Here is a 107527-nt window from a genome sequence, read left to right as displayed (position 1 = left end):
CTAGGAGATAGGGTCACGGTGAGGGTGGCAGATGCGGACTGCGTGATGAAAACGGTGGATTTTGTGGTGCAGTCAGACAGAGATGACGAGGATGAAAGTACGAAAGAGCGAGACAGGATATAGAGGAAGATAGGTATGGGAAAAAAAGAAAGTATAAGGTTGATTGCCAACAATAAAAAGGCGTTTCACGATTATTTCATTGACGATACTTATGAGGCAGGTGTGGAGCTGTTTGGCACAGAAGTGAAGTCTCTCAGAAACGGAAAGTGCAGTATCAAGGAAGCGTTTATCCGAATAGAAAAGGGGGAAGTATATGTGTATGGAATGCATGTCAGCCCCTACGAAAAGGGAAATATTTTTAACAAAGATCCTCTGAGAGTAAAGAAACTTTTGCTTCACCGGTATGAAATTCAAAAATTGGAGGGCAAAATTGCGCAGAAAGGCTACACGCTGGTTCCTCTAAAAGTGTATTTCAAGGGGAGCTTGGTGAAAGTGGAAGTGGGACTGGCCAGAGGAAAGAAGCTCTACGACAAGAGACAGGACATTGCAAAGAAAGATCAGAAAAGAGAAGCACAGAGGGAATTTAAAATAAAGAATCTTTAGGAAGCAGACCGAATAAGATGAAACGCACGAGAGGCTGTGAGAAAACGAAATTACGTTTTTTCACAGCCTCTTGCTATTGCAAATGGACCTGGCGGGAATCGAACCCGCGTCCATATCTGGAAATACCTATAAAACAAGGGTTTTTTGTATGAGGTAATCAAAAGGTAATCAAAAAGGTAATCAGACATATGTTCGATTTAAGTTAAAGATAAGAGGAGGAAATCCTGAATATATGACATCGCAAAGGAATTTTGCGGTGATTTTTTGCATTATGGGAGGATTTTCTATGGCTGAACGATATACGAGATATTCAACAGTAAATGATGTGATGAAAGAATTTTTGATCTATGGAGCAGAATTGACGAAAATGGGGTATCCAATACTTCCGATGGTACAAACCGTACCATCTAACACCGTAGATTTTTCCGAAAGCTTATCGAGAAAATTGAAGGGACATAAACGATTGAATGTGAATTTCTTTGTGGACGATGAAAAATTTGAACGTTTGTACTCAGCACCAGATAGATATATAGAACATCTTAAATGTTTTGAATCAATTTGTGGTCTTGATTTTTCCATTGATACACAGATGCCGCTTGTTATGCAGATGTGGAATAAGTACCGAAGCATGGCCTTAGATTGGTATTTAACTTTACAGGGCATTAAAGTTATCCCAAATGTAAATATTGTCCCGTATGAGGGGCGAAAATGGCTTTTAGATGGGATTCCTAAATATAGTACAGTATGTTGCAGTACAAACGGAAGAATAAGGTCTAAAAGAGCTAGAGAAGAATTTTGTGACGGTTTTTATCAGATGTGTAGCAAATTAGAACCAACAAGAATTATAGTTGTGGGGAGGCTGCCAGATGAATTGAGGGATTTAACAAAAGTTATAAATCTTAAAGCAAGAAATCAAAGAATGAATGAAAGATTCGGAAAGGATAAATATGGGGACAAGTAGTGAGAATAATGAGCGATATAAACGAAGAAGGAAAGAGCAAGAAGAAAGATCCGAAAAAACACGTCGTCAGTTAGAGCAAATGATTAAGGATAGAATATTGACAAAATAAATTTTTCGATTTTTGTGCAAATTGACAGCTCAAGTTTATACACTGTGTATACATATAGGCGCTATTGTACAAAATTTGATCTATAAGGTGCTTTTTCTCCTGTAGGTTTTTTGCCCGTTTTTTAATTTCGATATTTTTTATATATCAGGCCGATTCTTGTTCTAAACTGAAACGATAAACAGAACAGCGCATTCTTTACGTACTCCAAAACTTATGCTGAACACGTTAAACGGCTCTAAAATCGTTTGTAACTCGTTTGGACATTATAACCTACCTATGCGATCAAAAAACGGCTAAAAGCCCTTTAAACACTTATAGCATAGCATTGTAATATATGGTTGTCAATGTACATTTTTATGGTCCATGTCGTTTTAATTTGCCTTATATAGCGTTTTTGAAATGTAACGTTGCTTTCCGGTGATTGCGTTTTAAACATCTCAAAATAGGGAATACACGCTTGTAGAACCGTGCCGGCCGGAATTGAACCAGCTAAAAAGCACCAGAGCACAGGAAAAAGGCAGGGGAAAACCTGCCTAAAGTAAACCATATTCACGACACACACTTTCAAGCCATGCTGTATAATGTCGCGTCCATTTTTGAGATGTATTTTTTAACATTTTACCGGATAAATTCATTCTTTTTAGCGATACATCAGAAAATTTTGTTGTTGTATCGCTTATTTTTTCAATTTTTGCCGATATTTTTACGCTGTCATTTATGGCTGTGAATATATCGTCGCGTCTGTCTATATGTAAGGTTAGCTTTTCCTCATCATAAATATTTATGTTATTACCATTCTTTTTTATTTCCATTCTGGAAACCTCCATTTTTTAATTTTATCACATGAACAATCCTGGCGCAATGCCAGGAAAGTCGGTTACTATGAAATTTTTAAATATTTTTTAGACGCAGCTATAACATCATCCGTACAACCACAATCTAATATTTTTCGTGCGAGTGTATTAATGCGGTATTTTGATAGACAACAAAAAGCGCGGATATAATCACATGATGCGCGGCCCGTCCATATATACCACGATAGATCACCGGCCAGGTTTTCAGCAGTCCTGCTGTCTGAAATATGCCACAATGCCATTTTTAAAGCAAAAATTGTATTTTCAATTTTTTCGCGACTCATATTTTCACTTTCTTCCCTTTTCCCTGGGAGCTAGGATATACAAAAGGCACCGGACGGAATCGAACCGCCCGCAATGGCTCCAGCGTGCTTATTTTCCAATAATTTCAAGGTAATGGTTGGCGGTTATGTGGCTAGTCACAAATAAAATCCCCTTGCACACCTGTCACAATAATCATTTTCCCATCGCGTCGTCTATACACAATTCCGCAACCGTGCGAAAAAGAAGACCACACAAGCCATCCAGGAGGCGTGACTTTTTATTTGTTGGCTGGGAAATAGGAAAAGAGTTCTAAGACTTTCATTTTAATAAAAGTTTCGCTGTGATCTTGTCCAGTTCTCGAAAGCTCTTTTCAATTTTCTTCATTGACTTTTCCCGCTTTTTTAAAGCTTTCTGAAGCTTTTGATCTGGTGCAAATTGTAACTTTAACATTGATTTTTACCTTTTCACCCTGTTATAATGGGTTTTCCTTTCTTTTTGATTGGTGCCGCTGGTTTAGCTACTCAGGCCGTTCAGCGGCTTTTTTGTTTGTTCCTCCGCTCTGCATTTTTCCAGGCTTGCGACTAGCTTCGGCTGCATTAGAGGGCCGGACGTGTCCGGCTTAATGTCCGCAGTCAAATTCTGGTGTATCTTCAGCAAGTTTTCTAATATTTTGATTAAGTGTATGTTTTTCATTGTATTTTAAAGTTTCCACTTTTTTCGTTGCGCGGTTAAAAACAGTTGATGAACCGGTAGCAATATCGCTATCAAGTACTTTACAGATTTGAATTGTTCCGTTTACCATTTTCCCAACATATACAGATTTTAACATCTTTCTACCTCCTATTGTTTGGCTTTTAATGATTGTTTTTGTGTTCCTTTGATGATTATATTATAGCATAATTAAGCGCTAATTCAATATGTAATAACTAACAAATTAAACACTAATATTAGGCTGAAAATTGTGCGCTTTTATTAAACGCTAATGCTTGACTATTAAACACTAATATATTATAATATAGGCACAAACAGAAAGGGAGTGAACGAAATGCCAGAAATAAGCAGATTTTACGGAATAGTAATAAAGATGTTCTTCAAGCCAAAAGAACATGAACCAAGTCATATACATGCTTTATATGGCGAGTATGTCGGAATTTTTGACTTGCAGAGCATGGAAATGACAGAGGGAGACTTACCAAAGAAAGCGCAGGAGCTTATAAAGGAATGGCTTTATAAGAATCAAGAAGAACTTTTAAAAATGTGGGAAACTCAAAAATTAAGGAAACTGCCGCCGTTATAAGCGGCTTTTTCCCGTGGGAGGTGGCGAAATGATACCAAGAATAAAGAGCGTAAAACCACATGAAAATTATATTTTATATGTTATTTTTGATGATGGGAAAGAATGCTTGTATAATGTAAAAGAAGATATAGACAGCATAGAACAGTATAAGGATTTGGAAACAATACAAGGACTTTTTGAACAAGCACAGCTTGACGAAAGTCGAACGTGCGTTTTTTGGAATGAATATATTGATCTAGCAAGTGACACAATATATGAATACGGGAAAGAGGTTGAATAATGGCAGATAAGAAGAAAATTGATCCAGAATTAAACCGGGCAAGAGTCAAGGCAACTATGGCAAAAAGAGACAGAATAAATATAATTTTGCCAGAAGGTACAAATGACAGAATAGATGCTTTAGGGTTTAAGCGGTCCGATTTTGCAAAAACGCTAATTTTAACGGAATTAGACAGATTAGAAAAGATGAAAAAATAAACACTAATTTTTTAGATAACTATTGACAATTAAACACTAATATGATATAATAAAGACAGTTTAAGGAAGGGCAAGACCTTAGCAGAAAGAAAGGAGTAAACCAGAATGGAGGAAGTAAGGGAAATGACAGAAAAAGAAATGCAGACAGTTAAAATGTCCACGCTGTACGAATTGAGATTGATTTTTACACAAGGGGAAAAGAAACAGTACAGCACTGAAGAAATTGTAGAACTCTTAGATAAAATAGCGACAGCAAAAGACCAGAAATAAGGTAATCAGGGAGGGCGGGCTTGCCACCGCTCCCCACATGAAATTATGAAAAGGGGAAAAACAATGAAAACGATAGAAACGATTGAGAATTACAGAAAAGGTACAACGATAGATCTTTATTGTAATTATGGAGTCCTGAACTCAGAAAAAATGAATGTGTACACATAAAATGATCGAAAAATATACACATTACGGTGTTAATGTAGTGTATCAGATAATAGATACATTTAAAAATAATAATTTTAGACAAGAGCTGAAAGAAAATGGTATAGCATGGACTGATTTGCCAATTCTCGATACGGATGTTTTAACATACGTAAAAGACGGCATCACAAAATATGCCTGCATCAAAAAGGGCGCCGAATATGCGGAGAGAGTCTATACCTATGCCACTTAAAACTAAAGCAAAAACGATTTGCGAGGCGGCCGAAAAAATGGCACTGGATAAAGCGGCTGAAAATTTATCTTTTTTTGATATGCCAAAACTTGACTCAAAAGAATTTAATATTGCACTAATTCATTTAGGGTATTCGTTGCAGGATATTAAAGATATGGACTGTCATGATATTGATGATGATTTTTTAAGTGACATGGAGCTATAAATAGGGGGCATGGTTGTCTTCTATTTTTGATGTATTTATTTACAAGTTAATTTTAGCGCTAAAATTATCAGACAAATAGTTGTTTTTGTTGGTATATGATTCAGGCTTGACACAATAACGCCTGATATGATATCCTACATCTATCGACGGGGCGAGGAACTCATAGGAGTAGTAGCACACTGAAAATTTAAAGTAATAAGCAAGGCAGACAGGAGAAGTCTGCCTTTTTATTGTATAAAATAACGATTTTTACCCCCCTATATTTATATATTATTACTATTGACTTTTTATATAATATATACTACTTCTATAGATTCTAAGCCCCTGAGATATTTATTATATATATAATAACGCGTGCGCGCGTGTATATATATTATATACTATATATTGATTTATATGATACAGTATTACAAGATATTGTAACTTAGGTATTGACATAAAAAAGAAAATGTGGTAAAAAATAAAGTATCTAAATAATGTGAGGTCGCATAAAGAGCTAGTAGAGCGCCTTTGGAGTCCTGAAAAGATCGGACACGGGCAGCTTGTCAAAGCTCTTTTTTTATTTAATTTTAAATATATCAAATTAACGTGATAAAGTAGGTGAGGTTATGAGTAATGCAATAAAGGCGGAAAACGGAATAGAAGTATATGAGCATGATATAAAGTATTATGCTGACGAATATATAAGTCAGTTACCAGAAAAGGAGGATAGCATAAATAATAATCCTAGTTTATTTACTGGCATGATTAAGTATATCTATAAGCATTTATTTAAGCCTGGTAAAAAAGATAAAGTAAAGTATAATGCTAATACTAACTTAGATACGGGAGATATAGAGTTATTAAATAATATCTGGGAGGTATATACAGAGCTTTGTTATAAGTATAATAAACGTCCGACTATATTAAATTTTAGTCTTTTGATAGGCATTGATAATAGGACTATTGATACTTGGAGGCGCGGGGAATTCAGGGCCGGAGAGGACGGGGCAAGCTCTGCACACTCTCAAACGGTCAAAAAATGGCTGGCAGAATGTGAGTCTAGTTTGGTCGACGGAGCCACGGAACGGAACTCTGTGGGGTGCATATTTGCCCTAAAAGCTAATTACGGTTATACAGAGACACCGCAACGTGTAGAGATCGTAAATGGCCAGCAGCCGGAGCAGATCGCAGCAGACATAGCGGCACGGCATAAGATAGGACAAGTTGAAAAGCCAGAACTACCGGAAGATTTATAAATGTAACACAATATATAGTTTAAATCAGATTTATAATGCTATATATTGATTGTTACAATGTAAAAACAGGGTACACTTTGATTTTACAGTTAGATATTGATTTATTTTTGTGCAATATGACAATAAAAATAGTGCTAAAGAATACGGCAGAGGGGAGCATTGACAGCTTGACAGATGGGACGGGGTCTAAAACAGATCAGCCGCACCGCCCAAATGACCTCTAAATCCGCCCCAAAAAGAAAAAAGACCGTTTTAAGAATACTGGATTCCATTTTTCCCGAAAAATAAAAAAGAGCCTGTTATTTATCAACAGACTCAAGATACATTGCAATAGCTTTATCAAATAATTTGCTTAATGGTATTCCAGTTTTATCAGAATAATCCTTTAGTTTTTGATACAATTCCTTGTCAATGGCAGTAGATATAGCGGTTCTGTTTTTAAGACCTCTGTTTGTAGTCATAAGATACACCTCCTTTTGAAAAAAGTATATTATATCTTTCAATTTATTTCAATAAATACTTGATTTTATTTTCAAAAATGATATAATTGAAAGTAGTTGAAATAAACTTAAAGGAGATGTTTTTATGAAGATTGGCTATGTCAGAGTATCAGCAGCAGACCAGAATGTGGCAAGGCAGATTAAAGCTATGCAGGAAGAAGGCGTGGAGAAAATATATATAGATAAGCAGTCAGGAAAAGACTTCAACCGTCCAGAGTACAAGAAAATGATTTCTAGCCTAAAACATGGAGATGTCCTTGTACTTCATTCAATAGACAGGCTTGGAAGAAACTACGAGGAAATTCTTGAACAATGGAGGATTATCACAAAAGAGATCAAGGCAGATGTAATTGTTCAAGATATGCCGCTCCTTAATACAACAATTTCAAGAGATTTGGACGGAACCTTTATAGCAGATTTGGTACTCCAGATATTATCTTATGTTTCTGCAAAAGAGCGTGACAACATAAAACGTAGACAGCGTGAGGGTATCGCCATTGCGAAAACACAGGGGAAATACAAAGGGGGAAAATCGAAAAGGATTGACGAGCAATTATTTACTGAAAATCTTGTAAGATACAGAAATGGAGAAATTACAAAGTTTCAATTTGCAGTAAATATTGGTGTATCAAGACCGACACTTGACAAAATTATTAAAGAACGGGAGGAAGCGAATAATGATTGATTTATCAAATAAATATTTCAGAACTGAGTCCGATGAACAGAGTAATAGGCTATTGAGAATTGCAGTAGCGCAAGGCTATCATCTTCCGAAAGGCATTGCCGCTTTAATTGGAAACCGAATTTTTAAATTCACAGGCTTTCCATATAAGGCGGTATCATTTCCAGAGAATATATCGGCAAATGAAGCAGTTATTGACTATGCAGACGCATTCGGTGATGAAAATAGGGAACTCAAAGAGATTTTAGATCGTTCAACTAGATTCTGTCGAGCGCATGGGTATAGTATACTTAGAATTTATGCAGATGAAAATGACAATGAGTATTCCGGTTCCGCTTTTGCGAAAACAGTTGATGGAGGTAACATTAAGACTGAAACACGGCTTCCTAAACCAAGAAAAGTTACTCTGGAAGAAATTGAACAGCGATTCGGCTGTCCTATCGAAATAGTGTCATAAAATTTTACCACAATTTTCGCCTACCGGCAAACACATCAGATAAATTCTAATTCACTTACAAAAGATAAAGCCCATTCGGGTGAATAATTCCACAAAAGATAAAATCGGGCAATCCGAAAAAATTCCAAAAACAAAAAACGAGTTACGTCAACCGCAATTTTGGATATGACCCCTAATCATAAAACCTATGGCGTAATGTATTATGTTTCCTGAACTGCAATCTATTAAGCGTATAATTTGGGATTATAAAAGCGAAAAAACAGGAAATGTTTGGGAATATAGCTCAGCCAGGAGAGCACATGACTGTTAATCATGTTGTCGAAGGTTCAAGTCCTTCTGTTCCCGTTTTGGTTCTCATACAGCAGAATGAAGATGTGTCATTGGTTCAAGTCCAATCATTCCTGAAATGGAATGTCGCCCAGCTGGTAGGGCAATCTATTTATATTTTGAGAACTGTAAAAAACAGAGGTACGCAGCAACAGCAATGACTTAATGGCAAATGATTTGTATGCAAAACAAAGAAAATACGGTTCGATTCCGTGAAATATGCGTACTGTAAAAACAACTAAAAACCTATGTAACGCCAAACAGCAATTTATTCGCTTAAAAAAGCATATTGGTTCAACTCCAATCGTATCCGTGGAGGATATGCCCTAGTGGTCAAGGGAAATTGGCGTAATGAAAGGAGATTTTTATGAATTTTTCAGATGTAATGAGAGAAGAAAGCAAGTGGACAAAGACCGAGAACGGAGCAGACGCAAAGAATACTACGGATTCTGCTTTGCTGGATATGTTTGCGACTATCGGTGCCATGCGTACCAGATCAGAGGATGAGATTGTCAAGAAATTTGAGCTGGCATTTCAGGAAGACTCGTTAGGCGCTATGCGTTGCCTGTTCTATGCCAGAGACATTCATGGAGGTTTAGGCGAGCGCCGTGTGTTCCGTGTTCTTTTGACATACATAGCAAATAAGCATACAGAAGAATTAAGAAAGAACATAGATAAAATACCAGAATACGGACGCTGGGACGACGTTTATTCTCTCGTCGGAACGAAATTAGAGGATAATATGTGGGATGATGTAAAGTATCAACTTTTAAAAGATAAAGTATTGATGAAGAATGAAGAGTCGTCTTCCCTTCTCGCTAAATGGCTCAAAAAGGCTGATGCTTCTAGCCCGAACACTCGGAAACTGGGAATTTATACGGCAAAGAAGTTAGGAATGTCCGTATATGACTATAAACGTCTTTGTAATCGCCTGAGAAAGCATATTGATGTTGTGGAGCAGCGCATGTCGGCCCGCCAGTGGGATACCATTAATTATCCGGCGGTTCCATCCAGGGCAATGATGAATTACCGAAAGGCATTTGCTCGTCACGATCAGGAACGTTTTGAAGAATATATAAACAAAGTTTCCTCTGGCGAACAGAAAATCAATGCAGCCACTCTTTATCCGTATGACATTGTTGAGAAAATTTTGTATCACAGTGAGAATAGCAAGGTTCTGGAGGCTCAATGGGATAATCTGCCAAACTACGTTGATGGAGATGTAAACGCAGTGGTTATGGCGGATGTGTCAGGCTCCATGTATGGCAGACCGATGGCAACCTCTATTGGACTGGCAATGTACTTCGCAGAGCGAAACAAAGGTGCATACCATAATCTGTTTATGACATTCTCTGGTCGCCCGAAGTTCGTGGAGATAAAAGGAAATACCATAACTCAAAAAATCAACTTCATTTCAAGAGCAAGTTGGCAGATGAATACAGACCTTGAAGCTGCCCTGATGAAGATTCTGGATGTGGCGATTGAAAATCATTGTTCACAGGAAGAAATGCCGAAATCTCTCATTATCATTTCAGATATGGAGATTGATTGCTGCACAAACCAGAAACATAGAGAGAATTTCTACGATTATGTTTCCAGAGTATATAAGGAACATGGGTATAAAATCCCGAATGTAGTTTTCTGGAATGTTAATAGCAGGCATGATGTATTTCTGGCAGATAAGAACCGAAAGGGTGTGCAGCTTGTTTCTGGACAGTCCGTAAGCACATTTAAAAACCTGATCGGTTGCGTGGATAAGACACCGGTTGAAATGATGTATTCCGTCCTGAACAGTGACCGCTATCAGGCGATTCAGATTTGAGGTAGATATGATTCTAGAAATTTCAAAATTATCATTCCATTGCGATAAATGCGGAAAAGAATTCGTTCTAAAAGGACATTGGTATAATCAGGTGCTGATTGAGTGGTGGAGAGAGGTTCGATGGATTGTGCATTGCATAACAAAGCATCCAGAGACACCAAACAAGAGAGATGTTTTATATGTCCTGAGAGTGATTGTAGCTTTTGTACCTCTGCTGATATTGCAGATACTTGATATTATTGCAACGCCATTTAGACACTTATGATTGAGGTGAAAATATGTCAGCATTAGACGGAAAAATCATAATCGAAAGAGAATTCAGACCGTGTATCGTACATATTCCAGAAAAACGGCAGAATTATCGTAAGAGAGGCGATGAGCTGAATGTGTATGATAAGGTGATTGAACCAGAAAAGAATATAAAAGCGTTATTTCACTGTTGGAATTTCCGGTCTGAACTTGTTGAAGAGCCACTGTGTTATGGCGGTTATCATGCGGGACAGATTTCGGCCACGTTTGCCCTTGTTGAATACGAGGACGGCACAATCCATGAGGTAGAGCCAGCACAGATACGATTTGCAGACAATGCCATGAGTGAATATGCGTTCCCGGAAATGGAGGAAAATAATGTGTGGGGAAATTGAAGTTGGAAGATGTGAATGCTGTGGAAAAGATAATGTACCACTTGAGAGAACTTATTTTAGATACCCATTTGAATGTGAGTGTCATTCTCCGGAACATTTTATCTTAGTTCGACATTGCGAAGATTGTGATCCAATAGAGCCAAGAGAGACAAAAGTTGTCTTTAAAACAGAAGATTTGAAAAACCCATTTGCACTTGCTTTTAAAATTATGCAAAAAGAAATGAGAAAAACAAGAGATATAAAAGGCGAAATATATGATGTTTGGGAATCTAATCTTGCAATGATGATTTATGATTCTGTACCAAATATGACAGCAGATCGGGCGAATGAAATAGCTTCAAAGTGGCTTGATAGATTATTTAAAATTGGAGAGCAACCATGAGCCTTAACAAATCTATCAAGTCAGGCAAAGAACATCGCAAACCGTATACTGGAGCAAAATCTATAGCTAAAGGCTGCCGAAATCATGGAACATGTGATTGGTGTCTAGGAAATCGGACGCACAAGAACGATAAGCGGGAACTGGCGGCAGAGCAGGAGGTGATAGACTTTGAAAAAATGTGAAACATGTAAGAATTACTCGGACTTAATCGTTGTTCCAACTGGATTTGGAGAGTGCTGGTATTGCCAAGCGAATGAATGTGTATTCTGTACAAAGGATGGCAAATATTGTGATAAATACGAAAAAGGCGAAAATAATGGTGGTAAATTGGAAGAGTGATAAAGGGTGAAATAGTATGACGATTGAACAGTTGGAAAAGGCAAATGAGATCAGATTTAAATTGGATAAACTTGACTATTTTGGACGAATGTTTATTTCGAATAGCACAGTATGGTTAGTGGCAGAGAAAGAAGAGTTATATTTAAAAGATTATCCAGAACTTGTAGTATTAATTCAAAACTATATATCAGATAAAATTGCAGAACTGAAAATAGAGTTAGAGGAGTTATGATGAAATGTATCTCAGCCGTCACGATCGGAAAATTGATAGAAATAAATCTGGACGGTGGCAAAGCAGTTGAATAGATGGATTGTATAGGAGGAAAATTATGAGGAAAGAGAAATTTAAAATCCAAGTTGGAGATGTTTTATATGAAGCGTCAATTATGTATGGAAAAGTAATAGAACATAAAGTTGTAAATGTGTTTCTGGAAGATTATGTGTCTGGATGGAAAACAATGGTTGTTACAGAATCTTATCTCGGAAGAAATACAAAGTTTTGTACAGATGTAATAAATTGGTTTGACACAGTGGAGGAAGCGGAGAAGTCATTAAAAGAAAAACGCAGGTGATGTAAATGGGGTTGATAACATGGATAAAGGCAGAATAAAAAATATTCTTTTTGCAGCAGACACATTCAAAGAATGTAATCAATTTCTGAATGACTTGGCAAATGATTTATTTGAGAAAGGGATAATTTTTGATATTAATAAACGTGCTATGTCAATAAAAACAAAAAACGCTCGTTTGATATGTGTATCAGAAACTTTAAGTTATTCAGGATTATTCCAAAGACTCCCATTTGATTACTACATATTTACGGGTTATGCAAGATGGGAAGAACATGGGTTTCATAAGTTATGTATTTCAAGAACAAAGATTGGGGCAAAAGAAATAGATGATATGAACGATCTAATTCGTGTAATGCTTGGTGAGGAAATGCTAAATGGTCGGGGAAATGATAATAAAACCAGTTGAAACAAAATATGTGATTTGGTTTAAAAAGCTATTGGACGACACGGGAGAAAATACAGGAATGACTATTTGTGCGGACAGAGCAGAGATCAAAGGCAAATATCTTATTTTGTATAAAAAGGATTCTGTCGTTTACTTCTGTCCGATAAAGAGGATTGATAGTTTTTATGCGAGAGAAGTTTAAATTAAAAAATCCTTTAAAGACGATTTTTTGTAAACATGAATGGAAAAGGATAAACTCAGTAAAAGATAGCAGGGGATATATAATTATGAAAATGTGCTCTAAATGTGGAAGGACTAAGATTTATAAAGTATAGCCAAATATTTGCGTGATTTGGAAGGAGATAGGGAAATGAGAAAATTTGAAAAAGGCGATGTTGTTATTGAGATTTGTAGGAATTTGGAGGATTGAAATGTTAAAATGTAAAATTTGCGGAACAGAATTTCCGCCAGTAAAAGAGAGGCATTATATTTGCTGGGATAATGGGAAAATCAGACTTGCAACGGCTTTTGGAGCAAATAATGAGGAGAGCTTGTTTGATTCCTTTGATTGTCCGATGTGTGGTTGCCAAATTATAGCACAGGATAGAAAACGTACATATTGTTCGGTAAAAGTTGAAAAGGAAGTGGATGAGACGTAATGTTAGCAAACGTGAAGATTGAGCAGGATAAGAATGATAAACACATACATAGAGTATTTGTAGATGGAAAGCAGATTGAAAAAATCACACACCTTGATTTTCAGATAAATCCGCTGGAGATTCCTAGCGTCACATTAAATATTGAGCAAATGAGCGGTATTGATTTTGAAGGACAGGCAGATGTAAATTTCTTGGATACTCCTTTTACAATCCAGAATGCTTGCCGAATCCTTAGAGAAGAACTTCTGGAACACGAAGATCTTTATAGAGCATTCTCGGCGAGCATATATAGTGCATTAAATGAAATTCCAGAAGGTACATATATTGATAAAATGCCGGAAATTATTTTAAACAGGATTATAGGGGAGGAATGATATGAAAGAAAAAATTAAGCAGGGTGGAATTATAGCAGTAGTAGTAATTGGACTTTTAGTAGTGTTGTATGGAATAAGCTGGATCGTTACCTGCGGGATTATAAAACTGATTACTATGTGTTTTGGGTGGAAGTTCAGTTGGGCGATTGCTACAGGAATATGGTTGATAATTTGCATTTTGAAGAGTATTTTCAGCGTGACAGTAAAAAAGGATTAGGTGCAAGATATGTGGTTTAGGTATTTAATATCATTCATTGATGTTTTAATGGTTTTTTGCCTGATATATTTTATGAATGGATTGTCCTGGGAAGATAATAAAGCCTCTATTTTAGGATTCGGAATAATGTTTTTCAGTTATATAGCGAGTATTGCTCTAATGTGGATATAAGGCTTATTTTGGGCTATCGCCAAGCGGTTAAGGCACCGGGCTTTGACCCCGGAAGAGAAGGAACGCTCTTTACGCTGGTTCGAATCCAGCTAGCCCAGTTGGTTTCTGATTTTGGCATAGAAACTTTCTCCACCACCTACGGCGCAAGGCTGTGACAAAAGGAGATTCAAATGCTCCGGGTGGTTTTGTCCGACTACTGTTTGAGGACGTAAAATAAAAGAACAGCGTGTAGATTGGCGGTAAGGCGATACGATTCTAAATACCGCATGGTGCCTAAAGCAGCACGATAAATAATGCAAAAACGGGAGAAATCCCGTTACGGATCATTAGCTCAGATGGTGAGAGCCGTTGCCTCATAAGCAGAAGGTCGTAGGTTCGAGTCCTACATGATCCATTCCGCCATAGCTAGTACCCTTTGGCTGTCAGGTACGGCAGCGGCTATGGTAGGAACCACGAGACGTAGCTAAATTGGCAGAGCACTGAAAGCCGGATACAACTATGTACAGAAGACGGCGGTTCGAATCCGCCCGTCTCGATTTTACCACTTAGCAGGATGGGTATACCTGCTACGAAATCCTGTGAAAAAACTTTTCTAGAGAGATAAGACCAAAGGTCGTGAGGAGCAGTAGTCGGTGATTCTGGAAGATTCCCGGAAGTATGAGATGCAAAACGCCGTAAGTCTGTGGTACCTGCGACACGTTAATTGCATGGTGGTTTTATAAGGGAATACGCCGATATAGTTCAATGGTAGAACGCTACACTTGTAATGTAGATGCTATTGGTTCGAGTCCGATTATCGGCTTTCGTATGGAGACTTGTGCAGATACCAATTCGCGGAATGGCAAACAGAAACTAGTGCTCTATACGTAAATTACAGCAATTCAGATGGCCGGTACATCGGCGGCGCAATAAGCCGTGAATGGTTGCTGATAAGACTGAGATCCAGGAACTAAGGCGCGTATAATGTTGCCTGGAGGGAAAATATCAAATGGGTTTGGCCACCAGGAGATATGTTTTTCGGTAAAGTGCGGGGGTATTTTATCATGCTCAGTCTTTAATCTATCTGCCAAGTGCAGAAAAGGAATCCGGTTTTCGTATGACGATTACTGGTTTTAGCTCATGTACCAAGTGCACAAGGAGCATTCGACGCAGATGATGATAAAATATGCGTTTGAGGTGAAAATCAACCTATGCAGTCTGCGGATTGCATAACCGTGATAGGCGATATTATATACCGGCATCGTTTGAAAAGAAATCCGAGTAAAAGCCAACTTTTCTTACCTTGTCGGTTCCGGGATGTAGCGTAGTTTGGTAACGCGCCTAATTTGGGATTAGGAGATCGTCGGTTCAAATCCGGCCATTCCGGTTGCGGCAATGTACAAATGGCATGAAACGTGAGGATTGATTTGTATTCCATTTTATGAATTGCGTGGATTGCTGTTTCGTTGTACGCATAGTTCTGATTCAACATTCAAAGTTCGGTACGTGGCCGCACAGACAGGCAAATGCCAGATGTTGATTAGCCCCACACAGCCCTTGTGGACAAAAATGGGCATGGATAGTGGCGGAAGTAGACGCTAAGGGCAAGCATACATAGGGAGAACAGCGTAAGCCGACTGCAGGGCAGTCAAAAAGGCCATAGCAGTAACCCTGAATTATACTAAGGGGTTATATTAGATTCGGGGTGTGCGTGTGGGTATCAAATCCCACCTATCCATTCCTTAGAACTGCAATCTGAGGAAATTTGTTTATTTTCTTTCAAAGGTTCTGGCAGAGGTTTCAATGGACGAAACGCTCATCCGCAGGCTAATAATACTTGGTAAATAGAAGCCATTCAAGGGGATGGCTTCCGGGGACAGAAATGGGGAGTTCGATTCTCCCCTGCCAGATCGGGTGCATTGTTGTAGACAGCACTCATTTCATTACGCCAAGCCGCCTCACTATCGCTACGGTGGGGCGATATTTAAAGAGATAAATGAGGAGAATTAGATGGTGTCGCCGGTTATTAATCAGTGTTACATACAACATAGTGATTTGAGAAACTGTCAAAAAGAAATTCTAATTACATATCAAACATTGAACGGAGGAAGATTTGCAAAACAGGTTTTGTGTAATTATAGACGAGTGGAGAAGAAAATAAATGGGAAAAGCAAAACGTAAACCAAGGCCACAGCCAGCAAGATGGTATTGGTGGGATAGCGATAATTGCTGGGATTGTAAAAATCGGAATAATTGCAATCAGTGCAAAAGAATGAAGCGGCAGAAGACTTATAAACGTGAAAAAAAGGAGAGAAAGCAGAAGTATGAGCATGACTGAAATTATAGATGGTATGACACATGAAATGGTGGGAAGCGATAGTTTTGAACAATTTATGAATAGACCATTACCTCATAACGGACAGGCGTACATACAGAGGGATTATAAAACTGGAAAAGATTATATTTGTTGTCCTTTCTGCGGAAAGAAGAACTTTCCATTAACGCCCGGAGCGCATATCACAGGGCAGAAGTTTAAGTGCAAGGGATCAAATTGCCGGGAGATTTTTGAGGTGAATGTATGAACAAGAAAGTGATAGGAATTGTACTGATTTTGGCAATCTGCTTTGGATTGACGGGGTGCATAAAAGGAAATAGACTAGAAAACCAAGAAAACACATCTTGGTATGGCATATTAAATGATGGTTCTTGCTTTGTATATACATTTAAAGATGAAGAAACGGGAGTATGGTACATTTCAACATCTGAAGGCATCACGCCAAGATTGAACGCAGATGGAACATTGTATGTGAGTGAATGAACCTGTAAGGATTTCTTACAAGTTGGGAGGAAAAGATAAAAGCCCGTTATTTTCCAACGGACTTTAAATACATATCAATAGCTTTATCAAGTAATTTGCTTATGGGAATAGATGTTTCTTCCGAATAAGATTTTAAACGAGAATATAGTTCTTTATCAATAGCGTTAGATATTGCTATGCGATTTTTTAAACCACGATTTTCTTGCATATAGAATCCTCCTTTGATTTGATAATTATATCATATCTTTCAACTACTTGCAATTCAGTTTTAAATATGATATACTACAAGCAGTTGAAAGTAGTATTCTAAAAGGAATGTGGTTTAATGAATGAAGAAGATAAGGGAGACCAAGAAAGGATGCTAAAGAGTTACAAGACGGAAATCAATCCAACTATGGAACAAATACATAAAATCAATAAAACAATTGGCACTTGCCGTTTTGTATACAACTTTTATCTTGCCCGCAACAAAGAAGTTTATGAAAAAGAGAAGAAATTTGTATCTGGAATGGAGTTCTCAAAATGGCTAAATAATGTTTATTTAAAAGAGAATCCAGAGTATGTATGGATAAAAGAGGTTAGCACAAAATCGGTAAAACAAAGCATTATGAATTCCGAAAGATCTTTTAAGAGATTCTTCAAAGGACAGTCCGGTTTTCCTAAATTCAAGAAGAAAGGAAAATCGGATGTAAAAATGTATTTTGTGAAAACAAATTCTCAGACAATAATAACATGCGAAAGACACCGAATCAAAATATCGACACTCGGATGGGTTAGATTAAAAGAAAAGGGATATATTCCTTGGGATTCAAATACTTACATTATCAAGAGTGGTACTGTTTCTTGTAGAGCTGGACGATATTATGTATCAGTCTTGGTTGAGCAACCAGAAAGAGAAAGACTACAATTACAAGATTTTGGATTTGGAATTGACCTTGGTGTTAAAAATTTTGCGGTTATAAGCAATGGGCTTGTAAAGAAAAACATCAATAAAACAAATAAGGTAAAAAAATTAGAAAAACAACTAAAACGAGAACAACGGTGTCTTTCTAGGAAATACGAAAGTTTAAAGAAGAATAATAAGAAAGGAGAGTCTTCCAGAGAAAATATTCAAAAACAAATATTAAAGGTGAAAAGGCTTTATTGCAGGATAGACAATATCCGCACTGACTACATCAATAAAACAATAGCTGAGATTGTGAAAACCAAACCATCTTATATCGCTGTTGAAGATTTGAATGTATCAGGTATGATGAAGAACAGGCATCTTTCGAAGGCTGTTGCATCACAAAAATTTTATGAATTTAGAGTGAAATTGGAAGCAAAATGCAAAGAATATGGAATTGAATTGAGAATTGTAGACAGATGGTATCCATCCAGTAAACTTTGCCATGAATGTGGTTGTATCAGGAAAGACTTAAAACTTTCTGACAGAGAATATGTGTGCGAATGTGGATATCATGCAGATAGAGATTATAATGCAAGTCTTAATTTAAGAGATGCCACATCCTACAAAGTAGCATAAACAAGCATTTGCAGGTATGTACCGATGGCTAGTCGGGAATTGACGACTGTGGAGTGTACAAGAACTTGTGAGTAGTATCTGTATTTACTCAGGGCGAAAGCATATACAGAGAAGCAGTAAGAAATGTTCGCAAGAACTTTCAATATCTCGATATGGATATCTTTGTTCATATTTTGAGTAGCAGCCAAGCGTAAGCGGAGATTGAAAAATTTTTATATTCACAGAATCGAGATGAAAAAATGTAAAACAAGCAAAATCTTCTATGTAAATAGAAATAGAAGTTAAGTAAAATAAGATGAAATAGTAAAATGAGAGCCATTTGAGAGCCAAATTTCTTACTAAGTAGGGAAGGAGGCTCTTTTGTTTTGCGAGAAGGAACGCTTGAATGGTACAAAAAAATTTTTTCGGAAATCTTAAAAGACGACATGACACAATACCAAAACCAAATAGATAGCTGGCAGCTTCTTTTGAATATGAAGCAAGATTTAGGTTTTGAGGATAAAGAAATTCGTGATTATGCTATGAAGATCAGCCAGTACACACACAAGATGGCTGACTATGTAGCAGGGCAGACGGGAAGCGGAAAGTTTAATGATTTGTACTATAAATTGTTATTGTTGGAAGCTCAAAATTATCAAGTGGATAGCGGACTTCTATATCTGGAAAAAAATAGAGTTCCCAAGGAACGATTTTATGAGCCGCGCCGAGAGGTTTTTATAAAGCACCAAATTATCCAGTCATTACAGGATTTGATGGATGATAAACTTGATATTTTTGCTTTGAGCGTTCCACCGGGTTGTGGTAAATCAACTCTGGAAGATTTTTTCTTATCCCTTGTTGGTGGATGGTTCCCAAATGATTTTAACCTATCCTCAGCGCATAGTAGCATTTTGACCCGTTCCCTTTATGATGGCGTATTGGAAATTATAAATGACCCGGTAGAGTATACATGGCATGAAATATTTCCTAATGTAAAGCTGACTGGAACAAATGCTAAGGAAACCACAGTAAACCTCGAAAGGAATGGGCGATTTAAAACATGGACTTTTCGTTCCATAGATGGTTCGTTGACGGGAGCCACAAGATGTAATCGTTTTTTGACAGCAGATGACTTGGTATCTGGAATTGAAGAAGCACTGAACAAGTCACGCCTGGAAACACTTTGGACAAAGGTTGTGAATGATCTTCGTTCCAGACGACTTGAAGGGTGTAAAGAAATCTATATTGCCACAAGATGGTCTGTCCATGACCCGATTGGAAAACTACAACAGCTATATGAAGGAAATCCCAAAGCCAGATTTATTGCGGTTCCGGCTTTGAACGAAGATGGCGAGAGTAACTTCATGTTTGCGGTGAATGGATTTTCAAAGAAATACTTCATGGACGCTAAGGAATCTATGGATGATCTATCCTTTAAATGCCTGTATCAGCAACAGCCGATTGAGCGAGAGGGATTACTATTTCCTACAGATGAACTGCGCCGCTTTTTCTTCAATCGGGAGCAAGTACCGGAAAAGCAGACAGAGTTTATTATTATGCCAGAGCGGACGCCTGATGCTATATGGGCGGTGTGCGATACAAAGGATACAGGAGCGGATTTTGAATCTTTACCGATTGCATATCAATTTGGAGAAGATTTTTTTATACCGGATGTAGTATTTGATGACACAACAGATTATGACACATTGGATATGAAATCCGCTAATATTTTGATTCGACACAATCCCCATAAGATAAGGTTTGAATCAAATAGTGCAGGAGGCAGAGTCGCGCATAATGTTCAAAAATTGATAGATGGAAAATGTCGAGCACAGATCGAGCCTGAGAGAACACAAGCGAACAAAGAAACCAAAATATTAGTCAATTCTGATTGGATTAAAAAACACTGTATATTTTTAGACCCAAGTTTATATACGCCAAAATCAGACTATGGTTTGTTCATGGAAAATGTGGTTACATATACAGTCAAAGTTAAGCCGCCACATGATGATGGGCCAGACTCTCTGGCAATGCTTGCAGAATATGTAGCAAGGCCAGTGCAAAAACCAACAACAATAATCAATAGTCCGATTTGATTAAGAGGAGTGATATAGATGGATAAAAGAAAATCAAGTTTAAAAAATTACGGAATTTCTAGTAAGCGTTATAAAGAACTTTGCGGATTTTGTGAGCAATATCCAGAATGGAAGGAAGAATTGGCATATAATGTGAATACTGTAAAAAGCCAACAAATAGGTAATGTTTCTTATGGAAGTAAAAATAATATAAGTAATAAGACAGCCGATCTTGCATTGAAACGAGTGTTTTTGCAAAAAAAAGTGGACTTGATAGAAAAGACAGCTAAGGATGCGGCAGGGGAATTATGGAATGAAATCATTAAATCGGCATGTTATGAGCAACCGTTCTGGTATCTTAGAGATATTTCAGAAATACCGATCAGTCGGTCAGCTTTTTATGATTATAGGCGGTATTTTTTCTTTTTGTTGAATCAACGAAAAGATACATAAAAATGAGTACCAACGATGTTTAAAATGATGGTATAATGATATTATCAAATATTACAAATAAAAGAAAGCACTTGGCGAGTCCAGGTGCTTTTTTGTTGGAAATTGTAAAAGTGGAAAAAACAAGAGAAAACAGATTGAAAGATTATAGAAGAATAAAAGGAAAGAAATGGGTAGACATACCAACCAAATTTGAAAAGCGTGTGTCGGGTTCCGGGGTCCAATTTGGCGGAAAGTATGTAAAAACATAATGGGTGGTAAGAATGAAACTTGCAGGAAGAAGAAAGATATTAACAGATGAAAAACAAATAACAGAAAAAAATATTATTCCTGTTCTTCAAAAAGCATATTCTAAGCATCGGATAAACGCCTGCGAAATGCAATTTCTTATAGATTATGAAATTGGTGTGCAGCCATTACCATACCATAAAATTGTGCGCCCAGAAATAAATATCCAAACTACCGACAATATGGCTAACTATGTGACAGAGTTTAAGAAGGGATATTTTTGGGGGATTCCTCCTATTTATACGCAGAGAGGAAATCAAGAACCGCATGATACAGATGAGGATATAGACAGTTCCGGGATTTCAGCTTTAAATGAAATGATGCTGAATGGAATTTGCATAGGTGCAGAAAATCAGAAATTAGCAGATTTTGTGGAAAAAACAGGTATAGGGCATAGGTTGATTGGTGTTAAAACAGAATGGGAAGATGAAAAAATTCAGAGTTCCTATGTAAATGTCAACACTTTGGATTCCAGATTTGCCTTTTGTGTCTATCATAATGGTGTCGGGCAAAAGAAGGTTTTGGGTGTCACCTATGTTAAAAGTGGGACAAAGAATTTGTTTACCTGTTTTACTGACAAGCAGCGGTTTGAGATTGAGGCAGGGAAAATTGTAGATATCCGGGCAAATCTGCTGGGCATGATTCCAGTTGTGGAATATGAACGCGCGGTTGATAGGACAGGTTGCTTTGAGCGGCAAATTGACCTTATGGACAACCTCAATTCCTTGGTGTCAAGCGTAGCGAATGATGCAGTGCAGCGAACGCAAGAAATCTGGTGGGCGCATAACACGGACTTTCCAGTAAACCCAGAAACGGGAGAGGAGGTTACTCCTAAGAGCGGACAATGGGTGAAAACGTATAGCGCAGAAGGGAAAGACGCAAAGATAGCTCCTTTGTCGAGCACATTGGATTCGGCTCCGGTTTTAGAGAATATCACAACGACACGCAATGAGATTTTGAAAAGGTGTTTTGTTCCAATGCAATACTCATCCGAAGGAGGAGGAAGTACCGGGATAGCCACGGACACTATGTCGGGATGGAACGCTACAGCAGTTGACGCGGCTAGGGAAGAACAGCTTGTACAGGGCGCAGCCAGAGAAGAACTAAAATTGATATTGCGGGCAATAAGTTTTGCGTCAACAGATAAATTGCCATCGGATAATCCTTTGAGGAAAATTCATCATACTGATATTAATATCCACTTCGTCAGACAGAAAAATTATGACTTGAATAGTAAAATAAATGCAAGCGCAGCGGCAGTCAATATAGGCGTACATCCTAGATGGGCGTTACAGATGGGCGGCGGCGTGTGGCCGGATATTGAGCAAGTATGGCTTGATAGCAAGGATACTATGGAAGCATACCAGAAGTCTTTGTTTGACAAGGATAAGGAAAATGAAGCACCAGAACGGCTGACACAGGATGAATCAGACCAGACAGAAAATAGCCCTGGTGTAGATGGGATGCAAACAAATAATTCAAAGCAAATAGTTTAATTACAGTCGGGAAACCGGCTGTTTTTATATGCCCCAGAGAAGGGGCTATACAAATATCGCAAACGGTAGAGAAACCGTAAAACGCAAAATAAGGAAGACAGAGAAGTCTATAATCGCAGAAAGGTAGGAATTTATATGGCGGAGAACATTGAATCAACAACAATGGCTGAAACTGAAAGTCAGGTCATCGAAACCCCAGGGCATGATACACCAACGGTAGAAGAACTGATGGCTGAACTGGCGAAGGAACGGGCAGAAAAGGCTAAATTGAAAAATTCATTTGATACAGCTTCTTCTGAGCTTTCCAATGCTAAAAAGCAGTTAAAAGCTAAAATGACAGCCGAGGAACAAGAGGCAGAGGCAAAGAAAGCCGCCGATGAAGCCAAAGATGCCAGAATCCAGGAACTTGAATCCAAATTCCGAACGATGGACTACAGCAAGCGGTATATGGGAATTGGCATGGATGAAAAGACAGCAGAGTCATTGTCCGAATTAACTGGAGAGTTGACTGATACAGATAAGTTTTTCTCTGCTTTAGGAAAATTTGTACAGGCAGTAAAAAAGCAGTCCGGTGAGGATGCACTTCAAACATATTTGAAGGATAACCCGGATATTAAGGCCGGCAGCGGGGCTACAAGCAAGGATGAGGCCTCTATCCAGTTTGCTACAAATCTGGCATCGCAAAAGGCCGGGCGTGGAATCAATGAAGATTTATTAAAAAGATTGCTATAAGGAGGATGAGCAAATGGCAAGAGGAGATATGAAAGTTGATACCTTAACTTATGTTTCCGAGCCCACGATTTTAAATCGTAAGGAAAAAGAAGCGATCGCAATGACGATTGATTTTACTAGTGTCACGGATACAAATAAGGTGACAGGAGAAAAAGTGGTGAAGGCTGGAACACCCGTTGATAAGAACGGTAAGCCGCAGAAAACCACACCGTTTACTGGAGCAGTAGGAATTCTTTATCGGGATACTTATGAATCCAGGCCACAGGGGGCACTTTTGAAAAAAGCTTACATACATACGAAAAGGGCACAGGACAATAGCGGATGCACATATGATGCAAAACTGGTAGCGGCTTTGGTAAATGCTGGCTGCCGCATTGTATTTGAGGAACCCGGAGTTGTTGGGACTATTCCAGACGCAGCCAGCGGAGGAGGCGCTTAATAAATTTGCCGACTAATAAAATTTGAAGTTAGTTGCTGACCCCTAAAAGTTTACGGGGTGGAAAGGAGAAAAATGAAGTTATCTGATGTTTTTACGGCGAAAGCAATCGCCGCTTACATTACAAATGACCCGAGTAGCAATCTTCCCTATTATGGGGAAGTATTTTTTCCGGCAATTAAAAAGACCGGAGTTGATTTGAAATGGATTAAGATTAGAAAAGGGCTTGGCGTTGCCCTGAAACCGTCCGCATTTGATTCTATGGCTACCATTCGCACCAGAGGCGGATTTAAGGCAACAAAAGAGCAAATGCCCTTATTTAGGGAGTCGATGCAGATTGACGAGACTGACATGCTGGAGATTCAGAGAGCGCAGGATTCCAATGACCCTTATGTCCAGGATGTGCTTAGACACATTTTTGATGATGCAGCAGAATTGACCCTTGGCGCTGATATTTCTGCTGAGAAGATGAGAATGAATCTACTGGCACCTATCAATGGCACTATGCAGATTTCTGTTGGAATGGCAGACAACACAATTTACAACTATAAATATGACGAGGATGGAACATGGAAATCGGAACATTATGTAGAACTGACTGGAACGGATACTTGGGACAAACCAGAAACAGCAAAGCCATTGAGTGATATCGCAGAGGGTACCGCATATCTGGCAAATCTTGGTTTTAAACCTAGATTTGCGATGATGACTACGAAAACGTTTAATTATCTGATTGACAATGAGCAGATGATGAACGCAATGATTACCGCTTCTGGTGTAAAAAATGCATATCTGGATGCAAAGGGAACTAGGGACTTGTTTGAATTAAAAACAGAGCTTCAGCTTATCAAAAACGATAAGAGATATACAGATTTTGATGGCACGGACAAGAACTTCTTCCCTGATGATTATGTAACTATTATCGGTGATGGAGTCCTGGGTAATACATATTACGGCACAACACCAGAGGAAAGAACGCTGCTGGGAGATTCTACAGTAGATGTATCTATCGTGAAGAATGGTATTGCGATTGCAAAGAAAACAGATTATGGTCCGCCTGTGCTGGTGTCTACCACGGCTTCACAGATTTGTTTGCCATCCTTCGAGGGAATGGATGCTATCTATGTAATCAAAGTGAAATAACGGAGGTCAAGCTATGAAGTATGACCATAAAGTAAAGTTCGGCGGGGTTTTGTACCTCGCCGAAGAAGAAGTTCCAAATGACGAAAAAGAAGAGCAGATAATGCCTTTTGATGATACGGATATTGCGTTTGAAGGTTCTGACGAGAAATATACATACGAGGATTTGAGCGCAATGACCGTCAAGGATATAAGAAAGTTGGCGGAAGATAATGGAATTATGATTACTAAAGTTATTAAAGATGAAGTGATTGGGGAATTTCTTTCCCAACAAATATAAAGGCAGGTGAGCAGAGTGGAGTTGGAAATACTTCAAGATTTGAAAAATTATTTTGGAGATGATTATGAGGAAGAGCAGGAATCTACTCTGCTCTTTTGCATCAAACGTTCAATAAAATCTTTTAAAAATAAAAGGAACTATCCTAGCGCTTATCCCCAAATTATGATTGAGAAGGATATGGACAAGTATTATTCTTGTCTCTTGGATTTGTCTTTATATTGGGCCATAAAACAAGGATATGAATTTCAAGGTTCTCATTCTGAAAATAGTACAAACCGATCTTGGGAAAGTGAATCGGAGATTTATTCTTTGCACAATGTTATTCCAATAGCAAGAATTTTATAGTTTTTGCAGTAAAAGCCGGTGCGTGGTTAAGGTAATTCCCTCCCGCTTTAATCGCAGGGTGCCAACAATGAGTGTGGTTGGGGAGTTGGCAAAATTAAAAAAGGGAGAGAAGAAAAAGAAGAGGTGTTTAAATGGGATGTGAAAATAATTGCGTGAATGAACACCGATTAAAAAAAATCGAAGAAGATTTTAAGGAATTTAGAGATAAGAACTCTAAAGATCATAAAGAGTTTTTTAATCGACTGGAAGATGTTGAGAAAGACATGATTTCTTCTAAAAGCGACAGGGAGCACATTAATGAGAAATTAGACGAAATCAGCGGTAATGTTAAGGTTCTTATGGAAAAACCTGGGAAAAGATATGAAACGATTGCTACAAGTGTTTTGACAGGAATAATCGGAGCGTTAATAGGATTTATCGCAAGCGGTGTTTTTCCGATGTAGCTAGATTCCATTTCAGGGAGGGAAGTGGAATGGATTTAAAAAGAAATTTTTATAAGGAATTTATAAAAGAAGAAATTGATTTTTATTTGAGGGAGGCAAACTTTGATGAAAGGGAGCGCTCCCTCTTTTTGTATAGAAATAGTAAAATTCCATTGGAAGAAGTAGCAGAAAAAATGAATTGTAGCGTTAGCACTATTAACAGAATAAATCGAACGATGAAAACAAAGATCATCAAAACAGCACCTAAATATTATAGAGGAATTTCAGAAAATTGGAAATGACATATTGGTGATAGAAATGTGACAGTTTTATGGAATGGTGAATAACGGTCCCGTCATTTAAAATTAAATCATAAAGACAGGGGAGGAAAACGTTATGCAACCATTTCCGACATATCAAAACTTCGGATATCAGCCACAGTATGGAGGATATCAACAGTATAATCCTTTACAACCGCAATATGACAGATTGGCTCAGATGCAGACACAGTATAATCAGCAACAGTTATATAACCAACCTGTTCAGCAGGCTCAAACTCCTGGTCTGAATGGAGAAATTGTGGATGGCCTGGACGTGGTAAAGGCGAAGAATGTTGACATGAGCGGCCAGCCTACCTTTTATCCAAAATCCGATTTGTCAGAAGTATATGTAAAAAGGCTTATGGCAGATGGAACAAGTCAGATTATTACATATAAGGCAGTTCAGCCGGAAGATGAAAAGCAAAAGGAAGATCAATCGTATGTTGATATTCAGATGCTTAATTCTATGCTTGGACAAGTTAAAGCAGAGATATTACAGGGAATTGGCGGAGAACTATCTGAGATTAAACAGATGATTACACCGATAGAATCTCCTAAAGTGCAGAGGGGAGGTAATCAGAAATGATGAATATGCAATTTAACCCGATGCAACTTATGCAAATGATGAAAAATGGAGGAAACCCTCGTCAAATGCTTATAAACATGATGAAACAACAGGCCGGAAATAATCCTGTGATGTCAAATGCTTTACAGATGATGGAAAAAGGAGATTCCAAAGGCTTAGAACAGCTTTGTAGGAATCTTGGGAAAGAAAAGAATGTTGATATAGATCAAATGATGAATCAGATAAAAAATCAGTTTGGAATGAAATAAATTAAATCGCTACAACAATTAAAAGAGCCGCGGAACTTTTGATTTTGTAAATATAAAAATCAATAAGGAGGTAATCTCTATGATGAGTGAGGGATTATCAGCGAGTGATGTTGCAGTTTTAACTGGCAACACTAATAACCGTGGCTGTAATGATGGCTTTGGATGGGGCGGAGAATGGATTTGGATTATTCTTCTGTTCTGCCTGTTCGGCTGGGGAGGCTTCGGCGGAGGCTGGGGTGGAAATGGTGGTGGATTTAATACACCTTCCGCGAATGGTGCTTTAACCAGAGCCGAAATGTTTGAGGGTTTCCAGGGACAGGGGTTCAACGATCGCCTGACAGGAATCCGTGATGGACAGTTTGGAATCGAACAGTCTTTGTGTAACGGATTTAATGGTGTGCAGCAGGGATTTAACTCTATTGCAACACAGATGGCAAATTGCTGCTGTGATTTAAAACAGGGGCAGGGCGAAATTTCCTATAATATCGCAATGCAGACCAATAGCTTACAGAACACCATGAATCAGAACGCAAACGCTCTCCAGAGTCAGCTTTGCAATGGATTTAGAGATGTGATTGATGCACAGAACGCAGGAACACAGAGAATCGTTGACCTGATTACTCAGGACAAGATTTCTTCTCTCCAGACTGAACTTCAGTCCGCGCAGCTTCAGCTTGCTAACGCAAATCAGACGACGAATATCGTTAATGCTTTACGCAGCCCGGCTCCTATTCCGGCTTATACGGTTCCTAACCCATACGCTTATACAGGGTGCGGATGCGGGACTTGCGGCTGCTAATGAGAAATCAGCAGTTGTTTGATAATCTCCAGATTTATGACACAGTTTTGCAGCTTATGACATTCTTGTGGGCTGCGGACGATGCAAGTAATACTGATATTATTGAGGAATTACAGAAACAAAATTCTAAATATCTGGAAACGATTATCAGACAGAACAAAAAAATAATAAGCATGTTGGAAACGCAAAGTTCCATATCTACACCTAAGTAGTCTTGCGAAAATAACGAAAAGGGGTAGACGTGGTAAGTTTATCCCTTTTCTTCATTGGAAAGGAGATAAAGAATATGGCTGAATTTACAAGCCCGTTTGTTCAGAGGATAGCGGCTGGGCAGAATGCAGTGTTGTTAGAAGATCCTGTTAAAAGTAGATGTGTAAATCATCGTGCAGGTTCTGGTCTGGTTTGTGTGGCAAATAGCGGAAACGACTGTAATCCTGCGAGATATAGAGTATATGGAAAGGCAAATATAGCTATTCCAACTGGCGGAACAGTTGGAGCGATTTCGCTTGGATTATCATTAAATGGAGAGGTGTTACAGACATCCCTTGCAACGGTTACTCCGGCAGCAGTAGAAAATTTCTTTAATGTCTCTTTTGAAGAAATTGTTTGCGCTGGGAAGTGCCAGGTAAACTTGGCAATAACCAATCCCAACACCCAGGCAATCGAAGTTGAAAATTTAACGCTTATTGTAGAGCGTGAGTGCTAGGAGGTGTCGGTATGCATGAATTGATTAAGAAGATTGAAGATATTGCTAAACAGGATATTGAGTGCATGGCAGCGAAGGGGTACGATCACATTGATCGGAAATGTTTTGGCGAGGCTGTAGATGTTTTGAAAGATGCTATGCAGATGAAATACTTTGTGGCGGAAACCATGAAAGCTTGTCTGGAAACTGAGTACATGAAGGAGATTAAAATTCCGAACAAAATCCATGAAGGCGAGCTGACAGAGAGAATGTTAGAGGAATACGATTCAAACCCGGATTTTGGAGTGATGGGAAATGGTAGATATGGTTATAGAGGACGTGCAGCAAATGGACGGTTTGTCCATCGCTCTGGTCGAGGACGTTCCGCTGGATATACCCCGTATCTTCATATAATGCCGGAGATGGATGAGTATGATGGAATGTACGATGAAATCCCTTATCCGATGACTGGCTATCGTATGGGTTATACAAGCGGAAGAAACGGAAACTACAGTGGAAATATGTCGAATACCGGAGGCGGTTCCGATAATGGCAGATATGGATATGATGGTATGAACAGACCTTCCAGATACGGCGAATCTTATGATCGCATGTCTGAGTATAGACGCCACTATACAGAGTCCAAAAATCCAGAGGATAAAAAGCACATGGAGGAATACATGAAACGTTATGCGAAAGACTTTATGGATTCTTTCAGCGAGGTAAAGGCTGACGCTGATCCGGCGGCATGGCAGGCATTGAAGCAGGATATGGTTAAATTTGTCCAGAGTATGTAAATAAGGAAACAGAAGGGCTTGTTGCTTTAGAGCAACAGGCTCTTTTGAATATAAAAAGAAAGATAGAAAGGTAGGAATAAAGATGATTTTACAGATTAGCAAGGGTAACAAAAAAATTTATCAAGAAGCGGAAAGTATTTCGTTATCTAAGGTGGATTTATCTGAAATGCCAAAAATCTCAAAAGACGATTTGTTAGAGGTTTTGAATTTAGAAGTAAACCCAGAGAATAAGATGTACTTTGATATGGATGGAGTAATGTCCGATGAAGAAAGACTTAATGCTGAAAAGGCGGTTAAGGTGGCTGTGCTTTTAGATGGAGAAATTTCTCATAATAATAAGACTTTGATTTTTTCAGGAAATACAACGATTTACCTTTTAAACAGTAATGGAAAGACGATACAGAGATTTTGAGTTGAAAAAGAAAAGATGAAAAGGGCTGGCTTTCTATGAGAGTTTAGCTCTTTTTGATTACAAAATTTAATTATAAAGGAGATGTGGTAGCATGGTAAGTATTTTTGAAGAACGTAATGTAAGAATAATTTGTAGTAAAAACAGGAGCGAAATATGGTTTAGTGCGATTGATGTTGGAGAAGAATTAGGGATCGCAAATATTCGTGATACACTAAGAAATATTGATCGTTCAGAAAAGAAGAAATTTACTAATGAAATGATTTCGGGTGTCGGAGTTTTCTACACCCGGAATTTTAATTCACCATTGAACAATTACGGAGAAACATTTGTATCTGAAGAAGCTGTTTATAATATGGCGTTCAGAAGCAACAAACCAGAAGCCAAGCTGTTTACAAAATGGGTAACAAAGGTATTAAAGCAAATCCGTGTAAATGGATTCTATGTTCTGGACGGAAAAGGAGAAGAGCGGTTAAAGACCAGAGAAGAGACAAAGAAAGTACGCCGGATGGAAACGGACACAATCAAGAAATATGTGGAGTACGCAAAATCGCAGGGCAGCACCCATGCAGATATGTACTACCAGAATTTCACGAAGCTGGTTCAGAACTGTTTGGGAATCGAAGCCGGGAGAAGAGATGATTTAGACCAGAAAACACTTTTGCGGTTGAAGTCTTTGGAAACGCTGATTGATATGCGACTGGAAAATTTATTGAAAACAGACATTCCCTATAAAGATATGTATGAGGATGTAAAAGAACTGATTCGGAGCATTTGACAGGAGGAGCTATGCAGGACTGTAAAGTAAATATTTTGGGAACGGAATGGAACATTATTTTTCAGACGATAGAACAGGACAAGGCATTTGCTGATTGTGATGGATATTGCGACCCGACAGTTAAGAAAATCCACGTCCGCCTATACACGGATGAAGAAGTGAAAGAACAGAAATTCGGATACGAAAGCAGAGAAGAACATAGAAAGAGGGTTATTCGTCACGAAATTCTACATGCGTTCATGTTCGAGAGTGGTTTGTGGCAAAATAGCTTTTGCGCTGATGTTCCGTGGGCTATGGGAGAAGAAATGATAGATTTCTATGCAATCCAGTCTCCAAAAATCTTCAAGGTATTTCAAGAACTGGATATTCTTTAAGCATTTTTTAATAAGAAACAGGAAGCATCACGGTTATTAAAATAATCGTGGCATTTCTTTAAATAGAAAATAAAAAAGAGCCTATAGGCTCTTGCCCGACGTTTTACATGGAAAGGAATTTCAACTTTTCAAGGGTCTACTGACGGCTTTGCGTTCCCTGTTATTTATATTGATTATATCAGAAATAGTTTAATTGTCAATAAGGTGGTGATACCATGATAGATGAATTTTATATAAATGGGATTCATTGGAATGTACAGTGGACGAATCCAAGCAATCCTATTTTGGTGGACAGGACAAATGTTTTGACCTGTGCAGTAACCGACCCAGAAACTATGACGATTTATCTATCAGATCGTCTTAAAGGAGAGTTTTTAAATCATGTGCTTATTCATGAGCTTGGACATTGCGTAATGTTCTCTTATGGACTTGTGAATGAAATTCATAGAATGTGCAAGAAACGATTCTGGATTGAAATGGAAGAATTTTGTGCGAACCTGCTTGCTGATTATGGACGACAGATATTTGGTATAGCCTATTCGGTATTAGGAGAACAGGCGATTCATGTTGTTCCTTATCATATGGAAAAACTTGTTGCGTAGGAGGTAATGTATGCATAGAAGTCCAGTAAGAGATAGACAAAAAGTATGGTGGGTTACGATAGAAGAAATCCACGAGGGAATAGATAATATAATAAAATATGGAAAGCCGGAAATGCGCAAACAAACCGTAAGCGCAACTAGCGGCACACCGGAGGAAATAGCGGCTGGGATTGTACCTAACTATGACCGATATGTTACTCATTATAAATCTAAAAGTAAGCCTTTCAATCCAGTTGAGGGAATGGGGGTATTTGTTGATGTAGAGCCTGAGTTGGATGAGACTGGAAATCTGGTTATGGAGGAAGATGGATATACGCCAGTTACGCCGCCAGATTATCGGCTGGTTAAGATTTTGGACACGAAAAAGGGAAGCGTGGCGAGGTATGGGATAAGCAAAGTGGGAGGGAATCAATGATGGTCGTTATTAACGAAAAAATTCACTTAGAACCATGCAAATATTGTGGTGGTAGAGCATACATAGATATTTTATTTGATAAACCATATATAAACGCACATCATACAAGAAAATGTAAAATGAGACCGGATACATGGCTACTATCTTCTGAACCATTAAATAAACAAATTAAAGCGTGGAATATGAAAGTGAAGAAACAGTAATGGTACGAAAAACAATGAAAATCAATCTCCTTGATGGCGGAAAATCGTTACAACAGGCAATCCGGCAGATAGAACAGTATAAGAATGATTTGTCGAGGAAATGCGAGGAGATTTGTAGGCGGTTATCGGAAATTGGCGTTCAGGTCGCGAATACAGTACTTAGAGAAGGAAAACTAGAGGATTATCAGCCCTCTACTAAAGTCAGTTATGAAATTGATACCAGTGGAAATATAGTACGGGCAAAGATAATAATTTCTGGCCCGTACATTTTATTTCTGGAATTTGGAAGCGGTATTCGCTACAGTGGTACAAAAAATCCAAAAGTGGCGGAGTTGGGCTATGGTCCTGGCACATATCCATCAAATGCTCCACAGCAAAATCCGCCGTATGATAACTGGGAAAGCCCAACAGGGTGGTATTACTATGGAGATGATGGAAAAGTTCATCACACTTTCGGCGTTCAGGCAAAAATGCCTGTGTATCGTGCATCAGTCGAAATAATGAAAAGTGTTAATGAAGTGGCGAAAGAGATATTTGGCTGATTATTTTTCCACATTTTTATTGATAAAATCTTTAATCGCCATATCCAGTATTTTGCTAATCGGTATCATAGTTTTTTGAGAATAAGACTATAGATCGAATTGATGTAAATGGAAACTATTGTCCGGAAAATTGTAGATGGGCCGATTGCGAAACGCAGAACTATAATAAAAGAGTCACAAGAAAAGTTGTTATTGATGGAGAAGAAAAGACTTTAAAAGACATAGAAAAAGAATACGGAATTTCTATGTCAACACTGCGTACAAGGTATATAAGATACAAAAAAGGAATATACACAGTCTCAGATTTGATTTCAAAGGATAAGATTTACAAACCACAAAAGAATAACACATTTATAGAAGTGGAAGGAATTACAAAAAGACTATGCGATTGGGAAAGGGAAACTGGAATTGGGAGAAAAACAATTATGAATAGATATAAAAGAGGGGTTAGAGGGAAAGAACTTTTTAAACCAACATATACCAAAAAAGGAGATGGCGGTAATTAAATGACAATCTTAGAAATGATAAACACAATTTATTCTCAATGGACTGACGCAATAAAGGATAAAGTAACCGGATACTCAATGGAAAACAGTGCTACGGTTACAAAATTACCTTACGCCACAATGTACTTTACAGGTATTCCGGGTAGCGATTGGGATTTAAAGGGAGATGAGGCTGCGGTAACACCGACGGCACAGATTGATATTTACACGAAAGGGCAGAGAGCTTTAACACAAGCATATGAGATTGATGATTTATCACATGCTTGTCTTACCAGTATGGGATTCAGAAGAAGTATGGGGCCGGAATTAATTCAGTCCACAGACCCGTCAATCAAACGCCTTACGAGTAGGTATACAAGAATTGTTGGCTATGGGGATTCTTTGGAAATATGAGTACCTACAAGGTTTAAATATGAATTATAATATAAGATAGAAGGAATAAGAAAAGAGGAATCTTGGAAACAAGGTTCCTTTTTTTGCGCAGAAAGGAGGAACACAAATGCAGATCAACGATAAAGTTTACAATATTTTGAAATATGTCGCTCAAATTGCACTTCCCGCATTGGGTACATTGTATTTTGCCCTTGCTGGAATTTGGGGATTTCCTTATGGAGAAGAGATCGTTGGAACTATTACGGCGGTTGATACTTTCCTGGGAGTTCTTTTGGGAATTAGTGCGGCGACGTACAGCAGAAAGAATCAGGCCATTGACAACAAAGAGACGAAATAGAAAGGTTTGGTGATCCTAAATCTATCTCCCAGCATGAGGGTTAGAGTGCAACTGTTTAGAATTTTTGAATAGTTCAAATATTTAACTGATTTTGAACTAACAATTTCATGGTTCAATATTTTGAGATTTTTTAGAATATGTAAGACAATGAATAACCACTGTTCCTTATCGGGCGGTGGTTATTTTTAAACCTATCGAAATCGAGAGGATTAAACAAATAAACCAGAAAAGGAGATTGAGTTTATGTTAGTAGAAATTGTTGGGAAAAGATATGAGGAAAAGTTAGTTACAACAAGCCTGAGAATAGCAGAAACATTTACCTACTATGATGAAGAAAGCGGAAGGCAATATACAAGAGAACACAAAGCTGTTCTAAGAGCCATTCGCGATTTAAAATGCAGCGAAAAATTTCGCGGTGAACATTATTCACCGTCAGAATACGTGGACGAAAGAGGGAAAAGGCAACCATGTATAATTATGGATAAAGACGGCTTTGTATTACTTGTTATGGGATTTACAGACCCGAAAGCAATGTTTTACAAGGAAAAATATATTGAAGCCTTTAATTCCATGGAGTCCGAACTCAAACGTATTTACACAGAACGACAGCAATGGCAGATTGAAAGAGATAAAGGCGTTGTAATTCGTCATATCTTAACCGATACAATTAAGATGAAAATATCCGACAGTCCACATAAGCGATTTGCTTATCCTAATTATACTAATTTGATTTATCGAACTTTGTTCGGGAAAACAGCAAAAGAATTAGAGGAAGAATTTGGGGTGAAACCGAAAGAAAATTTAAGAGACTATTTTACTGGGGAATCATTATCCCAAGTTCAGGGCATGGAAATGCTTGTAAGTAGCCTTATAAACTGTGGCTGGGGCTACAAAGAGATAAAAGAATTTATTGAAACAGAATCCAAGAAAATGATAGCTTAATGCAAATTGTATTGAGCTATTTTTTTATTACCGACTACCAGACAGGTAGTCGCTGACCGCATAAAGTTAGCGGTAGAAAGGAGAAAATATGGCAGCACCAGGTGTTAGTACACTAGGCGTATTATTCGGTTATGGAGTAGAAACTGTGGCAGGAACAAAGCCAGAAAAATTTACATTATTGACAAGAATTAATCAGATCGGTGGAATTTCTATTGATGTTGAAACGATTGATGCCTCTGCACTGGAAGATAAAGTAGAAAAAACAGTTGCTGGTCGAGGAAGTACAGGTGGAACATTCACGGTAACAGTAAATGTTACTGACGAAACATTAGAAGAGTGGGAAGCGTTAATCGAAGCATACAAAACAGGAAAAACAGGTGGAAAGTCCACGTGGTTTGAAACTTTTATTCCTACTTTGCAAAAAGCATTTTATGTTGTTGCAGAGCCACCCACTACAATTCCGCAGCCTGAATTTGACCAAAATGGATTATTGGCAGTAGAAATGACGTTAACGATTAACGATTATAAGGGGCCTGACACACCGATTAAACCGACAGCGGGGGAATCATGAGCTTCTCTCGTTTATCGCTTGACAAGAGAAGCAAGGATGATGAAAGCGAATTGATATTTTAAAGGGAGGATAACGCATGTATAAAATTCTAACAATTGGTGGAGAAGATTATAAATTAGAGTACACGATAGAAGCGGCACTATATTCGGATTGTGTGGCGAAGTTATCTAAATTTCTAACGAATATGGGACAAGCAGAAAACGAAAAGGATATAGAGAAACTTTTAGATGGCGTTTCGAATATACCACAGACCGCATTGACAATTTTTTACGCTGGACTCATGGAAGCACATGGAACTCACGCAGATGGAGATGGGAGAGTGCCAGATATCCAGACTGCAAAACGACTGTTAGCGCAATATGCAAAAGAACATGCTGAAGATGATATAGGAAACTTTTACGGTATCTTGGAGATATGTATTGAGCAAATGGGAGAAGACGATTTTTTCAAATTGGTGGGACTAGACAGGATTATAGCTGCCGGTCAGAAGAAAGTGAAAAAAGTGCCGAAAGTTCCACAAGATCATCTAAGAAAAGTTTCAGGTCAGTAATTCTTGAAGAATTATACCCACAAGCGATTCGATGTGGAATGACGAAGAAAACATTTTTTCATTCTACATTGAGGGAAGTTAAATTATACATTGATGCGTTTTACATGGAAAAGGATTATCAGAGTAAATGCATAGAGCATCAGTCTTGGCTTACTGGTGCATATGTAATGAACGCGGTAGTTGCGGCTTTTAATAAAAAAGCAAAGTACCCAGAAAATCCTTTATTAGAAAACACTAAAACAATTAAAGAGATAGCGAAGAATAACAATAAATCAGAAGAAGAAATGAATCAGGAGTTACTTTACATGACATTAAGAGTAAGGCAGACTAATGCCAGACTCGAGAAGAGATAGGGCGGGGCAAGAACCCCGCCCTTTTGTTGGTTATCAACGAGATGATAATCATTAACCTCAAAAAATTAGGAGGTAGGTATATGGGAAGTGGAAACATTGATAATCTGGATATAAGAATATCCGCCGATGCAAACAAAGCGCAAAAATCACTGGAATCATTAGCGAGGACTTTAGACAAAGTCAACAAGTCATTTAAAGGTATGAACACGGTGGCTGTGGGGAATTTTTCAAGAAATGTAAATACTCTTGCAAGTTCTCTCAGGGCTTTGAATGGTTTAAAAATATCAGTACCCAAAGTATCAGGATTGGCTAAGGAGATGGCAGCATTAAGTAAAGTGGATTTCGCTAAACTTAATGCCGGGATAGAACCAATACGGAATATGGCCTCTGCTATTAAATCTATGGAGGGGATAGAAAATATCCAGGTTCCCAAAATAGATACAAAAAATTTAAGTTCTTTGGCGAATGCAGCAAAAAAATTTTCAGATATCAAAACAGAAAACATGCCGGAGGTTGCGGAAGGACTGAAAAAAATATCTGAATCCATGGAAGTGCTTTCGAAAATAACATTTAGTGATCGGAATTTAAACAATGTTATTAATGCACTAAATCGTTTGTTTAAAGCGGATTTTTCGAAATTCAATCCATCGGATTTTGATAAGATCACAAAGTCGATTAGTGCGTTAAGCACGATGCCGGATGTGTCAAACAGCATTAATAGATTTGTAGCATCTTTGGCTAGGCTTTCTAATGCTGGAAATAAAATCACGGTAGTATCCGATAAATTACCGGAATTATCAAGAGCTCTTAGCAAAATGATTCGTGATATGTCAAAAGCCAGAAACATATCGAAATCAACGAATGAATTTGTTTCATCAATCGCACGACTGGCGAATGCCGGTGACAAGGCCACAAAAACTTCTTTAGGGTTGGGAGTTCTTGCATACGAAACTTTGAATTTTTTCAATGTGATGAAAAACGCGCCGCGTATTAGCAGTAACACACTGCGCATGGTGGAAGCATTGTCCAGGTTGGCCAGTGCCGGGAATAGAGTTGGCTCGTCAACAAGCGGTGTACAAACTGCATTTAGTAAATTAACTAATCTGTCTACAAAAGCTGGAAATGTTGTAAAGAAATCCGTTTCTGCGATTGTAAATGCTTTTAAGCAGTTGGGAAATTCTAGTTCTTCTGTAAATAAGGCTACGTTAAGTTTGAAAAATTTATTATCCACAGCACTTCTTTATAGAGGGGCAACAGGACTTTATAATTGGGCCAAACAAGCTACCATGCTAGGTTCTAATATTACAGAAGTGGAGAACGTGGTTAATGTTGCGTTTGGTAGCATGGCAAATCAGGCTTATGAATTTGCTTCTACAGCTACAGAACAATTTGGACTTTCGGAATTGGCTGCAAAACAATACTCGGGAACCATGATGTCTATGTTAAAAGCATCTGGTGTAGCAACAGATTCGGCAGCAGAAATGTCTACAACTTTGGCTGGATTAGCAGGCGATTTGGCATCATTTTATAATATTGACACAGATGCAGCATTTTACAAGATTCGTGCAGGAATAGCGGGTAGACAATTTGCCCCTTGTCGCTGTAAGGCGGCATAGAAAATCGACCAAAATCGGTAAAAGCTAAATTGATAAAATGAAAAATATATCGGGTATTTATAAGATAACTAACAACGTTAATGGAAAATTTTATATTGGCTCATCGCAAAATATCTCTCGTAGATGGTATGACCACAAAAGGGAACTTCGCATACAGAAACACCATAATAAGTATCTACAACGTGCTTGGAATAAGTATGGAGAAGAAAATTTTTCTTTTGAGATAGTTGAAGAATGCAAAGTAGAGGAACTAAGTGATCGAGAGCAATTATACATCGAAAAATATGTAAACAGTGATTTTTGCTATAATATTTCGATTGACACAATCGCTCCTATGCGTGGGAAAAAACATTCGGAAGAAGCGAAGCGAAAAATGTCAGAATCCAGAAAGGGATTAATGGTAGGACCGAAAAATCATATGTATGGAAAGCATTTATCAGATGAAGAGAAGAAAAAGCTTTCCTTGGCTTTTTCGGGAGAGAAAAATCCTATGTATGGAAAACATTTATCCGATGAGTCTAAAAGAAAAATATCGGAGGCTCATAAAGGAACGAAATGTCCAGAATATTTAAAAAGAAGATATAGACTTGAAATGCTTGGGAGCGGTAATCCGTTTTACGGAAAACATCACAGTAAAAAGTCTTTAGAGTTAATGAGCAAGAATAGAACGGGGCTTTTAAAAGGAGCAGATAGTCCTGTTAGTAGAAAAGTTGTTAGAATATCCGAGAATACCAATGAAATCAAAATATATGATACGGTAACAGAAGCTGCAAAAAGCAATAATGCTCAAAGGTCACACATAGCACTTGTGTGCAGGGGAGAAAGAAAACATGCAGGCGGATACCGGTGGATGTATTTTGAAGATTATCAACATGCTAATACCGAGGTAAGCGATCAGATTGCGAAAGGCTGATTGCCACCGTAACGCGTAGGAGTTGAAAAAATATAATACTCCCAAGAGTGGTTGACAACCATAATAGGTAAATATACGAGATATTTTATTTTATGGTTGAAAATGTACGCTGAACCGGGGATGAAGCAACATCCCGTAATGCGAGGAAACTCCCGGAAGCATCGGATAAAAAGCCGGTGCGGTAACATAATTGGAAATCGAACCTTTGCGGCAGCTTGGCGTAGATATGACTGTGGCATCCTTGGAGGCATATGCTTTAGCAAATGGAATCACAAAATCGTATATGTCCATGTCGCAAGCTGAGAAGGTAATGCTGCGGTACAATTATTTAATGTCTGTTACATCTGACCAACAAGGAGACTGGGCCAGGACTTCACAAAGCTTTGCAAACCAATTCCGATTATTAAAACTGAACTTTCAATCTTTATCAGCAACCATGGGACAAGGTTTCATAGCTGTAATATTGCCGGTTATACAAGGCTTAAATGCGCTCTTGGCCAAACTCCAAGAGGTAGCAAAAGCGTTTCGGAATTTTCTCTATGTTTTGACAGGATATGAATCACCTGGCGGCCAGTCTGGTATTGTAAATGATCTTGCAGGCGTTGGGGATGCATCTGTTGGACTTGATGATCTTGCAGGCGCGGGAGAGGATGCTTCATCTGGTTTAGACGATGCGACAGAAAGCGCCCAGGATTTAAAGAAAGCATTATCAGTTTTATCGTTTGATGAATTGAATCAGTTATCGTCGATTGATACCTCTTCGCTGGATTCCAGCGTTGGGGATTTAGGGGATATTAGCGACGGTATTAACAATAGCTTAGGAAATGGCGAACTGGTTCCGAGTGATATTTTCAAGGATACCCCGGTAGAAAAATATATTTCTGAGTTAGCCGAAAGAATGAGAAAGGCAGCCGAAAAAGAGGACTGGGAAGAACTTGGAAAGATCATTGCAGGGGAAATTAACAAAGGACTGAAGAAGATTTACGATGTTATTAATTGGAATAACGTCGGACCTAAGATAACCGCATTTGTAACAGCTTTTACCAGAACTTTTAATAGCCTAGTTGATAATATTGACTGGAATTTAATGGGGAGAACCATTGGGGCCGGAGTCAATACAATCGTAAATACCTTGAATCTTCTTATTGGGGATGGAGGAATTGATTTTACCAATATTGGGACAAAGATTGCCACAGGGTTACGTGGCGCAATCAAAGAAATAGACTGGGGGAACCTGGGTAATCTTTTAGGAAATTACTTTATGATTTCTTGGGACATGCTTTCTGGATTTGTGCAGGAGATGTCTAAGGAAGACGGAGCAGGTATTACGGGCTGGGATGAGTTAGGGACTTCATTAGGAGAAGCTGTCAATGGTATATTCGAGAAGATTGATTTTGGCGAAATTGGAACTACTTTAGTAACCGGAATTAACGGAGCATTTTCAACCCTTAAAAGTTTTACGGATGAAGTAGAATGGGACGATCTCGCTACAAATATATCTACAGGAATAAATAATGCCATTCATAATTTCAACTGGCCTGAGAATGGACAAGCGTTAAATCAGTTTATTGGCGACTTCCTGGGAGCTTTGCTTCAAATAGCACAAGATACAGATTGGGAAGAGTTAGGAAGGGGCATTGGGGAATTTCTAGGAGAGATCGACTGGCTTAAACACTTAGGAACGGTTATATCCATAATTGTAGAAACTTTAGGGGGACTATTTGATGGATTAGAAGAATCTGGAATGGCTGGGAAAATAGCAGCGTTTCTAGGAAAAGCTTTTATTGCGGTAAAAATAGCGAATATAACAGGAATAGGAAGTCTTATCGGAAAAATAGTTTCCCTTATGGGAACACGGTTTATGTCCAGGAGTTCTACAGGGAGCTTAGGGCAAAGTATAGGAACATTTATTAATAGAGCTTTTTCTATTGGTGGGTCTTTAGCAAAAGCCGGAGGCGCGGCTTTAGCAGTTGATTTATTTGGAAAATTGAAGGATGTTATTTCTGGAACCAGAAAAGAAACAATAGAAGCCACTACTGCTTTTACAGTCATAGAAAGAGCATTATCTAAATTTGTAGAAAGCGGAGACATTACATTAGACCAATTCTATAAATTAGCTAATGGTGTGAATGATATTAATAATGGGACAAAAACTTTTGATGATGTTTTGACCGAAGTGAATTCTACATTAGAAGAAGCAGGGGTTTCTTCAGAAGAATTTCAAAATGCAATTTATGAAGCAACAGAGCAAACAGGAATTAATGTTGATAAATTGTCTAATAAAGTGATAGCAGCAATGGAATCAGCAGGATATTCTTTTACTGAAACAAGCGATAAGGTTAGCGAGAATTCTATCAAAATTGGAAATAATATTATAAATGCGGCGAGCGAAATAGATAAGGCAAAAGGTATTTGGATTCAGGGACTCAATGGATGGGAACAGGTAACTGGGGAAAAAGCTCTTGGCATTTATGCTGGAATTCAATCAGGCTTATATCCTGAGAACGGACAAGGATATTATGATTTAGGAAATGGCGTACTTGCAAGTTTTGGAAATGGTATTACAGAAGGAACAGAGAATTTCAAAACCACGTTAGATACCACATTGCTCCAAGCGTTAAGAGACAAGCTTCCTGAAGGCTATACGTTGGGATATGATAATGGAAAATTCACTGTTCAGCAATATGAAGCTGGAATTAACGAAGGGGCACTCACATTAGGGGAAACCTTAAACAACGCTACTATCGCAAAGATCAACAGCATTCTTCCCCAAGGAAGTATTCTTACATATCAAAATGGACAGTGGACAATACAACAGTATGCTTCGGGCATGAGTCAAAATGGCGAAGGTACGGACTTGGCGATTAGTGCTGCTACCATAGACAAAATTAGCGCTATTTTACCAGAGGGAGTTACAATCGCATACAATAACGGAACACAAACGATCGATGGATATAAGAGTGGACTGAATGATACTGGGGATACAGTTTTTGATTCATTAAAAAGAGTGTTCTTGGATGGAATAAATTTAGATGAAGAATTGAAGGAAAAATATTCCGGTTATGCAGCTTTGTCTGTAAAAGGATATAACGAAAAAATAGAAGAGTTAAAATCTGAAACTGAAAACCAAATGGAAGATTTAGCTCATAATGGAATCATGTTACCGTTTGCTGGAATGCTTGAAATTAATTCACCTTCTAGGGTATTTGAAGGATATGGCGAAAATGTATCTGAAGGGTTGGCGAAAGGTATTGATGCAAAGGCCGATGAACCTACCAGCAGAATAGAAAATATAGGAAGCTCCTTGATAGACATGATTAGCGACACAATGAATAATCTTTCCGACAAATTCAGTGAGGGTGAGAACTCTGCACAAAATAGCGCGAATTCCATTCAAGATGCTTTTTCTAATTTATATATTCCGCTCCCGCATGTGAACTGGGATTGGAATTATGTCAGTGTAGGAGACTGGGAGATACCAATTCCTGATTTTTCTATTGATTGGTATAAAACTGGTGGACTTTTTACTAGGGCCACGATTGCAGGAATAGGTGAAGCTGGCAATGAGGCGGTTTTGCCATTGGAAAATAAACGGACTATGGGGATGATCGCAGATAGTATCTTAGCTAATGCATCTGTAGGCATGGATGAAAGAATTTTAACAGAGGCCGTAGCAAGAGGTGTAGCAATGGCTATGATGAATAATAATCAGAATCAGCCGCCTATTAATGTATACGCAACATTATATACTGAAGATAACGAAGTTTTAGCTAGGGCAGTACAAAAGGGGCAGGACAGCATAGATTACAGGTTTAATCCTTCGGTAGCTTGGTAATTTTTTTGAAAGCCTTGACGAAAATCTCTTTTTTGTAGTACAATGTATTACAAGAAAGGAGATGAGTTTATGAGCTTTTCAATTAGACTTACCCCAGAAGAAAAATCTCTTGCCGAGAGTTATGCAAAACTTCATTCATTGTCTGTTGGCGAGGCTTTTAAAAGGGCATTATTTGAGAGAATCGAGGATGAGTACGATATTGTTGTAGCAGATGAAGCTTACAAAGAATACTTGGATAGTGGCTGTAAATCTACTCCTATCGCTGATTTTTGGAGGGAGTTAGACGATGAAATACAATGTTGAGTTATCCGACCGGTTTAAGCGAGAATTCAAGAAATTGGATAAATACACACAGAAGATTATTAGATCATGGATAGATAAGAATCTTGTCGGGACTGAAAATCCACGCCAGTATGGTAAAGGATTGACGGCAAACCGTAGCGGTCAATGGAGATACCGAATAGGAGATTATCGTCTTATTTGCCAGATAGAGGATTCTGAGCTAATTATTCTTGCTTTGTCCGTTGGACATAGAAGATAAGTTTATGATATGTAAGTTTCCCCGGCTTTTATAAGCCGGGGAATTTTTACGTCAGTAACATGATTCATGAAAACGATTGTTACAAATCCCTTCTGTCATAAAGTGGCAAATGCTATAATCGCAGTTTTGATATTGTGTCTGGAAATGCTTATCAATCATATCACGGTACATATCAACATCCAGTCGATCATCTCTCATTAGATCAGTACCGCATTGAATAGCAGAAACAACACTGTCCATAGATTTCTTGGATAAGCGAGGATGCTCTTCATGGAAGGTATTTATGTACGATTGATAATAGTATTCTATGATGTCTATGTAAGGCTGCGGATCATCAGCTGCTACTTTATTACAGGAATTTATAATTTGTTTTTCTAAAATAGACCAATCGAAGACAGCGCTACGCTTTGGCGTTGCGCCATTTAATATATCTGTAGTCTTTGTAGTAGTCTCTGTGTAGTCTATGGTATAGGTTTGGTCATTTTGTCCTTTTCCAATCGTCCAATTTGACCTTATTGTGTGGCCAATTTGGCCATATGAAGAAATGATATTTTCGTAAGTTCCATAGTCAATGGTGTACCATTTTGTTTGGTCGAATTTGACTTTGTTATAATTTCCAGTCAAAAGAAGTCCCATTTTTTCTAATGACGTAAATGTCCGGCGCAATGTCCTGATAGAAAAAAATGGGAATTGCTCCTGCCATTGTTCGTAGGTATTATATACCCAGTAATGACCGTCAATATAATCCTGCTTACTTTTTTCTTTAATTTTAAGCCAATAATGCACTTGCTGTAATATGATGGATTCATTCAATCCTATAATGGTTGCCAAAGTTGGCATAACCTGTAAAGGATGTTCGTCAAGAAGTAAATTACTGATAATAACACCTCCTATAGTGATTCGTTGAACCCTTCCTTACCTTCGCAATAAAAAACGAATTTAGAATTATTTTTTATTTGTCCACGTTTTAATCATCCGAAATTATTTTATCCCAAGTGAAGCTCTTTCTTTAATGCTTCTTGGAGAATCTTGGAAAAATTCACATTTTTTTCTAATGCAGCAGTATTAAGCCATGCAGGAATAGTAAGAGTTTTTTTGACAGATTTTTCAAAATGTTCTTTTGCATAGGAAGCAACGTCTACAGATACCATATTAACGAAAGATTCACATTCTGGCGCTTCTGGGTCTAACTCTTTTGCGATAACATTCGGGTCAATATCAGATAGTTTAGAAGGACTGGGTACACTTTCTCCGTCCATTTTGCAAGTATGAAGATATCCGGCTAAACATTCAATAGCCATTTCCATAGCATTTTCAAAATCATCTCCTTGTGTGGCAAGATAATTTAAATCTGGAAAAACGACAGAATAGCCGCCGTTTTCTTCTTGAAAAAAACAAGCTGGATAAATTGATAACATATGAATATACCTCCTATTATGATAATACAGGCATTGGGGCTATTTAAGCCCCGCCTGCTTTTTGATGGAATTTTCTGTTTTCTTGGTCAAATCTTTTCCCTGATGAAAAGGGATTGTGACTTTTTCAGGCTTTATCGGATGTGTATAGTGTCTATGTGAGCCTTCCTGGCTTTTGAAAATCCATCCGTCTGCAAGGATTAGTTTTTCCATCTCTTTTGGTTTTATTGGCATCTTACTTTTCCTCCTTGCACTATTATAATACCATACTATACGTGTTTTGTCAATACGTATAATACAAATGTGTATGGAAATATCATTAAAAGTCTCTTAAAAAGTTTGCAGAATTTTACCGAGTATAAAAGGGTATCGTGAGAATTTTAAAAAAACTATTGCAATCAAAATCAGGAATTTGCTGAATACTTTTATTACTTTTTCATGAATTTTCTTTCGCTTAAATGGATTTAATGGTATAATTTGTAGAGAAGGGAGGAAGAGAAATGGCTTTAATAAAGTGTCCAGGTTGTGGAACTGAAATAAGCGAGAGAGCTGAAGAATGCCCAATTTGTGGTAGAACTATTTCCAAAAGTAGTAGAGATGAAAACATGATGAAATGTTATAAATGTGGACGTCTTATTCAAAGGGATATTTCGATTTGCCCTTTTTGCGGATACCATTATGGCACATATAAAAACAAAAAAATGAATGAGCCTAATCTTGAAAGGAATTCTTTTTGGCATCGCAGAAAGAAGTGGCCAATATTTGTAGTTATATTGTTATTAATTTGGGTAGTGTCAAAACATGAAACAAATTCAGATAATAAAAGCAATTTAGACCAAGAGGATATATGGCTCGATGGATATACAAATTTAGATGATTTTGATTATTATATAAATGGTGACGATATACATATTAAAAGATACGAAGGTAATGAAGATAAAATTCGTGTGAATTCTTCTTATAACGGAAAAAAAGTTGTATCGTTTGAAGATGCTACATTTATGTTTTGCGATGCAATTAGCGTTGTAATTCCAGAAGGCACGAAGCATTTAGATAATCCAACATTTAATAGTTCTGATATAAAATATATTTTTTTACCATCTACATTAGAGGATGTAGAAGATGAATTTTGGGGATATTTACATAATATTGAAAAGATATACTATGGCGGAACAAATGAACAATGGAATAAAATGTGTCAATTTGGAAGAAAAGGCATAGAAGCGAATGAATTATTTTGCAAAGTAGATCCTGATGATCTGGGAACGGAAAAATCCGAATCATCACCAATCGTTATGCAAGAAGTAGTAGAAAAGGATTCTAAAGATGAAAGTGACAATTCTAGTAAATTAGAAAAAGAGAGTTTATCGTCAAAAGAACAATTTGTGGAAGATTCTTCGAAATATTTGTCAGCGGATATCGCAAATAAACTGTATACTATTATTACTTCTGATCTAGGATTTGAAAAAGTAGAGTTTGTTGGAAAAGACAATGTAGGGGACTCGGTGTGGAATGTATATTGTGACGACATTTCTGTATTGGTTGTAGCGAGTGATGATGTATATAGGATATGGAGTGGGGACTATACGTTCTATGAAGAAGGGACGGTAGTTACGACAAAACAGCAGATGAATGAAACGTTTGTAAAAGATGAAGATAGAACAAGTTACTATGTCATTGCACAAGATATTGTAATGCAATATTTGAAAAATCCGACTTCTGCAAAATTTCCATGGGGTACTGATGAAATTGGATTCGCTAAAAGTGGTAATGTTATAGCTGTGCAAGGATATGTAGATGCAACTAACTCTTTCGGAGGGCAAGTCCGAAGCCAATGGACGGTAGAGTTTAGGGTAACAGATTTAGCAGCATTATCGTATGAAATTTTGTATGTGAATGTTGATGGACAGTCATCTGGAACATATATTGAATTAAATTAGAAAAAGGAGGAAGGATAAAACAAATGAAAAAAAGGAGAACGATTGATAAAATATCAGGAAAAATAAAGTGTCCATCTTTGCTATGCAGAAGTGCAGATGTTCAAATTATTGGACATGGGCTGTTTTCTACGAAATATCAATGCAGAAAATGCGGAAAGATTTTTAAAGCATGAAATAAAATCAACTATATCGAAGTGGGGATTAAAAGTCCTCACTTTTTTTTGAATACTTATTGACATCGATAGTGAGTGTGATAAAATATAAATGCAACTAAAAATAATCTTATTTTATGGAGGCAAAATGAAAGTAAGAAAGAAATATGTAGTTCAAAAGTCTTTTAGAATTGACGAAAAAGTAGAAAGAGATTTGGGAATCTTGGCAGAACTTACGGACCGAAGCCAAAACGACCTTGTAAATGTAGCAATTACGGAATTGTTGCAGGATAATAAAGATTATTTTTTACAAGTGGCTGTATTAGAACACTTTATGAGTCAATTAGATAGTGGATATGAAGAGTTTGACCCATTTGATATGGGCGGTTTATTTGTTGAGATGAAGTACATTGATACTAACGGGGCGGTTTCTGTTCATTCAGTAGTACATGGCGATGAAGATATAGATGATTATACGAAGGAGTTTGACTCAGATATTTCTGATGAATTGGAAGAGTATTTAAAAAATTTTTATGTTTACATCAATAGGGAATCAGAGGATGTAAAAGCCTATCTGGATAATCGTGTGGATTATAGAGAGTACGTAAAAATAAGAAAATAGAAGTTGCTCCCCGACCAAAGCGAACAACTTCTAACCAAAAAATCAGAGGGATATCCTCACATTAAGTATAGCATTTCAGGATATTCCTCGCAACTAAAAATAGGAGGAATTTTATGGAATATAATATGACAATGGTAGACAATGAGATTGTTCCAGTATATGAGACCGATAAGGGAGAGAAAATTGTAGACGGTCGAGAGTTGCATGGTGTTTTGGAAAGTAAACAAGATTTTTCCACATGGATAAAGAAAAGAATTTTTGAGAGTGATGCTGTTGCAGATAAGGACTTTTCCCGCTTCCACAAAAAAATGGAAGCCAATAACGCAACATCTATTGAATACTATTTGAAATTAGATATTGCAAAAGAAATAGCTATGCTGGAAAGAAACGAAATTGGTAAAAAGGTTAGAAAACATTTTATTGAGATTGAAAACCGATACAAACGGCAGATTATTGATCGTACCCAGCTTTCGCCACAGACACAGTTAATGCTTGCAATGTCGGAGTCCATAGCCAAGACTGAGTTAGAGCAGAAACGTCAGGCAGAACAGCTTCAGAAACTAGAGGACAAGACAAATAAGCAAACAGAGGTATTACAAAATGTAAAGGACACCTTCTCAAATTCTGATTCAGAAGAAGACACTACTCATTGGATAAACAAGTGCATTAATAAGATTGCTGAAAGCTCAAATTTTTCATACTCTTTTGGAAATAGATATTCAGCGGCTAGAAATGAGAGTTATGACCGTCTGACATTAAAAGCCGGATGTAGATTAGACCAAAAGGTCAGAAACGCTATAGCAAGGGCAGAGGAAAAGGGATATACAAAAAATCAGATTAATGCTATCAACAAATTGACTGTAATCATGGCAGATAAACGGTTAAAAGAAATATACATAGGTGTGATTAAGGAAATGATGATAGCATACTGTGTGGAGGTTGCATAGTAAAGGTGGAGATTTTTCTCCACCTTTTTTAATTTGCCTCTTGACTTTGTACTGACATTTTGATATATTAAGAGTGTTCAAAATGTACTGACAAACTAAAAGGAGGCGATATAGTGTCACCTAAAATGGGGCAAAAATTAACAGACAATCCAAAGGATAAACGAATCCAAATCAGAATGGACAGTGAGACCCTTGATAAATTAGATTGTCTGGTCGCTGAACAAAATTCTGATAGGTCAAAGATTATTAGACAAGGAATTGAAATTCAGTACGAAAAAAGAGAAAAAGAGTAACCGTATCAAGTTTGGCGACCAGAACGATTACTCAATCATCACAACACACCGAAGCGGTTGATATATTTATTATATCTCCCTTTGGTGTAGTTGTCAAACACTGAAAGGAGTTTTATCTTATGGATAATATTCAGTCTATTCAGACAACTAATTTCCAGACACCTATCGAGATCGCCCTTGGAATAGACGAAAACGGAATGACCGTAGCCAGAAAATTGCTAAAGAAAAGGATTGACATTTGTTGTTAACTACACTATACTAAATGTAGTTAGCTACAAAGGAGGGATGACCGTGGCTAACAAAAGCAGAGCCGAATACTTTAGGGAACGAAGAAAGGAATTTAAGCAATTCAACGTATCATTAAAACGTGAAAAAATCGAAGCACTTGAAGAATGTATTAAATCTCAAGGAAAGACGAAGGTTGAATGGTTTGAAGAAATCGTTGATAGAGAATTAGGCGAAAATTAAAAGAATAGGGTATCCGCCAAACCCTGAGAAAGTTACCGGATACCCACCCCACAAATAGAGGTATAAATATTATAGCACTGTACCTCTATTTTGGCAAATTCAAAATGGAGGTATTTTTAATATGAATGATTTAATTATTAAAAATGTCAATGTTCTAGGAGATTCTATATTGGCGGCAAAGGACAGCAAAGGCAATATTTGGGTCGGAATTAACGCTTTCTGCCGGGGATTGGATATGAACAAAAAGCAAAGGGACTGGCAAGTGAAGAGAGTGCAAGATGATAAGACATTATCAAAGGGGTGCCGAGAATTCTCGGCAGGGATATTTGACCCTTCAAATTCCGTATATGCGTTGCGTCTTGACTTTGTTCCCTTGTGGCTTGCAAAAATCTCTATTACAAATAATATGGAAGATGAACACCCAGAACTCGCCAAGAAACTTCTCAACTACCAACTAAAAGCAAAGGATATTCTCGCTAATGCCTTTATTGAGAAAAAACAATCCGAAAACCCTGCCACTCTGCAACAGCAGATTCAACTTATCGCACAGGGTACTACAGAACTGTATCAGAAAGTAGATACCCTTGCCGAGCGCATGGACAAGTTTGAGCAGGACTTACCACTCCTGCCAGTGAATGCAGATGAACTGTCCCACACTGTTAAGAAAAGAGTGGTAGAAGTTCTCGGTGGAAAGGACAGTAATGCTTATCATAACAAAAGTATCAGCCAGACGGCATTTAGTGACGCATATCGAAATCTGAAATATAATTTCGGTGTTAATTCTTACAAAAACATTAAAAGATGCCAGATGGACATTGCTCTTCGGATTGCAAGAGAATATCAGCCGCCAGTATTCCTGGAGGAGCGGATTAGAAATTGCAATTCCCAGATGACTCTTGATATTTGATTATGATAAGCGGAGGATTTTACTATGAACGCAAGAGAAAATAATAATTTAGCAAGTGAAGTAATTACCGATTTAACTAAAAACCTTGTCATGATGGATGACAAAATTCAGGGACTTTACGGGGAAATCTGTGAGGTGAAATCCATGTTTCAGGCAGTGCATTATGCAACAGTAGAAGGAGGTATTACGCAGGTGGAAGCAGGCGAAGCCCTAACCGCAATCAAAACGATGCTGGAAAATTTAAAAGATAATGCAGAAGAGATCACGGGATTTAGTAATGGATTGGTTAAGGAGGTAATGTGAGATGAATAGGCTTGAAGCGGAAAAAGTGCTTAATAATCTGGAATTGGATATAGAAAAGGCTCGACATATGGCGGAGAAAATTATTGAGGAGTATGGATTTGACTGTACAGAACCTAGTAGTTTAGATGATTCGATATTAGCTTATAACCGTCAAAGCATAGGGATTGAATTGGGAATTTTGACGGATTATATTGATAATATTCGTACAGGATATGATTCTATTTCAAGAGAGATAATGGGAGCACAAATGCAGTAATGGAAACCGCCATGTAGATTCTAATTGAAATTGCAATGGGGGGTGCTTAATTAAAGGCCTTGGCCGCTGGGATTCTGGCGGCCAATCTATTAGAAATTGCTTAGTTGATTTTTTAAGAAGAAGATGTTATATTAGAGATGTAAAAAGGCGTTACCACGTTGACGGTTAGCCTAGAAATTAATAGTTACTCTTGAAGAGCACTAATACCTTTGCTAGGGGCGGTTAGTGCTTCTTCGTTATATCGTACACAATCTTGATGATTGTAGCTATCATTACCGTATAGGCAAATAGGCTATCATACGTAATCATGAAGCATCCCTCCAATACATAAGATTTCCCAAAGGATTTCTATGTAAACAGGAAATTCAGTTTTCCTGGCGGAAGGCTAACCGCCATCGCCCTCCCGACGATAACGCCCGTCTTTATCATAGCAAAATTTTTTGTCTGAATCAATACGCTTTTTGTCTAAATGCGTCGTATGTTTTTTGTTTTATATGCAAGGAGTATTAAGATAGAAAAGAGAAGGTGCCATATGTCTAATTCTGAATTTTTAGTTTTTTTGTTAAATAGATTTAAAATAGAAAGAGCAAGAACCGACCGTTCAGGGGTGTATGCTTATACGCAAAAACTTTTGGCTTATAATTCAAATAAGATCGAAGGCAGCACATTGACTGAAGAACAAACAGCTTCTTTGTTTGACACAGGATATTTGCCTAAATCAAACGATTATTATCGAGCGAAAGATGTAGAAGAGATGAATGGGCATTTTCTGATGTTCAATAAAATGCTAGATACTTTAGAACAGCCGTTGAACCAGGAATTAATCAAGGAATTTCACTATGAATTAAAGTCAGGGGTATTTGAGGATAGAGCAAATGGATATGCAATCGGAGATTATAAAAAACGTCCTAATATGATTGGAATGTATCAAACAGTTTCACCTTCAGAAGTTGCGGAGAGAATGACAGAATTACTTGATTGGTATTTCACCCAGAAAGTAAATTTAGAAGTCTTAGCTGAGTTTCACATGAAATATGAAAGTATCCATCCATTTCAAGATGGAAACGGAAGAACTGGCCGATTAATTGTTTTCAGAGAATGTTTGAGAAATGGTTTGGTGCCTCTCATTATTGAAGACCGGAATAGAAATAGATACCTGGAAGCTTTTAGAGAATATAGAGAAGAAGGAACAACCCAAAAGATGGTCAACTTATTCTTACAGGAGCAGTCGGATTATAGGGAAAAATGTAGGTATTTTGAGGGATAATATATGGAAAAAGGCGATATTGTGTACATTGTGGAAAACCGCCGAAAGGTGACAGAGGTTGTGATACGTTCAATTACTGGGAATTTGTATACGGTATTGTTGCCGACTGGGGGAGCAATACGCCTTCCTAGAGGAAGAATATATAAGACTAGATTGGAAGCGGAAAAGCAGTTGGTATATAAACCTATAAAAAAAGAACGGACACCATACGACTATATGTGAAATGTGAGTACCTACAGAACTGAAAAATGAAGTATAATATAAAATATATGTAATGTATAGAAAGCACTTGCCGAAAAGCAGGTGCTTTTTTCCGGCTAATAAATGGATTTAGTCGCTGACCAGAAAGAACGGAGATGGTTGTATTGGAATTAACTAAACAAATAAAAGATGTATTCTTAAAAGTGGACGGGGTAGCAATGCCCTGTCCTTCGTCATTTACATGGGGTTTGCAAGACATTTCAGCATCGGAATCGGGCCGGACAGACGATACTATTATGCATAAGAACCGGGTGGGGCAGAAAAGAAAACTCAGTATCGGTTGGAACGCACCAGACTGGGATACGGCTTGTGACATTATACAAGCAGTAAATCCAGAGTACATAGAAGTTGAATATCCAGATTTATTAGATCGAAACAAACATGCAGTAAGAACTTTTTATGTCGGAGACAGAAGTTCGCCTTTTAAGTGCTGGTGGATAGGAAATCAGAGAATGGAAGGCGTCAGTTTCGACTTTATTGAGAGGTGAATATCATACTTAATTTATCAAGTGATTTCAAAAAAGAATTAAATAAAGATAATCGGAACTATTTGGAATATGTTGATATTACGCTAAAAGACAAAACGGAAATAAAATTAACAAATAAGGAGCTCTGGGGAAATTCTCTTGCTATCAAAGATGCAGTATCATCGGAGAACTCTTTTGATATAGGTGCAGCAATTATTAATCAGTGTTCTTTTATAATTAATAATATATATGATAATTATTCAATTTATGATTTTTCAGAGGCTAATGTTGTAGTTTATGTTGGCATGGAACTTTCAAATGGAACAATAGAGAAAATAAGAAAAGGCACATTTATTGTTGATGAAGCAAAATATAATGGAAGTTTAATATCAATTACCTGCTTGGATTATCTATCAAAATTTGATAAAGATTATTCGATTAGTACATTGAAATATCCAGCTACATTACTAGAAATTTATTTAGATGCTTGCAAAAATTGTGGAATTACATACATAACAGCAAGATTTGATAATGATGATTACGTAGTAAAAGAAAGACCTGATGATTCGGCTCTTACATTTCGCCAAGTTCTTCAATGGATTTGCCAAATATCCTGCAAATGGGCTAGAATGGATGTTTACGGAAGATTAGCTTTAAAATGGTATGAGCAGGCCACCTTTGAGCAGACCGGAAATTTAAATGGCGGAACATTCAAAGATCAGCCAGGCGGGAAATTCGAAAATCTTCTTAGCAATTCTGGGACATCTATATATGCGCCAGCTTCAAAAGGAGTTATTCGAGACTTTATATCTAAAACATTAAAAGCCAATACTACATATACACTTGTGTCCAGTGCGAAAGTGCCGAATGAAAATGCATTTATTCGGGTATATGACAAAACCAGCAGTAATATTTTGTGTAATTTTTCAAACGGGCAAAATGGGGTAGAGAAAGTTGTGTTCACAACCCCTCAAAGTGTTTCTGGAAATTCTGTAAAATTTGTTGTCTTCGGAAATAGTGGAAGCGGAACAGTAAGTCGATGGGCTTGCTTATACGAGGGAAACGTAGATGCTCCTTTGTACTGGACTCCTGCGCAGGGAGAGGAACAATATGAAATGGCTGATTGCGCAGATGGCGGAACCTTTGATTTCGATACAGGAGATGTCGTTGATGCCGGGACTTTTGAAGATCAGGAAAGTATTCATCACCTGCATTCCTTTTTTTCTGCCACAGTATTTACGGATGATGTAGTGATAACAGGAATACATGTGAAAGAATTTGCCAAAGATTCAAAAAAAGCCGGGACTTATGAGTCAGGAGAAGAAGGATATTTGCTTGAGATTTCCAACAATAAATTTATTTTACCTGGAAACGGTCAAGATGTGGCAGATTATCTTGGTGAAAAACTGATTGGTCTTAGATTTCGTCCTTTTTCTATTTCCGCATTATCAAACCCTTCTATTGAGGCAGGAGATTGTGCTTATATCACTGACCGAAAAAATAACACATACCAGACATTCATTACTAGCTCTACTTTTCAGGTTGGAAATCAACAGAAGTTAAGCTGTGGGGCTGAAACACCGTCCAGAAACAGTGCATCAAGGTATAGTCAGATCACACAGGCCTATGTCGATAACCGAAATCAGACAGAACAGCAGCTAACAGAGTATGAAAAAATCGTAAATCAGATAACCGACGTTATAGCCAATAGTCTGGGTATGTTTAGGACGGTAAAAAGGACAGAAAATGGCGGTGTAATTGTTTACCAGCACAATAAACCGAAACTAGAAGATTCGGACACGATATGGAAGAAAACGGAACTTGGTTTCGAAGTTTCTACAGATGGTGGAAAGACATGGAATGCAGGTATAGATTCATCAGGAAACGCATTTCTTAATGTGCTGGCTGTTATAGGGTTTTATTTCGATTGGGCGAAAGGTGGAACTCTGACACTCGGTGGAAGTTCTAATAAAAATGGGATATTAAGAGTTCTTAATAGTTCGGGAGGGTTAGTCGGAAAGATAGATCAATCCGGTTCAGAACTCAATGGAAAATTCACGAGCAAGTCTGCAAATGTTTGGGGAGTGGAATATATTTCTCTTACAGATGCAATTATTTCTGGCGGTTTAGGTGATACACAATGGACAATTTTAGATTTGGTTGCTCAGTATGAAGATAGACGTCGCCATGCTGCATTTTCCTGCGAAAATGGAACGATTCATTTAAAAGGAAATAAAATTTTAATAGAAGGAGACGCAGCAGTAATTGGCTCAAAAAGCCGCATTGTCGAAACTGATAATTACGAAACAGTTGCTCAATATTGCTATGAGACACCAACCCCAATGTTTGGAGATATAGGAGGCGGCCAGATAAATTCAGATGGGATTGCAATTATTGACATAGACCCTATATTTGCGAATACGGTCTGTGCAGTGGCTAATTATCATGTTTTTCTCCAGAAGGAAGGGGAAGGAGATATATGGGTTTCTAAAAAAGAAGGAGATTATTTCATTGTTAAAGGAACACCAAATTTAGAGTTTTCCTGGGAAATAAAAGCAATCCAGCGTAATTTTGAGAGCTATAGATTAAATAATGTTGAATTATATTATTTGTACCAAAATGCATATTTAGACTATGACGATGAAATTGATGAAAATATCAATGAATTAGTAGAGGAATCAGACGCAGAGATTCATGGGATGTTAGATGAAGTTATTTATAAATATGATTTGGAAATGGAGGAATTGATAAATGAAAGCAATTAAAATCATCAGTATTATTAATCAAGGAGGCGAATATGCAGTGACAGCTACTTACAATGAAGTAAATGAAAATGGAGATATTGTCAAAAAAAATGAAAAAGCGCCGACATTTTATGCAGTTGGCGATATTTACGATAAAGTAAAATCAATCGAAAATATTGTGACAGAAAGGCTTTCAGGTGATGCATAATGGCAATACAAAGTAGAAGAGGAGCATATGCTGATTTCGACCCCAATAAGATGCTTCCTGGGGAATGGGCGGTAGTAACATCTGGCGATCCGAATGACCCTGATGGAAGAGCAATTTACTTGTGTTATATTGCCGGGATTGTTGAACGGATGGCTACATATGAAGATATGAAGAAAAATGTTCAAAGTGCTGCAAAAGGAGAACGCGGAAGCAGATGGGATTATGGAACCAAAATTACAGGAACATCAACGTCGGAACAGATATTCAGCAATTCAGGGATTAATGATGCAAATAAAGGAGATTACTATTTAAATATATCAACGGGCTATGTCTATTATTGCACGGTGGGCGGATTAGCGTCTGTAGCTAAATGGAAATACATTGGTTCCATTAAAGGACCAACTGGACCGAAAGGCTCCATAGGAAACACAGGTGCAACAGGAGCAACTGGTCCACAAGGCCCCGCAGCTACCATTCAGATCGGAACAGTGACCACCGGTAAGCCAGGGACACAAGCAAGCGTGACAAATACCGGGACAGAAAATGCGGCAGTTTTGAATTTTGCCATACCAAGAGGTGATACGGGCGCAGTTGAAAACCTGTCTCAGCAGCAGGTGGATTTTTCTGAAGCATCACAGAGGCAGAACATTCAGTCAGAGGAAACTCTGGCTATTTTATTTGGAAAAATCAAAAAATATTTTTCGGATGTAGAGTCAGAAGTGTTTGAAAAGCTAAAACAGGATGCAGAAAGCGAGTCGGCTCAAAGCGGAGCGTTTCTTTTGGGAAACCTAAAAATCCAATGGGGACGTATCGACAATCTGGATGTGCCTGCTTCGGGTTCTATCCAGACAGATGCGATCACGTTTCCACATGCCTATGGGGCGCCTCCGTTCCTGACTTGTATCCCCTTGGGAAACTATTATCTGGCGGCAAACCCCACGAATAACGTAAACTTGTCACAGGCATCCTTCCGGGTGCGGGCAGCAGACGGCGCAGCACATAATGATAGGAGTATCCTGTGGTTGGCGATAGGGTATTAAAAAGACTGACGTAGTTTTATTTTTTTTGAAAGGAGTGGTTAGATGCCAACCTTACGATTTGTTTTAAAGGGCCAATATATCACCCGGATAGATAGCCTGGCCCCAGTAGCAAAATCTCGGAATTATTTTTATGCACATTTCGATTTTCAGACACCGGAATGGACGGGTATTAAAACAGCGTTATTTACCCAAGGCAAGCAGACCAAAGCGGCAGTCTTGGACGACAACAACGAATGTTTAATTCCGTGGGAATTCTGGGACACAGACCGAGAATGTGTGGGAAGCGTATCTGTATTTTGTGAGGACTTGCGGACAGCAAACGAAGCGTTTGTCAGGATTTTAAAATCCGGCTACACCAAAAGCAGCACTTCCAACCCGCCGTCGCCGGATGTCTATGAACAATTAATTGGTATCGTAGAAGATACTAAGGAAATAGCGCAGGGTGTTCGGGACGATGCAGATGCAGGAAAGTTTACGGGACCACCAGGTCCGCAGGGGGAACAGGGGATTCCCGGCATTGTAATCCCAGCAAACGGAATGTTTGCCTTTCGAATTTTAGGGAATAATTTACACTTGATTTATAATTCCGCAGATAAGCCCCCAGCGGCATATATCAACGAACAAGGGCATTTAATTTTTGGAACGAAGGGAGACAGCACATGACAGAGCAGGAAATGAAGGATTTACTACAGGCGGGCGGAATCGAGCTTGCCGACCTGGGGCGTGTGGTTGGGCTGAACGCCTACGAGCTGGTAGTACAGCAGGGCTTTGAAGGGACGCTGGAAGAGTGGTTGGAATCCCTGAAATATGTGTCAAGCGAGGAATACAAGGAGCTTGTGGTACAGGTGGAAGCGGCGGCGGAAACCATAAAGGAAGCTTTGAAAAGCGCGGACGTTAAGGTACAGGAGCTTACAGATTTAATCACAAGCGGGTTAAAGAATATAAATGCCGCTGAGGCGGAAGCTTTGGAAACGGTTTCTAAGGCACAGATCACAGCAACAACAGCGGTAACACAGGCACAAACAACGGCAGAAAAGTCCATAGGGACAGAGTTAGGCAAAGCGCTGGAAAGCATTGCCGCCAAGCTGGCAGAAGCAACGTTGGAAGTACAAACGGCAGGAGAGAGCTGGAAGGAACAAATCAAAAGCACAGGTGCAGTGGCGCTGGATGCTATAAGTGATACGAAAGAGAATGTAATAAAGTCGGTAACAGACGCTGGCACGGAAGTTAAGTCAGAGATAGAATCTCAGACGGAAACCGCGAAAACAGAAATTGGGACCGCGAAAACAGAGGCAGTAAATGCGGTATCAAGTGCGGAGACTGGTGCAAAAGAAAGTATTGCAACTGCAAAAACAGAAGCTGTGCAGTCCGTGAACAGTGCAAAAGACAGTGCATTAAAAGAGATAGCGGAAGACACAAATATACAGCAGATACAGAAAAACACCGAAGACATAAGGAATAAACTAGACAAGAACCAGGGACAGGAAAATGCAGGGAAAGCTCTTGTTGTTGGGGAAGACGGAACAGTAAAGCCGGGGGAAATCCCAATCAAAGTAGATGATACTCTAAGCCAGACGGGGCAAGCTGCGGATGCGGAGAAGGTTGGAGCAAGACTGCATGAAATTGATGCTGTAAAATTACGAGGGCCAGTTGAGACAGTCAGCGGGGAAATTTTGCAGATTGAAAATCCATCAGAACAGCCGCCAGTAGGGATGAGAGTATATGGTAAGGCCGAACAGAATACAACGACAGGGGCACAGTTACTCAATGCACCAGATAAAACTAATAAAATATTTGGAGTAACCATGAGTGTTTCTGGGGGGATAGCATCTTTTAGTGGTACGTTGTCATCAAACAATGCAACATTCTGGTTCATTGGAAGTTATAATGGAACGGATGTAGTAATGACTTTGCCAGCCGGCAGATACTATCTACAGAACTGTTCCATGCAAACGCTGGGAAACAGTGCATTAAAAACAGGCGCGATAACCAGTGAGACAGAAATACAGATCACAGGTGTTGCGTATACTTACACAGATTCTTCACCAAAAACCATATACCCTATGATAAATGCTGGTTCTAAGGCTTTACCCTGGGAGCCTTACACCGGTGAGAAACCCTCTCCCAGCCCGGAGTATCCGCAGGAGATTGAGATTCCTGGGAGTGATAAAGAGATTAGAGTGGAATTAAAAGCGGCGAATCTGATACCACTCAATGAAAATGAAGAAAAAACACAATATGGTGTGACGTTCAAACAAAACGCGGACGGTTCTGTTACAATCAATGGACAAAATACAGGAGAAGCTAATTCTGTTTATAATCTAATTACGAATGATGCTTTATTGGCAAGACAGTTTGCCAAAATCGGAACGTTATATTTGAGCGGGAACAAGGCGGGGACGAACGTAACATTGCAATGCTGGAATTATGATGGAAATAACAGTGCGGTGAAAGATAATGGGGAAGGCATTTCCTTTGTTTTTACTAATGTTACAGCTCCTTATAATATTGCACTTGTTGTTCCGACAAATGAAATAGTAGATAATGTGACTATAAATCCGATGCTTAATGCAGGCACCACGGCCCTCCCTTGGGCGCCTTATAAGGACCAATCCCTCACCCTCTCCACTCCAAATGGTTTACCTGGAATCCCGGTAAAATCCGGCGGTAATTATACGGATGAGGATGGACAACAGTGGGTGTGCGATGAGATTGATTTTGTGAGAGGGAAATATATTCAGAGAATAGGAAAGACAAATTTTGTTGAGACGAGTTGGATTAGAAATAATTCCGGCCAATATTATACAAACAAAGATTTTGATAAGTATAAAATAGATAGCTTAGTGATATGCTCGCATATGTTGGGAAAAGACACGGGAGCATCAGAAAATACGATGTTTGTAAATAACAACGGGAACATCAGGCTAAACTATAAAAACACGACAGATACCATTGAATATATTGCGGATATCATGAACGACGCAGTCATGTATGGAATTCTTGCCGAACCTATAGAAACCGATCTTTCCCCAGAAGAAATCGCAGCTTACCGGGCATTAAAGTTGTACAATCCTGTAGTAAACGTCTTTACAGCGGAATCTCTCATGCCTGGAATAGAGGTTGATTATGTCCCTGAGACAGAACAATACATAGAAAAGTCCATCAATGAAAATACCCAGAAAGCCCCGGCGATTGTGGAGAAGGCAAGCGGGGAAATGCTGAATGTTACGGATAGCTCTGATCTGGGACTAAAAGGGCTGAAGGTGTTTGGAAAGGGTGAACAAGCGAAGACAACTGGGGCGCAGTTATTTCAACCAAAAAAAGAAAACTTAACAACTAATGATGGTTTGACGGGTGTGATAAATTCTGATGGAAGTGTCACTGTGACAGGGACACCTACCAAACGATATGCACAAGCCTATTTTGAAAATGTTTCAAGTTTCCCAGAAGGCAAATATTTCATATCAGGAGGAAGCCATGAAGTCAGTACATTAACCTTTCAGGTGGATATAACACGGCAGGATGATACTATAGAATATTTAAGAAACACTGCAATAGAATTTAAAGCGGATGATAAATTAAGAAGAGTTATGATTAAATATGATTCACCAGATTTACAGAAAACAAATTATACCATATATCCGATGCTTAACGTGGGCGAAACACAAGCTCCGTATGAACCTTACGCCGGCAATCAACCTAGTCCGAATCCTGATTATCCGCAGGAGATTAAGATTCCTGGGAGTGATGGGAGTTTAGAGGTTCGTGTATTTGGAGCGCAGTTGATTGCAAAAACATATGCATCAGCAACGATTAACGGGATAACATATACCGTTAATGATGACGGAAGTGTAACTGCAAATGGTAAGGCAACAAGCAATTCCTTTTTCCTTTTGTCAATGTTACCAAAGGCTAACGATGTTTTTCTAAGTGGAGGAAAAAGTGAAAGCATCTCGATAGTATATACAAATATGGTAAATAAAGGTTATAAGGACGTAGGTAATGGAATTTATATACCAAATCAATTTGACTATGAAAAATATTCTAATTCAAGAATCCAAATACAAATTACCGAAGGGACGACAGTAACAAATGAAATAATCCGTCCGATGCTAAACGCTGGTTCCACCGCTCTTCCATGGGAACCTTGCAAACTACAACCCCTCACCCTCTCCACTCCTAACGGTCTCCCAGGAATTCCGGTAGATTCAGGCGGCAATTATACAGATGAGAAGGGCCAGCAATGGATTTGTGATGAGGCGGATTTTGAGCGTGGAAAATATATCCAGAGAGTTATTAAAAAGGAAAATCCTGTTTTTGCTAAGAATGGTGATTATGCCGTAGAAGGAAGCGAATTGTATTTTTGTAGTATTCCAGAAATTTCAGAAACAAAAGAAATGGCTCTTCCTGGAACAGGGATATCTACATATATGCAGTATACAAATACTGTGCTTAATAGAAATGAAACTGGTTTTTATATTAGTTATGGCGGAATCTGGGCGAGAATAAAGGATGTTGGAGACCTTGATGCTTTCAACGCAAAACTTCAAGATGCTGTGTTCTACTTTACATATAAAGGGATACCTGAGACAGAAACTGATTTGTTGGAAAAACAACTGAAAGCTTATCGCGCCCTCCACACTAATTACCCAACCACGAACGTTTCTACAGATTCCACCCCGCAGGCAGGCTTAGAAATGGAGTATGTAGCAGATACCAAGTCTTACATCGACAAAAAATTCGAGGAACTGCAAAAAGCCCTGGTAAACACAAACACACAAGTATTAAACAAAGTAATTATGGAGGACATCGAACATGTATGAAATGATTAAAAGTATTATCATATCAGGAGATTTTAAGGTCACAGACATCACAAATAAGATTGATGTGCTCTGGGTCAACGGGGATTTGACGGACGAACAGCGTACAGAACTGCACCAGATGATTACCTCCCACCTGAACCCAGGGACAGAAGCCCCGGAAGAGGCAGAACTCTACAAACGTCTGGAAGGCAGAGCGGCAAAACTAGAAGAAGAGGTGAAAAAGCTAAAAGGGGAACCGGAACCAGAGCCGGGTGAGGTTACAGTACCGGCCTGGGAACCTTGGGACGGCATTGCCCAGGAATGGTATAGCTACGGAGATGTCGTGGAGCATAACACCAAATACTGGATTAACGCTTTAAAAGATATCATGAACACCTGGGAGCCTGGTACTATGGGAGTAGATGAACGATTCTGGAAAGAGATTACCAAAGAGCAAGCAGAAGGAATTTTAAAAGGCGAACTGGAAGCGGATGAGGTTATCGAACAGAAAGAACTTTTGATCTGACAGGAGGAAAAACGATGGCAAAAATAACAGGAATTGACGTATCTGAATGGCAGAAGTCCATTGACTGGGCTGCTGTAAAGTCTCAGATTGATTTTGTAATCCTACGGGAAGGGTACCGGAAAGCAGCGGATAAGTACTTTTTCCGAAATGTAGAGGGGTGCAAAAATAACCAGGTACCCATCCATGGCGTGTACCATCTCCTATACGCTTTAAATAACCAGGATGTGATCGCAGAGGCGGAAAGCTGTCTAGCTAACATCGAAAAGGCGGGGCTGCCGAAAACTATCTATGTATGGGCGGACTTTGAGTATGACACCGTCTCCAACGCAGCCAAAAAAGGAGTGAATCTTGGCCCCAATGAGTGCAATCTGTTTACCCAGACATTTTGCGATTTCTTCAAAAAAAGAGGTTACAACACTGGTATTTACACTAATGGGGACTACTATACAAACTGGTATCGCCAAGATGTCCTGAACAAATATCCGCTGTGGCTGGCGGATTACACGGGCGGGCCGGATTACCCTTGCCTCTATCAACAGTATACCAGTAGTGGGAGGGTTGCAGGAATCCAAGGCAACGTGGACATGAACTATTATTACGGCGAAAAGGAGGAAACGAACGTGGCGGAAGACTTGTGGAGTAAAACAGCGGAATTGATGGCGGCGGAGTCTGGATATCTGGAAAAAGCATCGGAAAGTAATTTAGACAGCAAGACCGGCAACGCTGGCTATGGGAATTATACCAAGTATGCCCGGGATGTAAATGCCTGGGGACAGCCTGGATGCCAGGGGCAGCCGTGGTGCGCCGTGTACCAGTTCTGGATTTGTGTAAAAATCTTTGGTCTGTCCAGGGCTTTAGAGATTATGGGAGGCGGTTTCTACAACTGCAACAGTATCAAAAACCATGCAAAATCCAAAAGAACCTGGCATAGCGAGCCAAAGCTTGGAGCACTGGTAATCTTCCGTAACGGAGCCCACATCGGCAGGGTGACGAAAGTTACTTCCACTCAAATTTACACCAACGAAGGGAATACCTCAAAAGGTGGGTTGAATAACGTAGAGGCAAACGGAGGCTGTGTGGCCGACAAAGTCTACACCCGGAATTATTCGGGGATTGATGGCTATGTATGGATTGATTATATTGTAACATCTGGCAGCTCCGAAACACCGACTAAGGATTTCCTATGCGAAGGAGACCAGGGAGAGGCGGTGAGAGTCTACCAAAAGAATCTGATCTCGATTGGTTATGATTGCGGAAAGAACGGAGCGGATGGGGACTTCGGTCCAGCTACCAAGGAAGCAACCCAGGAGTTTCAGGGCGACTATGGCCTGGTACAGGACGGAAATGCGGGACCTGCAACGCAAGCGAAGCTGGATGCAGAGATAAAGAAGATAGGACAGACACAAAAAGGGTTTGCCAGATTTGTAGGCGAAGTACAGAATACTTGTGTGGTCCATGAGGCTGCCAAGAAAGCCTCTCCTGCGATTATGGGATATCCGAAATTGTCCAAAGGAAACCTGGTGGATGTCTTAGGCCGTTATGGTTATCAAAGCGGCTGGTACAAGGTCTGCGTTGCGGATGAGCATATCGGTTATGTCTGGGCGGACAGCGTCAAGCCCGTGGATGCAGAGAGCTATAAAGATAACCTCACAGAGCAGGGCTTTGTTCGGTTTGTGGGCGAGGTGCAGAAGACCTGTGTGGTTCACCTGAAGCCGAAGAAGGCCTCGGATGCGATTACTGGGTGGCCGAAGCTTGTCAAAGGAAATCGTGTGGATATCCTGGGCCGGGATGGTTATGAGGACAACTGGTACAAGGTCTGTGTGGCCGATCAGTACATAGGGTATGCTTGGGCTGATAGCATTAAAAGGGTGTAGATGATAGTCGATATATGTCGATATTTTTTTATGAATATAATGCCAAAATATGGTAAAATAAGAATGTGTCGTTACGGACGTATTTTTTGAGGACTGTACCGACGTTTAAACATTGCCAAAGAGCTGCGTCGGATTTAAGTCACATAATCACACAAGCCCCTGTTTTTATAGGGGCTTTGAATCTTAATAATTTTTTGTTACAATATAGATGCTTTCGTTTTTTTTCAGCTTTTATACGAAAACCGCCCCTCATAAATTTAAGGGGGCGGTTTTTATAATCAAATAAACTAGAATTTTAAGTTAAAATCACTTCACATCGCTTTGAAAAGCAACTGCTTTACCCAAAATATAGACATTTTTTTGACATTCTTTTGTGAATACCATGGGTGCATATATTGGGTTTTCAGAGATCAGCGTAACAGTTTGAGTAATTTCATCTCTATAGAATCGTTTTAAAGTTGCCTCATCATCAATAGCAACGGCGGCAATTTCTCCGTTTTCCACTTCTGGCTGGCTTCTAATGAATACAATATCTCCATCCATAATTCTGGCATTGACCATGGAATCCCCCTTTGCTTTTAAGCAAAAGTCGGCTTTCACGTTAGAGCCGATCATGGTATAATTATCTCTATTTTCGTCCATAAATATAGGTTTTCCACAGGCTATTTCTCCGAGCATCGGAAGTTTGTGAGTGGTGATCGGGAAGATATTGGAAATGTGTAGTGAATCATCTTTGTTTTTATCTTCCAACAAGTCTGATTTCAATACTCCGAAGTAATCTGCCAACGCCTGTACTTTTCCCATTTTTGGCATTACCTTTCCCACACACCATGTATTAAAAGTAGTCGGTGGAAATCCTAAATCTTTTGCGACTTCATTCTGCTGTTTGTTACTTTTACTTATATAGAAATTTAGATTCTTTGCGAATATTCTTTTTTGTAAGTTATCATTCGGTGCGCTTTTTTTCATAAAAACCGTCCTTTCTTTCATTTTCGATATGGATATAATATCATAAAATCCGAAATAATTCAATTAAAATCCGAAAAAATTAAATTTTATATTGACAATCCGAAAATATAGGATTATACTGTATCCACAGAAAGGAGGTACAGTATGTTGAATAACACAATTCCGAGAATTTGCATAGCTGCATGTAGAGTAAATGCAGGTCTTAGCCAGAGAGAATTTGCTGAGAAAATAGGAGTTTCGCTTGCGACAATTACAAATTGGGAAAGTGGTAAAACTGAGCCTGATTTAAGTGAGTTACGAGCAATCAGCAATCTTTCAGGTATCCCTATGGACTTTATTTTTGTGCAAAGAGAATCCTAAAAAATAGGATTAAAAGGAGAAGAACTATTGCAATACCAAAAAGAAATAGCAGAGAAGTATTCAAAAGAAGAAATCTGCGAAATGCTTGACAACGTAAATGGATGGAGATGGGATGACAGGTTGGGAGAAAAGCCTTGTGAGGATTTTGATGACTTGCCAAGGTACAACATTCATTGGTGGCATAAGCTGATGAAAAGAAGAACAAAGAAACAGTATTTGCAACAAGTCCAATGGAATTTGCAGTCTTGTCTAACGGCAAAAGAATATTACCATCACCTCCACACTAAAAATCTCGGTTGCAGCGAAGAAAAATTTGAAGCATGGTGGAGAAGATGCCATATGGACGAAAAATTCTTAGGCTGCTACAAAGAGAGCAATGATGGCAACTAGGGTAGTAATACAGTATGGTATCAAGAACTGCCAGAACTTTTCTTGCTTATCATCTACATAACCTTGCCCGTTAAGGTTGATTTCGTATCCGTCATATATATCGGAATTAAAATCCCCTTTCACGCCAGACGAATGCGGCTGGATATAGCCAAGAGTACATAAATGTTGCGTGTATTCATTGATCTCATGTTCAAAGTTGGTATTTGTTTTAAGAACACCGTTGATTTCAGAATAGGTTAAAAAAGGAACTTTGGATAATTTTTTAAGTAGCTTATAAGATTTTTTATCTAACATGGAAAATACCTCCTATGAGGTGATTATATCAGAAAGAGGTGAGAAAGTGAATGAGTTACAGATTTTAAATATTGGTGGCGTTGAGTGCTATGAGAAAGATGGAACGGCTTATTTAAAGCTGGAGGCGGTAGCAAGGGGGCTTGGATTTACTTTTATTGCTAAAAGCGGTAACGAGGTTGTTCGATGGAATGTGGTTCATGGATATTTGAAAGATTTGGGCGTTGCAACTTCCCGCAACGGCTCTTGTTATCAGGAAGATTGCCCCGAATTTATTCCAGAAAACATATTCTACCGCCTTGCAATGAAAGCTAAAAATGAAGTTTCGGAGAAATTCCAAGCTAAGGTCGCTGATGAAATTATCCCATCAATACGGAAGACCGGCGGTTATCAGATACAGAATATGTCAAAGGAATTGAAGGCCATCCTGATGCTAGACCAGAAACAGGTAGAAGCAGACGAGAGGCTTACAAAATTGGAAAACGCCATGAAAGAAGTTATTTAGAACCATGTGCCACAAGGCAAAGAACTTTTGGCTCTAGCAGTTCTGGAGGTTCAAAAGACTATTCAGGAGTTACTCAAGAGAAAAGAGATTATTAAATTAAGGAAGAAAGGGGAAAGAGAATGGGAGAGTTACAGAAAATTGGAAATCATGAGATTTCAGTAAAAACATACAAGGGGAAAAGGGTTGTCACATTTAAAGATATTGATACGGTCCATGAAAGACCAGATGGAACAGCGAATAAAAGATTCCTCGATAACAAAAAACGTTTCATAAAAGGAGAGGATTATTTTATTGTAAGCAATTCCGAAATTCGGAAAAGCCACATAATAGCTATATCCGACAGCGATTTTATGGACAAGGTGTTCATAACTGAATCAGGTTATCTTATGCTTGTCAAGTCCTTCACCGATGATTTGGCGTGGACGGTTCAAAGGCAGCTTGTCGATTCGTATTTCAGGGTGAATAGGAGAATGACACCGGAGGAAATGATGAGGGTTCAGCTTGGAATGTTAGACGGGCATGAAGAAAGAATTTCCAGATTGGAAAACACCATGAATATTGATTATGGACAACAAAGGGTTCTCGAAAAGGAAGTCGCAGCAGTTGTTATTGAATCACTTGGAGGTAAGGACAGTACTGCATACCACGAAATCAGCAAGAAAGTATTTTCTGAATGCAATCGGGACGTGAAAGATTACTTCCATGTCAATTCTAGGAATAACATTCCTCGATTACGATTTGATGATGCGGTTGACTACATACGGAATTGGACACCATGCAGCAATACGAGAATGGCAATTAAGGAATGTAATGCGAAAATTAATATATAAAGATGGGGCTACCTGTCTAGACCACAGATAACCCCGTGACTACAGTAAACAGCGCTTACCATAGTCAAGAGTATATTACCATAGTCCTCTTGATTTTGGCAAGAACAAATTCAAGGAGGATATTTTTTATGAAGAAAAAAGAAAATCATTCCATTAATACATGGAAACAGTGGGAAGAAAAATATGTGAAAGATCGAAAGCTGACCACAGAAACACTTGCGGATGCCGGACGTCTTATTAGAACTAAGAACTTTATTATTACGTGTCTAACTATAGCCATAGTCTTTATGGCCCTGACTATTGGACTCTTAAATAAAGCGGAAAAGAAAATGGAGGAATGGTAAAAATGATTGAAGTAGTAAAAGTATTAAGCGTTAAAGAAAAATGCGAAATCATGTGCCACATCGAAAGAAAAGTAAAAAGTATATCTGGTATTGCCGATTCTACCGAAGAAGAAAAGGTATATGAAGATGTATACAATATGGCCATGCGCGAATCAGGAGCTTTTGGACTTGAATATGCAAGACCGGAATTTTTATACGCTATCCATGAAGCAATAGATACATATGCGCTTCCAGCATGGTTGAAAAATAATGAACAAAGGAGAAAAGAATATGCCTAAAACAATAGCACAGTTAGCAATTATGAATTGGATTGAAAATCATTTTGGAATCTGCAACCTCGATATCAAATTTACAGATTCCAGAGAAGCTTTTGTAACAGATAGCAACGGAGATACCTTAATACTTAAATATGATAGCGACACTAGGAATGTATATGCAATCTGAAATAAAAGTTTCTTCCTATTATATAGCAGAAAATATAAAAGCGGGGATACCGATGTGACAGATCAGTAACCCCGGCCACAGTAAGATGGACTTACTATAATCATAAATATTGTAGTTTATCTTTCGGTTTTTAGCAAGAGAAACTTAATTGACAAAAAGGAAACTGGAAAATGAAATTTATATACTTTCTTGTGATGTTATCACAAATAGGAATTTGGGTAATGATCTTTATAACTTTGTGGGTATTTACACAATTAGACATTGTTGATATAGCTCTCATTAATATTGCGATATCAAGTGTGTTTGGAGTAATGGCATTAATCAAAATTGACAAAAGTGGAGAGAAAAATGGAAATTAACAAAGTAATCGTTGCAGGAAAATTGCAAAAAGAATTTGAATACGATCATACAGCTTATGGGGAAAGATTCTACAAAAATGTCATTTTAACCAGGAGAAAAAGCGGAATATATGATGAAGTCCCCATATTAATAACAGAAAAATTAGTTAACGCAAAGGAAGACTACCAAAATGCATCCGCACTAATATATGGAGATTTACGTTCTTATAACTTACTCGATACAAAAGGAAAACATTTAATTGTAAAAGCATTTGTAAAAGAGCTATGCCTTTCAGAAAAGGATATCCAAGAAAACGAAGTGATTATAACTGGATATATAGGTAAAAAACCAGTATATCGTGAAACACCGAAAGGAAAATTCATTACAGATATTTTCCTTATTGTTCCGAGAACCGAAAAAAGAACATCTTGTATTCCTTGCATTTGCTGGGGAGATACTGCTCACTGTGCGAGTATGCTGGGAGTCGGAAGTAAGTTACGTGTTTATGGAAGAATTCAAAGCAGGCAGTATGTAAAAAAAATCCCTGATGAAAACATGAAAGTTATGACAACCTATGAAGTTTCAATTAGAAAAATGGAGGCAATCAATGAAAACAGTAATTCTTAAATCAATCTTATTAGAAAACTATAAATCCTTTTCCAGTTCACTTCCGGGAAGAAAAGATTTTTCTTGTGAGTTTGGGAAAAGGACAAAGATTTCTGGGAGAAACCGAGAGGGGAAGTCAACAGTTAAAGATGCTTTTTTCGATGTTCTTACATCGAAGTTAGCGGATGGTTCACAACCGGATGCAAAAGTTCGGCCACATACAAAAGACGGAATTGACATTGATCGGGTTGATATTATCCGAGACCTGGAACTTGAAATTGACGGAAAGCCGGTGACAGTTACAAAGAAAACGGCGCAAAAGTGGAGAAAGCCAAGAGGACAGTCGGAGGCAGTATTTGACGGAAACATCACTACATACACCATTGATGGATTTGAAGCAAAACAGAAAGATTACCAGAAATGGCAGGAATCCATTGCGGATCCGGATATTTTGCTGATGTGTTCCAATGCCAGACCATTCCTGAATATGGTGCAAAAATCTACAGCAGAAGCAAGAAAACTACTGGAATGGATTTCTGGATTTAAGATAGAAGATTTTGTTACTCAAAATCCAGAGTACACGCACATTGAGAATATTACAAAAGGACACGCCATTGAGGATGTTCTGAAACAGTTAAGAAAAAATCTGACAGCGCAGAAGAAGGTGGCGGAAACCGTTAGGACACAACTTACCTATGAAAAGAACCGTGGCGCTTTCGGTGAGATTGAAATTTCAGATTTGGAACTTGCGATTGCGGATTTAAACCACCAGATTGAAGAACTGGACAAGCAGGAAGTAATTCTTGATGAGGCGATTAAGTCATATGATGAAAAGTCCAAAAACGTTCTGGATTTGAAGTTTGAACAGTCTGAAATCGTTCGTAAAGCGAATGAGGGAATTGTGGCGCAGAGAAAAGAGATTGAGGGTGATATTTTCTCTTTGAAGCAGGAGAAAAAGTCTGCGGAAAATGATTTACGTATGGCTGAAATGGATTTAAAACACGCTACAATGGCGATTGAAAGACATGAGACAGAACTTACGAGAATGCAGGAAGATTATTCAAGGCTATCTGTATACGAATTTGATGATTCTGAAATCAAAATCATTGAAGGGGAAATTTTTGATGAAAATTCTCTTATTTGTCCGACTTGTGGACAGAAATTGCCTGAAGAACAAGCAGAAAAAATTAGAGCAGAATTTGAAGAGAAGAAAAAACTTCGGATAGAAGGAATAAAAAGTACAAAGCAAAATGCTTATGAAATCAGAGATAAGGAACTTGAAAATGTTATTGTAGCGGGAAATAGAGCTAGCACGAACCTAAATGGAGCCAAAGAAACAAAGGAAGAATCAGAGCAGAAGATTTCTAATTGCAAAAAGGCAATCGCTGATTTTGCTATGCAGATTCAGACAGAATCAAAGAAATTATCGGAAATCCCGGAATCGGTTGATTTATCTGACAATGTTGAGTATCAGAAAGTCACAGCAGAGATTGGAATGGCAGAGGAGGCTCTAAAACAAATGAACAACGGCTCCGAGGAAAGGTTTATTTTAAGAAATAAGCGTAACGGTCTTCTGAACGAGATTTCCGACAAGAAATCCCTTATCAAGAAGCAGATTTCTGATGAGGTAGAAAAGGAATGCAGAGTTTCGGAGTTGGAAGAAAAGCTCAAAGCGGAAAATCAGAGAGTGGCCGATATTGAGAAAGATATTGATACCTTAAAGAATTTCTCCATTAAGAAGAATGAAGCGCTGGCGGCAGCCGTGAATCCGCATTTTAGACATTTTCAGTTTAACTTTCTTGAATTTACGCAGGAGGGGAATCCGGTTGAAACGCTTCGGCTTATGGTAGAAGGAACGGATTATTTTTCTGGCTTAAACGGTGGCGATCAGCGACTTGTAGAATTGGATTTGTGCCGAGGCTTGCAGGAAATCAATAACTTGTGTCTGCCGATTTGGCTAGACGAAAGCAACACGATTGACCCGGAACGGATTCCGCAGGATTTGGAACAGCAGTTGATTTGTTTGGAAAGAGCGAATTGTAGTTTGAAAGTGGAGGTAATGGAGTAATGCAGGGAATGGAAACATTAACAAAGAAAGACCTGATAGATTTTGTAAATGAAAAGTTTTCAGATAAGCGAGACAATGACCCAGTGGCTACTTTCTTCTATTGCTCATATGGTCATGAGGCTATACAGCAGCAGTGTATTTTGTTCAGAGAGCCAGTAGAAAACAAATAAGGAGAAAATTATGAGAGTTTGGATTACCAAATATGCGCTGACAACAGGGATTTTTGAAATGGAAGTTGAATCACAATCAGAAGACGGAACTGGAGTGTATGGGAAAGCGTGGAGTGACTGCTATCATGGCGAAGGAAAAGAATGGCACAGAACAAAAGAAGCTGCCCTCGTTAGAGCTGAGAAAATGCGCCAGAAGAAAATCGCCAGTTTGAAAAAGCAGATTGAGAAGTTAGAAAGGATGAAGTTTGAGTGATGGGACAGTTTGACGGACTTATCTGAATTTTACTCGAAAAAACAGTATAACTTTCTAATGACATATGACAGTTATTGCTCTGAAATGGCAAAAAAATCTATGTAGAACAAGAAAAGGGTAGATATGGATTGTCGAGAAATTGAGGGCAGAATATCAAAAATAAGAAAGCGAGGAAAAGTAATATGGCAAATTTAGAGTATCGCAGGACGCAGATTATGTAATGGGACATTTAAGGTACGGCCATCGAGAAGGAATAATCAAAGCCGAATCGAAAGAGGATGCGTTGAACAAATTGGAAAATGAGGGGTACACAGATCACCTTGACTTTGTTTTGGATGACTATTCCTGTGAAGATACGGAATATGGTGATAACGAATTTGAAATTGAAGAAGTGGAGGAATAGAAAATGGCAGAGAACAAAAACACACAGGTAGTAGCACAGCAAAAACCGGTAAAAGTAGGTATCACAGGATATTTGAGCAATGAAAAAGTAAAAGAACAGATTGTGAATGTAGTGGGAGAAAAAAACGCTACACGCTTTATTTCTTCTGTCGTATCGGCGGTACAAACTAATGCAAACTTACAAAAATGTACAAATGCAAGTATCTTTTCGGCGGCGCTTTTAGGGGAATCATTGCAGCTTACACCAAGTCCGCAGTTGGGGCAATTTTATATGGTTCCGTATGAAAATAACAAAATGGTTACAGACCCCAAAACAGGACGCGAAACAAAAGTGAAAGTGAATGAAGCTCAATTTCAGATTGGATATAAAGGATATATCCAGCTTGCCATTAGAAGCGGACAATATCGAAAAATAGTTGTATCTGATGTAAAGGACGGAGAAGTTGGATTTTTTAATCCTATTACAGAAGAATTCGGAATGAACCCAGTTCTGGATATGGAAAAAAGACAAGAACTTCCGGTTGTTGGATATTATGGGATGTTTGAACTGACAAATGGTTTTCGGAAGGAACTGTATTGGCCGAAGGAGCAGATGGAAAAACATGCAAAGACATATTCAAAAGGATATGCAAGCGATTTAAGGAAAAATACATCTTATACATTCTGGACAAAAAATTTCGACGCTATGGCGAAGAAAACTTTGATTCGCCAACTTATCAGTAAGTGGGGAATCATGAGTATTGAAATGCAGAGAGCGTATGAAGCCGATATGGGTGTTCTGGATGAAGATGGAACAGTTCGATACGTGGATAATGATTCAGATATTGTTGCAGAAGTTGAAGCAGAAATTAGCGAAAACTCCAACAAAGAAGAATTTGTAATTGAATCCCCGGCCCAAATTGAGGAAAAGGCAGAACCGAAAACGGTTGCTGATGTAGTCGGACAGCAGAAGGGGAAAGAACCGGTTAAGGTGGAGAAGAAAGAGCAGAAGCAGGACATTCCGGCGTTTATGAAAATGAAAAATATGGAGTAGCGATATGGAAATTTTAAAATTAGTTATTTTTATTTTATGGGCGATAGCGTTTATTGCTTGGATAGTTAGCTTCGTTCTGAATCTAATTTACAAGGATAAAACAGAGATAATGTCTATATGCGTAATAATTATGCTTAGTTTGGCTTTGGTAAATGTGATTATTTAATATTTTCGGCGGCTGAAAGTTTGGAGTAAAGGAGAAAGGCAACAGATATTTGATAATCGACAGGTGCGGAGATAGTGAGCCTGAAGCGGTATCTTATGAACAAAGCCCGTAATTCACTCTACATACAGAAATAAATCACAGGTACGGCTTAAAGTACACCATTGATGTCAGGGATTTGTCGTGGGAAAAAGCAGAAATGCGCCCAACCCTATAATACGGTTTTATAGTAACCAAGGATTTTACGAATGGCTGTATGCAACTTAATTATATTTATGAAATGCTTCAACTATCAAATAAATGTTGCCGAGTAACCGGAGTAGCCAATAAGTGAACGTGCTTTAGATATGGTTATGCCGGGATTTGAAAGGAGAAATATGTATACTGTAAGATTCAGAGCCACGCAACGAGATTTAAGAACCGACAGGATTATGAAGGCGGTGGCAAAAGTTGAAAATATTGGTTTTGCAGTGGTTATATCATTTAACACAGAACAGGAACCGACATTGGAATATCTTAATAAGATGGCAAAGGAAATTGAAAATTTGCCGCCAGTAAATTGCAAGTATTTCAGCAATGTTAGACCCATAACGGGAATGAGAAAAATAGTAGGAGGAAATTAGTAATGGCGAGATACAGAAAGAAACCAGTTGTAATTGAAGCATTTCAATATGATGGAGATATGATAGATTCTTTTGGTCAACCGTATGTTCCAGAATGGGCGATCACTGCAACGAATGATAACATCATGTATTATGATGGTCCTGAACTTTTTATCCGCACACTTGAGGGAGACCATCATGTGACGGTGGGAGATTATGTTATCAAGGGAGTGAACGGAGAACTCTATCCATGTAAACCCGATATTTTTGAAAAGACATATGAGTTGGTGGAGTAATAGTAAAGAAAATCATAAAAATAGATTTATTTGATTTCTGGTATTCGGTAAATGTCAGAAGAAATTATGACAGTTGGGAGGATGATGAAGAGCGAAAAATTATGAATTATTAGACATCCCGGGAAGGGCAGAAGTGATAGATGAACAGGCAGTGGGCATGTTACTCTATCATATTTCAAAAGAAGTAAGAAGTCAGTGGATAGAAGGTCACATTGAGCATTATATCGGTTTGTACCGTAACATGAAAGACTGGCTGAATAGTGAGGTGAAAATATGAACGATTGGAATTATGATATTGATTCTTGCCCACTTGATACAAAAGTAAGGTTATTATCCGCTGATAATTGTTTTTTGCTTCCGCAGATGGAGTTTGTCGGAACACTTACTGATAATGGAAGATTTATAACAAGAGGAAAATGCTATGAAGGCGATCCGGATTATTTCTATAGGTCAGCTATTGTAGCATGGAAACCATATGAAGAATCGGTTGTTGGTAGAAAGATGACAAGAGAAGAAGCAAGAGCGCTGGAATTGACGTGTGAGAAACTTCTATTTGATGCCACAGGGGAAAACTGTAGTGTATCAATGGCTCTGTCAGGGCATTTAAGAATCCAATTCGGCGAGAATAACATGACAATTTCAAAGCATGATTTGTTCACTGTTGAATGGATGAATTACAACGGGGATTTTACGGTTTTGCTTGATGAGATTGATGTTATCCAGAAAACAATACAAGAAAATAACAAATTGTTCAAAAGGCTTATGTGGTCTTATGAGCATATAAGGGAGTTGGGAGAATGATCGGCACAATCGAACAAATGATTAAGGATATGGAACATGGTGTTTATGACTTCACAAAAGACGGGAAGTGCAGTCAGTGTGGACAATGCTGTTCAAACTTTCTTCCTATGTCAGAAAAGGGATTAAAGGAAATTAAGCGGTACGTCAAGAAACATCATATTAAACCACAGAAACATTTAATGCCAACGGTTGAGCCTACCATTGACATGACCTGTCCTCTGCGGAATGACGCAGAACGGAAATGTATGGCTTATGAAGTAAGGCCGCAGATTTGTAGAAGTTTTCTGTGTTCTAATCCTAGAAATGGTATATGGGCGACGAAGCGGGAGTTCCATGCGAGGTATCGTGTAGTAGATTTGAGAAAGGAAATTTGGGAGGAATCATAATGGACGCTGTAAGAGCGGATGTAGAGAAGTTGGTAGAAAAGGAACTGAAATCAGCAAATCAGAAATTTCCGATGTTCCGGTCAGACCATGAGGGTGCAGCGGTGATTTTTGAGGAAATTGAAGAATGCAAACAGGAGATGGAAAACTTAGAAATACAGTTTGAAGCCTTGTGGAGTCGTGTTAAATCTGACAATAAGATGTCCGTAATTATATCGGGCAGATTAAAACTCATGGCTATCAATCTTGCCTGTGAAGTAATCCAAGTAGCAGCTATGTCGCAGAAGTTCATCGACAGCCAGAAAGAGAGATGAGGGAATCATGAATAAGAGAAATGGACTACCGGGAGCGGATGCTGCGGACGTTTTTAATAGGGAGGACTGAAATGCAGAAACTAGGGAGGAAGATTACTTTAAAAGAACAGGAAGATTTTTATGTTGCACTTATGGGTGAAGATGTATGCTGCAATGGTGATAATAATCAATCAACAATAGAAGAACTAGACGAAGCAATAGATGACTGCATTGCGATGTTACAATATTCCATCGACGTTAATAACAAAGATGAAATTTTCTTTTGGAGAAAGCTTCTCCAGGGAAATAAGGTGCAGAGGAGGATGTTGTTGAACGCTTAAACGTATTGTGATGGCGAGCGGCGAACAATGTAATACCAAAGCCTTTGCGGGTTGGATGCAACCTAATGGTAGTCAAGAGGTAACGGATATGTGTATCAACACAATCCGGTATGCACTATTCATTAAGTTGGTCTGGTGGAAAAGATAGTACAGCAAGCATCATTTTGGCACACGAACATCAAGAACCCCTGGATTCTATCATTTTCGTAGAGGTTATGTACGATCTCAAGAATGGAATCAGTGGGGAAAATCCAAATCACATTAAATTTATTCGGGAAAAGGCAAAACCTTTGTTTGAAAGTTGGGGATATAGAGTTGAAATTTTAAGAGCGACAAGAGATTTTTTAGATTTTTTCAGCAGAGTCATAGAAAAGCCACGGAAACATATGGATCACAAAGGGAAAAAATTTGGATTTCCAACATATGGGAGATGCGGAGTAAAAAGAGATCTAAAACTGAAACCTATGGATGATTTTTATAAAACTATAGACGATGAAATTATTCAATATGTTGGTATATGTGCTGATGAAAGAAGAAGACTCGATTCCCTTCACAAACAAAATAATCGAATTTCTCTTTTAGAAAAATACAATATTACAGAAAAAATGGCAAAAGAAAAATGCGAAGAATATGAACTGTTAAGCCCAGTATACAGTTATTCGAAAAGGGGCGGTTGTTGGTTTTGTCCAAACGCTAAATTAGCAGAGCATAGAGAAATAAAGAGGATATTCCCGGATGTGTGGGAGCAATTTATAGGGTTAGAGAATGTACCTAATGTAGCTAACAATAAGTTCAATGTATTTGGTAAAAGTCTATATGAAATTAATAGAGAGTTAGAAAGTGAGGAGGTGAAATTATGCAGGAATTAGAGAAGATTTTGGAAGAGATAGATAAGGAAATTGCAAAGGAACGTGTAATATGCGAAGACTTGGAAGATACACCTGGATGGAGGTTGTACGAAAAAACGATGAATAGAGCAAAAGACATCATCCGCAAGCACATGAATGGCGGCTGGATACCGTGCGAGAAGAGGATGCCGGATAAGGAGGAATATTGTGGCGGGGACAGCAGGGGAATCCCGTGGCTTAAACGTTTAGAAATTGCATATATGACAGATACCGTGGAATACATACACGGATGTTATGATGGTTGCAAATGGTTTGATAAAAGATATGGAAAAATTGAAAATGTCATAGCGTGGAAAATCCATGAGCCATACCACCCGGAAAGGAGAAGATAGAGCATGAGACTGATTGACGCAGACAAGATAGATTTTAAAAAGGTGTTTGGTGGTAATTCAGAATTTGCAAGAGACATAATAGACGGAGCAAAAAGTTTAATCGACAGTCAACCGACAGCATTTGACAAGAAAAAGGTGATTGAGGAATTAAAAAGTCTAGCAGAGGATTCCAGAAAATATTGGAATGAATTTGATGATGAAGACGCTTTCGGAGAAATGAACGCATACACAAGAGCGATTGAGATTGTCGAGAAAGGTGGTATTTAAGCATGGGAGAAATCAAATTAAAGCCGTGTCCGTTTTGTGGAGGCGAGGCATTTATACATGAGATTTGTGAGGATTTTTTGGACGTTGGTTGGAAAATGAGAGGATTTGCGGGGAGTTGTAAAAAATGTCATGCAACAACCGAATACAATCAAGATAGAAATATAGCTATTCGAGCATGGAATAAACGAGCAGGAGAGGACGGTGTAGAGGAATGAAATACCCGGAAGAAATGTATTTAGACGCAGGGCTGTATGATGGCGACATGGATTGTGATGTGGAACACCGCAAAGAAAAAATAGTGAAATGTAGGAAAGAACATAAATGTTCTGTGTGTCAAAGCACGATAAATAAAGGTGACAGGGCGTTATATGAGAGCGGCTTTATGGATGGTGAGCCTGTTAGTAGTTATACATGCCTGAAATGTATAGAAAATTGGCTGGAAGAATCTGGTCAAGTGGAGGTAGAGGAATGACAGAGAAAGATTGTATTCGTGATGTTATAGGGTATGAGGGACTGTATACAGTTAATGTTTTAGGCGAAATATATAGTGTAAAAAGTAAAAAGAAATTGTCTCCATGCGTTAATAGATTTGGGTACATGAATGTGTGTCTATACAAGAATGGAAAACAAAAAACAGAAAAGGTTCATAGAATAGTTGCTAGCGCTTTCATACCCAATCCATTGAATAAAACACAGGTAAACCATATTGATGGAAATAAGAAAAATAATTGTGTATGGAATTTGGAATGGAATTATTGTTCGGAAAATGCACGCCATGCATTTGCGGTAGGACTAAGAAATGGAGTCGGTGTAAGAATTGTAGAAACTGGACAGGAATTTTCAAGTATATCCGAATGTGCTAGGTCGATAAATGGAAGTGACGCAAATATAGGAAAATGTATTACGGGAGAAAGAGATACTCATAAAGGTTTTCACTTTGAAAGGATAGAAAATTATGGGAATTGATGAAGCAGTTGAAATTATCAAAAGTATGAGACCAGGTTGCGGCGAGAAGCCGACATACACAGAAGGGGAATTGTGCAAGGCATACGATATGGCAATCAAAGCCCTCGAAGAAATCCAGCAGTACCGGGAAATCGGAACGGTGGAAGAATGCCGGGAGGCTAGCGAGAAGCAGAAGTCGAAGAAAATGAGACTACTTAACGAAAAGGATGTAATAAAAGCGGTAGACAAGCACACAAATGAAGATAATACACTGAATGATGATATAAGCTGTATTCTCGAAGAAGTGCCGACTGCATATGATGTGGAAGCAGTTTCCAAGGCGTTGAAAAACGAGATGGAATTTGTTGTAAGCGAATATCCAGTGTATGGGAAATATATTGAGAAAAATCGTGCGATTGAAATTTTACATTCTGGTGTTATTCCGCAAAAGTCACAGGAAGGTCCAGACGGAAAACGTCTGAGGGAACGGGAAGAATTTTTCGAGGAGAGATAATCATGGAGTGCAAAAATCATAGGTGCAAATATCATAAATCACGATCAATGATAACATCATTTTACGCAGGAAAAATAAGTATGATTCAAGGCTGCAAGTACGGATATTGCAAATTGAACGTAGATAAAGGAAGAAAGAAAAGGTGATGTGAATGAGCAGAGAAATTTTATTTAAGGCAAAGCGTAAGAACTGGCGGGAGCTGTCGCAAGAGGAATGGTGGGTTGAGGGAAATTTTATCACAGATGAAAAAGACGATCAAAAAGCATATATTGGTTATCTATTTGGTGTAGTAGATGGTGTAGTGGAGGATTTTGATATAGTGGAAATCAACCCCGAAACCCTCTGCCAGTACACAGGACTGACCGACAAGAACGGTAAGCGGATTTGGGAGAATGATATTGTCGAGCATGAAATCTCCTCTGTGCTTGGCGCAGTAGAATGGTATGCAGAAGATTACGTCGGCTGGTGGGTAAATGATGAATATCTTGGTAAACAGCAATTCACAGATGAGATGTGGGATGAATGTGTGGTGATCGGGAACATTTTTGACAATCCAGAATTATTAGGAGGTGCAGAATGAGTGAATTTGTTGTAAATACAGATATGTTTGGTCAGTATGTGAAGATACCAACAGGATATAACAAGGAGTTGCACATATATAAAGTAGTGTCACATTTTCAAAGCAATGTATACTGTGATGTTCCTATTGTAGCCTCATCCATCCCTGTTCCACATGAAAAACCATTTACAGGCTTGGATAGTTTGGAACATGTTTTAAATGTCATTCACTGTGGGATTGATGAATCGAAAGTTATCCGTGTGGCATTAAAGGATTGTGAGATTATGAAGAATAGAAATCAGACCAACGCCGACCGAATCAGGAATATGACGGATGAGGAATTGGCAAAGTTTTTATTGAACGCAGTTAAAAGTGAAGGAAATAGTTTGTTTGATTGTAAAGATTATCAATATACAAAAGAATGTCAAAGTTCAATCTGTAAAAACTGTAAATGCTATTTAAAATGGCTGAAAAGCCCGGCAGAAAGCGGGTGATAGATTGAAAGAAGAATGGAAATGGATAAAAGGTTACGAAGGAAGATATGCCATTTCCAACATGGGAAGGTTGAAAAGTTATCTAAAAAATAAAAATGGAATGGTTTTATCGCAGACTAATCAATTTGGGTGGTATTTTACAGTCGTTTTGAAAGATAAGTATGGAAAATCATCAACAAAAAGAATTCATGTTCTTGTTGCTGAACATTTTATTGGAGAAATTCCAAAAGGTTATCACGTTCATCATAAAGACGGAAACAGGCAAAACAATGTGGTTACAAATTTGGAAATTATACATCCAGCAAAACATTATAAAGAGACTCTAAAAACAAATCCTCAGATTGTATCAGGAATGAATCATTATAATCAGTACGAAAGACCAAGAGAAATTTTGATGTTTGATAAAGATGGTAATTACTTAGCTTCATTTCCAAACTCAAAAATTGCAGAAGAAATAACTGGTGTGTGCCATAGAAATATACTTCAGGTTGCAAGTAAAGATGAATACAAACCAGGAAAGATACGGAGCACAGCCGGAGGGTTTATCTGGAAATTCAAAGATGAAAGCGAGGTGGTGCAGTAGTGTTCATGAAAGTTATATCAACGGGTTCTCAGTCAGGTAATTGCTATGCTTTAACATCTGATTCCGGCGAAATTTTACTTTTGGATTTTGGATGTGAAGCAAATCGTATTTTGAGAGGAATCTCCTATAAAATTTCAAATGTTGTAGGTGCGGTGTTAAGTCATGAACATGGTTAAATACTGGGCGATCACTCAAAGTCTTATAAGTGGCTTTTCCAGAATGGAATACCGATTTACACTAACGATGAAGCAGAAGAACATTTTGAGATTGTCGCTGGCGAGAAGATGATAGGAAAACCTGAGAAAATACCATTCAAAGTAGGAAACTATATCATTATTCCGTTTTACTTGCCCCATGATGGAACACCTAATTTTGGTTTCTTAATTGAGCATGAAGAAATGGGAAAGTTGATATACGCCACAGATTTTGAATACATACCTTTTAGATTCAAAGTGCAGCGAGTGCAACATTGGTTAATTGAGTGCAACCACATGGACGATATGGTGAATAGGGATTCGGCGAAATATTCTCATGTTATTAAAGGGCATAGCAGTTTGTCAACAGTTAAGAAAATCATTGAGGTAAACAAAACGCCGGACTTGCGAAACGTGATTCTATGCCATTTGTCCAGAGATAACGCAGACCCAGTGGAAATGCAGAAGCAGATACAGGAAGTTGCCGGGAAGTGGTGTAATATTGCGGTTGCAAAAGCCGGAATGGGACTGAAATTAAGTAAATATCCGTGGTAGGAACTATCTATGTACGAACAGTTAAGTTTATTTGATTCAGAACAGAAAAAGGATAAGCCGAAAAAAGAAACATTGTTTGAACAGATACTGCCTGTGATTAAAAATCCACTTATTCCTTGTGCAAATTGTCTTTGCCGGTATTGCACCCATAATGTCGAGGAATTATACAATACGGTAAAACTGGAAGAAGTCGCAGATGAACCTTGTTTTATTTGTGATGAATGTCGAGTGTATTCCGGAGAATCTAATCATAAGATTTGCCGGAAATTAGACTGTGAGAATTTTATCATGTCCGATCATGGCGCAAAAAGAAACAGAAAAAGGTTCAAATTGATTACTTAGTAAATATCCGTTTTAGGGAGGAACAAATAAAAATGAAAGTCTGGATTACAAAATATGCTCTGACAGATGGGATTATTGAGGCTCTTGCATTTAAGTTGACATATAGGACATACATCATAATCCCTAAATACATCGGTACAAAATTAGGAATGTTTAGGCTAATGAATATACTTGATTACAGTGTATCTAAAAGTTCAGCTATTAAAGATGCTGAAGAAATGCGCCAGAAGAAAATCGCGAGTTTGAAACAGCAAATTAAGAAGTTGGAGGAAATGAGGTTTGATGTTTGATTTTAATAATGCAGAAATGGCCAAAGAAAAATTGAAAGAACTTGTAAATAAAAATGTTCCTAAAATGTCTTTAGATAAACTTTTGAAAATTGATAGATTTACTTATTTGAAATTTTACATAGACAAAGCCACAGAGTCAGAGATACGAGAAGCAAACACTTATTTCAATAAATATTGTGCGTATGGATATAACAATGGAAAAGACATTTTCAGCAATGAAGAATGTACATTTTATTGGGGATTGAAGCATGGGGAAATGATTACAGATGATAATGGTCTTGCAAGAAGATATTACCATTATATCAAACTTGGAGGAAGGGAACACAAGATTGAATTACTATTACAGTATCACCCAGATTGTTATGAAATTGAGGAATAAAGAATGAAATACCCAGCAATCGAAAAATATATGGCAGACCATAATTTGAGTCTGCGGGAATTTGCCAGACGGTGCGATATTCCAAGTTCTACCATGTGTCGGCTGCTGAATGGATAAACAGAGCCAAGTAAAGGAACGATAGATAAGATTCTGGCGGTGACGGGATTGAGTTATGAGGTTTGTTTTAGGGAGGATTTTTAATGTCGTATAGAAAATCTGGATATACCGATTTGGAAAAATGGAGGAAAACGGTTTCTAGGTATAATAAAAAATATTATAACAAGACAGCGTTATATTTGCCAAGAAAGTGGACAGAAAACGAAATTCAAATGCTGTTTGATGAAAATATCAGTGACCGCGAACTTTCAAAAAAGATACATAGATCAATGAAGTCTATTGTTATGAAAAGATATAGATTGAGTAAGGAGATAGAAAAATAATAATGGACTATTTTAAGAGATGCCCGAAATGCGGGCGGTATATGACGCCGCATCTTCAATACAAATTTGGATATTCATATACATTATGGGCTTGTGTATGTGGGTATTCAGAAGATGTTGGAGATACAAGAGCAGATAACAAAACAACTTATGTAGGAGGTGGAGCAAGTGACAGAACATAAAAGACTGACAACGAAAGAAAAATATCCTCATGGAGCAGAGGGAGTGTCAAAAGATAAACTGACAGGAAAATATTGTCGTGGAGTATTTGAAGCTACAGCTTGCGTGGAAAAACTGGCAGAATACGAAAACGCCGATGAGGGAGGACTTCTGGTGCGATTACCGTGTAAGGTTGGAGATACTTTATTTTGTTTTAGCCGTGGAAAGGTGTACCCTTTTAAGGCTCGTTGCATACGGATTTATAAAAAAAGGATAGAAATAGAATTGTGGTATGCCGGAGATGAAGAAAATTATAAATTTTGGCACATAACGATAGTTGAACAGGATATTGGATATAAGTTCTTCTTTACTAGAGAAGAAGCAGAGAAAGCATTGAAAGAAATGGAGAAAAAGGCATGAATGAATTTTGTATTGAATGGCTCAAGGGAGCTGATTATGCAGGCGTTACGGTTCAGTCGGGAACAGCGTTGAAAAGTAAACTGATGAGGTATGCGGAAAGCAGACCAGATGAAGTAAAGGTAATAGCAGAGAATGAAGATGGTTCCGCGTATTTCCATATCCCGATTAGTTACATAAAGTTAAGCCCACCACGGAAAGTATCAGAGGAACAACGGAAAGCTGCCGGAGAGCGTTTTAGAAGAATGTGGGAAGAAAAGAAGGGAGTAAATTACGATGAATAAAGTGATTTTGATGGGAAGATTGGTTCGTGATCCAGAGGTTAGATATACTACAGGCGAAAAGCCAATGGCAGTTGCCAGATACACCCTTGCGGTGGATAGAAGGTTTAAGAAAAAAGGCGAACAAACGGCAGATTTTATTAATTGCGTATGTTTTGGAAAGACAGGGGAATTTGCACAGTTGTATTTACACCAGGGAATGAAAATGCTGATTGTTGGTTCATGGCAGACCGGTTCCTATACTAATAAAGAAGGGCAGAAGGTGTATACGCATGAGTGCATTGTGAATGAGCATTATTTCTGCGAAAGCAAAAGCGAAGGGAATTTCACTCCTTCACAGAATCCTGTACAACAATCTTATACACAAAATGCTATGGTTGATTCAGAGGGATTTATGCAAATTCCGACAGATATGGAAGAGCTTCCATTTAATTAAAATGGAGGTGTTCTATTGGAAATCTGGAAAGATGTTATTGGAGCGGAAGAATTTTATGAAATAAGTAGTTTAGGTAGAATACGAAATAAAATAACAAAAAATATATTGAAACCATCTAAAAGCGGAAAATATAGACACATTCAATTAAAATACGGTATAAACAAAAATGTGCTAATACATAGATTGGTTGCCGAAGCATTTATACCAAATCCATTTAATTTCAGGTGTGTAAATCATATTGATGAAAACAAAGAAAATAACAGTGCTGATAATTTGGAATGGTGTACATATCAATATAATTGCAAATATGGAAAAGGAGCTTTGAAAAGAAATTCAAAGATTATACAGTATGATATGTGTGAGAATGCAATTAAAATATAGGAAAGTATAAAAGAAGCCTCGGAATCATTGGGATTATTATATCAAGGAATTTCTATGTGTTGTAGAAACAAGCGTAAAACATGTGGTGGTTATATGTGGTCGTTTGCTTCGTTAGAAGATGTAAGAAAATATTCTGAAAAGAGGTGGTTTGATGGCAAAAGGAATTATTGTATTAGACGAAATTCCAAAGTCATGCGTAGATTGTCCTATGTATTATCACGCAGAAGATATGAGTCTCGGAAAATTCAAATATGAACGTCTGTATAAATGCAAAATTATGCCGGAAGAAGTTGAGCAAGTATATTTAGAGGATATATTACATAAAAAGCCTGTTTGGTGCAAGATACGTCCGATTCCAGATAAACTAGAATCAGACAGTAGGAACGCTTACGAAGACTTTGATTACGTTAGCGGTTGGAACGCCTGTTTGGACGAAATAGAAAGGAATGGTGAAAAATGAATGAATGTTGCGGAACCTGCGAATACCATGTTCCCGGTGAAATTCCGGGTGAGAGTGACTGGATTTGCAATAATGCGGAGGCAGAGGAATATGCCCTGGAAACAGAGTATTCCTACTGCTGTGAAATGTATGAGGAAAGGAAGCGATAATTATTGAGCCAAGCCAGAAAGAACATAGCAAGGGTGAAATCCATTCAGCGGCAGAATATTCAGCGATTAAAGAAATTAAATCCAGACATTGACAGCAAGAGTGGCATATACTTTCTGACACGGAATGAACCGCAGATATACATAGGACAGGCGCGACACCTTGATGAGAGATTGGCAAGCCACTTGTCTGGATATGAACAGCACATAGATAGATCATTGAAAGCTCATGGTTTGTATTCAGAAGATAACCCATACGGATATAAAGTGAATTTCTTGCACTACCCGAAAAGCAAGCTGGATGAAATGGAACAGTATTACATTCAACTTTATGCGGAAAAAGGATGGGCATTGAAGAACAAGACCGCCGGTTCTCAGGGAGTTGGGAAAGTCAAGATTGCGGATTTCAAGCCAGCAAAAGGATATATGGATGGGTTAAAGCAGGGTCGAAAGAATTTGGCAAAAGAGCTGTCTCATATTATCGACAAACACCTGACCGTTCAGCTCCGGGAGGACAAGCAGAACAATAAGGTGTCTCAAAAGGCATTGGAGAAGTTCAACAGATTGTTGGATGAAAGGAGTTATGAGGAATGAGTCAAGAGTTTTATACGCCTTTGACGCCAAAATTTAGGGGCGAAATCAATGATTCTATAAACAGTCAACTTGCAGAACTAAACACTTGTGAGCGAAACACTTTTGTATCTATACAAGAAATATCATTAAATGTCACGAAAAATTTGATAAGAGCCTTGCCGGACGGTTATCCATTGCGGATGAAGAAGGATTAAGAAAACGAAACGGAGGATTCAGTAAGTATGAGAAATGATTTACAAATTTTTGAAAATGAGGAATTTGGCAAAGTTAGAACAATTATTATTGATGGAGAATCATGGTTCGTTGGAAAGGATGTTGCTACTGCACTTGGTTATAAGGATACATCTGATGCATTAAAACGACATGTGCAGTACGATGATAAGCTGACAAGGTATTTCACCGACTCAGGTCAAAGCAGAGAGATGTATGTGGTAAATGAATCTGGATTATACGCTTTGATTTTTGGAAGCAATTTTGTGAAAATTCCTGAGTATCAACAGTTAAAATTTTTTGAGGCAGCTAACAGAGAGTTGGCGATGAAATAATTAACATTTCTACTAAAGATAAAACCCGGAAACGGGGCAATTCTAATTACAAAAGATAAAAGGCGATTCTGCCCGAAATTCCAATATTTAATCATGTTAGATCACTATGCAAAACAGTAATAAATGGATAATGATGGAACCTTTTTTAGTGACTTTATAAGGAGAAAAAATGATTTTCAAAATTTGGGAAGAACTAACAGAACCTGAAGTAAATAGTATAAAAAGAAAACTATGTACCAAATGTGCACATTTTTCAGGGATGGGAGAGAAAAATAACATGCTTTATAGATTTTGCAATTATAGCGAAAATACGGGGAAATGTAGGCTCTGTGACCCGAGAAAGTGCAAAGAGTTAGGATATTTTAAATCAAAAAAGAAGAAACGTTGCAAAAAAATTGAGGAATAAAGATGAGAGATAGCTTTATTTTTTATAAAACATTTTATGATTGCATCAAAGAACTGCCGAAAAAAAGTGGATACTCTCTTTATAATGCTGTTTTCGAATATGTATTCAATGGACGCGAACCTGAATTGAAAGGGATAGAACTAGGAATTTTCTCCATGATAAAGGTACAAATTGATGCAAATAATTTACGGTATTCAAATGGGAAAAAGGGTGGTAGGCCCAAAAAATCAAAAACCATCGGTTATGAAAATCAAAAACCATTGGTTTCAAAAAATAGATACAATATAGAAACCGATGGTTATAAAAATATGGAAGAGATAAATAACCAAACTAAAACCGAAGGTTATTTTGAAACACAAGAAGTAATTGGAGAAATAAAACTCCAAAAAAAACCTAATGAAAATGTAAATGAAAATGTTAATGTAAATGAAAATGATAAAAAAACATATATGTGTGGTTTTGAACGTGTATGGAATGCATACCCAAGAAAAAAAGAAAAGGCCAAGGCCTATAAGTGTTATATGGCACGTTTGGCGGATGGATTTTCGGAAGACGAATTGGAGACAGCAGTTAAAAGATATGCTGATGAGTGCAAAAAGAATCACACAGAGGAGCGTTATATCAAACTTGGTGCTACATTTTTAGGCCCTAACACTCCGTTTGTTGATTATCTAGGAGGAATGAAGGATGAACCTGAGAGAAAAATTGGAAAGCTTACATTCTCTGAGGAACTTAGACAAGCCGCAGAATCTTACAACGGAGATTTCGACGGATTTGAGTGAGTGTCCTGTATGTGGCGGAATCGGTTGGATAATAAGCATTAATGAGTTTGGGCAAAAAGAAGCGGTGTCTTGTAAATGCCGAGAAAACATACTTTTGAAACAAAGAATATCATTCGCTGATATTCCGCCGGTTTATAAAGAAACTCGACTTAATAACTTTACACTAAGTGCATATCAAAATCCGTCTGAAAAGAGGATTGCTACAGCAGCCTGTAAGAAAATAAAAACATATCTCGATTATTTTAGTGAATATAAAAAATCTGGATTAGGCCTGTATCTGTATTCGGAGACAAAGGGAAGCGGAAAAACAAGAATGGCTGCTAGTCTTGCAAATAAGTTTTTGGATGATGGTTATGTGGTTAAATTTGCTACAAGTTCTCGCATTCTGAATGCAATCAAAAAAACTTATGACAAAGACAGTAAACAAAAAGAAAATGAGCTTTTGGAAGATTTGGCGACGACAGATATCTTGTTTATTGATGATTTTGGAAGTGAAAATCTCACAGGCTGGGTAAATGATAAATTTTATCACATTATTAACGAGCGATACATAAACAAAAAGTTGACTTTTTTCACAAGTAATGTAGCTGTTGAGCACCTTGATTATGATGATCGGATAAAAAGTCGAGTACAGGATATGACTTATCAGATACCATTTCCAGAGGAGAGCGTGCGACAGACGCAGGCAAGGGAGCGGAATAAAAAATTGCTTTCTGAAATTTTGTAACTAGAATTAAAAATATATATCATACTAGGGATTGGAGAGTACCAGAAGGAGAAATATATGAAAATTAATCTTGACGAGAAATATTTTGTTGAAACAGATCGGTTAAATTATATTTTGAAAGAGAGAGGCACATCAAGGAAGAGCGGAAGAGAGGTAGAGCGTACAATCGGGTATTATGGTAGTATGACAACTTTGGCGGAAAGATATCTAGAAGAGCGACAAAAAGCGATTATGGACGATTCTACGGTTAATCTGGATGAATATGTAAAATTGGTTGAGGAAAGCAATCAAAAGGCTGTATCGAGATTATACGATGTTTTACGGCTATATCCAAAGAAAGGGTGATAAGAATGATAGAGATTGAAAACATGATTGATGAACGGCAGCAGAAGCTTCGCCAGATCGCAGATCACTACCAGGAAAAGCAGCTTTGGAAGCTGGCAGAGGAGTGCGGTGAGCTGGTCCAGGCATTGAGCAAGTATGTATTGACAGGGGACAAGTGCCCTGCGATTGAAGAGATCGCAGACGTAAAGAATGTGGCCCCGCAGGTGGAATATTTGTTAGAGATTGGGGATGATGTGGAGCTGATGATGGAGTATAAGCTTGACCGTACAATCAAAGAGATGGAAAAGCGGCAAAAGAAAGTCTTAGAAAAACTGAACTGCGGAATAACAGGTATGAGGAACTGGAAAAACAAGGACGCTTGATAGTTCTTCCCGTTGCTGTCGGAAGTACTGTATACGAAATCATTGAAGAGTCTGTACCGTATCACCATTTTTACATAAACAGCTATACAGTAGAGGATGTATCAGCAAAAGCTGTGATGTATGGTGGAGATTGGACAGATTTAAGCTACCCCAATTTATATTTTAGCTTGGCAGATGCAGAAAAGGCTTTGAAGAAAAGAAAGCAGGGGAATTCTCTATACAACGGAAATATTGGAAATATATAAAATGAATGGAGAAAGAAAAATGAGTAATAAGCTGAGGAGAAAAGTAAAATCATCGGGATATCCAATGAATGTCGCAAATTTTACTCTAAATCAAATATCAGATTTGACAAAATGCAGAGTAGATTCTCTTAAATTTTGGTGTGAAGCTAGAGAAAAAGAATTTGAAGATATTTATCAAAAAGAGGCACGAGAAAAACTAGAGAAAGCAGAAGACTATATTGCAGTGGCGAACATTTTGATTACTCTGGTTGCCATTAAAATGACTTGGGGATATACAAAGGCCAATCAAAGGTTACTCGAAAATTATAATGCGGCAACAGAGTATGTATCCAGAAATGGCATTGAAAAAACATATCAAGAATTGCAAAAGCAAATGGGAATTGAGTTAGAATTTGATTCAATGGATATTAACAAAGAATTTGGTTTTGGAGAATACTGATATGAGGAAAATTAGTGAAATGTATAAAAGATCAGGAGGCTCATCATGGAGACATAATTGTGAAGAATGCAAACACTTCCATCAAAATGGAAAAAAACTAAGATGTGATCTGTTTGAATCAGATGTATGTTGGAAATCAAATTATGTGGCTTGTAAATTTTTTGAAGAACCGGTACCGGAAGAAATTAATGGGCAATTAAATATCTTTGATATTTTGTAAAATTAGAAAGGAGTCGGAGCCGCTGGCCAGCGAAGGGACGTCCCGGCTCCTTTTTAAAATATGGAAGATCGTGATTTATTGCAGTATGCTCTTGAACATGATATGATAAGTATGTCATATATTCAGGAACAAGTAAACATGAACAAAAGAAAGGAAATATTAGAAAAACACCCGTATAAAATTTGGGAAGGAAAAGACGGAAAATGGAGAACATATATTCTCGATGAAAATGGGAAAAGAATTTTAAAAAAGCTTTCGACGAAAAAAGCAGTGCAAAATATTATTGTGAGTTATTACGAGAATATAGAAAAAGCAAAGACTGAAGATTATAGCTTTCATTCATATTTTCAAAAATGGAAAGAAAAGCAGGTTTCTTATGGAGTTTCAAATAATACGTTGACAAAGTATGATTCGGATTATAAGCGATATTTTGAAAATTCGAAATTTGAAAAACTTGATATAAGAAAAATCAATGAAGAAGATATTACCGCTTTTGTTATTCAGCAAATCAAAAAGCTGAACCTCAAAGAAAAAGCGGGAAAATCGCTTATGGGATATATAAACGGAGTTTTTAAACACGCGAGAATAAAAAGAATAATATCAGAAAACCCTTGCGAATACGTCGAAACAAGAAACTTTTCGAAGTTTTTTAATCGGGATAAAAAAAACCCTGAAGAAAGAACCATTAATACTAACGATTTGAATCTTTTATTGAAACAATTATATATTAGCCAAACCCAAAAACCTCATTATATACCGAATTATGCGGTAGAATTAGCTATATATACCGGAATGAGAATTGGGGAAATAACTGCATTAAGGTGGGAAAATATTCGCGAAGATCTGGGGGTTATTGTAATATGTTGCTCCGAAAAGCACGATAGAATAACTAAGGAATACATCGTTGATTCTACAAAAACCAGAAAAGAACGTCAATTCCCTATTACTCAAAAAATTTCAAGCTTACTTTATAAAGTGAAAAAAATAGAAATGCAGTATGGATTTCTTGGCGAATACATATTCCAGAATGAAAACGGAAAACTCCATTCTTCTTCTATCGCTCATTGTATACGTTATAGGTGTATACAGGCCGGAATTCCAGAAAAAAGCATCCAATCACTAAGGCGAACATTAAATTCAAAATTAAGATGTGCTGGTGTGTCAAGCATTGTTGCAGCATCAATGCTTGGACACACAGAAGAAGTTAATGCTTTAAATTATAGTTATGATATTTCTGAAATGGATTATAAAAGAGAGATATTATCCGAGATTATTTGACTTAGGCAATAAAAAGGTAATCACGGGTAATCAAAATGTTTGATAATCAAAAAAACGCGAAATCCTTGATTTTACAAGAAAAAACGCGTTTTTATGCATGGACCTGGCGGGAATCGAACCCGCGTCCGAAAGCCTATCCCTTGCGGCATCTCCCATTACAGTCACTGTTTTGACATTCCCTCGATCCCACGCCCGGTGACAGGCTTAGGACTTCAGTAGCTTCATCATACATCTACCGGGGCAAAGCTTAGCCGGTAAGGTTTCTCACATAGTCGACGCCAGATTCTTAAAGTGTGAGTGCTCTAAGGCTGACGAGCTGCAATTAGGCAGCTGCTAACGCGTAATCTTCGTCTGCGTTTATATTTAAAATTCCAGCTTGATACGCAGTGCCGGAGTCTGCGAATGGCTTCCGCAACTTCAAAACCCCCGTCGAAACCAGTACAAGCCCTTATTGAAGCGACTGGCTGACAGACGAACCACTGTTACATCACCAGTATAGCAGAAAGAGTTCGCCTGTCAAGCCCTTTAAAAAGAAATACATATATGATATGATGAAAAAAAGAAAAATGGGGGAAATGACCATGAAATATGGAAAGATCAGAATTGAAGACGGGAATCTAATATTTACCAAAAGAGTAAAAACCAACACTCTCCCATGCTCCGAAATCCTCTGGGCTTACCGCAGAAAAGAAGAGCCGACAGGAAAAAATACAGGAGGCGGTCATGCGCTCTGTCTGGTGACACGTCTGCGGAAAAAATATAAATTTGAGATGACATTAGAAGAGGCGGCATCTTGCCTGAGAGAACTTCAAAGGTTAAATCCCCGAATAGCCGTGGGGTATCCAAAAGGGGCTAGGATTGCGTTTCAAAGCTTGGCAAATACCAGAGATCTTGGAGCTCTGAAAGCGACTGACGGCAGAGTGATTTTACCACATCGGCTTTTGAGAAGCGGAGATTTGTACCATTTGTCTAACGAAGATCAGAGAGTGCTTCTGGAGGAATACCACTTGACGAAAGTTATTGACTTTCGCACAGAGAAGGAGCAGGAGCGCAGACCAGATACAGTTTTAAAGGGAGTCACCTACGTGCAGAATCCTATTTTGGATGAAGAAACTATGGGAATCACTAGGGAGCGAAGGCTTTTGGACGAAGTAGTAGATTCTAAGATTGATATGGGAGAGTTTTTGGAGAAGGTATATCAGAACCTAGTACTAGAGCCTTATGCTGTGGACCGGTATGCCAAGTTCTTTGACGAACTGCTTCACCAGGATGATGGGGCAGTGCTGTATCATTGTTCAGCGGGGAAAGACCGGGTTGGAATCGGCACAGTTTTACTGCTGAGTGCGCTGGGGATTCCCAGACCGGTGATTGTAGAGGACTATCTTAGAACGAACGAGTATCTGGAATCAGAGGCAGAATATCTGGTTCGGCTTTTAGAGACTAAGATGGTGGTCAGTCCTCAGACTTATTCCAATATTCAAGCACTCTACAGTGTGAGAAAGGTCTATTTAGAAACGGTTTTCCAGGTCATTGAACAAAGGTTTGATTCCATGGAAAATTATCTCAGGAAGAAAATGTATTTGTCTCCAAGAGTGTTGGAACAGCTTCGAAATCGGTATTTGGTGTGAAAAGCTATTATTCTTTGAAGGACTGAGATTAATTTATGTGGAGTCTGCCATTGACAAACCCGAATTAGTTGGTATAATTAAAAAAATATATAAAGTTGTCGGAAACAATAGAACGAGAGTAATAGTCAGCATAAATCCGAGAAATTTGGGGGAAAGAAGGGATATACATGAAGGAAAATAAGAGAGTGCTTTCTCTGCTAGTCAATAATAATGCAGGTGTGTTAAGCCGAATCTCAGGGTTGTTCAGCCGAAGAGGATATAATATAGACAGTTTATCAGTGGGTGTGACTGCAGACCCTAGATATTCGAGGATGACAGTAGTGTGCACCGGCGAGGAGTTAATTTTGGAGCAGATCACAAAACAGTTGAAAAAGCAAGTGGATGTCAGAGATATCAAGGTACTGGACCCAGAAGACAGTGTGTGTAGAGAAATGATTATGGTAAAAATTTCTACAGGTGCTGAGCAGAGAGAAGGAGTTGCTGCGATTGCTGATATCTTTCGTGCGAAAGTTGTGGATGTCAGCAAGGATTCCTTGGTTATTGAATTGACTGGAAGTAAAAACAAACTGGAAGCATTTATAGAGCTTTTGGAGCCATATGAGATTTTGGAGCTGGCCAGAACAGGAATTGTGGGACTGTCCAGAGGCGCAGAGAACGTGACGTTTTTATAAAGAAAGCTAAGGGCGTTGCTTTCACAGAAAAGTGAGCCCTTAACGATATATATTTATATATGGGAGGAAAGTAAAATGGCAGTAAAAATCTATTACCAAGAAGACTGTAACATGGGCCTTTTGGAAGGAAAGACCATCGCGATTATCGGTTATGGCAGTCAGGGACATGCACATGCGCAGAACCTGAAAGATTCCGGATGCGATGTCATTGTAGGTCTTTATGAGGGAAGCAGATCTTGGGAAAAAGCCGAGAAACAGGGATTTAAAGTATATACAGCAGCAGAAGCTGCTAAGAAAGCTGACATCATCATGATTCTGATCAATGATGAGAAACAGGCGAAGCTTTACAAAGAATCCATTGAACCAAATCTGGAAGAGGGCAATATGTTGATGTTCGCGCATGGCTTTTCCATTCATTTTGGACAGATCAAACCTCCGAAGAATGTGGATGTCACAATGATCGCGCCAAAAGCACCAGGCCATACAGTGAGAAGCGAGTATCAGATTGGAAGAGGAACCCCTTGTCTGGTTGCTGTTGAACAGGACTATACAGGAAAAGCAAAAGACAAAGCGCTGGCTTATGCATGTGCTCTGGGTGGCGCGAGAGCAGGAGTTTTGGAGACCACTTTCAAAGTAGAGACAGAGACAGACTTGTTCGGTGAGCAGGCCGTACTTTGCGGCGGTGTTTGTGCGCTGATGAAAGCAGGATTTGAGACTCTGGTTGAAGCAGGATATGCGCCGGAGAACGCTTATTTTGAGTGTATTCACGAGATGAAACTGATCGTAGATTTGATCTATCAGAGTGGATTTGCGGGAATGAGATATTCTATTTCCAACACTGCAGAGTATGGCGATTATATCACTGGACCGAAGGTCATCACAGACGAGACTAAGAAAGCAATGAAGAAGATTCTGTCAGATATTCAGGATGGAACTTTTGCAAAGGACTGGCTGTTGGAAAATCAGTCTGGTTGTGCGCATTTCATGGCTATGAGAAAGAGAGAGGCTGCTCATCAGTTGGAGGAAGTGGGAGCAGAGCTGCGTAAACTCTATAGCTGGAACAATGAAGATAAGCTGTTGGATAACTAAAAGAACAGAGCGCTTGCCCACTTTGTTAGAATCCAAGGCATCATAGAGGGGTGTTGATAAATTCAACATCCCTCTGTCAGTGAAAGAAGGGATATGATGGGAAAGGAAAGAAGCATTGTATTGTGCATTATATTTACAATCATTACCTGTGGAATTTATGGCATTTACTGGATGATTGTGTTGAATGATGATATGCTGGATGCTCTAGAAGAAGAGGGAACCAGCGGAGGAATGGTATTTCTGTTCAGTCTGATTACTTGTGGAATCTATGGATTATACTGGATTTATCAGATGGGAAAACGGGTGGACCGGCTGAATGACAGGTATGGGCGCCATACAGACAATTCAGGGCTGCTCTACCTTCTGGTGTCTATCATCGGTTTACAGATCGTTGTGTATGCGATTATGCAAAATGAGTTAAATCTCTATTTCCGTGATAGTAATTTCAAATACTATTAATGCGCTCAGTGGATAAGAGGTCCCATGTCTTGTCCACTGGGCGTATTTACTGCATGAGCACAAAGGCCTGTCAGGATTGCAGGAGTACGATGCACGGAGCAATCCGCAGCTTATACTTTTTGGAGGTGCCACCGACAGGCGGCATAAGGATTTACGCGATAAGTTGGTCGCAATATCGTGGCGGATAGGGGAAAAATCTTCTCTATCCGATTTTTTTGAGAAAGCTTTCTATTATGGGAAGATGTAAATTCGTCTTTTTGCAGGCAAAACCGACGGTCCTCTGGGGAAACGTAAGCCCCAGGTTGACTTCCTGCAACAGTCCTGAAGAGAGCTCCTCCTGGACAAACTCGCGAATCACGCAGGCGATACCCAGGCCGATCTTGGAAAACTCAATTAGCAGGTCCATAGTGGTGATTTCTAGAATGTTTTTGAGTGTGATTCCGTTTTTCTCAAAGGCACAGTTGATGTATTGGCGGGTGAGGTTTTCTTCATCCAGCATCATAAAGGTAGCGCTAGAGAAGAGATCTTTGCGTTCAGAGCGCAAGGAGAGATTTCTGAGATAGTCTTTTGTGGATACAAATGTATCTTGTATCGGACACAGGGGATGAAAAGAAAAGTTTTTCAGGTTCTGGGTTTTTCCCACTAGTCCGATATCAATTTTTCCTTCTTCTAGCAGACTAAGAGTCTGGTAGGTGGACTGACAGCTGATTGTGAGCTTTACGTGTGGGTGAGCTTGAATGAAGTTTTTTAAATAGGGCAGAAGGATATATTTGCATAGGGTGGTGCTGCCTCCGATTCTAAGCTGGGATATTCCTAGAGTGCGATTGTGAGCTAGCAAATCTTCGCCGGTTTTTAGAGAATTGAAGGCAGATTCCACATGATGAAAAAGCAGTTTTCCCTCATCTGTCAGAAAGACCCCACGGGAAGAACGTTTAAAAAGCACAGTTTGAAGTTCTTCTTCCAGCCTTCGGATTGCTTTGCTGATGGCAGGCTGGCTGATATAGAGCTCTTTGGCTGCTTTGGAAATATTGCTGGTTTTGCCGACTGTGTAAAAAATATTGTAAAGAGAAAGATTATTTGACATAAAAACCTCCGTAATATATCTATAAGTTATAGAAGATATTCATAATATGTATTTGTATTATAGCATTCGGAGTGCTATAATGTCCATGAAAAGTAATTTCCTGTTGCCACCAGGCGGTTTAAAATGAAATTCGAATGATTGCTGTGAGTGGTAACATAACTTGAGCACAAAGTGATAGTGAGAATAGACGGAGAAATTTAGGAGGAATGGGAAATGGGAATGACTATGACACAGAAAATCCTGGCAGCGCATGCGGGATTGGACTATGTGGAAGCCGGACAGCTCATCGAGGCTGATTTGGATTTAGTGTTGGGGAATGATATCACTTCTCCGGTAGCGATTCATGAAATGGAAAAAATGACGGTGGATACGGTTTTTGACAAAGATAAGGTGGCCTTGGTCATGGACCACTTTATTCCAAATAAGGATATCAAATCGGCAGAGCACTGTAAATGTGTCCGGGAGTTTGCCTGTCGTCATGATATTACGAATTACTTTGATGTGGGAGAGATGGGAATTGAACATGCTCTGCTCCCGGAAAAAGGATTGACGGTGGCAGGCGATGTAATTATCGGAGCAGATTCTCATACCTGTACTTATGGTGCTCTGGGGGCGTTTTCCACGGGAGTGGGAAGCACAGATATGGCTGCGGGGATGGCTACAGGAAAAGCTTGGTTTAAAGTGCCTCCTGCGATCAAATTTCATTTGACTGGAAAACCTTCTAAGTGGGTGAGTGGAAAAGATGTAATACTGCATATCATCGGTATGATCGGCGTGGATGGGGCTCTCTATAAATCCATGGAATTCGTGGGAGATGGAATACAGCATTTATCTATGGATGATCGTTTTACAATTGCGAATATGGCAATTGAAGCAGGAGGTAAGAATGGAATATTTCCCGTGGATGATCTGGCAGTCGCGTATATGAGAGAACATTCTAAGAGAGAGTTTAAGATCTATGAGGCAGATGAGGATGCCGTCTATGAAGAGGAGTATACGATTGATTTAAGTCAACTAAAGCCTACGATAGCATTTCCACATCTACCTGAAAACACGAGGACAATTGATGAGATTACGGCGGATGTGGTGATTGACCAGTCAGTGATTGGCTCCTGTACAAATGGAAGAATGGAAGACCTGAGGATTGCGGCAGAGATTTTAAAGGGTCGTAAAGTGAAGAAGGGGATCCGCTGCATAGTGATTCCGGCTACCCAGGCGATCTATTTGCAGGCTATGAAAGAAGGACTTTTGGAGATCTTTATCGAGGCGGGAGCAGTGGTGAGTACTCCGACTTGCGGTCCATGTCTGGGAGGATACATGGGAATTCTGGCGGAGGGAGAACGCTGTATTTCCACTACGAACCGTAACTTTGTGGGGCGTATGGGCCATGTAGACTCGGAAGTCTATTTGGCTAGTCCGGCGGTGGCGGCTGCCAGTGCGGTGACTGGAAAGATTTCTGCTCCGGCAGAATTGGGATTATAGGAGGTATACCTGATGAGAGCAAATGGAACAGTTTTTAAATATGGAGATAATGTGGATACGGATGTGATTATCCCGGCTCGCTATCTGAACTCTTCTGACCCGGCAGAGCTGGCCACTCACTGCATGGAGGATATTGACAAGGAATTTGTCAAAAAAGTACGCAAAGGCGATATCATTGTCGCGGATAAGAACTTCGGATGTGGTTCATCTAGGGAACATGCTCCTCTTGCGATCAAAGCCGCAGGGGTGAGCTGTGTGATCGCTCAGACTTTCGCGAGGATTTTTTATAGAAATGCAATCAACATTGGGCTTCCAATTATTGAGTGTCCGGAGGCGTCTAGAGGGATTGAAGATGGGGATCAAGTAGAGGTGGATTTTGACAGTGGTATGATCTACAACCGTACAAAAGGGACGCAGTTTAAAGGACAGGCATTCCCTGAGTTTATGCAGAAAATTATAGCAGCTGAGGGATTAGTCAATTATATTAACAGCCAACATCAGAAATAGCAGGTGCCAATAGAAGCGATACCGCCAGTCATTTTAGCGACTGGCGGTATCGTTGTTTTTGTGCGAAGACCGCTTTGTTGCAAAGCCAATGTTTTTGTGCTACGACATCCTTGTCAATGGTAAATTATTCGCTGTGAGTAAATTCAATTCTATTCTATATGTGGCAATTCTGCTGCAATGTCTTCCGCGCAGCCGGAGAAGGAGCAGAAAGAGGAGTTATAGGATAGTTGGGTGCTGTCTGGGCTGTTGCAGATGATGCGGCAGCCTTTTTAGAGTAGTGAGAAATTTGTTGGCTATGTATTGTTGTAGGGGTGGACTTTTTTTGTTACAAGAAAGAGCTTGTTTCCTTTACTTTTTATGACTTTTTTGATTTTCGGCAGATTTTTCTGATAGCGTGTTGTATGGGTGTTTCATCAGCCTATTTTGGGCGATTCGGTAGATCAACAGTCTGATAAAACAGGTTACAAAGTGTGCTTTTAATTGGATGCTTTTTTTCGGAAGAAGGTCTTTGGACTTAAATTCAGGACACATGATATGAAAGAATTCTTCAATCTCCCAGTGGGTATGAATGATCTTTGCAATTTCTTCAGGTTCGTCATCCAGATTCGTGTAGACCAGATGAAATCCGTCATAACGGGATTCCATTTGAGATAGGGAAGTATCTGCTTTGCGGTTTCTTCTGCAAATTTGGTAATTTTTATATTTTAAGGAGTAGGTGACAATCAGATTTTGAATATATTCAATTTCTTGACTTTCATCATAGCCTTCGAATAAGCGTTGTTTGAAAAAGATTTTCTCTTTGTTTTCTTCTGTATTCACTATAGTTCGAATGTCAAAAGTTTCCGTGCTTCCTTCCAGAATCCACTCGGTAGGACTAAGGGCCCATTCTTTGATATCTGGTCTTAGATTTTTTAGTGGCTGGGTGGTAAGAAAATTTTGTCCTCCGAAGTTGTTCCACATATTGATGTCAGGGCAGTTCATGTCGTTGGTGTAGACCGTGAATTTGGAAAAATGGAAATCATGCATGATTTGTTTTTCCAAAGGCTGAGGGATTGAGGAGCTTTTTTCGCTGCCTTCGCGGATAAAAAAAGCCAGAGGAATTCCGGAATTGTTCAGGAATAACCCAAGCTGAACAGAGGAGGAATCAGAGAAATAGTTGGTGCAGTCATAATAAAGTATCTTGGCGTCGCGCTGAGAGATATAGTACGGCGCGGACTCAGGTTGTCCCAATAGTCTTTTGGTCTGTTCTGTACAGGAGAGACTGGTAAATGGAAAGAGAATTCTGCCATATATAAGCTTGGAAAAAACTGCGTCGAGATCATAGGAAAGCGAGCAGCTATTAGAAATTTTTTTACAGATCGTAGGGATTTTCAGTTGACAGTAAAGCTGCTGAAGAAAGAGATAACCAACGTTAAAGCTGTTAAGTGTGTTTGGCTCTACAAGCTTGTTCGTCATAAAAGGGATGAGTATTTTTTGACGGCTAGTTATTTCCTTTGCATTTAGATTTTTTACGTAGTTTTTGGCCCATTGATATGCATCTTCGCATCCGTACCGTTCTTTAATCTGTTTTTCTGTGCCCAATTTCTCAAACACTTCAGATGAATTTTTTCCCTCTCTGGTGACAGAACGTATTACATAGAAAGAGACAGCACTTTTGGATTTTGATATGGATAATCTCATAAGTTTACCTCCCCGAACAATATGGAATTGAATTAAATTTTATCTCAAATTTGTGATTATCCGTATAAATACTATACTTTCAAGCATTTTAAAGTATAGAAAAACACTCATTTTGCCACGAATTTACCTTGATTGAATGAGCCTTGATATGACAATGAAATAGCACTAAAAAGATCACCTTGAACTTAAGGGGTGTTTTTTGTAAAAAGCAGTCAATCCTAAGACTAACTGCTTTTTATGTAGGTATATGTATTTGTCAAACTGGAAATTGTAGCAATCATCTACTATTGAAAACAATCAATATTTCGCCATATAAGTTTCTCTGACTGAGTAATTGTTCCGGTACCGTGGAAATTGTCCTCAAAATCTTTAAAATGTTCAGCCCCAAGCCTTTCATATAATCTTTTTGCACCATCATTTCCTTTCAAGATACATATGCTCATTTTTTGATATTTACGATAAGCATATTTTCCAACATAGCGAATCAACTTAGTTCCAATTCCCTTTTCTCTTTGATTTCGATGTATATGCAAAGATGATATATATATACAATTATCAATTTCTTCGTCGTCATGAATTGCGATGAAGCCACAAAATTTTTTTTCTTCTTCGGCGATAAATATCTTAGCACCATTCAATAATAAATGATTATTCCAAAGTCTTATGCCGAAATTTATTGTTAATCCATCCAAATAATTTTGTTCTAATATTCCAACAAAAGATTCTTTCCAATTATTGATACATAATTCTGCTACTTTGTAAATATCCGCTTCTTCATATTCCCTTATATTCATCATATTACCTCCACGAATTCCGTTTTGTCCATATCTTCATACCCATATTATAACAGTTCCATATATCCGCCACAATAAAAATCAGCATACTTTGCCTTTTTTAATAAAACATAAAATAAATATAGAAAGAAGAAATAGTTTAGAAAAACCGAGAAATTATTTAATTTTGGGGGGATTTTGTAAGGAAGAGGTAGATGATTAAGGTAGGATACACAAAAAATTTAGGAGAACTGTAAAATGGCAGAGAGGAGAGCGAGCCGATAAACAATAAGGGTGCTGAGGAAAATGGGAGAACACCGGCGATGAGAAGTCCATTAATATTGTTGTTGATTGTTAATAAGCGAAAAAGAGGCGTGTCAAAATTTTTTCTATTTTTAGTTGAAATTTCCATGAAATATGATATAATATAGAAGTTCGACGGGGTATGGCGTAGCTTGGTAGCGCGCACGGCTGGGGGCCGTGAGGTCGCAGGTTCAAATCCTGTTGCCCCGATTATTTTGAATATGTGAAAGACATAAAAAGCTCATATATAAGCTTATCCGCTTTGGTAAGTTTATATATGAGCTTTTTTCTCTGTCAATAAAGAAGGTGTCGTGCTGCGATGGAAATGCAAATATTGTTGGCAGAGTTTATGTTCTCTTCTTTTTTGATCGGATGAGATATTTAATATACAAAATGTATACTTTTCTGTGGAAAGACACAAAAGCGAAGGAGGATATTTATAATAAATATACAAAAAGAATATTTTAATTATAAAATTATTGACAAATAGATAGATGTTTTGTATATTTACAGTAAAACAAAATAAGATAATATACATTTTGTATAAAATATATCTATTAAAGGAGGGTTCCAAATGAAAAAAAGAGTTTTGGGGATCTTGTTGGCTACATACCTCGGAGCAGCGATGCTGACGGGATGCAGCCAGACAGAGAGCACGGACGGTGAGAGCACAGCGGCGGCAGCTAAGGACGAAGGGAGCGGGGACGGCTGGACCGGAGGCTATGTCTGCCATTCGGCGAATGTTTTCTTTGATGCCATCGAGAAAGGTCTGGTAGAGGCAGCGAAGGAGAATGGAGGCACGATTGTCCGCTCCGATTCAGAGTTGGATTTACAGGCGGAGATGTCCATTGTGGAGAATTTTATCTCCCAGGATGTGGATGTGATCTTTCTGACGCCGAATGATCCTTCGGGAAGCATCGAGAGTGTGAAGCTGGCCAACGATGCGGGGATACCGGTGGTGGTCATCAGTTCTGAGCTGGAAGAAGGAGACTATGAAGTCCTGGCCACGGTGAAATCTGACGATTATACCGCAGGAAAGCAGGCGGCAGAGTATGCGATGGAACAGATTGGCCAAAGCGGGGATGTGCTGATCTTAAATGGAATGCAGACTTCTGATGTGATCGACCGTATTCGGGGCTACAAGGACGTGATCGAACAGTATGAGGACGTGAAGATTGCCAATGAGGTGATGGTAAATGAGAATTCTGTGGCAGCTTGCACCTCAGCGATTGAGAATATGCTGATGGCCTGCCCGGACGCGAAGGCGGTTCTGTGTTATAACGGATTCGGAATTCCAGCTGGTTATGCGGCCATGGAGAATCTGGGAAAAGATACGAATTCCATCAGCATTGTGGATGTGGACGGTCTACCGGAAGAGGCAGAGCTACTGGCCGGAGGCAAAATGGGGAAGTCGGCGGCCTATGGCCAGGACACGCCTGGTTTTGGAAAGAAGGCGGTGGAGATTTTCCAGGGATATCAGCAGAACCCGGAAGCCTTTGAAGCAGGGCAACTGTGTGAAATTGAAACCATCGAGATCACCCCGGAGACCGCGGCGGACTACGACGTGTATGATTGAGTAGGCAGGGCTGTCGCACTGTGGATGTGTACGTTGCAATAAGGAAAGGATGAATATGGAAAATACGGAATTTCTTTTGGAAATGAGAGGAATAGACAAAGTTTTTCCAGGGACGCACGCGCTAGATCATGTGGATTTCAATCTGCGCAAGGGAGAAATTCACGCGCTGATCGGACAGAACGGTTCGGGGAAGTCCACCCTGATGAATATTCTGTCCGGCGGCCTGCGGATGGATGCGGGGCAGATTCTGCGAAATGGCCAGGAGGTGAATCTTAGATCTCCCCTTTCCGCGCTGGAACATGGAATCGCGATGATTCACCAGGAGTTAAAGCTTTTTCCAGAGCTGACGGTGGCGGAGAATCTGTATTTTGGAAGGTTTCCCAGAAAGGGAGGATTCATTGACTGGGAACGGCTCTATGAGATGGCAGATGAGAACATGCAGACGGTCAGCAGGAGCATTAGAGGCAGGCAGAGGGTGGGAGAACTCTCTGTGGCGGAGCAGCAGATGGTAGAGATTGTGCGGGCAGTTACAAAGAACACGGAAGTGGTGATTATGGATGAGCCTACCGCTTCTCTTACCGATGAGGAGACCCAGACGCTATTTCGGATGGTGCAGAAGATCAAGGAGACGGGAGTCAGCATCATCTTCATATCTCACAGATTGGATGAGGTTATCCGGATATCGGACCGGGTGACAGTTCTTAGAGATGGCGTGCTCATCGGCTGCCTAGAAAAAGCAGAGATACGGGATAAAGATCAGTTGGTGAACATGATGATTCGTGTCAGACCCAGTGCCACACTGAAAGAGGATGACAAGGAGATCGGCCCGGTGGTGCTGAAGACTCAAAACCTCTGCTATAAAAACCGTTTGAAGAATTTAAATCTGTCTTTGTACCAGGGAGAAGTCCTGGGAATTGCCGGCCTGGTGGGCGCGGGTAGAACGGAACTGCTGAAGACGATCTTTGGCGTGTACACCCCTACAGACGGAGAGATCGTCGTCGGGGAGAAGGTATACCGGAAGCTGGGAATTCGGCAGGCGGTGAAACTGGGAATCGCCTATATGCCGGAAGACCGAAAGGGTGAGGGGCTTCTGCTGAAAATGTCTGTGGCAGACAATGAGATTTATGCGGGACTGGAGTTCTATTGCCGAGGCGGACTGCTGAACACGAAGAGACAGAGGCAGACCGTGGAGGAGATGGGGAGACAGCTTCGCCTGAAAGCAGGCAGCGTGAGAGATCAGGCAGGCTCTTTAAGTGGAGGCAACCAGCAGAAAATCGTGATTGCAAAATGGCTGATCGCTCAGTCGTCCATCATTCTGATGGATGAACCCACCAGAGGGATTGATGTGGGAGCGAAAGGTGAGATCTATAACCTGGTAAGGCAGCTGGCCAGGGAAGGGAAAAGCGTGATCTTTGTGTCCTCAGAGCTGGAAGAGATTCAGACAGTGAGTGACCGGATTCTCGTGATGCGGGAAGGAGAAATCACGAAAGAGCTGCCGATGAATTCTACTGTGGAGGAGATGATGCGTTATGCCGTATGAAAAAAGCAAAAACAACAAAGAGGCCCAGGGTTTTCTGAAATGGATGAGACGGTCTCCATCCACAGGTGCGGCCGTCGCCTTTGTACTGGTTTTAATTGTGATGACGATCTTCGGGAAAGGTGTGTTCTTTTCCACGAACAACATCATCAACATCCTTCGCCAAGGCGCGGTGTTGTCTGTCGTGGCCATCGGGCAGACGTTTGTCATTGTCAGCGGAGGCATTGACTTGTCCGTGGCACCGATGGTAAGTCTCAGTACCGTGGCTGTGTCTGCCTGCATTGTGAACTATGAGATGAACCTGGCGGTGGCCTGCCTGATAGCGGTGGCGATCTGTGCACTGCTGGGCTGCTTGAACGGGGCATTGATTACCTTCGTGAAAATTCCTCCCATTATCGCGACGCTGGCCACGTCCATGGCATTCCAGGGACTGTGCCTGCTGTATTCCGAGGGATATGGAATCAATCTTCCCCAGGGGCATCCGTTGACGGAGGTGCTGGGGAGGGGAAAGATCGCAGGTTTCCCTCTGTCGGGAGTGCTGATGATCGTCATTTATCTGATCTTCTTCGTGGTTTTGAGATATACGAAAATGGGCAGGGTGACTTATGGAATCGGCGGAAATGCTGAGGCAGTCCGCCTCTCAGGAATTTCCCTGAACAAATACAGCATCTATATCTATACCATCTCCGGTTTTACCGCCGGAGTGGCGGGGATTCTTCTGACGGGCCGTCTAAACTGCGGACATCCATATAACGGAGAGGCCATGGACCTGAATTCCATCGCCGCCGTGGTGTTGGGAGGCTCCAGTGTGTCAGGAGGAATCGGAAGTATCTGGGGGACGCTGATCGGCGTATTCATCCTGACGATGATTGAGAACGGTCTGAATATGATGAACATGAACCCGTATTTGCAGCAGATGGTGAAAGGCTTGATCATTGTGATTGCGGTGGGCTTCGGCAGTTTGAGAGAGAGAAAAAAATAAAAGGAGGAAGAGAAAATGGGCAATTTAAAATTATCAATGGAAGTATGGGCGAACATGCCGTGGGGTCGCCTGGAGATCTGTGGGTGTGCGGTGAACAGCTGGGGAAAAATCCCGCTGTATGATCTGGTACATAAGGTGAAAGAACATGGTTATAAAGGTATGGATATTGTATTCTCGAAGATTCAGGAGATTCCACCTGAGCAGTATGAGGAGACTCTGGAAAAAACCAGGAAGGCTCTGGAAGAGACCGGTGTCCATCTGGCTTCCATTGGCGCGCACGCCACCTTTGTGACTCCCCGGCATTTTGACCGCACGGCAGGCTTGAACACTATGAAACAGGCCATCGACGCGGCGGCTTATCTGGGCGCGGATACGGTATGCTCTCTGATCGCACAGGGATTCTATGACCCAGCTTTGTACAACATCATGACCAGGAAGGAAGCCTGGGATATGATCGTCAGCGGCGTGCGGGAATGTGCGGAATATGCCAGAGAGAAGGATATGACCATCAGTGTGGAGATTCTTCAGGGTACGCTGATCAATTCCGTAGACCAGTGGTTCAAGCTGTACGAGGAAGTAGGCATGGACAATGTGTATGTGACGGTGGACACCGGAACTTTCTATACCACGGTGAAGCCGAAGATGCCCATTGCAGACGCTATCCGGAAGCTGGGTAGCCATATCAACTGTGTCCACGTGAAGGATGAGGTGGGCTTCCCGAACATCATTCAGAGCCAGCACGTGTGGTTCGGAGGCGGACTGGTGGACTTCCGGGAGGTTGCCGGATTACTAAAAGAGATTGGCTATCAGGGTTACTGTGCGGTGGAATGGGAAGGCTGGCAAAACGGCGGTCTGAACGGAGTCGGAGATCCTGGCGGATTGGGCCTGGCGGACTTCGACATGGTGGCATCCGAGGCGAAATTGTATTTGGAGGAAGAAGGATTCTGTTAGAAAGGGGAAAGAGACCTATGTTGAAATCACTGAAAGTAGGAATGATCGGAGCAGGAGGCTGGGGCGAAAATGTGATCGGCGCATATCAGCAGAATCCTTTCTCCAGAATCGAAGCATTGACAGATCTGAACCTGAATCGAGCAAAGGAGATGGCCGAGAAATACCAGATACCGAGAGTATACACAGACTACCGAGAGATGCTGGAGAAAGAAGAACTGGACATCGTTTCAGTGGCCACGCCGGATTTCGCTCACAGAGAACCCGTGTGTACCTGTCTGGAACACGGACTCCATGTGTTTCTGGAAAAACCGGTGGCCACCAATATGGAGGACTGCAATGCCATTGCGGAGGCGGTGAAGAAATCCGGGAAGAAGTTCATGACCGACTATTTTATGCGGTTTATCCCCCAGTTTCGGGATGCGAAGCTGGCCATGGAGGCGGGAAAGCTAGGAGACATCATCGAAGGGTATGCGAGAATCGATGATTGCGTTAGCGTTCCCACCAGTATGCTCCGCTGGTCCCAGGACAGCTCCCCGATTTTCTTCATTATGATTCATAACATCGACGCCGTGAGATGGATTCTGGGCGCGGAGGCGGTGGAAGTCTATGCCAAGCAGCAGCATAAGAAACTGAGAGCGGAGGGGAAGAATACGCCGGATGCGGTTCAGGCCATGGTGACCTTCGACAACGGTGCCACGGTGCTGTTCGATTCCAACTGGGTATTGCCCAGGACTTTTGACGGGCTGAACGATCAGTTTGTGCGGCTGGTGGGAACCGAAGGGACTGCCTATATCAATCTGACTTATCAGGGACTTCAGATTTATCGGCCGGAATTCGAGGGAGCTTTTGAACATGCGAACCAGAGTACGGTCTATGTAAATCCCATGTTCTATGATAAGACGACCGGATGTGTGGAGCGGTCAGTGGGCCATTTCATCGACTGTATTTTGCAGGATGTGGAACCGGCTATCACACTTCAGGATGCCATAGAACCCACACGGATTGCCTGTGCGATTGCGAAATCTTTGAGAACCGGTCAGGTGGTAAAGCTCTGAGAATGTATTACGATGGTTTATGATTTCAGGTAACAAGGAAAAGATATGTTGGATATACAGATTCGCAATGGAATCATATATGACGGGACCGGCGGAGCTCCTTACCGGGGCTGTGTAGACATCTTGGGAGATCGTATCGTATCTGTGGGGCAGGGAGATAGAGAAGCGGGCATTGTCATAGATGCCGCTGGAAAATGTGTGTGCCCAGGGTTTGTGGATGCGCACAGTCACTGTGATCTAGCGGCGGTGAGCCTTCGGGAGATGGAAGGCTGTCTCAGACAGGGCGTGACCTCCTGTGTGGCTGGAAACTGCGGGTTTTCTCCGTTTCCACTGACCAAACAGACAAACAAGTCGGTCCTGCATTACAGCGAAGGGATATTGGGCAGCAGTTCCTGGGGCTATGAAGATTTTTGCTCCTACCGGCAGATGCTGAAGAGGGAGAAAACTGCGGTGAATGTGATCTCTCTGGTCGGGCATGGCCCGCTGCACATCAAACATCTGGGATATGCCAGAAGGGAAGCCAGCAGGAGAGAGCTTTTGGCCATGTGTGAAGAGTTGGAACAGCTATTGGAACAGGGGGCGGCAGGCCTGTCTTTTGGATTGATCTATGTACCGGGAGTCTATACGGGTGAGCAGGAAGTCCGCGCGCTGGCCGAGGTTCTGGCCAGGAGAGATCGCATTCTGGCAGTCCACCTGAGAAATGAAGGAGCCGGACTGCTGCAGTCGGTAGAAGAGATGTTAAGGGTGGCAGAAATGACCGGTGTTCGAGTTCAGCTCTCTCATCACAAAGTCATGGGAGAGGCTTACTGGGGCAGAAGTGTACAGACGCTGGCTAAAGTAAGAGAGGCCAAAGAGCGGGGAATC

161 protein-coding genes, 7 tRNA genes and 1 other RNA gene (2 of these 169 running past the window's edge) are annotated in these 107527 nt (G+C 39.2%); 153 read left to right on the top strand and 16 right to left on the bottom strand.

Annotated elements, in window-relative coordinates:
- The 3 genes from rnr to BLHYD_RS11545 form a co-directional block, all read left to right on the top strand.
- On the top strand, nt 1–123 hold the final stretch of the coding sequence (gene rnr / locus BLHYD_RS11555; RefSeq protein ID WP_005951036.1) for a ribonuclease R. Its footprint begins 2082 nt before the window's first position; 123 of the gene's 2205 nt are visible here — the last part of the coding sequence; its start codon lies beyond the left edge, outside the window; the stop codon is at nt 121–123.
- A 12-nt stretch (nt 124–135) separates the two neighbouring features.
- Entirely contained in the window at nt 136–603 is a 468-nt protein-coding gene (smpB, locus tag BLHYD_RS11550; RefSeq protein WP_005951038.1) for an SsrA-binding protein SmpB, read from the top strand.
- A gap of 286 nt (nt 604–889) precedes the next feature.
- Nucleotides 890–1564 (top strand): DUF4417 domain-containing protein, encoded by a 675-nt coding sequence (locus BLHYD_RS11545; RefSeq protein ID WP_172676844.1) that lies wholly within the window; start codon nt 890–892, stop codon nt 1562–1564.
- A gap of 642 nt (nt 1565–2206) precedes the next feature.
- Here BLHYD_RS11545 and BLHYD_RS11540 read toward each other — a convergent pair.
- The 4 genes from BLHYD_RS11540 to BLHYD_RS11525 form a co-directional block, all read right to left on the bottom strand.
- Entirely contained in the window at nt 2207–2485 is a 279-nt protein-coding gene (locus BLHYD_RS11540) for a hypothetical protein (protein ID WP_040350608.1), read from the bottom strand.
- A 68-nt stretch (nt 2486–2553) separates the two neighbouring features.
- A complete protein-coding gene (locus BLHYD_RS11535; RefSeq protein WP_148391265.1) occupies nt 2554–2811 on the bottom strand; it encodes a hypothetical protein in 258 nt (85 codons plus the stop codon).
- Nucleotides 2812–3109: 298 nt separating this feature from the next.
- On the bottom strand, nt 3110–3241 hold the full coding sequence (locus BLHYD_RS11530) for a hypothetical protein (protein WP_005948789.1): 132 nt from the start codon (nt 3239–3241) through the stop codon (nt 3110–3112).
- A gap of 169 nt (nt 3242–3410) precedes the next feature.
- Nucleotides 3411–3620, bottom strand: a complete 210-nt coding sequence (locus tag BLHYD_RS11525; protein WP_040350609.1) for a hypothetical protein — start codon at nt 3618–3620, stop codon at nt 3411–3413.
- 216 nt (nt 3621–3836) lie between these two features.
- On the opposite strand from BLHYD_RS11525, the gene BLHYD_RS11520 reads away from it, so the two are divergent.
- From BLHYD_RS11520 to BLHYD_RS11490, 7 genes are all read left to right on the top strand, one after another.
- Nucleotides 3837–4088 (top strand): DUF4160 domain-containing protein, encoded by a 252-nt coding sequence (locus BLHYD_RS11520; protein ID WP_005948792.1) that lies wholly within the window; start codon nt 3837–3839, stop codon nt 4086–4088.
- A gap of 28 nt (nt 4089–4116) precedes the next feature.
- On the top strand, nt 4117–4368 hold the full coding sequence (locus BLHYD_RS11515; protein WP_040350610.1) for a DUF2442 domain-containing protein: 252 nt from the start codon (nt 4117–4119) through the stop codon (nt 4366–4368).
- A complete protein-coding gene (locus BLHYD_RS11510) occupies nt 4368–4565 on the top strand; it encodes a hypothetical protein (protein ID WP_005948796.1) in 198 nt (65 codons plus the stop codon). Before BLHYD_RS11515 ends, BLHYD_RS11510 begins: the two co-directional genes overlap by 1 nt.
- 105 nt (nt 4566–4670) lie before the next feature.
- A complete protein-coding gene (locus tag BLHYD_RS11505) occupies nt 4671–4835 on the top strand; it encodes a hypothetical protein (RefSeq protein ID WP_005948798.1) in 165 nt (54 codons plus the stop codon).
- Between the two features lie 169 nt (nt 4836–5004).
- Entirely contained in the window at nt 5005–5232 is a 228-nt protein-coding gene (locus tag BLHYD_RS11500; protein WP_005948799.1) for a hypothetical protein, read from the top strand.
- A gap of 37 nt (nt 5233–5269) precedes the next feature.
- On the top strand, nt 5270–5437 hold the full coding sequence (locus tag BLHYD_RS11495; protein ID WP_155799558.1) for a hypothetical protein: 168 nt from the start codon (nt 5270–5272) through the stop codon (nt 5435–5437).
- A gap of 608 nt (nt 5438–6045) precedes the next feature.
- Nucleotides 6046–6675, top strand: coding sequence for a hypothetical protein (locus BLHYD_RS11490; protein WP_005948804.1), 630 nt, complete (start codon nt 6046–6048; stop codon nt 6673–6675).
- 299 nt (nt 6676–6974) lie between these two features.
- Here BLHYD_RS11490 and BLHYD_RS11485 read toward each other — a convergent pair whose 3' ends face one another.
- On the bottom strand, nt 6975–7136 hold the full coding sequence (locus tag BLHYD_RS11485) for a ribbon-helix-helix domain-containing protein (RefSeq protein WP_081447136.1): 162 nt from the start codon (nt 7134–7136) through the stop codon (nt 6975–6977).
- Between the two features lie 124 nt (nt 7137–7260).
- On the opposite strand from BLHYD_RS11485, the gene BLHYD_RS11480 reads away from it, so the two are divergent.
- From BLHYD_RS11480 to BLHYD_RS11375, 22 genes are all read left to right on the top strand, one after another.
- On the top strand, nt 7261–7860 hold the full coding sequence (locus BLHYD_RS11480; RefSeq protein ID WP_005948807.1) for a recombinase family protein: 600 nt from the start codon (nt 7261–7263) through the stop codon (nt 7858–7860).
- Nucleotides 7853–8314, top strand: a complete 462-nt coding sequence (locus tag BLHYD_RS11475; RefSeq protein ID WP_005948808.1) for a hypothetical protein — start codon at nt 7853–7855, stop codon at nt 8312–8314. The genes BLHYD_RS11480 and BLHYD_RS11475 overlap by 8 nt, the downstream gene beginning before the upstream one ends.
- A 272-nt stretch (nt 8315–8586) precedes the next feature.
- Nucleotides 8587–8659 (top strand) — tRNA-Asn (locus tag BLHYD_RS11470).
- 349 nt (nt 8660–9008) lie between these two features.
- The gene (locus BLHYD_RS11465; RefSeq protein ID WP_005948809.1) at nt 9009–10463 is read left to right on the top strand and encodes a DUF2828 family protein; all 1455 of its coding nucleotides are present in this window, start codon (nt 9009–9011) and stop codon (nt 10461–10463) included.
- 7 nt (nt 10464–10470) lie between these two features.
- Complete coding sequence (locus BLHYD_RS11460) at nt 10471–10728, top strand: hypothetical protein (protein WP_005948810.1); 258 nt, start codon at nt 10471–10473, stop codon at nt 10726–10728.
- Nucleotides 10729–10741: 13 nt separating this feature from the next.
- The gene (locus BLHYD_RS11455; protein WP_005948811.1) at nt 10742–11107 is read left to right on the top strand and encodes a hypothetical protein; all 366 of its coding nucleotides are present in this window, start codon (nt 10742–10744) and stop codon (nt 11105–11107) included.
- Entirely contained in the window at nt 11091–11489 is a 399-nt protein-coding gene (locus BLHYD_RS11450; RefSeq protein ID WP_005948812.1) for a hypothetical protein, read from the top strand. Before BLHYD_RS11455 ends, BLHYD_RS11450 begins: the two co-directional genes overlap by 17 nt.
- Nucleotides 11486–11671, top strand: coding sequence for a hypothetical protein (locus BLHYD_RS11445; RefSeq protein ID WP_005948814.1), 186 nt, complete (start codon nt 11486–11488; stop codon nt 11669–11671). Before BLHYD_RS11450 ends, BLHYD_RS11445 begins: the two co-directional genes overlap by 4 nt.
- The gene (locus BLHYD_RS11440) at nt 11658–11828 is read left to right on the top strand and encodes a hypothetical protein (protein ID WP_155799559.1); all 171 of its coding nucleotides are present in this window, start codon (nt 11658–11660) and stop codon (nt 11826–11828) included. The genes BLHYD_RS11445 and BLHYD_RS11440 overlap by 14 nt, the downstream gene beginning before the upstream one ends.
- 16 nt (nt 11829–11844) lie before the next feature.
- Entirely contained in the window at nt 11845–12060 is a 216-nt protein-coding gene (locus tag BLHYD_RS11435; RefSeq protein WP_005948817.1) for a hypothetical protein, read from the top strand.
- A gap of 97 nt (nt 12061–12157) precedes the next feature.
- Nucleotides 12158–12400: a hypothetical protein gene (locus tag BLHYD_RS11430; RefSeq protein ID WP_005948819.1), complete on the top strand. Its 243-nt coding sequence runs from the start codon at nt 12158–12160 to the stop codon at nt 12398–12400.
- 19 nt (nt 12401–12419) lie between these two features.
- On the top strand, nt 12420–12806 hold the full coding sequence (locus BLHYD_RS11425) for a hypothetical protein (RefSeq protein WP_005948821.1): 387 nt from the start codon (nt 12420–12422) through the stop codon (nt 12804–12806).
- Between the two features lie 410 nt (nt 12807–13216).
- Nucleotides 13217–13444 (top strand): hypothetical protein, encoded by a 228-nt coding sequence (locus BLHYD_RS11420; RefSeq protein ID WP_040350625.1) that lies wholly within the window; start codon nt 13217–13219, stop codon nt 13442–13444.
- Complete coding sequence (locus BLHYD_RS11415) at nt 13444–13818, top strand: hypothetical protein (RefSeq protein WP_005948827.1); 375 nt, start codon at nt 13444–13446, stop codon at nt 13816–13818. The genes BLHYD_RS11420 and BLHYD_RS11415 overlap by 1 nt, the downstream gene beginning before the upstream one ends.
- Before the next feature lies 1 nt (nt 13819).
- Nucleotides 13820–14035 carry a hypothetical protein gene (locus BLHYD_RS11410; protein ID WP_005948829.1) on the top strand — a complete coding sequence of 72 codons (216 nt, stop codon included), beginning with the start codon at nt 13820–13822 and terminating at the stop codon, nt 14033–14035.
- A gap of 180 nt (nt 14036–14215) precedes the next feature.
- Nucleotides 14216–14304 (top strand) — tRNA-Gln (locus tag BLHYD_RS11405).
- 222 nt (nt 14305–14526) lie between these two features.
- Nucleotides 14527–14600, top strand: a tRNA-Ile gene (locus tag BLHYD_RS11400).
- 59 nt (nt 14601–14659) lie between these two features.
- Nucleotides 14660–14742 (top strand) — tRNA-OTHER (locus BLHYD_RS11395).
- A gap of 194 nt (nt 14743–14936) precedes the next feature.
- A tRNA-Thr gene (locus tag BLHYD_RS11390) sits at nt 14937–15008 on the top strand.
- 490 nt (nt 15009–15498) lie between these two features.
- Nucleotides 15499–15572 (top strand) — tRNA-Pro (locus BLHYD_RS11385).
- 910 nt (nt 15573–16482) lie between these two features.
- Entirely contained in the window at nt 16483–16767 is a 285-nt protein-coding gene (locus BLHYD_RS11380) for a hypothetical protein (protein ID WP_207643104.1), read from the top strand.
- A complete protein-coding gene (locus tag BLHYD_RS11375; protein WP_005948846.1) occupies nt 16764–17003 on the top strand; it encodes a hypothetical protein in 240 nt (79 codons plus the stop codon). Before BLHYD_RS11380 ends, BLHYD_RS11375 begins: the two co-directional genes overlap by 4 nt.
- 46 nt (nt 17004–17049) lie before the next feature.
- Here BLHYD_RS11375 and BLHYD_RS11370 read toward each other — a convergent pair whose 3' ends face one another.
- Complete coding sequence (locus BLHYD_RS11370) at nt 17050–17211, bottom strand: ribbon-helix-helix domain-containing protein (protein WP_081447137.1); 162 nt, start codon at nt 17209–17211, stop codon at nt 17050–17052.
- Between the two features lie 117 nt (nt 17212–17328).
- Between BLHYD_RS11370 and BLHYD_RS11365 the strand changes: the two genes are divergently transcribed.
- The 24 genes from BLHYD_RS11365 (at nt 17329) to BLHYD_RS11250 (ending at nt 32929) form a co-directional block, all read left to right on the top strand.
- The gene (locus tag BLHYD_RS11365; protein ID WP_005948848.1) at nt 17329–18528 is read left to right on the top strand and encodes an RNA-guided endonuclease InsQ/TnpB family protein; all 1200 of its coding nucleotides are present in this window, start codon (nt 17329–17331) and stop codon (nt 18526–18528) included.
- Nucleotides 18529–18893: 365 nt separating this feature from the next.
- Complete coding sequence (locus tag BLHYD_RS11360; RefSeq protein ID WP_005948849.1) at nt 18894–20603, top strand: hypothetical protein; 1710 nt, start codon at nt 18894–18896, stop codon at nt 20601–20603.
- 18 nt (nt 20604–20621) lie between these two features.
- Nucleotides 20622–21035 carry a hypothetical protein gene (locus BLHYD_RS11355; RefSeq protein WP_005948851.1) on the top strand — a complete coding sequence of 138 codons (414 nt, stop codon included), beginning with the start codon at nt 20622–20624 and terminating at the stop codon, nt 21033–21035.
- Nucleotides 21036–21070: 35 nt separating this feature from the next.
- Nucleotides 21071–21283 (top strand): hypothetical protein, encoded by a 213-nt coding sequence (locus BLHYD_RS11350; protein WP_005948853.1) that lies wholly within the window; start codon nt 21071–21073, stop codon nt 21281–21283.
- 12 nt (nt 21284–21295) lie between these two features.
- Nucleotides 21296–22816, top strand: coding sequence for a phage portal protein (locus BLHYD_RS11345; RefSeq protein WP_005948854.1), 1521 nt, complete (start codon nt 21296–21298; stop codon nt 22814–22816).
- 135 nt (nt 22817–22951) lie between these two features.
- Nucleotides 22952–23548, top strand: a complete 597-nt coding sequence (locus BLHYD_RS11340) for a hypothetical protein (RefSeq protein ID WP_005948856.1) — start codon at nt 22952–22954, stop codon at nt 23546–23548.
- 13 nt (nt 23549–23561) lie between these two features.
- Nucleotides 23562–23987 carry a hypothetical protein gene (locus tag BLHYD_RS11335; RefSeq protein WP_005948858.1) on the top strand — a complete coding sequence of 142 codons (426 nt, stop codon included), beginning with the start codon at nt 23562–23564 and terminating at the stop codon, nt 23985–23987.
- A 72-nt stretch (nt 23988–24059) separates the two neighbouring features.
- Nucleotides 24060–25127: a major capsid protein gene (locus BLHYD_RS11330; protein WP_005948860.1), complete on the top strand. Its 1068-nt coding sequence runs from the start codon at nt 24060–24062 to the stop codon at nt 25125–25127.
- 13 nt (nt 25128–25140) lie between these two features.
- Nucleotides 25141–25404, top strand: coding sequence for a hypothetical protein (locus tag BLHYD_RS11325; protein ID WP_005948862.1), 264 nt, complete (start codon nt 25141–25143; stop codon nt 25402–25404).
- A gap of 15 nt (nt 25405–25419) precedes the next feature.
- Complete coding sequence (locus BLHYD_RS11320) at nt 25420–25749, top strand: hypothetical protein (protein ID WP_005948864.1); 330 nt, start codon at nt 25420–25422, stop codon at nt 25747–25749.
- Nucleotides 25750–25880: 131 nt separating this feature from the next.
- Complete coding sequence (locus tag BLHYD_RS11315) at nt 25881–26192, top strand: hypothetical protein (protein WP_005948867.1); 312 nt, start codon at nt 25881–25883, stop codon at nt 26190–26192.
- A gap of 29 nt (nt 26193–26221) precedes the next feature.
- Complete coding sequence (locus BLHYD_RS11310) at nt 26222–26473, top strand: RNA polymerase sigma factor (RefSeq protein ID WP_005948869.1); 252 nt, start codon at nt 26222–26224, stop codon at nt 26471–26473.
- 94 nt (nt 26474–26567) lie between these two features.
- A complete protein-coding gene (locus BLHYD_RS11305) occupies nt 26568–27077 on the top strand; it encodes a hypothetical protein (protein WP_005948871.1) in 510 nt (169 codons plus the stop codon).
- Entirely contained in the window at nt 27074–27325 is a 252-nt protein-coding gene (locus BLHYD_RS11300) for a hypothetical protein (protein ID WP_005948872.1), read from the top strand. The genes BLHYD_RS11305 and BLHYD_RS11300 overlap by 4 nt, the downstream gene beginning before the upstream one ends.
- 79 nt (nt 27326–27404) lie before the next feature.
- A complete protein-coding gene (locus tag BLHYD_RS11295; protein WP_005948874.1) occupies nt 27405–28124 on the top strand; it encodes a hypothetical protein in 720 nt (239 codons plus the stop codon).
- A gap of 286 nt (nt 28125–28410) precedes the next feature.
- Nucleotides 28411–28830 (top strand): hypothetical protein, encoded by a 420-nt coding sequence (locus BLHYD_RS11290; protein WP_040350613.1) that lies wholly within the window; start codon nt 28411–28413, stop codon nt 28828–28830.
- Between the two features lie 11 nt (nt 28831–28841).
- On the top strand, nt 28842–29606 hold the full coding sequence (locus BLHYD_RS11285; RefSeq protein WP_040350614.1) for a hypothetical protein: 765 nt from the start codon (nt 28842–28844) through the stop codon (nt 29604–29606).
- A gap of 82 nt (nt 29607–29688) precedes the next feature.
- A complete protein-coding gene (locus tag BLHYD_RS11280; RefSeq protein WP_005948882.1) occupies nt 29689–30018 on the top strand; it encodes a hypothetical protein in 330 nt (109 codons plus the stop codon).
- A 91-nt stretch (nt 30019–30109) separates the two neighbouring features.
- The gene (locus BLHYD_RS11275) at nt 30110–30793 is read left to right on the top strand and encodes a BRO-N domain-containing protein (protein WP_005948883.1); all 684 of its coding nucleotides are present in this window, start codon (nt 30110–30112) and stop codon (nt 30791–30793) included.
- A gap of 11 nt (nt 30794–30804) precedes the next feature.
- The gene (locus BLHYD_RS11270) at nt 30805–31167 is read left to right on the top strand and encodes a hypothetical protein (RefSeq protein WP_005948885.1); all 363 of its coding nucleotides are present in this window, start codon (nt 30805–30807) and stop codon (nt 31165–31167) included.
- A 215-nt stretch (nt 31168–31382) separates the two neighbouring features.
- Entirely contained in the window at nt 31383–31769 is a 387-nt protein-coding gene (locus BLHYD_RS11265; protein WP_040350615.1) for a zinc metalloprotease, read from the top strand.
- A 10-nt stretch (nt 31770–31779) separates the two neighbouring features.
- Entirely contained in the window at nt 31780–32184 is a 405-nt protein-coding gene (locus tag BLHYD_RS11260; protein ID WP_040350616.1) for a hypothetical protein, read from the top strand.
- A complete protein-coding gene (locus BLHYD_RS11255; protein ID WP_005948888.1) occupies nt 32181–32387 on the top strand; it encodes a hypothetical protein in 207 nt (68 codons plus the stop codon). Before BLHYD_RS11260 ends, BLHYD_RS11255 begins: the two co-directional genes overlap by 4 nt.
- A complete protein-coding gene (locus BLHYD_RS11250) occupies nt 32387–32929 on the top strand; it encodes a hypothetical protein (RefSeq protein WP_005948890.1) in 543 nt (180 codons plus the stop codon). The genes BLHYD_RS11255 and BLHYD_RS11250 overlap by 1 nt, the downstream gene beginning before the upstream one ends.
- Here the strand turns inward: BLHYD_RS11250 and BLHYD_RS17530 are convergent, their stop codons facing one another.
- Nucleotides 32930–32998, bottom strand: coding sequence for a hypothetical protein (locus tag BLHYD_RS17530; protein ID WP_081447138.1), 69 nt, complete (start codon nt 32996–32998; stop codon nt 32930–32932).
- Nucleotides 32999–33174: 176 nt separating this feature from the next.
- Between BLHYD_RS17530 and BLHYD_RS11245 the strand changes: the two genes are divergently transcribed.
- The 12 genes from BLHYD_RS11245 (at nt 33175) to BLHYD_RS11190 (ending at nt 43486) form a co-directional block, all read left to right on the top strand.
- Complete coding sequence (locus BLHYD_RS11245) at nt 33175–33435, top strand: hypothetical protein (protein WP_005948891.1); 261 nt, start codon at nt 33175–33177, stop codon at nt 33433–33435.
- Nucleotides 33436–33828 carry a hypothetical protein gene (locus BLHYD_RS11240; protein ID WP_005948893.1) on the top strand — a complete coding sequence of 131 codons (393 nt, stop codon included), beginning with the start codon at nt 33436–33438 and terminating at the stop codon, nt 33826–33828.
- A gap of 106 nt (nt 33829–33934) precedes the next feature.
- Nucleotides 33935–34165, top strand: coding sequence for a phage holin (locus BLHYD_RS11235; RefSeq protein WP_005948895.1), 231 nt, complete (start codon nt 33935–33937; stop codon nt 34163–34165).
- A gap of 243 nt (nt 34166–34408) precedes the next feature.
- Nucleotides 34409–35107, top strand: a complete 699-nt coding sequence (locus BLHYD_RS11230) for a Rha family transcriptional regulator (RefSeq protein ID WP_005948897.1) — start codon at nt 34409–34411, stop codon at nt 35105–35107.
- An 88-nt stretch (nt 35108–35195) separates the two neighbouring features.
- Complete coding sequence (locus BLHYD_RS11225) at nt 35196–35678, top strand: hypothetical protein (RefSeq protein ID WP_005948898.1); 483 nt, start codon at nt 35196–35198, stop codon at nt 35676–35678.
- Nucleotides 35679–35754: 76 nt separating this feature from the next.
- The gene (locus BLHYD_RS11220) at nt 35755–36228 is read left to right on the top strand and encodes a hypothetical protein (protein ID WP_005948900.1); all 474 of its coding nucleotides are present in this window, start codon (nt 35755–35757) and stop codon (nt 36226–36228) included.
- A 38-nt stretch (nt 36229–36266) separates the two neighbouring features.
- Complete coding sequence (locus tag BLHYD_RS11215) at nt 36267–36581, top strand: hypothetical protein (protein ID WP_005948901.1); 315 nt, start codon at nt 36267–36269, stop codon at nt 36579–36581.
- Nucleotides 36582–36661: 80 nt separating this feature from the next.
- Entirely contained in the window at nt 36662–38197 is a 1536-nt protein-coding gene (locus BLHYD_RS11210) for a hypothetical protein (RefSeq protein WP_040350617.1), read from the top strand.
- A gap of 37 nt (nt 38198–38234) precedes the next feature.
- Nucleotides 38235–39110, top strand: a complete 876-nt coding sequence (locus tag BLHYD_RS11205) for an NUMOD3 domain-containing DNA-binding protein (RefSeq protein ID WP_005948905.1) — start codon at nt 38235–38237, stop codon at nt 39108–39110.
- 190 nt (nt 39111–39300) lie between these two features.
- Nucleotides 39301–42945, top strand: coding sequence for a hypothetical protein (locus BLHYD_RS11200; protein ID WP_148391264.1), 3645 nt, complete (start codon nt 39301–39303; stop codon nt 42943–42945).
- 69 nt (nt 42946–43014) lie between these two features.
- Entirely contained in the window at nt 43015–43248 is a 234-nt protein-coding gene (gene relB / locus BLHYD_RS11195; RefSeq protein WP_040350618.1) for a type II toxin-antitoxin system RelB family antitoxin, read from the top strand.
- The gene (locus tag BLHYD_RS11190) at nt 43232–43486 is read left to right on the top strand and encodes a type II toxin-antitoxin system RelE family toxin (RefSeq protein WP_005948910.1); all 255 of its coding nucleotides are present in this window, start codon (nt 43232–43234) and stop codon (nt 43484–43486) included. Before relB ends, BLHYD_RS11190 begins: the two co-directional genes overlap by 17 nt.
- Before the next feature lie 51 nt (nt 43487–43537).
- Here BLHYD_RS11190 and BLHYD_RS11185 read toward each other — a convergent pair whose 3' ends face one another.
- The 3 genes from BLHYD_RS11185 to BLHYD_RS11175 form a co-directional block, all read right to left on the bottom strand.
- Nucleotides 43538–44317: a hypothetical protein gene (locus BLHYD_RS11185; RefSeq protein WP_050769891.1), complete on the bottom strand. Its 780-nt coding sequence runs from the start codon at nt 44315–44317 to the stop codon at nt 43538–43540.
- A 155-nt stretch (nt 44318–44472) separates the two neighbouring features.
- Nucleotides 44473–44904, bottom strand: a complete 432-nt coding sequence (locus tag BLHYD_RS11180; protein WP_005948913.1) for a type II toxin-antitoxin system HicB family antitoxin — start codon at nt 44902–44904, stop codon at nt 44473–44475.
- A gap of 39 nt (nt 44905–44943) precedes the next feature.
- Nucleotides 44944–45135, bottom strand: a complete 192-nt coding sequence (locus BLHYD_RS11175) for a type II toxin-antitoxin system HicA family toxin (protein ID WP_005948914.1) — start codon at nt 45133–45135, stop codon at nt 44944–44946.
- A 266-nt stretch (nt 45136–45401) separates the two neighbouring features.
- Here BLHYD_RS11175 and BLHYD_RS11170 point away from each other — a divergent pair, with 266 nt between their 5' ends.
- From BLHYD_RS11170 to BLHYD_RS11075, 20 genes are all read left to right on the top strand, one after another.
- A complete protein-coding gene (locus BLHYD_RS11170; protein ID WP_040350619.1) occupies nt 45402–46841 on the top strand; it encodes a zinc ribbon domain-containing protein in 1440 nt (479 codons plus the stop codon).
- Nucleotides 46842–46864: 23 nt separating this feature from the next.
- The gene (locus BLHYD_RS11165; protein WP_005948918.1) at nt 46865–47014 is read left to right on the top strand and encodes a hypothetical protein; all 150 of its coding nucleotides are present in this window, start codon (nt 46865–46867) and stop codon (nt 47012–47014) included.
- Between the two features lie 127 nt (nt 47015–47141).
- On the top strand, nt 47142–47615 hold the full coding sequence (locus BLHYD_RS11160) for a hypothetical protein (RefSeq protein WP_040350620.1): 474 nt from the start codon (nt 47142–47144) through the stop codon (nt 47613–47615).
- A 113-nt stretch (nt 47616–47728) separates the two neighbouring features.
- The gene (locus tag BLHYD_RS11155; protein WP_005948921.1) at nt 47729–48562 is read left to right on the top strand and encodes an antA/AntB antirepressor family protein; all 834 of its coding nucleotides are present in this window, start codon (nt 47729–47731) and stop codon (nt 48560–48562) included.
- Nucleotides 48563–48675: 113 nt separating this feature from the next.
- Complete coding sequence (locus tag BLHYD_RS11150) at nt 48676–48855, top strand: ribbon-helix-helix domain-containing protein (protein WP_050769892.1); 180 nt, start codon at nt 48676–48678, stop codon at nt 48853–48855.
- 119 nt (nt 48856–48974) lie between these two features.
- Nucleotides 48975–49103 (top strand): hypothetical protein, encoded by a 129-nt coding sequence (locus BLHYD_RS11145; RefSeq protein WP_005948924.1) that lies wholly within the window; start codon nt 48975–48977, stop codon nt 49101–49103.
- Between the two features lie 37 nt (nt 49104–49140).
- Complete coding sequence (locus tag BLHYD_RS11140; RefSeq protein ID WP_005948926.1) at nt 49141–49323, top strand: hypothetical protein; 183 nt, start codon at nt 49141–49143, stop codon at nt 49321–49323.
- Nucleotides 49324–49444: 121 nt separating this feature from the next.
- Nucleotides 49445–50230 (top strand): ORF6C domain-containing protein, encoded by a 786-nt coding sequence (locus BLHYD_RS11135; RefSeq protein ID WP_005948928.1) that lies wholly within the window; start codon nt 49445–49447, stop codon nt 50228–50230.
- 24 nt (nt 50231–50254) lie between these two features.
- Nucleotides 50255–50533, top strand: a complete 279-nt coding sequence (locus tag BLHYD_RS11130; RefSeq protein ID WP_005948929.1) for a hypothetical protein — start codon at nt 50255–50257, stop codon at nt 50531–50533.
- A gap of 1 nt (nt 50534) precedes the next feature.
- Nucleotides 50535–50789: a hypothetical protein gene (locus BLHYD_RS11125; protein WP_005948931.1), complete on the top strand. Its 255-nt coding sequence runs from the start codon at nt 50535–50537 to the stop codon at nt 50787–50789.
- A 532-nt stretch (nt 50790–51321) separates the two neighbouring features.
- Nucleotides 51322–52056 carry a Fic family protein gene (locus tag BLHYD_RS11120; protein WP_040350622.1) on the top strand — a complete coding sequence of 245 codons (735 nt, stop codon included), beginning with the start codon at nt 51322–51324 and terminating at the stop codon, nt 52054–52056.
- 3 nt (nt 52057–52059) lie between these two features.
- The gene (locus BLHYD_RS11115; protein WP_005948934.1) at nt 52060–52278 is read left to right on the top strand and encodes a hypothetical protein; all 219 of its coding nucleotides are present in this window, start codon (nt 52060–52062) and stop codon (nt 52276–52278) included.
- A 134-nt stretch (nt 52279–52412) separates the two neighbouring features.
- Nucleotides 52413–52805, top strand: coding sequence for a hypothetical protein (locus tag BLHYD_RS11110; protein WP_005948935.1), 393 nt, complete (start codon nt 52413–52415; stop codon nt 52803–52805).
- Nucleotides 52802–55549, top strand: coding sequence for a hypothetical protein (locus BLHYD_RS11105; protein WP_005948937.1), 2748 nt, complete (start codon nt 52802–52804; stop codon nt 55547–55549). The genes BLHYD_RS11110 and BLHYD_RS11105 overlap by 4 nt, the downstream gene beginning before the upstream one ends.
- On the top strand, nt 55536–55736 hold the full coding sequence (locus BLHYD_RS11100; protein WP_005948938.1) for a hypothetical protein: 201 nt from the start codon (nt 55536–55538) through the stop codon (nt 55734–55736). Before BLHYD_RS11105 ends, BLHYD_RS11100 begins: the two co-directional genes overlap by 14 nt.
- Nucleotides 55736–56776, top strand: coding sequence for a hypothetical protein (locus tag BLHYD_RS11095; RefSeq protein WP_005948940.1), 1041 nt, complete (start codon nt 55736–55738; stop codon nt 56774–56776). Before BLHYD_RS11100 ends, BLHYD_RS11095 begins: the two co-directional genes overlap by 1 nt.
- Before the next feature lie 42 nt (nt 56777–56818).
- Nucleotides 56819–57439, top strand: a complete 621-nt coding sequence (locus BLHYD_RS11090) for a hypothetical protein (protein ID WP_005948942.1) — start codon at nt 56819–56821, stop codon at nt 57437–57439.
- Entirely contained in the window at nt 57436–61599 is a 4164-nt protein-coding gene (locus BLHYD_RS11085; protein ID WP_322141400.1) for a hypothetical protein, read from the top strand. The genes BLHYD_RS11090 and BLHYD_RS11085 overlap by 4 nt, the downstream gene beginning before the upstream one ends.
- A complete protein-coding gene (locus BLHYD_RS11080; protein ID WP_322141399.1) occupies nt 61592–62104 on the top strand; it encodes a hypothetical protein in 513 nt (170 codons plus the stop codon). The genes BLHYD_RS11085 and BLHYD_RS11080 overlap by 8 nt, the downstream gene beginning before the upstream one ends.
- A 14-nt stretch (nt 62105–62118) precedes the next feature.
- Nucleotides 62119–63978, top strand: a complete 1860-nt coding sequence (locus BLHYD_RS11075) for a GH25 family lysozyme (RefSeq protein ID WP_005951418.1) — start codon at nt 62119–62121, stop codon at nt 63976–63978.
- A 306-nt stretch (nt 63979–64284) separates the two neighbouring features.
- Here BLHYD_RS11075 and BLHYD_RS11070 read toward each other — a convergent pair whose 3' ends face one another.
- Complete coding sequence (locus tag BLHYD_RS11070) at nt 64285–64947, bottom strand: LexA family protein (RefSeq protein ID WP_050769929.1); 663 nt, start codon at nt 64945–64947, stop codon at nt 64285–64287.
- A gap of 144 nt (nt 64948–65091) precedes the next feature.
- On the opposite strand from BLHYD_RS11070, the gene BLHYD_RS11065 reads away from it, so the two are divergent.
- Nucleotides 65092–65307 carry a helix-turn-helix domain-containing protein gene (locus tag BLHYD_RS11065; RefSeq protein ID WP_005951422.1) on the top strand — a complete coding sequence of 72 codons (216 nt, stop codon included), beginning with the start codon at nt 65092–65094 and terminating at the stop codon, nt 65305–65307.
- Nucleotides 65308–65334: 27 nt separating this feature from the next.
- The gene (locus tag BLHYD_RS11060; protein WP_005951424.1) at nt 65335–65697 is read left to right on the top strand and encodes a hypothetical protein; all 363 of its coding nucleotides are present in this window, start codon (nt 65335–65337) and stop codon (nt 65695–65697) included.
- On the opposite strand, the gene BLHYD_RS11055 is transcribed toward BLHYD_RS11060, so the two are convergent.
- A complete protein-coding gene (locus tag BLHYD_RS11055; RefSeq protein WP_005951427.1) occupies nt 65662–65991 on the bottom strand; it encodes a hypothetical protein in 330 nt (109 codons plus the stop codon). The genes BLHYD_RS11060 and BLHYD_RS11055 overlap by 36 nt on opposite strands.
- A gap of 46 nt (nt 65992–66037) precedes the next feature.
- Between BLHYD_RS11055 and BLHYD_RS11050 the strand changes: the two genes are divergently transcribed.
- The 50 genes from BLHYD_RS11050 to BLHYD_RS10810 all read left to right on the top strand — a co-directional run bounded on the left by BLHYD_RS11050 (nt 66038) and on the right by BLHYD_RS10810 (nt 90886).
- Nucleotides 66038–66493: a BRO-N domain-containing protein gene (locus BLHYD_RS11050; RefSeq protein ID WP_187361973.1), complete on the top strand. Its 456-nt coding sequence runs from the start codon at nt 66038–66040 to the stop codon at nt 66491–66493.
- 119 nt (nt 66494–66612) lie between these two features.
- On the top strand, nt 66613–67323 hold the full coding sequence (locus BLHYD_RS11045) for an ORF6C domain-containing protein (RefSeq protein WP_005951433.1): 711 nt from the start codon (nt 66613–66615) through the stop codon (nt 67321–67323).
- A 128-nt stretch (nt 67324–67451) separates the two neighbouring features.
- Nucleotides 67452–67667, top strand: coding sequence for a hypothetical protein (locus BLHYD_RS11040; protein WP_005951435.1), 216 nt, complete (start codon nt 67452–67454; stop codon nt 67665–67667).
- A 2-nt stretch (nt 67668–67669) separates the two neighbouring features.
- Complete coding sequence (locus BLHYD_RS11035; RefSeq protein WP_040350871.1) at nt 67670–67945, top strand: hypothetical protein; 276 nt, start codon at nt 67670–67672, stop codon at nt 67943–67945.
- On the top strand, nt 67938–68111 hold the full coding sequence (locus BLHYD_RS11030; protein WP_005951439.1) for a hypothetical protein: 174 nt from the start codon (nt 67938–67940) through the stop codon (nt 68109–68111). The genes BLHYD_RS11035 and BLHYD_RS11030 overlap by 8 nt, the downstream gene beginning before the upstream one ends.
- A gap of 348 nt (nt 68112–68459) precedes the next feature.
- Nucleotides 68460–69077, top strand: coding sequence for a single-stranded DNA-binding protein (locus BLHYD_RS11025; protein ID WP_005951443.1), 618 nt, complete (start codon nt 68460–68462; stop codon nt 69075–69077).
- The gene (locus BLHYD_RS11020; RefSeq protein ID WP_005951445.1) at nt 69058–71124 is read left to right on the top strand and encodes a coiled-coil domain-containing protein; all 2067 of its coding nucleotides are present in this window, start codon (nt 69058–69060) and stop codon (nt 71122–71124) included. The genes BLHYD_RS11025 and BLHYD_RS11020 overlap by 20 nt, the downstream gene beginning before the upstream one ends.
- 8 nt (nt 71125–71132) lie before the next feature.
- Nucleotides 71133–71294, top strand: a complete 162-nt coding sequence (locus BLHYD_RS11015; protein ID WP_155799591.1) for a hypothetical protein — start codon at nt 71133–71135, stop codon at nt 71292–71294.
- Between the two features lie 10 nt (nt 71295–71304).
- Complete coding sequence (locus BLHYD_RS11010) at nt 71305–71547, top strand: hypothetical protein (protein WP_005951449.1); 243 nt, start codon at nt 71305–71307, stop codon at nt 71545–71547.
- Nucleotides 71548–71953: 406 nt separating this feature from the next.
- Nucleotides 71954–72982 (top strand): recombinase RecT, encoded by a 1029-nt coding sequence (locus BLHYD_RS11005; protein WP_005951453.1) that lies wholly within the window; start codon nt 71954–71956, stop codon nt 72980–72982.
- A gap of 540 nt (nt 72983–73522) precedes the next feature.
- A complete protein-coding gene (locus BLHYD_RS11000) occupies nt 73523–73768 on the top strand; it encodes a hypothetical protein (RefSeq protein ID WP_040350872.1) in 246 nt (81 codons plus the stop codon).
- 2 nt (nt 73769–73770) lie between these two features.
- Entirely contained in the window at nt 73771–74043 is a 273-nt protein-coding gene (locus BLHYD_RS10995; protein WP_005951459.1) for a hypothetical protein, read from the top strand.
- A gap of 133 nt (nt 74044–74176) precedes the next feature.
- Entirely contained in the window at nt 74177–74320 is a 144-nt protein-coding gene (locus BLHYD_RS10990; protein ID WP_005951461.1) for a hypothetical protein, read from the top strand.
- Nucleotides 74317–74844, top strand: a complete 528-nt coding sequence (locus tag BLHYD_RS10985) for a hypothetical protein (RefSeq protein ID WP_005951463.1) — start codon at nt 74317–74319, stop codon at nt 74842–74844. Before BLHYD_RS10990 ends, BLHYD_RS10985 begins: the two co-directional genes overlap by 4 nt.
- Nucleotides 74841–75230, top strand: coding sequence for a YkgJ family cysteine cluster protein (locus tag BLHYD_RS10980; protein ID WP_005951465.1), 390 nt, complete (start codon nt 74841–74843; stop codon nt 75228–75230). The genes BLHYD_RS10985 and BLHYD_RS10980 overlap by 4 nt, the downstream gene beginning before the upstream one ends.
- Nucleotides 75230–75541, top strand: coding sequence for a hypothetical protein (locus tag BLHYD_RS10975; RefSeq protein WP_005951466.1), 312 nt, complete (start codon nt 75230–75232; stop codon nt 75539–75541). Before BLHYD_RS10980 ends, BLHYD_RS10975 begins: the two co-directional genes overlap by 1 nt.
- Nucleotides 75542–75612: 71 nt before the next feature.
- Nucleotides 75613–75861, top strand: a complete 249-nt coding sequence (locus BLHYD_RS10970) for a hypothetical protein (protein ID WP_040350873.1) — start codon at nt 75613–75615, stop codon at nt 75859–75861.
- A gap of 164 nt (nt 75862–76025) precedes the next feature.
- Nucleotides 76026–76730: a hypothetical protein gene (locus BLHYD_RS10965; protein ID WP_242648409.1), complete on the top strand. Its 705-nt coding sequence runs from the start codon at nt 76026–76028 to the stop codon at nt 76728–76730.
- On the top strand, nt 76718–77101 hold the full coding sequence (locus tag BLHYD_RS10960; RefSeq protein ID WP_005951472.1) for a hypothetical protein: 384 nt from the start codon (nt 76718–76720) through the stop codon (nt 77099–77101). The genes BLHYD_RS10965 and BLHYD_RS10960 overlap by 13 nt, the downstream gene beginning before the upstream one ends.
- 3 nt (nt 77102–77104) lie before the next feature.
- Entirely contained in the window at nt 77105–77368 is a 264-nt protein-coding gene (locus BLHYD_RS10955) for a hypothetical protein (protein WP_005951474.1), read from the top strand.
- Nucleotides 77369–77370: 2 nt separating this feature from the next.
- Nucleotides 77371–77583 carry a Lar family restriction alleviation protein gene (locus BLHYD_RS10950; protein WP_005951476.1) on the top strand — a complete coding sequence of 71 codons (213 nt, stop codon included), beginning with the start codon at nt 77371–77373 and terminating at the stop codon, nt 77581–77583.
- Nucleotides 77580–77840, top strand: a complete 261-nt coding sequence (locus tag BLHYD_RS10945) for a hypothetical protein (RefSeq protein WP_005951478.1) — start codon at nt 77580–77582, stop codon at nt 77838–77840. Before BLHYD_RS10950 ends, BLHYD_RS10945 begins: the two co-directional genes overlap by 4 nt.
- Nucleotides 77837–78334, top strand: coding sequence for an NUMOD4 domain-containing protein (locus BLHYD_RS10940; RefSeq protein ID WP_005951480.1), 498 nt, complete (start codon nt 77837–77839; stop codon nt 78332–78334). Before BLHYD_RS10945 ends, BLHYD_RS10940 begins: the two co-directional genes overlap by 4 nt.
- On the top strand, nt 78324–78827 hold the full coding sequence (locus tag BLHYD_RS10935) for a hypothetical protein (RefSeq protein ID WP_005951481.1): 504 nt from the start codon (nt 78324–78326) through the stop codon (nt 78825–78827). Before BLHYD_RS10940 ends, BLHYD_RS10935 begins: the two co-directional genes overlap by 11 nt.
- Before the next feature lie 151 nt (nt 78828–78978).
- Nucleotides 78979–79407 (top strand): YopX family protein, encoded by a 429-nt coding sequence (locus BLHYD_RS10930; RefSeq protein ID WP_005951483.1) that lies wholly within the window; start codon nt 78979–78981, stop codon nt 79405–79407.
- Entirely contained in the window at nt 79404–79880 is a 477-nt protein-coding gene (locus tag BLHYD_RS10925) for a hypothetical protein (RefSeq protein ID WP_005951485.1), read from the top strand. Before BLHYD_RS10930 ends, BLHYD_RS10925 begins: the two co-directional genes overlap by 4 nt.
- 4 nt (nt 79881–79884) lie before the next feature.
- On the top strand, nt 79885–80463 hold the full coding sequence (locus BLHYD_RS10920; RefSeq protein WP_005951487.1) for an NUMOD4 motif-containing HNH endonuclease: 579 nt from the start codon (nt 79885–79887) through the stop codon (nt 80461–80463).
- Nucleotides 80464–80747: 284 nt separating this feature from the next.
- On the top strand, nt 80748–81212 hold the full coding sequence (locus tag BLHYD_RS10915; protein WP_005951493.1) for an MBL fold metallo-hydrolase: 465 nt from the start codon (nt 80748–80750) through the stop codon (nt 81210–81212).
- A 374-nt stretch (nt 81213–81586) separates the two neighbouring features.
- Nucleotides 81587–81844, top strand: coding sequence for a hypothetical protein (locus BLHYD_RS10910; protein WP_005951498.1), 258 nt, complete (start codon nt 81587–81589; stop codon nt 81842–81844).
- A complete protein-coding gene (locus tag BLHYD_RS10905) occupies nt 81837–82223 on the top strand; it encodes a hypothetical protein (protein ID WP_005951500.1) in 387 nt (128 codons plus the stop codon). Before BLHYD_RS10910 ends, BLHYD_RS10905 begins: the two co-directional genes overlap by 8 nt.
- Before the next feature lie 3 nt (nt 82224–82226).
- Nucleotides 82227–82340 carry a helix-turn-helix domain-containing protein gene (locus BLHYD_RS10900; RefSeq protein ID WP_148391191.1) on the top strand — a complete coding sequence of 38 codons (114 nt, stop codon included), beginning with the start codon at nt 82227–82229 and terminating at the stop codon, nt 82338–82340.
- An 83-nt stretch (nt 82341–82423) separates the two neighbouring features.
- The gene (locus BLHYD_RS10895; RefSeq protein WP_005951502.1) at nt 82424–82663 is read left to right on the top strand and encodes a hypothetical protein; all 240 of its coding nucleotides are present in this window, start codon (nt 82424–82426) and stop codon (nt 82661–82663) included.
- Between the two features lie 168 nt (nt 82664–82831).
- Nucleotides 82832–83242, top strand: coding sequence for a hypothetical protein (locus tag BLHYD_RS10890; protein WP_040350874.1), 411 nt, complete (start codon nt 82832–82834; stop codon nt 83240–83242).
- Nucleotides 83239–83523, top strand: coding sequence for a hypothetical protein (locus BLHYD_RS10885; RefSeq protein ID WP_005951508.1), 285 nt, complete (start codon nt 83239–83241; stop codon nt 83521–83523). Before BLHYD_RS10890 ends, BLHYD_RS10885 begins: the two co-directional genes overlap by 4 nt.
- Nucleotides 83516–83956 carry a single-stranded DNA-binding protein gene (locus tag BLHYD_RS10880; protein WP_005951510.1) on the top strand — a complete coding sequence of 147 codons (441 nt, stop codon included), beginning with the start codon at nt 83516–83518 and terminating at the stop codon, nt 83954–83956. Before BLHYD_RS10885 ends, BLHYD_RS10880 begins: the two co-directional genes overlap by 8 nt.
- Before the next feature lie 15 nt (nt 83957–83971).
- Nucleotides 83972–84337 carry an NUMOD4 domain-containing protein gene (locus tag BLHYD_RS10875; RefSeq protein WP_005951512.1) on the top strand — a complete coding sequence of 122 codons (366 nt, stop codon included), beginning with the start codon at nt 83972–83974 and terminating at the stop codon, nt 84335–84337.
- 27 nt (nt 84338–84364) lie between these two features.
- A complete protein-coding gene (locus tag BLHYD_RS17525; protein ID WP_416387548.1) occupies nt 84365–84592 on the top strand; it encodes a hypothetical protein in 228 nt (75 codons plus the stop codon).
- On the top strand, nt 84489–84797 hold the full coding sequence (locus BLHYD_RS10870) for a hypothetical protein (RefSeq protein WP_005951514.1): 309 nt from the start codon (nt 84489–84491) through the stop codon (nt 84795–84797). The genes BLHYD_RS17525 and BLHYD_RS10870 overlap by 104 nt, the downstream gene beginning before the upstream one ends.
- The gene (locus tag BLHYD_RS10865; protein ID WP_155799593.1) at nt 84794–84946 is read left to right on the top strand and encodes a hypothetical protein; all 153 of its coding nucleotides are present in this window, start codon (nt 84794–84796) and stop codon (nt 84944–84946) included. The genes BLHYD_RS10870 and BLHYD_RS10865 overlap by 4 nt, the downstream gene beginning before the upstream one ends.
- A 3-nt stretch (nt 84947–84949) precedes the next feature.
- A complete protein-coding gene (locus BLHYD_RS10860; protein WP_005951516.1) occupies nt 84950–85537 on the top strand; it encodes a GIY-YIG nuclease family protein in 588 nt (195 codons plus the stop codon).
- A complete protein-coding gene (locus BLHYD_RS10855) occupies nt 85534–85731 on the top strand; it encodes a hypothetical protein (protein ID WP_005951518.1) in 198 nt (65 codons plus the stop codon). The genes BLHYD_RS10860 and BLHYD_RS10855 overlap by 4 nt, the downstream gene beginning before the upstream one ends.
- A gap of 27 nt (nt 85732–85758) precedes the next feature.
- Complete coding sequence (locus tag BLHYD_RS10850) at nt 85759–86082, top strand: BRO-N domain-containing protein (RefSeq protein WP_005951520.1); 324 nt, start codon at nt 85759–85761, stop codon at nt 86080–86082.
- Between the two features lie 169 nt (nt 86083–86251).
- Complete coding sequence (locus BLHYD_RS10845; protein WP_005951522.1) at nt 86252–86488, top strand: hypothetical protein; 237 nt, start codon at nt 86252–86254, stop codon at nt 86486–86488.
- A gap of 2 nt (nt 86489–86490) precedes the next feature.
- A complete protein-coding gene (locus BLHYD_RS10840; RefSeq protein ID WP_005951524.1) occupies nt 86491–87270 on the top strand; it encodes a DUF6291 domain-containing protein in 780 nt (259 codons plus the stop codon).
- Nucleotides 87176–87997 carry an ATP-binding protein gene (locus BLHYD_RS10835; RefSeq protein WP_081447165.1) on the top strand — a complete coding sequence of 274 codons (822 nt, stop codon included), beginning with the start codon at nt 87176–87178 and terminating at the stop codon, nt 87995–87997. The genes BLHYD_RS10840 and BLHYD_RS10835 overlap by 95 nt, the downstream gene beginning before the upstream one ends.
- A gap of 57 nt (nt 87998–88054) precedes the next feature.
- The gene (locus BLHYD_RS10830) at nt 88055–88342 is read left to right on the top strand and encodes a hypothetical protein (protein ID WP_005951528.1); all 288 of its coding nucleotides are present in this window, start codon (nt 88055–88057) and stop codon (nt 88340–88342) included.
- A 5-nt stretch (nt 88343–88347) separates the two neighbouring features.
- Nucleotides 88348–88704 carry a nucleoside triphosphate pyrophosphohydrolase family protein gene (locus BLHYD_RS10825; protein ID WP_005951530.1) on the top strand — a complete coding sequence of 119 codons (357 nt, stop codon included), beginning with the start codon at nt 88348–88350 and terminating at the stop codon, nt 88702–88704.
- A 264-nt stretch (nt 88705–88968) separates the two neighbouring features.
- The gene (locus BLHYD_RS10820; protein ID WP_148391190.1) at nt 88969–89388 is read left to right on the top strand and encodes a hypothetical protein; all 420 of its coding nucleotides are present in this window, start codon (nt 88969–88971) and stop codon (nt 89386–89388) included.
- Nucleotide 89389: 1 nt separating this feature from the next.
- Entirely contained in the window at nt 89390–89608 is a 219-nt protein-coding gene (locus BLHYD_RS10815; protein ID WP_005951536.1) for a hypothetical protein, read from the top strand.
- Between the two features lie 138 nt (nt 89609–89746).
- Complete coding sequence (locus BLHYD_RS10810; protein WP_172676802.1) at nt 89747–90886, top strand: tyrosine-type recombinase/integrase; 1140 nt, start codon at nt 89747–89749, stop codon at nt 90884–90886.
- A 95-nt stretch (nt 90887–90981) separates the two neighbouring features.
- Here BLHYD_RS10810 and ssrA read toward each other — a convergent pair.
- Nucleotides 90982–91334: a transfer-messenger RNA gene (ssrA, locus tag BLHYD_RS10805) on the bottom strand.
- A gap of 133 nt (nt 91335–91467) precedes the next feature.
- On the opposite strand from ssrA, the gene BLHYD_RS10800 reads away from it, so the two are divergent.
- From BLHYD_RS10800 to BLHYD_RS10785, 4 genes are all read left to right on the top strand, one after another.
- On the top strand, nt 91468–92514 hold the full coding sequence (locus BLHYD_RS10800) for a tyrosine-protein phosphatase (RefSeq protein ID WP_021844827.1): 1047 nt from the start codon (nt 91468–91470) through the stop codon (nt 92512–92514).
- A 167-nt stretch (nt 92515–92681) separates the two neighbouring features.
- Nucleotides 92682–93185 (top strand): acetolactate synthase small subunit, encoded by a 504-nt coding sequence (gene ilvN, locus BLHYD_RS10795; protein WP_005948443.1) that lies wholly within the window; start codon nt 92682–92684, stop codon nt 93183–93185.
- A 75-nt stretch (nt 93186–93260) separates the two neighbouring features.
- On the top strand, nt 93261–94274 hold the full coding sequence (gene ilvC, locus BLHYD_RS10790; RefSeq protein WP_005948445.1) for a ketol-acid reductoisomerase: 1014 nt from the start codon (nt 93261–93263) through the stop codon (nt 94272–94274).
- A gap of 93 nt (nt 94275–94367) precedes the next feature.
- A complete protein-coding gene (locus BLHYD_RS10785; protein ID WP_005948447.1) occupies nt 94368–94733 on the top strand; it encodes a DUF4234 domain-containing protein in 366 nt (121 codons plus the stop codon).
- 202 nt (nt 94734–94935) lie between these two features.
- Here BLHYD_RS10785 and BLHYD_RS10780 read toward each other — a convergent pair whose 3' ends face one another.
- A complete protein-coding gene (locus BLHYD_RS10780) occupies nt 94936–95817 on the bottom strand; it encodes a LysR family transcriptional regulator (RefSeq protein WP_005948449.1) in 882 nt (293 codons plus the stop codon).
- Nucleotides 95818–96030: 213 nt separating this feature from the next.
- Here BLHYD_RS10780 and leuC point away from each other — a divergent pair, with 213 nt between their 5' ends.
- Nucleotides 96031–97299, top strand: a complete 1269-nt coding sequence (gene leuC / locus BLHYD_RS10775) for a 3-isopropylmalate dehydratase large subunit (protein ID WP_005948451.1) — start codon at nt 96031–96033, stop codon at nt 97297–97299.
- Between the two features lie 12 nt (nt 97300–97311).
- Nucleotides 97312–97806 (top strand): 3-isopropylmalate dehydratase small subunit, encoded by a 495-nt coding sequence (leuD, locus tag BLHYD_RS10770; RefSeq protein WP_005948453.1) that lies wholly within the window; start codon nt 97312–97314, stop codon nt 97804–97806.
- 348 nt (nt 97807–98154) lie between these two features.
- Here the strand turns inward: leuD and BLHYD_RS10765 are convergent, their stop codons facing one another.
- Nucleotides 98155–99486, bottom strand: a complete 1332-nt coding sequence (locus tag BLHYD_RS10765) for a hypothetical protein (RefSeq protein WP_005948455.1) — start codon at nt 99484–99486, stop codon at nt 98155–98157.
- Between the two features lie 284 nt (nt 99487–99770).
- Nucleotides 99771–100283: a GNAT family N-acetyltransferase gene (locus tag BLHYD_RS10760; RefSeq protein WP_005948461.1), complete on the bottom strand. Its 513-nt coding sequence runs from the start codon at nt 100281–100283 to the stop codon at nt 99771–99773.
- Nucleotides 100284–100698: 415 nt separating this feature from the next.
- On the opposite strand from BLHYD_RS10760, the gene BLHYD_RS10755 reads away from it, so the two are divergent.
- The 7 genes from BLHYD_RS10755 to BLHYD_RS10725 form a co-directional block, all read left to right on the top strand.
- A tRNA-Pro gene (locus BLHYD_RS10755) sits at nt 100699–100772 on the top strand.
- 364 nt (nt 100773–101136) lie between these two features.
- Nucleotides 101137–102138 carry a sugar ABC transporter substrate-binding protein gene (locus tag BLHYD_RS10750; RefSeq protein WP_005948465.1) on the top strand — a complete coding sequence of 334 codons (1002 nt, stop codon included), beginning with the start codon at nt 101137–101139 and terminating at the stop codon, nt 102136–102138.
- A 55-nt stretch (nt 102139–102193) separates the two neighbouring features.
- Nucleotides 102194–103678: a sugar ABC transporter ATP-binding protein gene (locus tag BLHYD_RS10745; RefSeq protein WP_021844821.1), complete on the top strand. Its 1485-nt coding sequence runs from the start codon at nt 102194–102196 to the stop codon at nt 103676–103678.
- Nucleotides 103668–104657 (top strand): ABC transporter permease, encoded by a 990-nt coding sequence (locus BLHYD_RS10740; protein WP_005948467.1) that lies wholly within the window; start codon nt 103668–103670, stop codon nt 104655–104657. The genes BLHYD_RS10745 and BLHYD_RS10740 overlap by 11 nt, the downstream gene beginning before the upstream one ends.
- A gap of 15 nt (nt 104658–104672) precedes the next feature.
- Nucleotides 104673–105608 (top strand): sugar phosphate isomerase/epimerase family protein, encoded by a 936-nt coding sequence (locus BLHYD_RS10735; RefSeq protein ID WP_005948468.1) that lies wholly within the window; start codon nt 104673–104675, stop codon nt 105606–105608.
- A 17-nt stretch (nt 105609–105625) separates the two neighbouring features.
- Nucleotides 105626–106663 (top strand): Gfo/Idh/MocA family protein, encoded by a 1038-nt coding sequence (locus BLHYD_RS10730; protein ID WP_005948469.1) that lies wholly within the window; start codon nt 105626–105628, stop codon nt 106661–106663.
- Nucleotides 106664–106708: 45 nt separating this feature from the next.
- On the top strand, nt 106709–107527 hold the 5' portion of the coding sequence (locus BLHYD_RS10725; protein WP_005948471.1) for an N-acyl-D-amino-acid deacylase family protein. 747 nt of this gene lie beyond the right edge of the window; 819 of the gene's 1566 nt are visible here — the first part of the coding sequence; the start codon lies at nt 106709–106711; its stop codon lies beyond the right edge, outside the window.

Origin of the sequence: Blautia hydrogenotrophica DSM 10507, assembly GCF_034356035.1 — a bacterium.
GTDB classification, from domain to species: domain Bacteria; phylum Bacillota; class Clostridia; order Lachnospirales; family Lachnospiraceae; genus Blautia_A; species Blautia_A hydrogenotrophica.
The sequence above is the reverse complement of the archived record's forward strand: the minus strand, read 5'-3'. Positions and strand labels throughout refer to the sequence as shown.

Excerpts from the sequence above, each read along its gene's own strand:
- BLHYD_RS11325 (WP_005948862.1), top strand. The coding sequence starts at position 25,141 with ATGAAGTATGACCATAAAGTAAAGTTCGGCGGGGTTTTGTACCTCGCC.
- BLHYD_RS11500 (WP_005948799.1), top strand. The coding sequence starts at position 5,005 with ATGATCGAAAAATATACACATTACGGTGTTAATGTAGTGTATCAGATA.
- BLHYD_RS10855 (WP_005951518.1), top strand. The coding sequence starts at position 85,534 with ATGAGTCAAGAGTTTTATACGCCTTTGACGCCAAAATTTAGGGGCGAA.
- BLHYD_RS11545 (WP_172676844.1), top strand. The coding sequence starts at position 890 with ATGGCTGAACGATATACGAGATATTCAACAGTAAATGATGTGATGAAA.
- BLHYD_RS11370 (WP_081447137.1), bottom strand. The coding sequence starts at position 17,211 with ATGCAAGAAAATCGTGGTTTAAAAAATCGCATAGCAATATCTAACGCT.
- BLHYD_RS11225 (WP_005948898.1), top strand. The coding sequence starts at position 35,196 with ATGGCAGCACCAGGTGTTAGTACACTAGGCGTATTATTCGGTTATGGA.
- BLHYD_RS11515 (WP_040350610.1), top strand. The coding sequence starts at position 4,117 with ATGATACCAAGAATAAAGAGCGTAAAACCACATGAAAATTATATTTTA.
- BLHYD_RS11035 (WP_040350871.1), top strand. The coding sequence starts at position 67,670 with ATGATTGAAGTAGTAAAAGTATTAAGCGTTAAAGAAAAATGCGAAATC.
- BLHYD_RS11335 (WP_005948858.1), top strand. The coding sequence starts at position 23,562 with ATGGCAAGAGGAGATATGAAAGTTGATACCTTAACTTATGTTTCCGAG.
- BLHYD_RS11285 (WP_040350614.1), top strand. The coding sequence starts at position 28,842 with ATGCATGAATTGATTAAGAAGATTGAAGATATTGCTAAACAGGATATT.
- BLHYD_RS11275 (WP_005948883.1), top strand. The coding sequence starts at position 30,110 with ATGGTAAGTATTTTTGAAGAACGTAATGTAAGAATAATTTGTAGTAAA.
- BLHYD_RS10800 (WP_021844827.1), top strand. The coding sequence starts at position 91,468 with ATGAAATATGGAAAGATCAGAATTGAAGACGGGAATCTAATATTTACC.
- BLHYD_RS11485 (WP_081447136.1), bottom strand. The coding sequence starts at position 7,136 with ATGACTACAAACAGAGGTCTTAAAAACAGAACCGCTATATCTACTGCC.
- BLHYD_RS11085 (WP_322141400.1), top strand. The coding sequence starts at position 57,436 with ATGACAGAGCAGGAAATGAAGGATTTACTACAGGCGGGCGGAATCGAG.
- BLHYD_RS11070 (WP_050769929.1), bottom strand. The coding sequence starts at position 64,947 with ATGAAAAAAAGCGCACCGAATGATAACTTACAAAAAAGAATATTCGCA.
- BLHYD_RS11345 (WP_005948854.1), top strand. The coding sequence starts at position 21,296 with ATGAAACTTGCAGGAAGAAGAAAGATATTAACAGATGAAAAACAAATA.
- BLHYD_RS11140 (WP_005948926.1), top strand. The coding sequence starts at position 49,141 with ATGACCGTGGCTAACAAAAGCAGAGCCGAATACTTTAGGGAACGAAGA.
- BLHYD_RS11030 (WP_005951439.1), top strand. The coding sequence starts at position 67,938 with ATGCCTAAAACAATAGCACAGTTAGCAATTATGAATTGGATTGAAAAT.
- BLHYD_RS11155 (WP_005948921.1), top strand. The coding sequence starts at position 47,729 with ATGGAATATAATATGACAATGGTAGACAATGAGATTGTTCCAGTATAT.
- BLHYD_RS11180 (WP_005948913.1), bottom strand. The coding sequence starts at position 44,904 with ATGTTATCAATTTATCCAGCTTGTTTTTTTCAAGAAGAAAACGGCGGC.
- BLHYD_RS10940 (WP_005951480.1), top strand. The coding sequence starts at position 77,837 with ATGACAGAGAAAGATTGTATTCGTGATGTTATAGGGTATGAGGGACTG.
- BLHYD_RS11205 (WP_005948905.1), top strand. The coding sequence starts at position 38,235 with ATGAAAAATATATCGGGTATTTATAAGATAACTAACAACGTTAATGGA.
- BLHYD_RS11240 (WP_005948893.1), top strand. The coding sequence starts at position 33,436 with ATGACAATCTTAGAAATGATAAACACAATTTATTCTCAATGGACTGAC.
- BLHYD_RS10820 (WP_148391190.1), top strand. The coding sequence starts at position 88,969 with ATGAGTAATAAGCTGAGGAGAAAAGTAAAATCATCGGGATATCCAATG.
- BLHYD_RS10975 (WP_005951466.1), top strand. The coding sequence starts at position 75,230 with ATGGACGCTGTAAGAGCGGATGTAGAGAAGTTGGTAGAAAAGGAACTG.
- BLHYD_RS11135 (WP_005948928.1), top strand. The coding sequence starts at position 49,445 with ATGAATGATTTAATTATTAAAAATGTCAATGTTCTAGGAGATTCTATA.
- BLHYD_RS10880 (WP_005951510.1), top strand. The coding sequence starts at position 83,516 with ATGAATAAAGTGATTTTGATGGGAAGATTGGTTCGTGATCCAGAGGTT.
- BLHYD_RS10740 (WP_005948467.1), top strand. The coding sequence starts at position 103,668 with ATGCCGTATGAAAAAAGCAAAAACAACAAAGAGGCCCAGGGTTTTCTG.
- BLHYD_RS10735 (WP_005948468.1), top strand. The coding sequence starts at position 104,673 with ATGGGCAATTTAAAATTATCAATGGAAGTATGGGCGAACATGCCGTGG.
- ilvN (WP_005948443.1), top strand. The coding sequence starts at position 92,682 with ATGAAGGAAAATAAGAGAGTGCTTTCTCTGCTAGTCAATAATAATGCA.
- BLHYD_RS10750 (WP_005948465.1), top strand. The coding sequence starts at position 101,137 with ATGAAAAAAAGAGTTTTGGGGATCTTGTTGGCTACATACCTCGGAGCA.
- BLHYD_RS10745 (WP_021844821.1), top strand. The coding sequence starts at position 102,194 with ATGGAAAATACGGAATTTCTTTTGGAAATGAGAGGAATAGACAAAGTT.
- BLHYD_RS10980 (WP_005951465.1), top strand. The coding sequence starts at position 74,841 with ATGATCGGCACAATCGAACAAATGATTAAGGATATGGAACATGGTGTT.
- BLHYD_RS10865 (WP_155799593.1), top strand. The coding sequence starts at position 84,794 with ATGAATGAATGTTGCGGAACCTGCGAATACCATGTTCCCGGTGAAATT.
- BLHYD_RS11330 (WP_005948860.1), top strand. The coding sequence starts at position 24,060 with ATGAAGTTATCTGATGTTTTTACGGCGAAAGCAATCGCCGCTTACATT.
- BLHYD_RS11120 (WP_040350622.1), top strand. The coding sequence starts at position 51,322 with ATGTCTAATTCTGAATTTTTAGTTTTTTTGTTAAATAGATTTAAAATA.
- ilvC (WP_005948445.1), top strand. The coding sequence starts at position 93,261 with ATGGCAGTAAAAATCTATTACCAAGAAGACTGTAACATGGGCCTTTTG.
- BLHYD_RS11020 (WP_005951445.1), top strand. The coding sequence starts at position 69,058 with ATGAAAACAGTAATTCTTAAATCAATCTTATTAGAAAACTATAAATCC.
- BLHYD_RS11495 (WP_155799558.1), top strand. The coding sequence starts at position 5,270 with ATGGCACTGGATAAAGCGGCTGAAAATTTATCTTTTTTTGATATGCCA.
- BLHYD_RS11160 (WP_040350620.1), top strand. The coding sequence starts at position 47,142 with ATGAAAGTAAGAAAGAAATATGTAGTTCAAAAGTCTTTTAGAATTGAC.
- BLHYD_RS10840 (WP_005951524.1), top strand. The coding sequence starts at position 86,491 with ATGAGAGATAGCTTTATTTTTTATAAAACATTTTATGATTGCATCAAA.
- BLHYD_RS11190 (WP_005948910.1), top strand. The coding sequence starts at position 43,232 with ATGAAATACAATGTTGAGTTATCCGACCGGTTTAAGCGAGAATTCAAG.
- BLHYD_RS11000 (WP_040350872.1), top strand. The coding sequence starts at position 73,523 with ATGTATACTGTAAGATTCAGAGCCACGCAACGAGATTTAAGAACCGAC.
- BLHYD_RS11525 (WP_040350609.1), bottom strand. The coding sequence starts at position 3,620 with ATGTTAAAATCTGTATATGTTGGGAAAATGGTAAACGGAACAATTCAA.
- BLHYD_RS11230 (WP_005948897.1), top strand. The coding sequence starts at position 34,409 with ATGTTAGTAGAAATTGTTGGGAAAAGATATGAGGAAAAGTTAGTTACA.
- BLHYD_RS10850 (WP_005951520.1), top strand. The coding sequence starts at position 85,759 with ATGAGAAATGATTTACAAATTTTTGAAAATGAGGAATTTGGCAAAGTT.
- smpB (WP_005951038.1), top strand. The coding sequence starts at position 136 with ATGGGAAAAAAAGAAAGTATAAGGTTGATTGCCAACAATAAAAAGGCG.
- BLHYD_RS11270 (WP_005948885.1), top strand. The coding sequence starts at position 30,805 with ATGCAGGACTGTAAAGTAAATATTTTGGGAACGGAATGGAACATTATT.
- BLHYD_RS11410 (WP_005948829.1), top strand. The coding sequence starts at position 13,820 with ATGAAAGAAAAAATTAAGCAGGGTGGAATTATAGCAGTAGTAGTAATT.
- BLHYD_RS11535 (WP_148391265.1), bottom strand. The coding sequence starts at position 2,811 with ATGAGTCGCGAAAAAATTGAAAATACAATTTTTGCTTTAAAAATGGCA.
- BLHYD_RS11290 (WP_040350613.1), top strand. The coding sequence starts at position 28,411 with ATGGCTGAATTTACAAGCCCGTTTGTTCAGAGGATAGCGGCTGGGCAG.
- BLHYD_RS10945 (WP_005951478.1), top strand. The coding sequence starts at position 77,580 with ATGAAATACCCGGAAGAAATGTATTTAGACGCAGGGCTGTATGATGGC.
- BLHYD_RS10845 (WP_005951522.1), top strand. The coding sequence starts at position 86,252 with ATGATTTTCAAAATTTGGGAAGAACTAACAGAACCTGAAGTAAATAGT.
- BLHYD_RS10815 (WP_005951536.1), top strand. The coding sequence starts at position 89,390 with ATGAGGAAAATTAGTGAAATGTATAAAAGATCAGGAGGCTCATCATGG.
- BLHYD_RS11350 (WP_005948853.1), top strand. The coding sequence starts at position 21,071 with ATGATATTATCAAATATTACAAATAAAAGAAAGCACTTGGCGAGTCCA.
- BLHYD_RS11235 (WP_005948895.1), top strand. The coding sequence starts at position 33,935 with ATGCAGATCAACGATAAAGTTTACAATATTTTGAAATATGTCGCTCAA.
- BLHYD_RS11100 (WP_005948938.1), top strand. The coding sequence starts at position 55,536 with ATGAAAGCAATTAAAATCATCAGTATTATTAATCAAGGAGGCGAATAT.
- BLHYD_RS11480 (WP_005948807.1), top strand. The coding sequence starts at position 7,261 with ATGAAGATTGGCTATGTCAGAGTATCAGCAGCAGACCAGAATGTGGCA.
- BLHYD_RS11025 (WP_005951443.1), top strand. The coding sequence starts at position 68,460 with ATGGAAATTAACAAAGTAATCGTTGCAGGAAAATTGCAAAAAGAATTT.
- BLHYD_RS11450 (WP_005948812.1), top strand. The coding sequence starts at position 11,091 with ATGTGTGGGGAAATTGAAGTTGGAAGATGTGAATGCTGTGGAAAAGAT.
- BLHYD_RS10970 (WP_040350873.1), top strand. The coding sequence starts at position 75,613 with ATGCAGAAACTAGGGAGGAAGATTACTTTAAAAGAACAGGAAGATTTT.
- BLHYD_RS11015 (WP_155799591.1), top strand. The coding sequence starts at position 71,133 with ATGGAAACATTAACAAAGAAAGACCTGATAGATTTTGTAAATGAAAAG.
- BLHYD_RS10895 (WP_005951502.1), top strand. The coding sequence starts at position 82,424 with ATGTCGTATAGAAAATCTGGATATACCGATTTGGAAAAATGGAGGAAA.
- BLHYD_RS11455 (WP_005948811.1), top strand. The coding sequence starts at position 10,742 with ATGTCAGCATTAGACGGAAAAATCATAATCGAAAGAGAATTCAGACCG.
- BLHYD_RS10825 (WP_005951530.1), top strand. The coding sequence starts at position 88,348 with ATGATAGAGATTGAAAACATGATTGATGAACGGCAGCAGAAGCTTCGC.
- BLHYD_RS10885 (WP_005951508.1), top strand. The coding sequence starts at position 83,239 with ATGAATGAATTTTGTATTGAATGGCTCAAGGGAGCTGATTATGCAGGC.
- BLHYD_RS10985 (WP_005951463.1), top strand. The coding sequence starts at position 74,317 with ATGAACGATTGGAATTATGATATTGATTCTTGCCCACTTGATACAAAA.
- BLHYD_RS11255 (WP_005948888.1), top strand. The coding sequence starts at position 32,181 with ATGATGGTCGTTATTAACGAAAAAATTCACTTAGAACCATGCAAATAT.
- BLHYD_RS10955 (WP_005951474.1), top strand. The coding sequence starts at position 77,105 with ATGAGACTGATTGACGCAGACAAGATAGATTTTAAAAAGGTGTTTGGT.
- BLHYD_RS10870 (WP_005951514.1), top strand. The coding sequence starts at position 84,489 with ATGGCAAAAGGAATTATTGTATTAGACGAAATTCCAAAGTCATGCGTA.
- BLHYD_RS10900 (WP_148391191.1), top strand. The coding sequence starts at position 82,227 with ATGAAATACCCAGCAATCGAAAAATATATGGCAGACCATAATTTGAGT.
- BLHYD_RS11340 (WP_005948856.1), top strand. The coding sequence starts at position 22,952 with ATGGCGGAGAACATTGAATCAACAACAATGGCTGAAACTGAAAGTCAG.
- BLHYD_RS11465 (WP_005948809.1), top strand. The coding sequence starts at position 9,009 with ATGAATTTTTCAGATGTAATGAGAGAAGAAAGCAAGTGGACAAAGACC.
- BLHYD_RS10835 (WP_081447165.1), top strand. The coding sequence starts at position 87,176 with ATGAACCTGAGAGAAAAATTGGAAAGCTTACATTCTCTGAGGAACTTA.
- BLHYD_RS11460 (WP_005948810.1), top strand. The coding sequence starts at position 10,471 with ATGATTCTAGAAATTTCAAAATTATCATTCCATTGCGATAAATGCGGA.
- BLHYD_RS11145 (WP_005948924.1), top strand. The coding sequence starts at position 48,975 with ATGGATAATATTCAGTCTATTCAGACAACTAATTTCCAGACACCTATC.
- relB (WP_040350618.1), top strand. The coding sequence starts at position 43,015 with ATGAGCTTTTCAATTAGACTTACCCCAGAAGAAAAATCTCTTGCCGAG.
- BLHYD_RS11245 (WP_005948891.1), top strand. The coding sequence starts at position 33,175 with ATGTCAACACTGCGTACAAGGTATATAAGATACAAAAAAGGAATATAC.
- BLHYD_RS11475 (WP_005948808.1), top strand. The coding sequence starts at position 7,853 with ATGATTGATTTATCAAATAAATATTTCAGAACTGAGTCCGATGAACAG.
- BLHYD_RS11210 (WP_040350617.1), top strand. The coding sequence starts at position 36,662 with ATGGGAAGTGGAAACATTGATAATCTGGATATAAGAATATCCGCCGAT.
- BLHYD_RS11170 (WP_040350619.1), top strand. The coding sequence starts at position 45,402 with ATGGCTTTAATAAAGTGTCCAGGTTGTGGAACTGAAATAAGCGAGAGA.
- BLHYD_RS11300 (WP_005948872.1), top strand. The coding sequence starts at position 27,074 with ATGATGAATATGCAATTTAACCCGATGCAACTTATGCAAATGATGAAA.
- leuC (WP_005948451.1), top strand. The coding sequence starts at position 96,031 with ATGGGAATGACTATGACACAGAAAATCCTGGCAGCGCATGCGGGATTG.
- BLHYD_RS11005 (WP_005951453.1), top strand. The coding sequence starts at position 71,954 with ATGGCAGAGAACAAAAACACACAGGTAGTAGCACAGCAAAAACCGGTA.
- BLHYD_RS10760 (WP_005948461.1), bottom strand. The coding sequence starts at position 100,283 with ATGATGAATATAAGGGAATATGAAGAAGCGGATATTTACAAAGTAGCA.
- BLHYD_RS11125 (WP_005948931.1), top strand. The coding sequence starts at position 50,535 with ATGAATAGGCTTGAAGCGGAAAAAGTGCTTAATAATCTGGAATTGGAT.
- BLHYD_RS10915 (WP_005951493.1), top strand. The coding sequence starts at position 80,748 with ATGATAGGAAAACCTGAGAAAATACCATTCAAAGTAGGAAACTATATC.
- BLHYD_RS11540 (WP_040350608.1), bottom strand. The coding sequence starts at position 2,485 with ATGGAAATAAAAAAGAATGGTAATAACATAAATATTTATGATGAGGAA.
- BLHYD_RS10950 (WP_005951476.1), top strand. The coding sequence starts at position 77,371 with ATGGGAGAAATCAAATTAAAGCCGTGTCCGTTTTGTGGAGGCGAGGCA.
- BLHYD_RS11520 (WP_005948792.1), top strand. The coding sequence starts at position 3,837 with ATGCCAGAAATAAGCAGATTTTACGGAATAGTAATAAAGATGTTCTTC.
- BLHYD_RS11355 (WP_005948851.1), top strand. The coding sequence starts at position 20,622 with ATGGATAAAAGAAAATCAAGTTTAAAAAATTACGGAATTTCTAGTAAG.
- BLHYD_RS11420 (WP_040350625.1), top strand. The coding sequence starts at position 13,217 with ATGTTAAAATGTAAAATTTGCGGAACAGAATTTCCGCCAGTAAAAGAG.
- BLHYD_RS11265 (WP_040350615.1), top strand. The coding sequence starts at position 31,383 with ATGATAGATGAATTTTATATAAATGGGATTCATTGGAATGTACAGTGG.
- BLHYD_RS11065 (WP_005951422.1), top strand. The coding sequence starts at position 65,092 with ATGTTGAATAACACAATTCCGAGAATTTGCATAGCTGCATGTAGAGTA.
- BLHYD_RS11110 (WP_005948935.1), top strand. The coding sequence starts at position 52,413 with ATGGTTGTATTGGAATTAACTAAACAAATAAAAGATGTATTCTTAAAA.
- BLHYD_RS10910 (WP_005951498.1), top strand. The coding sequence starts at position 81,587 with ATGAAAGTCTGGATTACAAAATATGCTCTGACAGATGGGATTATTGAG.
- BLHYD_RS10785 (WP_005948447.1), top strand. The coding sequence starts at position 94,368 with ATGATGGGAAAGGAAAGAAGCATTGTATTGTGCATTATATTTACAATC.
- BLHYD_RS11510 (WP_005948796.1), top strand. The coding sequence starts at position 4,368 with ATGGCAGATAAGAAGAAAATTGATCCAGAATTAAACCGGGCAAGAGTC.
- BLHYD_RS10935 (WP_005951481.1), top strand. The coding sequence starts at position 78,324 with ATGGGAATTGATGAAGCAGTTGAAATTATCAAAAGTATGAGACCAGGT.
- BLHYD_RS11375 (WP_005948846.1), top strand. The coding sequence starts at position 16,764 with ATGAACAAGAAAGTGATAGGAATTGTACTGATTTTGGCAATCTGCTTT.
- BLHYD_RS11280 (WP_005948882.1), top strand. The coding sequence starts at position 29,689 with ATGATTTTACAGATTAGCAAGGGTAACAAAAAAATTTATCAAGAAGCG.
- BLHYD_RS11130 (WP_005948929.1), top strand. The coding sequence starts at position 50,255 with ATGAACGCAAGAGAAAATAATAATTTAGCAAGTGAAGTAATTACCGAT.
- BLHYD_RS11095 (WP_005948940.1), top strand. The coding sequence starts at position 55,736 with ATGGCAATACAAAGTAGAAGAGGAGCATATGCTGATTTCGACCCCAAT.
- BLHYD_RS11250 (WP_005948890.1), top strand. The coding sequence starts at position 32,387 with ATGGTACGAAAAACAATGAAAATCAATCTCCTTGATGGCGGAAAATCG.
- BLHYD_RS11080 (WP_322141399.1), top strand. The coding sequence starts at position 61,592 with ATGTATGAAATGATTAAAAGTATTATCATATCAGGAGATTTTAAGGTC.
- BLHYD_RS11295 (WP_005948874.1), top strand. The coding sequence starts at position 27,405 with ATGATGAGTGAGGGATTATCAGCGAGTGATGTTGCAGTTTTAACTGGC.
- leuD (WP_005948453.1), top strand. The coding sequence starts at position 97,312 with ATGAGAGCAAATGGAACAGTTTTTAAATATGGAGATAATGTGGATACG.
- BLHYD_RS11075 (WP_005951418.1), top strand. The coding sequence starts at position 62,119 with ATGGCAAAAATAACAGGAATTGACGTATCTGAATGGCAGAAGTCCATT.
- BLHYD_RS11315 (WP_005948867.1), top strand. The coding sequence starts at position 25,881 with ATGGGATGTGAAAATAATTGCGTGAATGAACACCGATTAAAAAAAATC.
- BLHYD_RS11530 (WP_005948789.1), bottom strand. The coding sequence starts at position 3,241 with ATGTTAAAGTTACAATTTGCACCAGATCAAAAGCTTCAGAAAGCTTTA.
- BLHYD_RS10905 (WP_005951500.1), top strand. The coding sequence starts at position 81,837 with ATGTTTGATTTTAATAATGCAGAAATGGCCAAAGAAAAATTGAAAGAA.
- BLHYD_RS11040 (WP_005951435.1), top strand. The coding sequence starts at position 67,452 with ATGAAGAAAAAAGAAAATCATTCCATTAATACATGGAAACAGTGGGAA.
- BLHYD_RS11175 (WP_005948914.1), bottom strand. The coding sequence starts at position 45,135 with ATGCCAATAAAACCAAAAGAGATGGAAAAACTAATCCTTGCAGACGGA.
- BLHYD_RS10830 (WP_005951528.1), top strand. The coding sequence starts at position 88,055 with ATGAAAATTAATCTTGACGAGAAATATTTTGTTGAAACAGATCGGTTA.
- BLHYD_RS11305 (WP_005948871.1), top strand. The coding sequence starts at position 26,568 with ATGCAACCATTTCCGACATATCAAAACTTCGGATATCAGCCACAGTAT.
- BLHYD_RS11215 (WP_005948901.1), top strand. The coding sequence starts at position 36,267 with ATGACGAAGAAAACATTTTTTCATTCTACATTGAGGGAAGTTAAATTA.
- BLHYD_RS10930 (WP_005951483.1), top strand. The coding sequence starts at position 78,979 with ATGAGCAGAGAAATTTTATTTAAGGCAAAGCGTAAGAACTGGCGGGAG.
- BLHYD_RS10780 (WP_005948449.1), bottom strand. The coding sequence starts at position 95,817 with ATGTCAAATAATCTTTCTCTTTACAATATTTTTTACACAGTCGGCAAA.
- BLHYD_RS11090 (WP_005948942.1), top strand. The coding sequence starts at position 56,819 with ATGCCAACCTTACGATTTGTTTTAAAGGGCCAATATATCACCCGGATA.
- BLHYD_RS11430 (WP_005948819.1), top strand. The coding sequence starts at position 12,158 with ATGAGGAAAGAGAAATTTAAAATCCAAGTTGGAGATGTTTTATATGAA.
- BLHYD_RS11045 (WP_005951433.1), top strand. The coding sequence starts at position 66,613 with ATGGGAGAGTTACAGAAAATTGGAAATCATGAGATTTCAGTAAAAACA.
- BLHYD_RS10730 (WP_005948469.1), top strand. The coding sequence starts at position 105,626 with ATGTTGAAATCACTGAAAGTAGGAATGATCGGAGCAGGAGGCTGGGGC.
- BLHYD_RS11165 (WP_005948918.1), top strand. The coding sequence starts at position 46,865 with ATGAAAAAAAGGAGAACGATTGATAAAATATCAGGAAAAATAAAGTGT.
- BLHYD_RS11445 (WP_005948814.1), top strand. The coding sequence starts at position 11,486 with ATGAGCCTTAACAAATCTATCAAGTCAGGCAAAGAACATCGCAAACCG.
- BLHYD_RS11115 (WP_005948934.1), top strand. The coding sequence starts at position 52,060 with ATGGAAAAAGGCGATATTGTGTACATTGTGGAAAACCGCCGAAAGGTG.
- BLHYD_RS11310 (WP_005948869.1), top strand. The coding sequence starts at position 26,222 with ATGGATTTAAAAAGAAATTTTTATAAGGAATTTATAAAAGAAGAAATT.
- BLHYD_RS11490 (WP_005948804.1), top strand. The coding sequence starts at position 6,046 with ATGAGTAATGCAATAAAGGCGGAAAACGGAATAGAAGTATATGAGCAT.
- BLHYD_RS11010 (WP_005951449.1), top strand. The coding sequence starts at position 71,305 with ATGAGAGTTTGGATTACCAAATATGCGCTGACAACAGGGATTTTTGAA.
- BLHYD_RS11365 (WP_005948848.1), top strand. The coding sequence starts at position 17,329 with ATGAATGAAGAAGATAAGGGAGACCAAGAAAGGATGCTAAAGAGTTAC.
- BLHYD_RS11220 (WP_005948900.1), top strand. The coding sequence starts at position 35,755 with ATGTATAAAATTCTAACAATTGGTGGAGAAGATTATAAATTAGAGTAC.
- BLHYD_RS10960 (WP_005951472.1), top strand. The coding sequence starts at position 76,718 with ATGCAGGAATTAGAGAAGATTTTGGAAGAGATAGATAAGGAAATTGCA.
- BLHYD_RS10810 (WP_172676802.1), top strand. The coding sequence starts at position 89,747 with ATGAACAAAAGAAAGGAAATATTAGAAAAACACCCGTATAAAATTTGG.
- BLHYD_RS10925 (WP_005951485.1), top strand. The coding sequence starts at position 79,404 with ATGAGTGAATTTGTTGTAAATACAGATATGTTTGGTCAGTATGTGAAG.
- BLHYD_RS11260 (WP_040350616.1), top strand. The coding sequence starts at position 31,780 with ATGCATAGAAGTCCAGTAAGAGATAGACAAAAAGTATGGTGGGTTACG.
- BLHYD_RS10765 (WP_005948455.1), bottom strand. The coding sequence starts at position 99,486 with ATGAGATTATCCATATCAAAATCCAAAAGTGCTGTCTCTTTCTATGTA.
- BLHYD_RS11435 (WP_005948817.1), top strand. The coding sequence starts at position 11,845 with ATGACGATTGAACAGTTGGAAAAGGCAAATGAGATCAGATTTAAATTG.
- BLHYD_RS11055 (WP_005951427.1), bottom strand. The coding sequence starts at position 65,991 with ATGTTAGATAAAAAATCTTATAAGCTACTTAAAAAATTATCCAAAGTT.
- BLHYD_RS11425 (WP_005948821.1), top strand. The coding sequence starts at position 12,420 with ATGGATAAAGGCAGAATAAAAAATATTCTTTTTGCAGCAGACACATTC.
- BLHYD_RS10995 (WP_005951459.1), top strand. The coding sequence starts at position 73,771 with ATGGCGAGATACAGAAAGAAACCAGTTGTAATTGAAGCATTTCAATAT.
- BLHYD_RS11505 (WP_005948798.1), top strand. The coding sequence starts at position 4,671 with ATGGAGGAAGTAAGGGAAATGACAGAAAAAGAAATGCAGACAGTTAAA.
- BLHYD_RS11415 (WP_005948827.1), top strand. The coding sequence starts at position 13,444 with ATGTTAGCAAACGTGAAGATTGAGCAGGATAAGAATGATAAACACATA.